Source organism: Amnibacterium endophyticum (assembly GCF_042680685.1).
Taxonomy (GTDB): domain Bacteria; phylum Actinomycetota; class Actinomycetes; order Actinomycetales; family Microbacteriaceae; genus Amnibacterium; species Amnibacterium endophyticum.
Genome location: NZ_JBHUEA010000003.1, coordinates 1 through 111,399 on the forward strand (window position 1 = coordinate 1; position 111,399 = coordinate 111,399).

Genomic DNA, 111,399 nt, shown 5'->3' on the forward strand with positions numbered 1-111,399 from the left:
CCCGCCGGCGGCCAGGCGTCGGAGCCGGGCCGCCGGCGGGCACGCGCGGCACCGAGACCGCGCCCGTGCCGCGCATCGATCCCGACGACGAGGGCGGGGCCACCGACGGGGCGCTGCGCGACGCCTGGTCCTCCGTCGGCGAGGTGGAGGAGCTCGAGGCCCCGCTGAGCGCGCCGCCCGGCACCCGCAACCAGGGCTGGCTGCTCGTGCGCCCCGAGGACGGCGACCCGCTGCTCGCGACCGACGGCCTGCACGCCGGGGAGGGGGTGGCGGCGCTCGGTCCCGGGGCCGAGGTGTTCATCGTCGACCCCGACGCCGGCACGGACTCGTGGCGGTTCGCGCTGCTGGCGGCCGTCGCCCGGCGGGTGCGGGCGAGCGGGCTGCACCTGCCCGCCGAGCTGGAGCGCTACGGCACGCTGTCCATGGCGCTCGCGGGCGTGCCCGCGCCGACCGGCTGGCGCTCCGGCGACGACCGCGTCGGCGTCCTGCTCGGGCTGCCGGAGCCGACGCTGCCGCAGGCGGTCGCGACCTCGGCGGGGGAGGTCGCGCTCGTCTCGGTGACGCCGCTGCGCCCCGCCGAGCTGCAGGAGATCATCGACGGCGGCGGCACGGCCCGCGCCAGGGTCGCCGGCCGCCTCGCCGCGACGCCCGTCCGGGCGCGTCACGACCGGGACTGATCCGGTCGATCAGCGGGGCGCCGCTCCGTCGGCGACGTCGGCGGGCCGGGCCGCCGCGGCGCGCACCAGCGCCTCCGCCTCGCCGGCCAGCGCGCGCAGCCGCTCGAGGTCCACGGAGCCCGCCTTCCGCGGCGAGCCGCCCATCAGGCAGAAGGCCCCGATCGGCGTGCCGGCGCCGTCGCGGATCGGCACGCCCGCGTAGAACGGGGCGTGGATCAGCTGCAGGAAGGCGTTGTCCGCGAAGCGGGTGCTGCGCCGCGCGTCCTCCACGACGAGCGGGTCGCCGGTCTCGACCACCGCCTCGCAGTAGCTGAGGGACCGCGGCATCGACGCGGGCGCCGAGCCCGTGTGCGCGACGTGCCAGGTGCGGTCGCCGTCGAGGAGCGTGACCGCGGACTCGTCCGCGCCGAACTCCGCCTTCGCCCGCTCGACGATGCGCTGCAGCCCCGGCAGCTCCTGCCAGCGCGCGGCGTCGACGACCGCAGCCGTGTGGGTCCGCTCGAACCGCTCCGGCTCCGCACCGCTCGCGCCGCGACCGGCGAGGGAGGCGACGGCCACCGCGATCGGGGTCGCGAAGCGGCCGTAGAGGTCGTGGACGCGCTCGCCGCCGGCGAGCCCGCGGAGGCCGCCCGCCGGCACGAAGGCCACGCCCGGGCGCGACGCCGCGACGCGCTCGGTCGCCAGGTCGAGACGACGGGCGTGCCGGGCCGCCAGCGGGCCGAGCGATCGGATCCGCGCCGCCACGTAGACCTCGGGCACGCCCGCCACGACGATCGGCGCGGCCGGGCCGAGGCCGTCGCGCAGGACGTCGAGCAGCGCCGTCAGCCGGTCGCCCCACTCCGCGACCGGGGTGAGCGCGAGGGCGTCGTTCGAGCCGATCGCCACGACCGCGCAGTCGTAGCCGTCCGCCGCGCGACCCGCGACCCAGTCGGCCGCGGTCGCGGCGCTCATGGCGGCGTCGCCGACGTAGACCACCTCGCAGGCGCGGCCGGTCAGCGTGCGGACCCCGCGTGCCAGCTCGCCCGTCGGCGCCAGCTGGTGGCTCGAGACCCCCCAGCCGTGGACCAGCCCGTTGCCGACCAGCAGCACGCGCGTGAGGTCGTCGCCCGCCTCGGCCCGCACCACGGGCGCGTCGAGGGGCCGGACGAGCCCGCGGCGGCCGTGGTGCATCAGCGCCCAGCGCAGCCGGGCGGCTCGCCCGGCGAGTCCCGTCCTGCGCGGTCGCTCCGTCATGGGGGCGACCATGGCGCAGCCGGCCGCCCGCCCGCGGCCCCAGTCCCGGGGTGTGCACGCGTTCGCACCCCGGGACTGGGGCTCAGCAGGCGGGAGATCCCCGCGCAGGATTCCCGTGTCCGAGTGGGAGTGGAGGTGGGCGTGGTCCTCGCAGCACCGGTGGCGGAGCGTGCCGCCTCCCTCGAGGTCCGTCCCGACGCGCTGATGCCCCTGCGCCGTCCGGGCCGGCATCCCTTCAAGGTGCTGCTCTTCGGCGGCGGGGCCCTGGTCGGGTGGGGGCTGCTCGACCACGAGCGCGGGCTGCCGGGCCGGCTGGCCGACCGCCTGGTGCAGGACGGGGCGCGGGGCGTCGACCTCGACGTGGTCGTGGAGGAGGACCCGACGGGCTCGGCCGCGCTCGCGCGGCTCCACGGCGTCGGGCTGCCGCGGTACGACGGGGTCGTGGTGGTGCTCGGCGAGCGCCAGGGGCTGCAGCACGTCGGCAGGACGGCCTGGTCGCGCGAGGTCGAGGCGCTGACGCGGACGCTGCAGGCGGTGGCGGCGCCCTCCGCCCCGCTGCTCGTGCTCGACTCGTCGCGCTCGATGGTCGCGGTGTCCGCCTCGGGTCTGAAGCGGCTGCGCGCGGGCGCGGGCGCGGGCCGGCTCGCGCAGGTCGCGAAGGAGGTCTGCGGCGAGGGCCGCATCGGGTTCGGCGAGCTCGCCGTGCCCGCGAGCCCGCTCGGCTGGGGACGTCAGTTCGCCTCCGCCGACTACCGCGCCTGGGCGGGCACGATCTCGGACCGGCTGCTGCCCGCCCTGCTCGCGGCGGAGCAGGACGGGCGGGCGGACGCACCCCGTGCCCTCCGCGAGCTGCCGCAGGACGAGGAGTCCCGGCAGCACGCCGTCGACGCCCTGGGGCTCACGGCCGACGCGCGGGACGGCCTGCTCGACGGCATCGTGCGGCAGGCGCGCACGGCGTACCGCGCCGCCGCGGCCTACCTGACCGTCGTCGACGGCGACCGGGTCTGGCAGCGGGCGTCGACGCGCTCCGTGCTCGGCGAGGCGCCGCGGCACCTCGCGTTCTGCGGGCAGACGGTGCTGCGGGACGCCGCGACCGTGGTGCCGGACGCCCGGCTCGACCCCCGGTTCGGCGGGGAGGCGCCGCTCGTGCAGGGCGAGCCCGTCGCCTTCTACGCGGGCGAGCCGATCCACTCGCTCGACGGCCACCGGATCGGCGCGCTCTGCGTGATGGACGCGTCGCCGCGCACGATCGCGCCCGCGCAGCTGGGCGAGCTGCACGTGCTCGCGGGCCGCGTCGAGCGGGAGCTGTGGACGCGGAGCCGGCTGCGGGGCGGCTGACGCCGGCTCGGCCGACGGCTCAGTGGAAGCGGTGGTCCTGCGGGGCGAGGCGGGGCGCGCGGCGCGGCTGACCGCCCGCACCGGAGGCGAGGATCAGCCGGACGACCCGCTGCCGGTGACCCCGCCAGGGCTCGAGCAGCCGGAGCATCTCCTCGTCCTCGACCGTCCGCCCGGCGAGGGCGCGCCCGACGATCCCGGGGAGGTGCAGGTCGCCGATGCTCGGCGCATCGGCGTCGCCGTGCGCGCGCTGCGTCGTCTCGGCGGCGGTCCAGACGCCGACGCCCGGCACGCTGCGGAGCCGCTTCGCGACCTCGGCGCCGCCGCGCCCGAGCTCGAGGGTGCGCTCGAGGCCCGGGGCGACCCGGGTCGCCTCCATCACCGCTCGGGACCGCTTGGGGTCGACGCCCGCGCGGTGCCAGTCCCACGACGGCACGCGGCGCCAGAGCTCCGACGGCGGGCACACCCGCATGCCCGCGGGCGCGGGCCCCGGCGCGGCCTCCCCGTGCCGCGTGACGAGCCACGCCCACGAGCGGTGGGCGTCGATCGTGGCGACCTTCTGCTCCAGGATCGCGGCGAGCAGCATCTCGAACACCAGCCGGCACCGCGTCAGCCGGAGCCCGGGCGCGCGGCGCCGGGCCTCCGCGAGCCGGGGCGCGCTCGACAGGTCGAGGTCCGGCCAGTCGTCGCCGTCGCCGCAGAGCTCCGGGACCCCGTCGATCGCCCACTCGGCACCGGCGCCCCAGGCGTGCGCGTGCACCGAGCCGTCCGCGTGCTGCGCGAGCCGCAGCGTCGCGGCGCCCGCCGGGGTGCGGACCGTGCGCCAGATCACGGGCCGGTCGGGCTCGCGGCGGAAGGTCGGGTCGGCGCGCCCGCGGCGGAGCACCCGCACGGTCGCGACGAGGTCGACGGGCTGCGCGGGGGCGTAGACGGTGGTCAGCGCCTCCGCCTCCGCCGTCGCCGTGCCCGCCACGGCGACCAGGATACGAATCACACGGGTGTCGTCCGCGCCCGTGATCGCTCCCGTACCCTCGCGGGACGGCGTCTGCGGCTTGCTCGCGGGTGCGGGTCGTACCGTGCCCCGCATGGCCGACGACGAGCAGCAGCTGAAGGACCTGGTGGAGAAGGCGCGCATCGCGATCCTCACCACCACCGACCTCGAGGGACGGCTCGTGAGCCGCCCGATGGCGATGCAGGACCGGGACTTCGACGGGGACCTGTGGTTCTTCACCGAGGACCCGTCCCACAAGACCGACGAGGTGCGCGAGCACCCCGAGGTGAACGTCGCGCTCGAGGCCGGTCACGGCTGGGTGTCGCTGTCGGGCGCCGCCGAGGTGGTGAAGGACCAGGCCAAGATCGACGAGCTCTGGGACACCGGCGCCGAGGCGTGGTTCAGCGAGGGGCGCGACGACCCGAAGGTCGCGCTGCTGAAGGTGACCGCGCACTCCGCGGAGCTGTGGGCGCAGTCGAGCCCGACGCCCGTGGTGCTGCTGAAGTACGCCCGGGCCGCGGTCGGCGGGGGCAGGCCGAACGTCGGCGAGTCGAAGATCGTCGACCTGGAGGGCTGACGTGCGCGGGCTGGTCGCGGAGCACAAGGGCGAGCCCGCCGCGCTGCAGGACCGGCCGGCGCCCGAGGCGGCGGACGGCGAGGTGCTGCTCGACGCGGCCTGGTCGTCCCTCAACTACAAGGACGCCCTCGCGGTCGCGGGCCGCCCGGGCGTGCTGCGCTCCCTCCCCCTCGTCCCCGGGATCGACGTCGCCGGCACGACCCCGGACGGCGACGCGCTCGTCGTCACCGGGGCCGGGCTCGGCGAGCGCCGCGACGGCGGGCTCGCCGAGCAGGTCGCCGTGGAGGCCGTGACGGCCGTGCCCGTGCCGGACGTCTTCGGGCTGCGCGGCGCGGCTGCGATCGGCACCGCCGGCGTGACGGCAGCGCTCTCCGTGCTCGCCCTCGAGCGGGCGGGGATCCCGGACGGGCCGGTGCTCGTCACCGGCGCCGGCGGCGGGGTCGGCGGCTGGGCGATCGCGCTGCTCGCCGCCTCGGGCCGCGAGGTGCACGCGGCGACGGGTCGCGGGGACGAGCTCGGCGACCACCTGCGGGCGCTCGGGGCCGCGGAGGTCGTGCCGCGCCTCGACGCCGAGCCCGGGCGACCCCTGCAGACCGCGCGGTGGGCGGCCGTCGTCGACTCCCTGGGCGGGGCGCCGCTCGTGAACGCGCTCGCGCAGACGGTGCCGGGCGGCGCGGTCGCGGCCTGCGGGCTCGCCGCCTCCGCCGACCTGCCGGGGTCGGTGCTGCCCTTCATCCTGCGCGGCGTGACGCTGACCGGGATCTTCTCGGTGGACCTCGTGCCGACGCTGCGGCTGGCGGCCTGGGACCTGCTCGCGTCCCGGCTCGACCCGGCACACGTGGACCGCATGGTCGAGCGCGAGATCGGTCTCGCCGACGTGCCCGCCGCCGCGGACGACGTGCTGGCCGGCCGCGTCCGCGGCCGCGTGCTCGTCGACCCGACCCGCTGATCCCGCGGATCCGCAGTCCTCCCGCGGATCCGCGATTCCGCCCCGACACGCCGTGGTTCGACGCCGGAGCCCGGCGTGTCGGGCAGTTCTTGCGGATCCGCGAGGGGTCGTGGGCGGGGGAGGATGCCGGGCATGAGCGTGACGGAGCGGGATCCGGACCTGATCGACTGCGCGGCGGGCGGGCCGGCGCAGCTGCTCGAGCCGCGGGAGGTGCCGCTCGGCGGCCCTCGCGCCATGCGGGTGCAGCGCTCCCTGCCGCAGCGGTCGCGCTCGCTGATCGGCGCGTGGTGCTTCGTCGACCACTACGGGCCGGACGACCTGGCCGAGCGCGGCGGGATGCACGTGCCCGGCCACCCGCACACCGGGCTCGCGACCGTCACCTGGCTGTTCGAGGGCGAGGTCGAGCACCGCGACACGACCGGCGCCGCCGTCGTGGTGCGCCCCGGCGAGGTGAACCTGATGACCGCTGGCCGCGGCGTCGCCCACTCCGAGCACTCCGCGGCCGGCACGACGGTGGTGCACGGCGCCCAGCTCTGGTTCGCGCTGCCGGACGGCGCCGCGGAGGGCGGTCGCGCGCTGCAGCACGCGGTGCCGCAGGTGCTCGTGCACGACGGCGCCGAGGTGCGGGTGTTCGTCGGGGACTGGCTGGGCTCGACGGGCGCGCCGCACGCGCCGTCCCCGCTGATCGGGGCGGAGGTGCGCATCGCCGCCGGCCGCACCTGGCGGGCGCCGATGGACCCCGCATTCGAGGTCGGGCTGCTGGTCGACCTCGGCGAGGCGGAGTCGGAGGGCATCCGCGCCGGCCGCTCGGGGTTGATCGCGCTGCCGCCCGGGCGCTCGGAGGTCGTCGTGACGGCGGGACCGACGAAGCTGCGCCTGCTGGTGCTCGCCGGCGAGCCCTTCCCGCACGACGTGGTCATGTGGTGGAACTTCGTCGGCCGCACCCACGACGAGGTCGTGGCGGCGCGGGCGGACTGGCAGCAGCAGGTGGAGCAGCAGCGCACGAGCGGCTCGGCCGACGGGCGCTTCGGCCCGCACCCGGACGCGTGGGACGCCGTGCTGCCCGCACCCGAGCTGCCGACCGTGCGGCTGCGCCCCCGCCGCCGGAGCTGACCGACGCCCGCCCTGCGGCGCGCTCAGGCGTGCAGGTCCTCCACCGCCACCTCGAGCTCGCCGTCGCCGCCGAGGACGGCGCCAACCAGGCGCTGCGCCTCCCAGCCCAGTCGGGCGAGCACGCGCAGGCCGCTGCGGCGCAGCACGAGGCGGCCGTCGTCGGCGCCGTACCGGTCGCGGAGGTCGTCGAGCTCGCTCGCGCGGACCAGCGCCACCGTGTCGCCGCGCTCCGGCTCGACGAGGCGGGCGAGCGCCGAGGGGCCGGTCAGGTCGGTCGCGACGACCTTGCGCCCGCTCGCGCCGAGCACGGTCTTCTGCGCGGCCCGCGTGATCACGAGGGGCCGCCGAGCGCCCTCCAGCAGCGTGCCCAGCACCCGCTCCGCCGCGTCCGGCCGGCCCGTCTCGGCCGCCGCGTCCCTCATCCGCGCGAGCCGGCCCGGCTCGGCGAGCAGCCGGTCGATCTTCCAGCCGATCGTCGAGGCGGTGTTGCACCGCACCGCGGCGCCCTGCTCGAGCAGGTAGTCGCCGTTGCGCACCTCCTGGCCCGGGATGGGGTTCACGAGCACCATCGGCAGCCCGGCGGCCATGCACTCGGAGGCCGACAGGCCGCCCGGCTTGCCCACGAAGAGCGACGCGCGCCGCAGCAGCGACGGCATCTCGGTCGTGTAGCCGAGCACCCGGTAGCGGTCGCGGCGCGGGGCGACGAGCTGCTCGATGCGGGCCCGCAGCTCCTCGTTGCGGCCGCAGACCACCGTGGCGGTGAAGTCGGCGGTCATGTGCAGCGTCTGGCGCACGACCGCGGTGGCGTAGTCGCCGCCCGCGGCCCCCGCGCTGATCAGCAGCATCGGCGGGCCGTCCTCGACCGGCACCGGCGGTGCGGCGGTGATCGGGATGCCGGAGGCGGTGATCCGGTCGCCCGGCAGCCCGAGGTTCGTCAGCTGCACCCGGCCCTCGTCCCGGGCGACGAAGAAGGCGTGGAAGGCGCTCGTGAGCCAGAGGCCCTGGAAGTCGTAGTCGGTCGTGACGACCGCGGTGCGGGCGGTGAGGGCGCCGCGCAGCAGCAGGGAGGCGACGAGGCCCGCCGGCAGGAAGTGGGTGCAGACGATCGCGGTCGGGGCGAAGCGGCGGATCTCGCGCAGGGCGGGCAGCGCGTTCGCGCGCGTCCACGGGTCGATCGGGCCGCGGCGGCGGAAGGGCGGGTCGCTGACGTCGTAGCCCCACTCGACCAGCCACGGCACCCCGTCCGCGAGGACGAAGTACCCCTTCGACAGCAGGTCGCGGTACAGCACGCTCGACACCTGCAGCACGTCGAGCACCCGCACCTCGTCGACGTCCGGCCGCTGCGCCGCCACGCGCCGCAGCGCCTCCGCCGCGCTGTTGTGCCCGGACCCGACGCCGGCGGACAGGATCAGCAGCCGCTCGCCCACATGTCCATTTTGAAGGTGATCCGGTCCCCCAGCCCCGGAACACCTCGGGCGAGGGACCGGATCACCTTCAAAACGGACCTAGGCGGGGCGGAGGGCGGCGAAGACGCGCTGCGCGACCTCGTCCACCGTGCCGGTGCCGTCGACCCGGCGCAGCAGCTGCAGCTCGTCGTAGACGTCGAGCAGCGGCTTGGTCTGCTCCGCGTAGACCCGCAGCCGCACCCGGAACGCCTCGACCGTGTCGTCGGGCCGCCCGTCGAGCGCCGCGCGCGCCGCCATCCGGCGCGCCGTCGTCTCCTCGTCCGCCTCCAGCACGAGCACGGCGTCGAGCTCGGTGTCCTGCTCCGCCATCCAGCGGTGCAGGAAGTCGAGCTGCGGCAGCGTGCGCGGGTACCCGTCGAGCAGGAAGCCCTCGGCGCAGTCGGCGCGCGACAGCCGCTCCACGACGATCCGGTTGGTCAGCGCGTCGTCGACGTACCGGCCGGACGCCATCACGTCCCGCACCTCGCGGGCGAGCTCGCTCTGCGACGCCTGCATCGCCCGGAACATGTCGCCGGTCGAGATCGCGGGGATCTCGAGACCGCTCGCGAGGATCGCGGACTGGGTGCCCTTGCCGACGCCCGGCGGCCCCATGATCAGCAGCCGCACGGGCTCAGGCCTTCTGCCCGGCGAGCGCCAGCCACGTGTCCACGACGGTGTCGGGGTTCAGCGACATGGTGTCGATGCCCGCCTCCAGCAGCCACTGGGCGAGGTCGGGGTGGTCCGACGGGCCCTGGCCGCAGATGCCGACGTACTTGCCGCGGGCCTTCGCCGCCTCGATCGCGAGCCCGAGCATGTGCTTGACCGCGGGGTCCCGCTCGTCGAAGCCGGCCGCGACGAGCGCGGAGTCCCGGTCGAGGCCCAGCGTCAGCTGCGTCATGTCGTTGCTCCCGATCGAGAACCCGTCGAAGTGGTCGAGGAAGCGGTCGGCCATCACGGCGTTCGACGGCAGCTCGCACATCATCATCACCTGCAGGCCGTTCTCGCCGCGCTGCAGCCCGTTCGTGCCGAGCAGGTCGATCACGCCGGCGGCCTCGTCGAGGGTGCGTACGAACGGGATCATCAGCTTCAGGTTCGTGAGCCCCATCTCGTCGCGGACGATCTTCATCGCCTCGCACTCCATGGCGAAGCACTCCGCGAAGTCCTCCGACAGGTACCGGGAGGCGCCCCGGTAGCCGATCATCGGGTTCTCCTCGTGCGGCTCGTACAGCTCGCCGGCCACGAGGTTCGCGTACTCGTTGCTCTTGAAGTCGGAGAGCCGCACGATCACCGGCTGCGGCGCGAACGCCGCGACGATCGTCGAGACGCCCTCGACGACCCGCTGCACGAAGTACTGCCGCGGGCTCGAGTACGCCTTGATCCGCTCCTGGATCTCGCTGCGGACCGGCTCGGGCACGGACTCGGGGTCGCGCTCGAGGTCGAGCAGCGCCTTCGGGTGGATGCCGATCTGCCGGTTGATGATGAACTCCAGCCGCGCGAGACCGACGCCCCTGTTCGGCAGCCGCGAGAACGCGAACGCCTGGTCGGGGGTGCCGACGTTCATCATGATCTGCACCGGGATGTCGGGCATCGACCCGAGCGACGTCTCCTCGACGGAGAACGGGATGTCGCCGTCGTAGACGAAGCCGGTGTCGCCCTCCGCGCACGACACCGTCACCTCTCGGCCGTCGGCGAGGTCCGTCGTCGCCGAGCCCGTGCCGACGACCGCGGGGATGCCGAGCTCGCGGGCGATGATGGCCGCGTGGCAGGTGCGCCCGCCGCGATTCGTGACGATCGCGCTCGCGCGCTTCATGATCGGCTCCCAGTCGGGGTCGGTCATGTCGGCGACGAGGACCTGGCCCTTCTCGAACGAGGCCATCTGGTCGATCGACGACAGCACCTTCACCGGGCCCGCGCCGATCTTCTGGCCGATGGCGCGGCCGTCCACGAGCACGCTCCGGCCCGACGCCTTCCCCTCCAGGCGGTAGCGACTCGAGGTCGTGCCGTCCTTGCGCGACTGCACCGTCTCCGGCCGCGCCTGGAGGATGTAGATCAGGCCGTCGACGCCGTCCTTGCCCCACTCGATGTCCATCGGGCGGCCGTAGTGGTCCTCGATCGTCATCGCCTGCTTCGCGAGCTCGAGCACCTCGTCGTCGGTGATCGACAGCAGGCCGCGGTCCGCCTCGTCGACGTCGACGAACTCGGTCGTGCGCCCGACGGTCCGGTCCTCCGTGTAGACCATCTTGATCGCCTTGCCGCCGACCTGCCGCTTCAGGATCGCGGGCCGGCCCGCCTCGAGCGCCGGCTTGTAGACGTAGAACTCGTCCGGGTTCACCGCCCCCTGCACGACCGCCTCGCCGAGGCCGTAGGAGGCGGTGACGAAGACGGCGTCGGTGAAGCCGCTCTCGGTGTCCATCGTGAACATGACGCCCGAGGCGCCGACGTCGCTGCGGACCATCCGCTGCACGCCGGCCGACAGGGCGACGACGTCGTGCGCGAAGGAGTGGTGCACCCGGTACGCGATCGCGCGGTCGTTGTAGAGGGAGGCGAACACCTCGTGGATCGCGGTGAGGATCGCATCGATCCCGCGCACGTTCAGGAAGGTCTCCTGCTGCCCCGCGAAGGACGCGTCGGGCAGGTCCTCGGCGGTGGCGGAGGACCTGACCGCGAACGAGACCTCGTCGCTGCCGCCGGACAGCTCCTCGTAGGCGCTGCGGATCGCGGACTCCAGCTCCTCCGGGAAGCGCTGCTCGAGCACCGCCTCCCGGATCCGCTTGCCCACCCGCGCGAGCTCCTCCACGTCGTCGACGTCGAGGTCGCGCAGCAGGCCGTCGATCTTCTCCGACAGCTCCCCGCGGACGAACCGGCGGTACGCGTCGGCGGTCGTCGCGAAGCCGTTCGGCACCCGCACGCCGAGCTCCGACAGCGCCCCGATCATCTCGCCGAGCGAGGAGTTCTTGCCGCCGACCTGCTCCAGGTCGGGCAGCCCCAGATCGGCGAACCAGCGGACGTCGTCGCCGCTCGGGGTGCGGTGCGCGGTCGGCGCGGTCTCGGTGATGCTCATCGTCGAGCTCCTTCTCGTGGAGGGTTCCGGGTTCGGGGTCAGGTGCGGCCGAGATGCTGGAGGATCACGGTCGACATCTCCTCGACGCTCTTGGCGGAGGAGTTCACGGTCGGGATCCGCTGGGCGCGGAAGAGCTTCTCGGCGCGCTTCAGCTCCCACGTGCACTGCTCGATCGAGCTGTAGGTGCTGTCGGGCTTGCGCTCGTTGCGGACCTGCGACAGCCGCTCCGGCGTCGTCAGGATGCCGAAGCAGCGGGTGCGCAGCGTCGCCACCGGCGCCGGCAGGTCGAGGCCGGTCAGGTCCTCCGGCACCAGCGGGTAGTTCGCGACGAACACGCTGTGCTGCAGGGCGAGGTACATGGTCGTCGGCGTCTTGCCGCAGCGCGACGGCGCGAGCAGGATCACGTCGGCGTCGGCGTACTGCCGCATGCTCTCGCCGTCGTCGTGCTCGATCGCGTACTCGACCGCCTTCATGCGGCGGTCGTAGCGGCGCTGGTCGCCGAGGCCGTGGGCCTGCACCGCGAGGTGCAGCGCGGACGTCCCGAGCAGGTCCTCCAGCCGCCCGAGGTGGCTCGTGACGAAGTCGATGATCGGCGCGCGGCTCATCCCGAGCACGGCGCGGATCGTGTCGTCCGCGATCGTGGTGAAGACGATCGGCTGCCGCGGTCCGTCCATGGCGGCGTCGAGGATCGAGACCGCGCGGCGTGCGTCCTGGATCGAGTGGATGAAGGGGATGCGCTTGCGCTCGAAGACGATGCCCGGGAACTGCACGAGCAGGGCGTTGCCCATGGCCTCGGCGCTGATGCCGGTGGACTCCGCGACGAAGTAGACGGGCACGGGTGCGTCGGCCTGCGGCGTCTCCGCCGGGGACTCCTGCTGCACCGTCACGGCCGCTCCTGCCGGGCCGCGTCATCGCGGCTCGGGCCGATGCTACGCCGAAGGGCCCTCCGGTTGCATCCGTCAACCGTGCGCTCCGGCGATGGGTCGCGGGTGCCGACCATGGGTGCGCGCTGAGCGTCGCTGCGCAGGATCCTCGGAAGCGAGGATCCTCCGTCCTCTCTTGGCGCCCGCGGCGGACGGTGGCGGGATGCGCCCCGCCCCGCCCGCCCTCGTCCGCCGCAGCGCGATCGCCGTGATCGCGCTCGTGTGGGCGTGCGCGATCGCCGTGATCGCGCTCGTGTGGGCGTGCGCGATCGCCTACCGCCTGGGCTGGTGGCGCACCGGGGCCGTCGACCTCGCCTGGGACGCGTTCGCCCGCCCCGCCGCGGGCGCCTTCGGGCGGCACCTGTCCGCGCTGCTCGCGATCGTCGGCACGGGCGTGCCCGCGCTGCTCGTCGCGGCCGGCGTCGTCCGGCTGGTCCTGCGGCGCCGCGGGCGGGCGTGGGCGATCGCCGCGGGGTCGATCGTCGCGGTCAGCGAGCTGCAGGTCCTCGCCGTGAAGCTGACCGCCGGGCGGCCGCGGCCGGACAGCGCGCTGGGCTGGCACCAGTCGTTCCCCTCCGGGCACACCGCGAACGCCGCGGTGATGGCCGTGCTGGTGTCGGCGCTGCTGCTGAAGGGGCGGTGGCGCCTCCTGCCGGCGCTCTGGCCCGTGCTCATGGCGTGGAGCCGCACGGTGCTGCACGCCCACTGGCTGAGCGACGTGGTCGCAGGCGCGGCGCTCGGCTCCGCGACGACCCTGCTCGGCCTCGCGATCGCGGCCGCGGTGCTCCGGTCGCGCCGTCAGCCGCCGGGGTGGCGCGGAGCGCGCGCGAAGACGGAGAGCACGGCGACGGCGACGGGGAGCACGGCGCCTGCGAGCACGGGCAGCACGTACTCCCCCGTCAGGTCGTGCCCGAGCGCGAGCAGGATCGGCCCGAACGCGGTGGAGGCGAGGCCGACGCCCGTGGACACGCCGCGGATCACGCCGATGTTGCCGGCGCCGTAGTAGCGCACGTAAGCGGCCGCCTCGATGCCGCGCAGGCTGCCCGACGCGGCCCCGAGCACCAGGCCGTAGAGGAGCGCCGTCCAACCGGGCGCCACCGCGGGCAGCAGCAGCATCGCGGTGGCGAGCGTCACCATCGAGATCGTCACCCCGAACTTCGGCGCGATCCGATCCGACAGCGCGCCGGTGAGCAGGGTCGCCGCGATGCCGGTGACGGTCTGCGGCAGGAAGTTCACCGCGGCCTCGGCCGGTGTCAGGCCCTGCGCGCCGAGCACCGAGATCTGGTGGAACGCGAGCGCGGTCCCGATCATCGCGGAGGTCGCGAGCCCCGAGGCGATCACCCAGAACATGCCGGTTCGCACCGCCTGGGGCAGCGTCCACTCGAGCGGCGCGTCCTCGGCGGGCCGGTCGATCACGGCCGGCCTCCGGGTCCGAGGCAGCGCCAGCGCGATCCCGACGACCACGACCAGCACCGCGAGCGCCTCGAGCCGCCAGGCGGTGCGGATGCCGGCCGCCCCGATCAGGGACTCGACGAGCACGGGCGCCAGCGAGATGCCGCCGGAGCCGACGCCGGAGGCGATCCCGAGCGCGAGCCCCCGCCGCTCCGTGATGGAGCGTGCGACGAGGGTGGTCGCGGCGAGCGAGAGGGCGCCCTGGCCCGCCATCCGGACCCCGACGAAGCCGGCGGTGACACCGACGATGTCGGTCGCGACGCTGAGTCCGGCGAGGAAGGCGGCGAAGACGACCCCGATCACGACGGCCATGCGCCGGACGCCGAAGCGGTCGAGCGCCCGGCCGGTGAGCGGCAGCACGGCGGCGCCGATCAGCGTGCCGATCGCGTAGCTCGTGGACACCGCGGTCCGGCTGACCCCGAGCTCGGCGATCAGCGGGTCGGTGAAGACGGAGAGCCCGGCGGTCTGGCCCGGCGCCGAGAAGGCGGCGAGCACCCCGCCGGCGGCGACGATCCCCGTCCAGGTGCCGCCGGTCGGCAGCCGACGTGCGCGTCGAGGAAGCGGCGGCGCGACGGGGTCGGCCGGCGGTGGTGGGTCGACCGGCGGCAGCCCGCCGTCCGCGGGACCGGAGGACGGCGCCGCACCGCTCTCGTCGTCGACCACCGCGGAGCGACGCTACGGGGCGGCGCCTCCGTGCATCCCGGGCGGCCGCGACCACCCCGTCGACCGGGAGTCCCCCGCACGATGGCTGGGAGCCCGTCGTCCAGCGCCTCGTTCCGGGTCCGCGTGGATGCCGAGGGTCGGAGGATCGCCGCATGAGCCAGTACGAGAAGCGCGACCCGCAGACGATGTACCCCGCGCCGCCGTTCCCGAAGCAGGAGCAGTCGCTGCCCGGGGCCGCGTGGAAGATGGACCCGGAGCCGGACCACGGCGAGCAGAGCTACGTCGGCCGCGAGCGGCTCACCGGCTATCGCGGCATCGTCACGGGCGCGGACTCGGGCATCGGCCGCGCCGCCGCGATCGCGCTGTCGCGCGAGGGCGCGGACCTGGTGCTGTCCTACCTGCCGGACGAGCAGGAGGACGCCGAGGCGGTGCGCGACCTGCTCGAGGGCGAGGGGCGTCGCGCGATCCTCTTCCCGGGCGACATCTCCGACGAGCAGTACTGCAAGGACCTGGTGCAGAAGGGCGTCGACGAGCTCGGCGGCCTCGACACCCTCGTGATGGTCGCCGGGCGCATGAAGAGCAACGACGACATCCTCACGCTCGACACGGACGCGATCGACTCGACCTTCAAGACGAACATCTACTCGCTGTTCTGGCTGACGAAGGCCGCGGTCCCGCACCTCGAGCCGGGGTCGACGATTGTGACGACGGGCTCGACGCAGGCCTCCACCCCGTCGCCGGACAAGGTCGACTACGCCGTCTCGAAGGGCGCGATCAAGATCTTCACGCAGGCGATCGCGCAGCAGCTGGCGTCGAAGGGCATCCGGGTGAACTCGGTCGCGCCCGGGCCGGTGTGGACGCCGCTGCAGCCGGGCTCGGACGACGCCGAGACCGTGTCGTCGTTCGGCGAGGGGTCGCCGCTCGGCCGCCCGGGCCAGCCGGCGGAGCTCGCGGCCGCGTACGTGCACCTCGTCAGCCCGGAGTCGAGCTACCAGACGGGCTCGACGGTCGCGATCGCGGGCGGCATGCCCGTCTTCTGACCCCGCGTGCACCGCGGACTTGCCGCTTCTTGCGACTTTGGCGGCGTGTCGCCCGCAAGAAGCGGCAAGTCCGCGTTCCGCACGTTCAGCCGGTGAGCGGGTCGGCCGCACTGCCAAGTGACTCGATGTGCCGCGCGAGGCGCTCGAGGTCCTGCCGGACCGTCTCGACGTCTCGGGCGAACTCCTCGTCCGTCAGCTCGATCTGCCGGACGGTGAAGAGCAGCTCGGACCCATCGGGGTGCGGGAGCACTCGGAACGGGTTGTGCACGACCGTCCCCGACGGGAGCGTCACGTCGTGGTCGAGCACCCCGAGCGCGTTGCGCGCCACGAACCGCACGCGCACCGAGCCCATCGGGGAGTCGACGACGAGGTGGTCCCCCTCGACGCGGACCCCGCTCGTCGCGAGCCCCGAGGCCCAGACCGGGAGGTTCGCGACGTCCGACGCGAAGTCGTAGACGGCCGACGGATCAGCGTGGACGACCTGCCCGACGTGGCGGCTCGGGACCTCGCGCTCGTGCGGCATGTCCCGACGCTAGGACAGCGCTCCCAACAGCGGTCAGGCCGACTCGCGCAGGAGCAGGTGGTGCTGGACCGTCCGCTGCGGGGTCGGGAGCGGAGCGGCGTCCGCGAGCGCGACCGCGAGGTCGAGCGCGGCCGCTGCGACCTCGTCCAGGTCGACGGCGAGGGTCGTGAGCGTCGGCGCGACCAGTCCCCCGAGGTCGAGGCCGTCGAAGCCGGTCACCCGCACGTCGCCCGGCACGTCGACGCCGGCGCGACGGCAGGCCGACAGCGCGCCGAGCGCCATCACGTCGTTGAAGGCGAGGACCGCGTCGGGCCGCGGCCCGTCGGCGAGCAGCCGCGTCGTCGCGTCCGCCGCACCTTCCGCGGTCATCGCCACGTCGGGCACGATCCGCACCGCGATGCCGCGCCGCGTGCACGCCGACTCGAGCAGCGCGCCCCGGGGGCTCGGCGGCCCGGTCCTCGGGTCCAGCACCGCGGCGCTCACGATGCCGACGCCCCGCAGGTGGTCGGCGAGCGCCTCGACCGCGGCCGACCGGTCGAGCACCACCGAGGGCGCATCACCCGGGTCGGCGGGATCGAGGAGCACGACCGGGACGGGGCCGACGCGGTCGACCCAGTCGGCCGCACGGCCGCCGAGGTAGCCCACCACGACGTCGGCCTGCGCGCCGAGGGCCTCGAGCATCCGACCCGCGTCGCCCGCGAGCCCCGCGTCCGCCAGCAGCACGTTCCAGCAGAGCCCCGCCGCGCGCCGCACGACGGCGGCCGCGAGCGCCGGGGAGTACGGGTTGCGGAGGTCGTCGACCACGAGGCCCAGCTGCCGCTCGCCGCCGGTGACGAGCCCGCGGCCGAAGCGCGACGGCCGGTACTGCAGCGCCTCCGCCGCGGCCAGCACCCGCTCGCGGGTCGTCGCGCTGATGCCCGGCATCCCGTTCATCGCCCGGGTCACCGTCTGCCGGGAGACGCCCGCGGCGGCCGCGACGTCGAGGATCGTCGCGCGGCCGCCGGGGCCGCTCAGTCGCGCAGGTCCAGCCACGCGACCTGCTCGGGCGTCAGCCGGATCGTGAGCCCCTGCATGGAGGAGCGCGCCTCGGCGATCGACCGCGGCCCGAACAGCGGGAACGTCGGGAACGGCTGCGCCAGCACGTAGGCCAGGGCGACCGCCGTGGCGGGCACACCCAGCTCCTGCCCGAGCGAGGTCGCCCGCGCGAGCCGCTCGAAGTTCGCGTCGCTGTAGTAGCAGCGCACGAGCTCCGCGTCGCCGGTGAAGCCCGGCCGGGCCCGCGCGAAGAACCCGCGCGCCTGGCTGGACCAGGGCAGCAGCGGCACCCGCCGCTCCTCCAGCCACGCCTTCGACGCCGGGTCCGTGACGTGGCGGCACCCCTCCCACGGCACGTCGTACGCCTCCGCGAGCCCGAAGTGGTTCGACAGGATCGAGGGCAGCACGCGGCCGTTCGCCTCCGCGTACGCCACCGCCTCGTCGAAGCGGTCGAGCCCCCAGTTGGAGAAGCCGTAGACGCGGATGCGCCCGGCGCGCACGTGCTCGTCGAGCACGTCGACGAACTCCCCGACCGGCACGTCGAGGTTGTCGCGGTGCATCAGGTAGACGTCCGCGTAGTCCGTGCCCTGCCGGTCGAGGCTCTCGAGCAGCTGGCTCGTCAGCGACGCGGGGTCGCAGTGCGGCGTGTGCGCGCCCTTCGTGATGACGACCACGTCCTCGCGGATGCCGCGGTTCGCGATCCACCTGCCGAGCCGCCGCTCCAGATCGCCCTGCCCGTAGATGTACGCGGTGTCGAAGGCGTTGCCGCCCTGCTCCACGAAGTGGTCGAAGAGGGCGGAGGCGTGGGCGAGGTCGGGCTGGTTGTCCACGCCCATGATCAGCCGCGACATCCGCTTGCCGAGACCCGGGATCTCCCCGGTCGGCATGGCCGCGTCGGGGTCGACCGACAGCGGGAGGCCGGAGACGGTGGGGATGTCGGCATCCTCCGCCTCGAACGGGTAGCGCAGCCCGATCGCCGCGCGCCACCGGTCGAGGGTGCGGGCCGCGGCGAGCGTCTCGTCCAGCGTCATCTCGGCGGCCTCGACCGCGCCGGTGCCGATCAGGGCGGCGGTCGCGGCGGTCTCGAGCGCGTAGGGCGCGTCGTGCGGGAACTCGAGCGAGCGCGGCTCCTCGTCCGTCACCGCGATCTCGATCGTCGGGGTGTCGCCGACGGCGTAGGGCAGCCGCAGGTGGATGCGGCCGCGGGAGCCGACGATCGTCGCGTCGTTCACGTCCTGCACCCGCACCCCGGTGCGGATCGTGGCGGTGACGCCGCCCGGGTAGACGAGGTCGGCGACCGCCCACTCGTCGACCCCGGTCGGGCCGATCGTGCCGGACGCGGTCAGCTCCGTCGGCTCGGCCACGGGCACGCCGGTCGCGGCGGCGGCCACGAGGGCGGCGAAGGTGAGCGGGTAGCAGCCGACGTCGAGGATCCCGCCGCCCGCGGTCGCCTGCTCGTAGAGCCGCCCGGTGCGCTCCTCGGCGCGGAAGGCGAAGGAGGCGTCGACGTGCCGCACCTCGCCGATCGCACCGCCGGTGATCAGGTCCACGAGCGCGGCCGTCTGCGGGTGGAAGCGGTAGACGAACGCCTCGACGAGCGGCACGCCGGCCTGCCGGGCGGCGTCGACGAGCACCATCGCGGTGCCGTGGTTGACGGCGAGCGGCTTCTCGCAGAGGACCGCCTTGCCGGCCTCGATCGCCTTCAGCACGAGGTCCGCGTGCCCCGGGTGGACGGTGGCGACGTAGACGGCGGTCACCCGGGGGTCCGCGAGCGCCTCCTCGTAGGTGCCGGCCGTGACGTCCGGCCACCCCGCGGCCTCGACCTCGTCCGCGAAGGCCCGCGCCCTGCCGGGATCGCTGCTGCCGACGGCGACGATCGCCCCGCCGGCCGCGTGGAAGTCGCGGAGGAAGGTGCGCGCGATCCCGCCGGGGCCGAGCACCGCCCACCCCGCACCGTGCTGGTCCTGTGTCGACATCGTCGTCCTCCACTCCGCCGTGAACGTTCACGACCGGACCCGACACTACCGCTCGAGCCCTCGGCGTTCTAGCCGATAGGAGGCGCGAACCGCCGAGCCGCCGCGATCAGCGCAGGGGACCGGGGCTGCGGTTGCGGAGGTGCTCGTAGACGACGGAGGTGCGCACGTCGGCGACCTCGCGCCGCGAGGTGAGCTCGTCGACGACGAAGGCGTAGAGGGCCTGGTTGTCGGCGACGGCGACGTGCAGGGTGAAGTCCTCGGTGCCGGCCGTGACGAAGACGCCGAGGACCTCGCCGCGGCCCGCGGCCCAGTCGCGGAACGCCTCGATGCGGTCGCGCGACGGCGGCCGGATGCGGATCGCGATCAGGGCCTGCACGCCGCGGCCGATCGCCGCCGGGTCGACGTCGACGCTGGTGCCGCGGATCACCCCGCGCTCGACAAGCGCCCGGGTGCGGTCCAGCGCCGTCGTCGGCGAGACGCCGACCGCGGCGGCGACGGCCCTGTTGGTCTGCCGTGCATCGTCCTGCAGCGCCCGGAGGATGGCGGCGTCGATCGCGTCCACGTCCGCCATTCTCACCCATTTGCCGCACGTCGTCCGGCTCAGACCCGTGAGCGTCGAGCGTCGGGCTACCGTCCCCTGCGGATCGCAGGACGAAGGAGGAGCACATGACGGTGGGGTTCGAGCCGGACGAGATCGCGTTGGACGCCCCGACGCGGGCGGCGCGGCTGAAGTGGGTCGTCGTCCTGGACGCCGCCCTGCCCGCCGGTCGGGCCGCGAACGCCGCGATCTGCGTCGCGGCCGCGACCGCCGACCGGGTCGCCGGCCTGCTCGGCCCGGACGCGGAGGACCCCGACGGCGCCGCGCACCCCGGCCTGCCGTGGGCGGGCTGCTCGGTGCTCGGCGGCACGGCGGAGCAGCTGGCCGAGCTGCGACGGCGCGCGTCCGGCAGCGACGACGTCTTCGTCGCCGACATGCCGACCGCCGCCCAGGCGACCCGCGTGTACGCGGACTACCTCGAGCAGGTCCGGATCGATGGCGCGGACCCGCTCCTGGCCGTCAGCCTCGTCGGCCCGAAGAACCGCGTCGATCGGCTCACGAAGGGGCTCGACCTGCTCGCGTGACCGTACCGCGGAGCTCGACCGGGCGCTGCGTAGAGTGTGCGCACCCCTGCGGGTCCGCTGCGGGTGTGGGAGACGAACGGGTGAGGCCATGCCGGCTGCACGCCTCATCCCGTCACGCCCTCGCGCGGACCGGCGCTGACGCTCCGGCCGCGCCTCCCACACGGAGGACATCCCGTGCACACGCACCCCTCGCACCCGCCCGCAGCCCCGTCGCCGGCCGCGCGACGACTGCTCCTCGAGCACGACCGCCAGGTCCGCGGCAGCATCGCGCGCCGGCTCCCCGACGGCTGGTCCGCCTTCCCCGCCGATCGCGTGCTGCGGGTCCGCACCCCGCACCGCGGCTTCGCCTTCACCGACGGGCTGCACGGCCTCTCGGAGGACGAGGTCGACGATGCCGTGGCGTCGACCGTCGCCTTCTTCGCCGGCCACGGCGAGGGGTTCGAGTGGAAGGCCTACAGCCACGACCACCCCGCGCTCGTCCCGGCGCTGCGGCGCCACGGGCTCGTCGCCGATCCGACCGAGACCGTGCTCGTGGGCCCGACCGGCACCTTCACCGACGCCGGCGCCCCTCCCGACGGGGTCGGGCTGCGACGGGTGCGGCTGCGGGCGGACCTCGAGGCGATCGCGGCGCTGCAGAGCGAGGTGTGGGACGAGGACTGGTCCTGGCTCGCCGAGGACCTCGAGGATCGGCTGCGCTCGGCGCCCGACGACGTCGCGATCTGGGTCGCCGAGGTGGAGGGCCGCGCCGTGAGCACCGCCTGGTTGGTCCGGCTGCCCGGAACCGGGTTCGCCGGGCTCTGGGGCGGGTCGACGCTCGCCGCGTGGAGACGGCGGGGCGTGTACCGGTCCCTCGTCGCCGTCCGCGCCCGGCACGCGCAGCGGCTCGGCGTCCGTCACCTCTGGGTCGACGCGTCGGACGACAGCCGCCCGATCCTCGAACGACTCGGCATGACCGCGGTCGCCACGACGACGCCCTGGATCGCATCGCCCGGCGGGCACCCCTGATGTCTTCCGCAGCACCGCCCCCGCGGCTCGTCGTCGTCTGCGGCACGGGCGGAAGCGGTAAGACGGTGCTCGCCGACGCCCTGTCGCGCCGGCTCGGCATCGCCTGCCTGCACAAGGACGCGATCAAGGCGGCCCTCCACGACGCGGGCGTCGTCACCCCGCGCTCCTACGAGATCTTCCTGACCCTCGTGGAGCAGCAGATCGCGAACGGGGTCGACCTCATCGCCGAGGCCACCTTCCACGGGTCCGACGCCCCGGAGCTCCTGCGGCGATGGCAGCGCGCCTACGACCTCGACGTCGTCCGCGTGCTCTGCCGGGCGTCCGCGGCCACCCGGCGCACCCGCATCCTCATCCGCCCGCGTCATCCTGCGCACGCCGAGGCAGACCGGCAGCAGCTCGAGCGACCCGAGCCGATCGCGGCGTACTCGGCCTTCCCGGGCCGGCACGTCCTCGTCGACACCGAGCAGCCGCTCTCCGCGAGCCTCGAGGAGGTGCTCGCGGGGCTGCGCTGAGCCCGGCAGGCCGGGGCGGTCGACGGACCGACGGCGGCGCTACTCCACCGGATGCAGCGCGCGGGAGCGAAGGAGCTCGGACGCCTGCAGCCCCGCGCGCGCATAGGCGGAGACGGCGCCGGGGCTGCTGTGCACGACGAGCCGCTCGGCTCCCTCGCGGGATGCTGCGTCCACCGCCGCCTCGATGAGCCGGGTCCCGACCCCGCGTCCGCGGAAGGCCGGCAGCACGTACACGCTCTGCAGGTCCGCGGTCCGGCGCTGCAGTGCGCGAGGGCTCGGCACCCGGTCCGTGACGGCCAGCCACGCCATCCCCACGACCTCCGCGTCCGCCTCGGCCACGAAGCACCGGTGCGTCGCGGAGTGCGCTTGCGCCCAGGCGGCGAACTCCGCGATGAACACCGCCCGGGACATCGCGCTCGAGCGGCCGTCCTCCTCGACGATCCAGGCCCAGCGGAGCGCACCGGCGGACTCGTGGTCGGCCGCTCCAGCGGCCCGCACCCGCACCGGCGCCGCATCGACGTCGCCCGTGCCGCGAGGGGCGCTCACCTGGCGCGCGTCGCGGTCAGCGCCCGAAGCGCTGCATGTAGCCGGTGTCGGAGCCGCTGCTGCGACCGTCGAAGGCGCGGTCACGCGCCGCCTGGTCGCGCGCCTCCTCGCCGGTGACGCTCGATCCCGGCCGCCGGTACCCGTCCCAGCTGAGCAGACGACGCAGTCTCCGCCACATGGTGCGCACCTTCTCCCTCGGTCCGCGGATCATCCCACCTCCGGCCGCAGGGCACCAGCGGATCCGGAGGCCGCGCGGCGATCTCGGCTCAACCTCCGGCCTTCAGCTCCGGGAACTGGTCGTCCCGCCACTCGTCCGGCAGCCGCTCGCCCGCGGCCGCCGCGTCGGCCTCCCGCTGCCGCAGCTCGACCCGGCGGATCTTGCCCGAGATCGTCTTCGGCAGCTCGAAGAACTCGATCCGCCGCACCCGCTCGTACGGCGGCAGCCGCTCGCGGGCGTGCTTCAGGACGGCGAAGGCGGTGTCGCGGTCGGCCGCCCAGCCCGCGGCGAGCGCGACGTACGCCTTCGCGAGGTTGAGCCGCACGGGGTCGGGCGCAGGGACGACGGCCGCCTCCGCGACCGCCGGGTGCTCGATGAGCGCGCTCTCGACCTCGAACGGCGACACCTTGTAGTCGGAGGACTTGAAGATGTCGTCGGTCCGGCCGATGAAGGTGATGACGCCGTCCTCCTCGCGCCGCGCGACGTCGCCGGTGCCGTAGTAGCGCCCGGTCGTGCCCGCGCCGGTGCCGGGGACGCCGAGGTAGCCGGCCATCAGGAACGGCGCGCCCTGCTCGAGGTCCAGGGAGATCTCGCCCTCCTCGGCCTCCTGGCCGCTGATGGGGTCGACCAGCGCGATCGCGACGCCCGGCAGCGGGACGCCCATCGAACCGCTGCGCACCGGGCTGCCGGGGGTGTTCGCGATCGTCGCGGTCGTCTCGGTCTGCCCGTAGCCGTCGCGGATGGTGAGGCCCCAGGCGTCCCGCACGCGGTCGATGACCTCCGGGTTCAGCGGCTCGCCCGCGGACAGCGCCTCCCGCAGCGCCGTCGGCCGGCCGCGGAGGTCGGCCTGGATCAGCATCCGCCAGACGGTCGGCGGGGCGCAGAAGGTGGTGACGCCGGCCCGGTCGAGCCGCTCCCGCAGCACGACCGGATCGAACCGTGCGGCGTTCGAGACGAAGACGGTGGCCTCGGCGTTCCAGGGCGCGAAGAAGCAGCTCCAGGCGTGCTTCGCCCAGCCGGGCGAGCTGATGGCGAGGTGCACGTCGCCGGGGCGGAGCCCGATCCAGTACACGGTCGTCAGATGCCCGACCGGGTACGAGGTGCGGGTGTGCACGACCATCTTGGGGCGGCTCGTGGTGCCGGAGGTGAAGTAGACGAGGCAGGGGTCGTCGCTGCCGACCGCGACCTCCGGCAGCGGCGCCGCGGCGGCGGCCGCCTCCCCGTAGTCGAGCCAGCCGTCGACGGGACCGCCCACGGCGATGCGGGTGAAGCCGTCGAGGTCGGCGAACTTGCCGGTGTCGGCGGCGTTCGCGATCACGTGCTTCACGAGCCCGCGCTCGACCCGATCGGCGAGGTCGTGGGATGCGAGCACCGTCGTCGTCGGCAGGATGACGGCGCCGATCTTCATCACGGCGAGCATCGACTCCCACAGCTCGACCTGGTTGCCGAGCATGAGCATGACGTGGTCGCCGGGCCGCACGCCCTGCGCCGCGAGCCAGCCGCCGACCCGGTCGGAGCGCTGCCGCATCCCGTCGAACGAGAGGCGCTGCTCGCTGCCGTCCTCCTCGACGATCCAGAGCGCGGTCCGCTCGTTGCCGGCCGCGATGCGGTCGAACCAGTCGGTCGCCCAGTTGAACGCAGGTCCGACGTCCGGCCACCGGAACTCGGACGCGGCCCTCCGGTGGTCGTCCCGCAGCTCGATCAGGCGGTCGCGGCTGGCGCGGAAGACCCCGTCGGCATCCATGCGGCCATCATGCCGCTCGCCGCGCACGAGGGACCCGGCGCGCTCCGACCTGCAACGCGCCCGCGGTTCTTGGCGGCTCCTTCGCCCCGATCCGTCACCCTCGGGCCATGGATGTGCAGCCCGGCATCGGCCGCCGCGCGGCGATCGCGCTGCCGGTCGTCGTCATCGTCGCGGTTTCGGGCTTCGTGCTGAAGGCCGCTGGCGGGTTCGAGATGCCGCTGTCGATCGCGCTGAACCGGCACCACCACGGCGTCCTCGGCGCGCTCGGCGACCTGCTGTACCACGTCGTCGGCCCGGTCGGAGCGATCATCGGCACCGCGGTGATCACGGCCGTGCTGCTGCTCGTCACGAGGAGGTGGACCACCGCCGCGACCTTCGCGGTCACGATCGCGGGGTCCTGGCTCAGCGTGGCGGTGGTGAAGCTGCTCGTGCACCGTCCGCGCCCCGACGCCGCGCAGCTGCCGCTGCCCTACCACCCGGTCCAGGTCGACGCGTCGTACCCGAGCGGGCACATGGCCTTCGTCACCGCAGTGGTGATGACGACGCTCCTGATGATGCCCCCGGGCGCCTGGCGACGGCTCGTCGCCGTCCTGGGCGCGATCCTCGTGGGCGCGGTCGCGCTGCTGCTCACCGTCGACGCCGTGCACTACCCGACCGACGTGATCGCGTCGATCGTCTGGGTGGTGGCCGTCGCCCCGCTCGTGCACGCGATCTGGGTGCGGGCGGTGCTGCCCCGGGTCGGGGCGCGTCGCGACCGCGCCGAGGCCCACGCGATCGGCCGGAGGTTCGGGACGCAGGAGCACTGAGGGCCGGTTCGGCGCGCGGTCGAACCGCTCGCGCTCGGTTGACCACGAGCAATCGCGGCTGCGATTCGGTTGGAAGAGATCTGAGGCTTCGCCGATCGGCTTGGTGCTCCGATCCCCGACCCGGGACGCTGAGCGGATCGAGGAGGAGTGGGCGCTGCGGCCCCGCTCGGAGGAGGAGCGATGGCGGGGAGCCCGCAGGACCGGCCGGTGCGCGTCGCGCTCCGCAACGACTACGAGGTCGTGCTCGGCGGCTTCAGCCGCATGCTCGAGCCGTACCGCGACCGGGTGGAGGTCGTCGAGGAGCTCGAGCAGCACCGCGTCGACCAGCCCGTCGACGTCGCGCTCTACGACACGTTCGCGCAGCAGGAGCCGGCGCACCGGGTCATCGCGGAGATGGTCGCGAACCCGATGAACCGGCACGTCGCGATCTACAGCTGGAACACGGCCCCCGAGCTGATCGACGCCGCCCTGCACCAGGGCGCCCGCGGCTACTTCGCGAAGAGCCTCCCCGCGCTGCAGCTCGTCGAGGCGATCGAGCACGTCGCGGCGGGCGGCACCGTCCTCTCCCCCGCGGGGGTGGAGGTCGAGACGAACGAGGCGCTCGACTGGCCGGGGCGCCACGCCGGGCTGTCCGACCGCGAGGCCGAGGTCCTGGCGCTCATCACCCAGGGCAAGTCCAACGCCGACATCGCCGTGATCACCTACCTGACCGCGAACACGATCAAGTCCCACGTCCGCACGGCCTACCGGAAGATCGGCGTCACGAGCCGCGTCGAGGCGGTGCTGTGGGGCGTCCGCAACGGGCTCTCCCCCGACCACGACGCGGTGCAGCGGCCGTCGGACCGGGCGGAGGACCTGGACACCCTCCCGGGAGCCGGGCGATGAGCACCGTGGAGCAGCCCCCGTCGCGACAGGACCTGCCGTGAGGATCCAGACCGTCAGCGTGTTCGTCGACGACCAGCAGCGCGCGCTCGACTTCTACACCGGCGTGCTCGGCTTCGTCGTCGCGGCGGACGTGCCGCTCGGCGAGCACCGCTGGCTCACCGTCGCCTCGCCCGAGCAGCCGGACGGGACGCAGCTGTCGCTGGAGCCGAAGGCGCATCCGGCGGTCCCGCCGTTCACCTCCGCGCTCGTGCGCGACGGCATCCCGTTCCTGCAGCTGGAGGTGGACGACGTGCAGGCCGAGTACGACCGCCTCCGGGCGGCGGGCGTGACCTTCGTGCAGCCCCCGACCGCGATGGGCCCCGTGACCACCGCGGTGCTCGACGACACGTGCGGCAACCTGCTGCAGCTCGCCCGCCTGACGGACTCCTGAAGCGTCGGGTCCGGCATCCGTCCGGAGGGTCCGGCGCGTGGCGCCGTCGGCGTGTCGGGCGCCCGTGCGACCATTCGGCACCCGTCCAGGACGAGCCGTGCGGCCGGGCGCGAAGGAGCATCGGATGGCGACCGTGAGCGTGGCGATCCCGTACGCCTCGAAGTGGTACTTCGAGGCGGCGTTGCGCGGGATGCGGGCCGCTGCCGCCGAGGACGGGCACGAGCTGGACGTCTGGGTCGAGGCGCCCGGCCCCGCGGCGCGCGCCGCCGTCGCGACGCTGATCGAGCAGCACCTCGCCGATTCCGCCTGCATCGGTGCGATCGCCGTGCACTTCCGGCTCCACGGCGACCAGGTGGGCCGGGTGCTCCGGTCGGGCAAGCCGGTCGTGCTGGTCGGCGGGCGCCCGGACGAGCTGCCGGTGGTCCGCCTGGACGACGTCGAGGTCGCCCGGCGCGCGGTGCAGCACCTGATCGACCTGGGCCACCGCGACATCGCGCACCTCGCCGGGGCCGTCACGGACCCCGACGACATCACGATCCGTGCCGATCGCGTCCGCGGCTACAGCGAGGCCATGCGCGACGCCGGCCTCGAGATGCAGGCCTCGGTCCGCGCGAGCGCGTTCGACGTCGGGGAGGCGACCAGCGCGGCCCTGCGCCTCCTCTCCGCCGACGAGCGTCCGACGGCCGTGTTCGCCGCGGTCGACGAGATGGCGCTCGGGGTCCTCGACGCGGCACGGACCCTCGGGCTCGCCGTGCCCCGCGACCTCAGCGTGATCGGCATCGACGACCACGACGACTCGGCGGCAGCCGGGCTGACGACGATGCGGCAGTCGCCGGAGGCCGTCGGCCGCGCCGCCGTCGCCCGCCTGCTGGGCCGCACGGACGTCGACGACCAGGTGATGGACGTCGAGCTGGTCGTGCGCACCAGCACGGCGCCGCCTCCCGGCCCCGTGGCGGCACGGCCCCAGCGCGGGCTGAAGCGCGGCCTGCTCGACCGCCTGGTGCGGCGGCGTTGAACCGCGTCGACCGGGCCGGCCGGAGCCGCGGTGGTCAGCGCCCGGCGCTGAAGAGCGCGCCGACCTGCGCCGCGGTCGCCGCGGTCCCGCTCCACAGCTCGGTGCGCCCGATCGAGCCGCGGTAGGAGCCGACGCCGTCGGCGCCGAGCCGGAGGAAGGCGGGGTAGGCCGACAGCGAGAGGCTCGTGCTCGAGTAGGCGGCCTGGGCACCGTCGACGTAGATCCGCCACGGGGAGAGCGACCCGGTCATGACGACGACCGCGTGGTGCCACCCGCCGTCCTGCGCGACGGGACCCGTGCTGATCGAGGCAGTGGCGCCGGCCACCACCCCGACGCGGTACGTGAGGGAGCCGTCCGCATTGAGGATCAGCTGCCGGTCCGCCGTGGTGCTGTCGGCCAGCCCGTCCGGGCTCGACCCGAAGCCGGCGATCAGCCCGCTGCCCGGGATGCTCCCGTTCGTCAGGCCCGCCTTGAACCAGACGGACAGCGTGAAGGTCGAGGGTGTCGTGACGGATGCCGTTCCGACCACCGCCCCGCGCCCCGAGGAACCGAGCTGCACGGACGGCCCGCCGTTCTTCAGGCACGATCCGCTCGACCGGCTGTAGGAGCCGCTCAGCGTCGCCGTGCTGGTGCCCGGGACCCCGAGGTCGGCGGAGGAGGCGCCGGACGGCTCCGCGAACGCCCAGGCGGTGGTGGGCGCGGGCAGACCGGAGACCGCGGGCAGCGCGGCCAGGCAGTCGAACGCGCCCGTGGAGAAGACGACCGGCGGCGAGGCCGACTTCGACGAGAACGCCGCCCAGCCCGGCTGCGGCGGGGTCGCCGAGATCGAGGCGGCCGCGAGCAGCGCGACGGCCGCCACGCCCGCCGCAGCCCGCGGCGGTCTCCGGGAGCGCGGGCGTCCGCCCTCCGGCAGCAGCCGGCACGTGCCCGCACCGAGGAGGAGCAGGCTGGCCGTGGCGGAGGCGAGCGCGACGGCGACCCAGTCCCCCTCCCGCAGCCATACCAGCGGCAGCCCGATCAGCGGCACCCGCAGGAAGGCGACGCCGCGCAGGGTGTCCGGCGGCACCGGTGAGGAGTCGGGCGCGGCGTTCGCGTCGCCGCGCAGCTGCAGCATGCCGTCGCTGATGCCGATCAGCCGGTGCAGCCGCAGCCGCCCGGGGTGGTCGGGGTCGTCGACGAGCAGGACGTTGCCGAGGCCCACCTCGCCCGGGGCCGGCATGCGCGTGACGACGACGTCGCCGACCTGCACGGCCGGGGCCATCGACCCGGACATGACGACCGTGCTGCGCAGCCCGAACGCCGGCGGGACCAGTGCCCACAGGAGCATCACGACGAGCACCGACAGCGCGGCGCGCGACGCCGTGCTCAGCGCGAGCACCGCCCACGCCGCTGCCGGGCTGAGGGCGCGGCCCGACGGCGCCGCGCCCTCCTGCGTCAGGTGTTCTGCGCTTCCCACGTGAAGACGACGCCCGCCTGGAGGCCCTGCGCCGTGTTCGGCGCACCCAGGGGCAGCGAGTAGTCGATCTTGTAGGTCGCCGTCTCCGTGCCGGTCGGCGACCAGGGCAGCACGCCGCTGGCGTACCCCGTCAGTCCGGCGAAGGCGGTGAGCAGGCCCGTGTAGTTCGTCGCGGGGCCGGCCGCGACGAAGCCGGTGCAGTCTCCCACCGCCGCACCGCCCGTGCCTCTGGTGATGGTGAGGGAGAGCGCGTTCGAGAGCGCGTTCGACGCGGTCGCCGAGGTGGCGTAGAGCCGGACCTCGGAGGGCAGCGTCCCCGTCGAGGTCACCTTGATGCACCGGCTGTCACTGAAGCCCGGTTTGATGCCGGCGACCGTGAAGGCCGCCGTCCCGGTGCCGGCGTCGTTGCTGAGTGCGACGGTGCCGGTGCTCCACGAGGAGCCGGGGCTGCTGGTGCTGGCCGTGAACGCCGAGTAGGACGACGCGACCACGCCGATGCCGGTGGCGATCACCGCGACCGGCACGACGAGGACGCCGACCAGCTTCGCCATCGCAGCGGTCGGCGTCAGTCCGGCGGTGGTCGGGCTGAGCCGGACGGGTCCGATGCGCATGGTCTCCCCCTCGGTCGCGATCGAGGGCATCACCTGAACACTCCGATCGCGCGCCGCCCGGTTCGACGCTCCCGGGTGCACGGATCCGCACGGCTGCGGGCCACCCCAGACCAGGGGGCGTCGCCACTCGGCTGCGACTCGTCCGGGTGGAAATGGTCTGGGCCGGTAACGTCGGGAGGCGGGCGCGGACGGTCTCAGGCGCGGGGAGGAGGCTGCAGCCCGTGTGGACCGACGACCTCGAGCAGCGGGCGGCCGAGGTGCTGCCGGAGCACGTGTACGACTACTTCCGGGCCACGGCGGGCGACCTCGACGTGCTGCGTCGGCAGGTCGACGCCTGGGAGGCGATCGAGCACCTCCCCCGCGTGCTGCGGCAGGCCTCCTCGCCCCACGTCGGCACCGCCGTGCTCGGCACGGCGCTGCGGACGCCGGTGATGGTCGCGCCGATGGCGCAGCAGGTCGCCGCCGACCCCGCGGGTGAGGTCGCCACCGCCCGCGCCGCCGCAGCGGCGGGCACGCTCCTCGGCGTCTCCACGAACACCGCCGTCCGCTTCGAGGACATCGCCGCCGTCGGCGCGCCGTGGTGGTTCCAGCTGTACGTCATGGAGGACCGCGCCCTGACCGAGGCCCTCCTCGAGCGCGCGGTCGCGGCGGGGGCCCGGGCGATCGTGCTGACCGTCGACATCACCGGGCTCGAGCACCCTCGCGCCGGCGCCACGGTCTCGGTCGAACCGACGGAGTGGGGCGCCGCGCCCGAGGGACGACGCCTCGCGAACCTCACGACGGAGGAGCGCGAGCGCGCCCGCGGCGACGGCGGCCGCATCGCCCGGGACCTCGGGTTCGAGACGATCGGCCTCCTGCGCGAGCGCACGGGGCTCCCGGTCGTGGTGAAGGGCGTCCTCCGCGCGGACGACGCCCGACGCGCGGTCGATGCGGGCGCCGCCGGGGTCGTCGTCTCCACCCACGGCGGCCGTGCCCTGGCCGGCGCCGTCCCCGCCGCCCGGGCCCTCGACGCGGTCGCGACGGCCGTCGACGGGAACGCGGAGGTGTACGCGGACTCCGGGCTGCGCACCGGCGCCCACGTCGCCTCGGCGCTCGCGCTCGGCGCGCAGGCCGTGTTCGTCGGCCGGCCGGTGCTCTGGGGGCTCGCCACCGGTGGAGCGGACGGGGTGCAGCAGGTCCTCGAGCGGGTCACGAGCGAGTTGCGCCGCACGATGAACCTGCTCGGCGCGCCGACCGTCGCCGACCTCACCCGCGACCTCGTCGCGCGCGCCTGATCCGCGGGCGCCGCGCTCGTCGGCTCCGGGACGGTGCATCCGTAGGCTGGCGCGCGCGGGAGGACGAGGGCATGAGCACCGACCGAGGATCCGAGGGCTGGCATCGGCGCTTCCAGCAGCTGCCGCCCGGGGAGCGGCCCCCGGCGATCCTGTCGGCGCTCGGTGCCGCGTCCGACGCCGAGCTCGTGTGGCGCAACGAGCTCGGGGGCCAGACCTGGCGGCTGGGCGACCGGTACCTCAAGTGGAGCCCGGACGCGGCCGGGATCGATCTCTGCCGCGAGGTCGACCGCCTGCGCTGGCTGCACGGCCGGCACCCGGCCCCGACGCTCCTCGACGAGGGGCACGACGGCGGCGGCCGCTGGTTCGTCACGGCGGCGCTGCCCGGCACCTCGGCGGTCAGCGGGCGCTGGAGGGACGAGCCCGAGACCGCGGTGCGCGCCATCGCCGAAGGGCTGCGGCGGCTCCACGCGCTCGACCCGTCGGACCTCCCCGAGGACTGGACGTCGTGGGCGAGTCGACGCCCGCGGGGGCTCGAGCCGTCGCCGGAGCCAGGCATGCGCGTCGTCGTGCACGGCGACGCCTGCGCCCCGAACACCCTGCTCGCTCCGGGTGGCGCCTTCGCCGCGATCGTGGACGTCGGCGACCTCGTGCTCGGGGACCCCTGGGCCGATCTCGCGGTCGCGTCGATGTCGCTCGGCTGGAACTACGGCCCCGGCTGGGAACCCCTGTTCTTCGACGCCTACGGCGTCGTGCCGGATCCCGCACGGCTGGCCTGGTTCCGGCGGCTCTGGGACGCCGAGTCCTGATCGCATCGAACCCGTCCGCCGACGTGCCCGCTCCGCGGACCCGCGGCGAGCGACGAGGGAAGGAACGCATGACCGATCTCTTCGACCTCTCGGGCCGGACGGCCCTCGTCACCGGGTCGAGCCGCGGCATCGGGCTCGCGCTGGCGGAGGGGCTCGCCGCTGCCGGCGCGCACGTGGTCCTGCACGGGCGCGACCTCGACCGCCTGCGACGGGAGGCGGACTCGCTGCAGGCCACGGGCGCCGCGGTCTCCGACGTCGCGTTCGACCTCACCGACGAGTCGGCGGTCCGCGACGGCATCGCCGAGCTGGTCGGCCGGGTCGGCGCGGTCGACGTGCTGGTGAACAACGCCGGCATGCAGCTCCGCGGACCCTTCACCGAGTTCACGGGCGCGGACTGGGACCGGGTCATCGCGACCAACCTGACGAGCGCGTTCCTCGTGTCGCGCGAGGTCGCCCGCGGCATGCAGCAGCGGCGTCGCGGCAAGATCGTCAACATCGGCTCGGTGCAGTCGATGCTCGGTCGCCCGGGCATCACCCCCTATGCCGCGTCGAAGGGCGGCATCGTCATGCTGACCCGCGGGATGTGCGCGGACCTCGGGCCGTCGGGCATCCAGGTCAACGCGATCGCGCCCGGCTACTTCGCCACCGAGCTGACCTCGGCGCTCGTCGACGATCCCGAGTTCAGCGCCTGGGTCGAGCGGCGCACGCCCGCCGGCCGCTGGGGTCGGGTGGAGGACCTCGTGGGCGCCGCGGTCTTCCTCGCGAGCGCCGCCTCCGACTTCGTGAACGGCCAGGTCCTCGCCGTCGACGGGGGCATGACCGCCGTCGTCTGAGCCGCCGGCGCCTCGAGGACCTCATCCCCGCGACGGACGCGGCCCGCAGGCGGTCCGGCCCCCGGGCGGAGGCGGATCCCCCGCGCAGCCGATCCGCCTCGACGGTCGCCTCCGATGGGATCGGAGCATGACGAAGCACCGCCTCCAGGGCCTGATCCTGCTCCCGATCGCCGCCGGCCTCCTGCTCTCCACGACCGGCTGCAGCGCCGTGATCGACGCCGTGCACCGCACCCACCAGGAGACGTTCACCGACCGGGCGGCGGCCGAGCGGGGATGGGTGGGCGTGGACGCACCGACATGGCTGCCGGCCGACGCCGCGGACATCCACGACCTCGCCACCGACGACGAGTCCCAGGCGGTGATCCTCGCGCACGGCTCCTCGCCGCTGCCCTCCACGTGCCAGGAGGCCGACCGTCGCGGCATCCCGTTCGACACCGCGTCCTGGGCGCCCGTCCTCGACCGCTTCCCCGACAGGGTCGCCCGCTGCGGCGACTACGAGGTGATGCCGGTGGACGGCGGGTGGCTCGGATGGTTCTCGGCCACCGAGGCGGGGCAGCGCCCCACCGCCGCCGCCCGCTGACGGTCGGCTCGGCGCGCGGAAGCGCGGCCGGCGCGCGCCGGCGGCCCCGCGGCTCGGTACGGTCCTCGTGTGCCGGCCGTCTTCCATCGCGATCGCGCCGCCGCCCGGCCGTCGGACGCGTCGCGCACGCAGCCCGCCCCACGACCGGTCGAGGTCGAGGGCTCCGTGCTCGACGGCAGGTACCGCCTCGACGCCATGATCGGCGAGGGCGGGATGGCGACCGTCCACGCGGCGACCGACCAGCTGCTGGACCGGTCGGTCGCGATCAAGGTCTTCCGCCCCGGGCGAGCCACCCGCGGCGAGCTGCAGGTGCAGGAGGCCGAGGCGCGGGTGCTCGCCTCGATGAACCACTACGCGCTCGTCACGCTGTTCGACGCGGGGATCGAGAACGTCGACACCGGCACGCCCCAGATGTACCTCGTGATGGAGCACGTCGCCGGCGGCGACCTTCGCGCCCGCCTCCGCCACGGGCCGCTCTCCGTGGTGGAGACGGCCTGGCTCGGGTTCGACCTGTCGGAGGCCCTGGACTACGTGCACCAGGCGGGCCTCCTGCACCGCGACATCAAGCCCGCCAACGTCCTGCTGTCGACGCTGCGCAGCGCCAAGCCCATCGTCGGCAAGCTCGCGGACTTCGGCATCGCGGCCCTGGTGGGCGAGGAGGACGAGAGCGAGTGGATCCCGGGCACCGCGGCGTACGTCAGCCCGGAGCAGGTCGAGGGGCACGACGCCGATCCGCGCTCGGACGTCTACTCGCTCGGCCTCGTCCTGCTCGAGGCCGTCACCGGGCGGGTCGAGTACCCGGGCGACGATCAGCACTCCGCCCTGAGCAGGCTCGAGCGCGACCCGGTGATCCCCGCGGACCTGCCCGAGAAGGTCCAGCAGGTCCTCCGCGGCATGACGGCGTTCGAGCCGGCGGACCGGATCGGCCTCACGGAGGCCGCGCTCCAGCTGCAGCAGTACCTGGTCGACGTGCTGATCGAGGCCCGGGAAGGCGACCGCGCGCCGGGCCCGATCGTGGACGACGAGCGCGAGCGCGTCGCCGCCCTGCGCGGCTACGGCATCCTCGACACCGGGCCCGACGAGACGTTCGACGCGATCACCCGCATCGCCGGGGCGATCCTCGACACCCCCATCGCGCTCGTCACGCTGGTCGTCGAGGACCGCGTGTGGTTCAAGTCGCACCTCGGCTGGGACGAGCAGCAGGTCGATCGCGACGTGGCCTTCTGCACCACGACCACCCCGGGGACCGCTCGGCCCTGGACCATCCCGGACGCCACGCAGGACCCCCGGACCCGCGCCAACCCGCTCGTGGTCCAGGACCCCGCCGTCCGCTCCTACGCCGGCGCCCCGCTGATCGACCGCGACGGGCACGACCTCGGCGCCCTGTGCGTCTTCGACCGCCGGCCCCGGGAGTTCACCGAGCAGCAGCTCAACGCCCTCGGCGACCTGGCCGGCCTCGTGATGCACGAGATCGAGATGCGGGACGCGACGCGACGGGCGCTGTTCGACCGCCGCTGAGGCGGAACGGGGCCGGGACTCGGCGCTCCCCCGGCGGTTCGGGGGCAGAGTGGCGCGATGGACGGTTCCCCGGCGCCGCAGCTCATCGCGACCAGCTGGACCTCGGCCGGCGACGTGCGCCCCGGCCGCACCGGCGGGGTCAGCCCGGTCGACGTCGACGAGCGGATCGCGGCGGTCGCGGCGGCCGGGTACGCGGGGCTGGGATTGGGGCTGGACGACCTGCTGCACCTCGAGCGCACGATCGGGCTCGACGGGCTGCGCGACCGCATCGCGGCGGCGGGCCTCCGCCACGTCGAGGTCGAGTTCCTCGACGACTGGTGGCTCGAGGGGGCGAGGCGGGAGGCCTCCGACGCCGCGCGAGCGGGTCTGCTGCGCGCTGCGGAGGCGCTCGGGGCGCGGCACGTCAAGGTCGGCTGCGGCGCCTTCGGCGACAGCCGCGACCACGCGCGGCTCGTCGACGAGCTGCGGCTGCTGGCGGACCAGGCGGCCGACCACGGCACCCGCATCGCCCTCGAGCCCGGCGCGGGATCCGCCCTGGACCTCGCCGGGGAGGCGATCCCGCTCGTCACCGAGCTGGCGCACCCGGCGCTCGGGCTCATGCTCGACCCGTGGCACCTCGTCCGCGCCGGACTCCCCTACGCGCAGGTGCTGTCCGACCTGCCGGAGGGGCTCGTCGTCGCGGCCGAGCTCTCCGACGGCGCCGCGATCTGCGAGGGCACCCTCTTCGACGACACCTTCGACCGCCGCCTCCCGCCCGGGGAGGGCGACTTCGACGTGGCAGCCTTCGTCGCAGCCGTGCGGGGAGCGGGCTTCGACGGGCCGTGGGGCGTCGAGGTCATGTCGGAGCGCACGCGGCAGCAGGCGCCGGCCGAGGTCCTCGCGACGTGCGCGCGGACTGCGCGGGACTGCCTCACCGCTTGAACGGACCTCAGTTCGCGTGGTCCTGCCCGGTCTCGTGCACCGCGAGCCCGTTGCAGCCAGCGGTCCGCCAGTCGTAGGGGCCGCTGGTGTCCGGCCCGTACATCGCGACCTCGAAGGCGGCCTCCTGCTGCGCGGTCAGGCCGTCGTCCCGGCTCGCGGCCTCGCCGCCGCGCATCTCGGCGACCGGGTCGTAGAGGAAGCCCTGCTCGGCCATGCAGCCGATCTTGATCCAGGCCTGCTCCTCCCAGATCGCGTTCCCGCGGAGGATCGGGTCGCTCTGCACCGCGGCGTGCAGCTCCGCCCGCGTCCGCACCTGCGCACCCCGCTTCGCGATGAGCGGGGCCTCCGGGGTCGCGGAGGCGACCGGGGTCGATGTCCGGGACGGGGTCGGCGTCCGAGTCGGGGTCGGCGAGGGCGCGGAGGAGGACTGCCCGGCCGGCGCGACCGGCGACGGGGAGCCGGTGGTGCTGAGCACCGCGGCGGAGACCGCGATCACGGCGGCGAGCACGGCTCCCGTCACCACCGCCATCCGCACCCGTCCCGGGTCAACGGCGGTCGGCCGCGCTCCGGCTCGTCGCCGCCTCGGCCGGGCGGCGTCGGCCCGCTCCACGAGCAGGCTGCGGAGCGCTGCGTCGCGCTCGTCGGTGCGCCAGTCAGACGCCATGCCGCACCTCCTCGCCTCCGACGGCGGTCAGCCGCTCGAACTGCTTGACCAGCCGTCGCTTCGCCCGGTGCAGCCGCGACTTCACGGTGCCCGGGCGCACGTGCAGCGCCTCGGCGGCGTCGCGCTCCGACCACTCCTCCAGCACGCACAGCGTGAGGATCTGCTGGTCGGCCTCCGATAGGCGCCGCAGGGCCGCGACGACGTCCGACTCCTCGAGCAGCGACGTGTCGTCCACGGCGGGCTCGGGCGGCGGCAACCGGTCCAGCAGCGCCCGGTAGCGCCGGGCGCTGCGCCGCGCGTTGTTCGCGGTGTAGGTCGCCGTCACGAGCAGCCACGGCAGCACCGACCCCTGCACCAGCCGCACCGACGACCTCCTCCGCCACGCCTCGAGGAACACCACCGCGACCGCGTCCTCGACGTCCTGCGGGGTGTCCAGCAGCCGCGTCAGGTGCCGCCGCACGCGGTCGCGGTGGCGGTCGAAGACGACGCCGAACGACTCGCCGTCGCCCGACACCGCCCTCGACCACACCTCCGCGTCGTCGGGCTCCATGAACAGGAAGTGTCCGCCTCCCGCGGATCGGTTCCCACCCGCGCGCCGTGCAACCCGCAGCAACGAAGTCGACGTTGCGCAACGCCGACCGTGACACTCAGCGCTGCACAGGGCGGGTGGGTCGGCCCACCATGGGCGGGTGACCCCCATCGACCCCGAGCTGCGGCAGGCGCTCATCGACGGCTACGACGAGATCAGCGACCGCAACTCGGACGGCGTGGTCTTCGTCAACCGCGACGGCTGGTGGCAGGACCCGCTGATCATCCAACGGCTGCCCGTCGCCCTCGTGGCACCGTTCCGCGACCAGGCTCCGACCGTCGTCCTCGGGCCGCAGAGCAGCGGCTACCTGCTCGGTCCGCTGGCGGCGCGCGAGCTCGGCGTCGGGTTCGTCGCGGCGCGGAAGGAGGTCGCCCTCGCAGCGGACAGCGACGACTGGATCCGCACCACGACCGCGCCGGACTACCGCGACCGGCACCTCGAGCTCGGGTTCCGCCGGGGTGCCGTCGGCGGAGGCGACCGCGTGCTCGTGGTCGACGACTGGGCCGACACCGGCAGCCAGCTGCTGGCGCTGCACCGGCTCGTGGAGCAGGCGGAGGCCCGGGTGGTCGGCACCGTCGTGATCGCCGACGGGCTCACCGACAGCCGCGTTCGACGCGACCTGCGGCTGACCTCCCTCGTCCACGCGCGGGAGCTGTGGCACTGACCGCCACCCGTGCAGCCCGCAGCGACGAAGTCGACGTTGCGCAACGCCGACGCTGTTGCCACGGGCTGCACTGGCGGGCCCGGGGCGGTGGCGGATGATGGGCGGGTGTCGAGCGCGCAGCGGGTCGTCGCGCGGTTCGCCGAGGCGGTCGAGCGCGAGCGGCTCGGGATCCACGGCGTCCACGTCCTGCTCGGCGAGGAGGAGGCGCAGCGGCGCTGGGCGGACGACGTCCGCGAGGACGTCCACTCGGTGTCGAAGGGCGTCAGCGCACTGGCGGCGGGCATCGCGGTCGACGAGGGCCTCCTCACCTGGGACTCGACCATCGCGGAGCTCCTCCCCGACCTCGCGCTCGGCGACGGCGTGGAGGCTGTGCGTCTCGGCCACCTGCTGACGATGACCAGCGGCATCGACTTCCCGTGGTTCGCCTCCCAGCCGATGCCGGGGCCGGACCTCGCCGCCGAGATGCTGCGCCGCCCGACCGTCAGCCCGGGCCTCGCGTTCCAGTACTCGGACGCGAGCACCTACGTCGCGATGCGGATGCTCGACGCCCGGGCGGGCGACGTGCTCGAGTGGCTGCGTCCGCGCCTGTTCGATCCGCTCGGCGTCGAGGAGCCGGTCTGGCGGCGCTGCCCGCTCGGGCACGTGCTCGGCGGGAGCGGCCTCGCGCTGCGCACCGAGGAGCTCGCCCGGATCGGCCGCCTCCTGCGCGACCGGGGCGTCCGGCGCGGCAGGCGCGTCGTCCCGGCCGCCTGGGTCGACGGCATGCACGGCGCATGGATCAGCACCGGCGGATCGCCGCCGTTCGACCGCTACGGCGTCGCGACGTGGGCGGGGCCCGACGACTGCTGGCGGCTCGACGGCGCCCTCGGCCAGTACGTGGTCGTCGACGAGCGGCGCCGTGCGGTCGTCACCGTCACCGCGGACGAGGCAGAGCGCGACCACCTGCTCGCCGAGCTCGCCGTCCGGGCGCTGGTCCTCGAGGCCTGACGCCGGCGCCTCCCTGGGCAGCCCGCAGCATCGAAGTCGGCGTTGCGCAACACCGACTCTGTTGCCACGGGCTGCCCAGGTGGGGCTGCCTGCAGCGCGACCGCGGTCAGGCGGGGCGGGCGGAGGCCGCGGCGCGGGCGGCGGAGGGCAGCGCCGCTTCGATGCGCGACAGCGCCGCGTCGTCGTGCGCGGCGGTGAGGAACCACGCCTCGAAGACGCTCGGCGGCAGGCTGACGCCCTGCTCCAGCATCGCGTGGAAGAACGGAGGGAACCGCCACGCCTCCTGGTCGCGGACCTCGTCGTAGTCGCTCGGCACGCGGTCGGTGCCGAGCACGAGCGAGAAGAGGCTGCCGGCCCGCGGGATCGCGTGCGGGACGCCCGCGTCGGTCAGCGCGGCGTCCAGGGCGGTGACCACGCGCTCCGCGGCGGCGTCCACCCGCGCGTAGACGTCGGCGTCCGCCAGCCGCAGCGTCGCGATGCCGGCGGCGACCGCGACCGGGTTCCCCGACAGGGTGCCTGCCTGGTAGACGGGCCCGAGCGGTGCGAGCAGGTCCATCACGTCGGCGCGGCCGCCGAGCGCCGCGAGCGGCATCCCGCCGCCGATGACCTTGCCGTAGGTGATCAGGTCGACGTCGAGGGGGCCCGCGGGGTCGTGGCCCCACCAGCCGCCGGGGTGCACCCGGAAGCCGGTCAGCACCTCGTCGCTGATCACGAGCGCGCCGTGCTCGTGCGCGATGCGCACGAGCGCCCGGTCGAACCCGTCGTGCGGTACGACGACGCCCATGTTCGCCGCGGCCGCCTCGGTGATGACGCCCGCGATCCGGTCGCCGTGCTCGTCGAACGCCGCCTGCAGCGCCGCCTCGTCGTTGTAGGGCAGCACGAGGGTCTGCGCGGCGACCGGCTCGGGGACGCCGGCGGAGGCGGGCAGCCCCTGCGTCGCGACGCCGGAGCCGGCCTCGGCGAGCAGCCCGTCGGAGTGCCCGTGGTAGTGCCCGGCGAACTTCACGATCAGCGGCCGCCCGGTCGCGCCCCGCACGAGGCGGATCGCGGTCATGGTCGCCTCGGTGCCGGTGCTCACGAGCCGCAGCCGCTCGATCGGGGTCGTGCTGTCGCGGCGGACGCGGTCGTGCACCAGCTCGGCCAGCTCGACCTCGCCCTCCGTCGGTGCGCCGAAGGAGAGCCCGCGGGTCGCGGCGGTGCGCACGGCGTCGATCACGGCCGGGTGCGCGTGCCCGAGGAGCGCGGGGCCCCAGCTGGCGACGAGGTCGACGTACTCCCGGCCCTCCGCGTCGAAGACCAGCGCGCCGGACGCCCGCGACAGGAAGCGCGGCGCCCCGCCGACCGAGCGGTACGCCCGCACGGGGGAGTTGACCCCGCCGGGGATGCGCCGCTGCGCGCGCTCGAACAGCGCCGCGTTCGCGTCGAACGGTTCCTGCGGCGGCACGGCCGGCCCGGGGCCGGCGTCCGCGAGGTGCGCCTGGGGGCGGTGTCCTGAGCCTGTCGAAGGGTCGCGGGTCTCGCTCATGCGCGCAGCCACCCGGCGATCTCTGCGGCCCAGTAGGTCAGCACCGCGTCCGCACCCGCGCGGCGGATGCCGAGCACCGACTCCATGATCGCCCGGTCCCGGTCGATCCAGCCGTTCGCGGCGGCGGCCTCGACCATCGCGTACTCCCCCGACACCTGGTAGGCCCACACCGGCACCGGCGAGGTCGCCGCGACGTCCGCGAGCACGTCCAGGTACGGGCCGGCGGGCTTCACCATGACCACGTCGGCGCCCTGCTCGACGTCGAGCACCGCCTCGCGCCGGCCCTCGCGGCGGTTCGCCGGGTCCACCTGGTAGGTCCGCCGGTCGCCGGTCAGGGTCGACTCGACCGCGTCGCGGAAGGGTCCGTAGAAGGCCGAGGCGTACTTCGCGGAGTAGGCGAGCAGCAGCACGTCGGAGTGGCCCGCCGTGTCCAGCACCTCGCGCACGGCCGCGACCTGGCCGTCCATCATCCCGCTGAGGCCGAGCATCGCGGAGCCCGCCTCCGCCTGGGCCAGCGCCATCTCGCCGTAGCGCAGCAGCGTGCGGTCGTTGTCGACCGAGCCGTCGGCCGCGAGCACGCCGCAGTGCCCGTGATCGGTGAACTCGTCGAGGCAGAGGTCCGTCTGCACCACGACCGCGTCGCCGACCTCCTCGGCGACCGCACGCGTGGCGACGTTCAGGATCCCGTGGGGGTCCGTCGCGCCCGAGCCGGTGGCGTCCTTCGCCTCCGGCACGCCGTAGAGCATCACGCCGCCGACGCCCAGCCCGGCCGCCTCCGCGACCGTCCGCCGCAGCGTGTCGACGGTGTGGTGCACGACACCCGGCATGGAGGCGATGGGGCGCGGCTCGTCGAGCCCTTCGCGCACGAACAGCGGCAGCACCAGCTGCGCCGGGTCGAGGTGCGTCTCGGCGAAGAGGCGGCGGACGGCCGGGGTGCGGCGCGCCCTCCGGGGACGGACGGTCAGGTTCACGAGGTTCAGGCCCCCTGCTCGATGCGGTGCCGGGCCAGCTCCTCCAGCGTGCCGATCAGGCTGTCGCTGGTGCGGCTGCGGGCGACGAGGTCGACGCGGAGACCCGCGTCCTCGGCGTCCATCGCCGTGCGCGGGCCGATGCAGGCGATGACGGTGCGGGACGGCACGAGGCCGATCTGCACGGAGATCTGGTGCGCCACGCTGCCAGAGGTGACGAGGATCGCGTCGAACGAGCCGGCGGCGACGCCCTCCACGATGTCCTGCGCGATCGGCACCCCGACCGTCCGGTAGGCGATCACGGCGTCCACGTCGTGCCCGGCGGACCGCAGGCCGTCCGTCAGCACGGGCTTCGCGATGTCGCTGCGCAGCGCCAGGATGTGCAGCCCGCGCGCCTCGCCCGCGGCGTCGCCCCACTCGGCGAGCAGCCCGGCCGCGGAGTTGTCGTGCCGCGGCACGAAGTCGACCCGGTAGCCGGCGGCGCTGAGCGAGGCGGCGGTCGTCTCGCCGACCGCGGCCACCTTCGTGCGCTCGGGGATCACCGCGCGGTGCGCCGACAGCACGTCGACGGTCGTCGCGCTCGTGACGCTGAGCCAGTCGTAGGAGCCCTCGCCGAGCCGCCTGAGCGCCGCGTCCAGCGCCGGCTCGTCCTGGGTGCCGGCGAAGTTGATGCTCGGGGCGACGACGGGGACGGCGCCGCGCGCCCGGAGGTCGGCCGCGACGCCGTGACCCCACGGCCCGCCTCGGGGCACCAGCACGCGCCAGCCGCGCAGCGGCTTCTCCGGCGTCGGGGCGATCACGAGGCGGCCCCGAGCGGTGCCAGCGCCGCGGCGCCCGCCTCCAGCAGGTCCGCCGCGACGTCGCGGGCGGCCTGCGCCAGCCGCGTCCCGCGATCCTCGGTCACATCGACCTCCAGCCGCCGCTCGATCCGCTCACCGCCGTCCGGCCGGTGCACGACCGCCCAGAGCGCGGCCCGCTCGTCGCCGACGTGGCTGGCGACCCCGATGGGCGCGGCGCAGCCGGCCTCGAGCAGGGCCAGCACCTGCCGCTCGGCCGCCGCGCCGTCGCCGGCGACCGGGTCGGGCAGCGCCGCGACGAAGGCGCCGATCGCGGTCGCGGGGTCGGCGTCCGCCTCGCGCACCTCGATGGCGAGCGCGCCCTGGCCCGCCGCGGTCGGCCAGGCGTCGAGCGGCAGCACCTCGGTGATCGCGTCGGTGCGGCCGAGGCGGGCGAGGCCGGCCCACGACAGCACGACCGCGTCCAGGTCGCCGTCCGCGACGCGGCGCAGGCGGGTGTCGACGTTGCCGCGGAGGTCCTGCACGTCGAGGTCGCCGCGACGCTCGATCAGCTGCGCGCGCCGCCTGGGCGATCCGGTCCCGACCCGGGCGCCGGCGGGCAGTGCGTCGAGGGTCAGGCCGTCGCGGGCGCAGAGCACGTCCCGGGCGTCCTCCCGCTCCGGCACCGCGGCCACGACCAGCCCGGGAGCGGGCGCCACCGGCAGGTCCTTCAGCGAGTGGACGACCAGGTCGACCTCGCCGGCCGCGAGCGCGTCGCGGAGCGCGCCGGCGAAGACGCCGGTCCCGCCGATCTGCGCGAGCGAGGCGCGCGAGACGTCCCCCTCCGTGCGGACGGTCACGAGCTCGCAGTCCGTGCCCGCGGCGCGGATCGCGTCGCGGACGCGCCCGGCCTGGGCCAGCGCGAGGGCGCTGCCCCGGGTGCCGAGTCGCAGCGCCGTCACGGGCGCAGGCCTGCCACGGTCGGCCGGAAGCCGAGGCGCGCGTTCTCGCAGCAGCCGGGGCGGCAGACGTCGTACCAGGGGCCGAGGCCGGTCTCCGCCGGCCGCTCCGCGGCGGGCACGCCCTGCACGCGCTCGAGCACGAGGTCGACGAGGCCGCTGACGTACTGCGGGTCGACGCCGGGGGTCGGCGTGCGCACGGCGACGATCCCGATCTCGTCCGCCGTCTCCATCGCCTCGGTGTCGAGGTCCCACTTGACCTCCATGTGGTCCGACACGAAGCCGAGCGGCACGAGCAGGACGCCGCAGACGCCCTGCTCCGGCAGCTCGCGGAGGGCGTCGTTCACATCCGGCTCGAGCCACGGCTGGCTGGGCGGGCCGCTGCGCGACTGGTAGACGAGCGCCCAGGGCACGTCGCGTCCGGCGCGGGCCATCACGACCTCCGCCACCGCCTCGTGCTGCGCCGCGTACGCGCCGCCCTCGCCGAAGCCGCGGGCCGCCGGGCCGCTCTTCTCCGCGTCCCCGGTCGGGATGGAGTGCGTGCAGAACAGCACCTTCGCTTGACGTTCGAGGTCGATGCCGGGGATCCGCCGCTCGAGCTCGGCGAGCCCCTCGGCGACCCCGTCGGTGAACGGGGCGACGAAGCCGGGGTGGTCGAAGTACTGGCGCACCTTGTCGATCACGAGCGTGTCCGCGAGGCCGGTCTCGGCGAGCTCGCGAGCGAAGTCCTCGCGGTACTGGCGGCAGGACGAGTACGAGCTGTAGGCGCTGGTGGCGATCGCGATCAGCTGACGGCGCCCGTCGTCGGCGGCCTCGCGCAGCGCGTCGGCGAGGAACGGGCCCCAGTTGCGGTTGCCCCAGTAGACCGGCAGGTCCACCCCGCGCGCGGCCAGCTCGGTCTCGAGCGCGGCCTTCAGCATGCGGTTCTGCCCATTGATCGGGCTGATGCCGCCGAAGTGCCGGTAGTGGTGCGCGACCTCCTCGAGCCGCTCGTCCGGGATGCCCCGGCCGCGCGTGACGTTGCGGAGGAACGGGATGACGTCGTCCTGCCCCTCGGGGCCGCCGAAGCTCGCGAGCAGGATCGCGTCGTACGCGACCGGGGTCTCGACGTGCTCGGGGCCGATGGAGGCGGGCGCGCTCGCGTTCGCGACGGCGGGCGCGTCGGTCACGGCGTCGCTCACGACAGCACCTCCGGCAGCTCGTCGAGCCCGATGCGCCGACCCGTGAAGAACGGCGTCTCCTCGTTCACGTGCAGCCGGGCCTCCGTCGCGCGCAGCGCGCGCATCATGTCGACGATGTCCGTCAACGAGTCGGACTCGAGCGGCAGCAGCCACTCGTAGTCGTTCAGGCCGAACGCCGCGACGGTGTTCGCCACGACCGAGCGGTAGGCGGCGCCCTTGCGCCCGTGCTCCGCGAGCATCCGCTTGCGGTCGTCCTCGGGCAGCACGTACCAGTCGTACGAGCGCACGAACGGGTAGACCGAGAGCCAGGCCCGCGGCTCCTCCCCGCGCAGGAACCCGGGGACGTGGCTGCGGTTGAACTCGGCGTCGCGGTGCACACCGAGGGCGCTCCACGTCGGGGCGAGGGGGGCGATGATCGCGGTGCGGCGGATGCGCCGGAGGCCCGCCTGCAGCCTCACCGGGTCGTCCCCGTGCAGCCAGAACATCACGTCCGCGTCGGCGCGGAGGCCGCTCACGTCGTAGACCCCGCGGACGGTCACTTCGTCCTCGGCCAGCTCGTCGATCGCGAGCCGCAGGTGCTCGGCCTCGTCCGCTCCGGGCACCTGCCCCGCGGTCTGCCGACGGAACACGCTCCACAGCGCCCAGCCGCCATCGGTCATGACGTCGATCCCTCTCTCTGCTCGCGGGCTCTCACCGGCACGCGACGTCGAGGCCGCGCGGGGAGCCGCGGAGGATGCCGCGGCTGCGATCGCCACGGTGCGAGCGCCCTCCAGTGTGCCGCACGCGAAAGGGGCGCCCGTGCGATGCACGGACGCCCCCGGTCCACGTTCAGCGGCGCGCGGCCCGCACGATCAGCGCCGTGACGGTCGCCATCAACGCCGCCGCACCCGCGAGGACGCCGTAGACGACCTCCGGGCGCTCCTGGCGGAGCACGTCGAGCCGGTCGCGCGTCTCCTCGAGCAGCTCGCGCATGCGCTTCGGCACGTCGAGGCGGTCCTCGATCGCGTCGAGGGTCTCGGCCAGGCGCTGCCGGGTCGCCTCGATGTCGTTGCGGATCTCGGACAGCTGCCGGTCCTTGTCATCGGTCATACTGCCCGACCCCCTTGAATGCCTTGACGTCGTCCTTCACGCTGTCGACCGCCTCCTTGGGCACCGGCGGGACGCCCTTCTTCACGCGCGACAGCCCGATCAGCGCCAGGACCACCGCGACGATCAGCAGGAAGACCCCGACGATCAGCGCGGACAGCCACACGGGCAGCGCGACCGCGATGCCCGCGATCGCCGCCGCGAGCAGGACGAATCCTGCGAAGTAGAGGAAGACCGCGGCGCCCGCGAAGAGCCCGATGCCGATGCCCGCGCTCTTCAGCCGGGTGATCGCCTCGCGCTTCAGCTGCTCGATCTCGTCGCGGATCAGCGTGGAGATGAGCCCCGGCAGGTCGCCGATCAGCTGGAAGAGCGACTTGCGCCCCTCCCGCTCCTTGCCGTTCAGGATGCCGCTCATGTCAGATCGACGGCGTCGGCTCGTCCTCGGCCGGCGACTTCTTCACCTTCGACGCGACCTTCTTGGCCTGGCCGACCACGGCGTCCTCGACCTTCGGCGCCTGCTCCTTCACGAACCCCTGCACCGAGTCGACGGCCGTGCCGACGCCCTTCTGCACGTTGCGGTCGTTCCAGATGCGGTCCGCCGCCGACTTGATCTGCTCGTAGCGGCGCCGGCCCGCACGCGCGCCGAGGACGTACCCGACCGCTGCGCCGGCGACGAACATGATTCGACCCTGCATGACTTCCCTCGTTCCTGGCGTGGAGTGCCAACCGTAGCGAGGTGCCCCTGAACGGTCAGCCCGTTCACGACGGATGCTCAGACGGACCCGTCCGGACGGCGGCTGCGTCGCGTCATCCGCGGGCGGCGGCGCGCTCGCCGGACGCCACGACGGAGGCGAGGCCGGTGCCCGCGGTCCAGGCGCCGGCGACCGTCAGCCCGTCCGGCAGCGCGGCCCGGTCGAGCGCGCGGCGGATCGCGATCGTCTCCGCCGCGAGCGCCGGTGCGGGGTCTCGCCAGACGACGTCGGCCCGTGCGCGGATCCCGCCGACCGGCACGCCGAGCAGCTTCGCGAGGTCCCGGCGGACGACGGCGTCGTCGGGGGCGGAGGGGCCGCGGTACGCCACCCGGAGCACGTGCCGGTGCGGGGGCAGCCGGCCGGCGAGCCAGGCCCACTTCGCGGTGGCGTGCGTCACCGCGACCGCCTGCACGTCGGTCCGCTCCGGTGCTACGAGCACCCCCGTGCCGCGGGGGGCCGCGTCGAGCCGGCCGTCGTCCGCGACGAGCAGCACCGCGGTGCTCACGGCCGGCTCCGGGCGGGGCATCGCGCTGACGCCGTGCGCCGCGTCGGCCAGCAGGTCGAGCGCCGCGCCGCCGTCGGCCGCGAGCACCACGCGGTGGGCCCACAGGTCCTCCTGCGCGGTCACCACCTGGAAGCCGGGCCCGTGGGGCGCCGGATGGATCCCGAGCACCGGGGTGCCGAGGCGCACGTCCGCGGCGGCGAGGGAGGCGGCGAGCGCCTCCACCAGCCGGTGGACCCCGCCGACGAGGCCCTGCGCCGCCGCCCCCGGGGGCGCGGCGGCCCGCAGCCGCAGCACGGCGGCGCTCAGCGCGCCGGTGTTCGTGATCGCCGCGTTCAGGCCGGGGGCGATGGCGTCGACCGGGGCGTCGTCCGGGTGCACGCCGTAGACCCCCTGGACGACCGGCGTCACGAGGCGGTCGAGCACGCGGCGGCCCATCCGCCGACGCACGAGCGGCCCGAGGTGCTCGTAGCGCCCGACCTTCAGCAGGGGCACCACCCGGTCGGCGTAGGCGCGCAACGAGCCTCCCGTGCCCACGACCCGGGCGACGTCGGTGGCGAGGGGGGACGACGGGATGCCGAGCAGCCCGCCGGCCGGCAGCGGCACCTCCCGGTCGGCGAGCGCCACCCAGGCGGAGCCGGTCGGGTCCACGACGTCGGCGCCGAGCCCCAGGTCGTCGACGAGGGCGCGCACCGCGCCGCCGCGGACGGCGAAGCTCTCCGCGCCCGAGTCGAGGCGGACGCCGCCCAGCTCGACGGAGTGCACCCGGCCGCCGAGCCGGTCCGACGCCTCGAGCAGCACGACCCGCTCGCCCTGCTGCAGCAGGCGGCGTGCGGCGACCAGGCCGGCGACGCCGCCGCCGACGACCACGGCGGTCACGGCAGGTCGTGGGCCCACTCGACGATGCGGGTGAGCACGCCGGGGTCCGTCTCCGGCGGCACGCCGTGGCCCAGGTTCAGGACGTGCGCGGGCGCCGCCCGGCCCGCGTCGACGACGGCCTCGAGGTGCGCGCGCAGCACCGGCCACGGCGCAGCGAGCAGCGCGGGGTCGATGTTGCCCTGCACGGGTACGCCGCCCCCGAGCAGCGCGGAGGCCTCGTCGAGGGGCAGCCGGTGGTCGACGCCGACGACGTCGGCGCCGGCGTCGCGCATCGCGGGCAGCAGCAGCGCCGTCCCGACGCCGAAGTGCACCTTGGGCACCCCCTGCACGGCCGCGAGCACGGCGGAGGACGCGGGCAGGACCGCCGCGCGGTAGTCCGCCTCCGGCAGGGAGCCGGCCCAGGAGTCGAACAGCTGCACCGCACGCGCACCGCCGCGCACCTGCGCCGCGAGGAAGGCGCCGGAGATCCGGGCGAGGTACCCCGTCAGCGCCCGCCAGGCGTCGGGGTCGGCGTGCAGCATCGTGCGGGCCCGCAGTTGGTCCTTCGACGGGCCGCCCTCGACGACGTAGCTGGCGAGGGTGAAGGGGGCGCCGGCGAACCCGATCAGGGGCACGTCGCCCAGCTGCGCCACCGTGGCGGCGACCGCCGCCTCGATCGGGGCGAGCGCGTCGTCCGTCAGCTCGTGCGCGACGAGGTCGGCGAGGTCGGCGGCGTCGCGCACCGGGCGCGCGAAGACCGGCCCGCGCCCCGGCACGATCTCCACGTCGACCCCGGCGAGCCTCAGCGGGACCACGATGTCGCTGAAGAAGATCGCCGCGTCCACCCCGTGGCGGCGCACCGGCTGCAGCGTGATCTCCGCGGCCAGATCGGGCGTCAGGCAGGCGTCGAGCATCGCCGTGCCCGCGCGGCTCGCCCGGTACTCCGGCAGCGAGCGGCCCGCCTGCCGCATGAACCAGACCGGCTGCGTCGCGGGGCGCACCCCGGCGTAGGCGTCGAGCAGCGGAGTCGAGGGCACGGGCCCCGATCCTGCCATCCCGCCGCCCGGCGACCCGCGCCCGTGCGCGGACCCGCACCCGCCGCCCGGCGGTGCACGCCCTGCTCCGGACGCGCGCCGAGCGGTCGACCGGATGGGAATCCTCATAGCCGGGGTGAGGCCGCCCTCAGCCGGGCGACCCCCAGGGGGCGCGTAACATCTCCTGCCGTGCTGACCGCCCTGACCGCCGACTACCGCGCGGCCGGGTTCGAGGTGCTGGAGCGGCTCGCCACCGTCACGCCGGAGGGGTTCGCGCGCTTCACCGCGCAGCAGCCGGGCGTCCGCGGCGGGGTGCTGCTCGCGACCTGCAACCGCTTCGAGGCCTACCTGGACGTCGACGACGACTCCGGCGCGGCCGCGGCGCTGCAGGGCTTCGCGGAGGCGCAGTCGGGCCAGGCGCTCGACGGCGTGCTCACCGCGCGCGCCGGCACCGAGGTCGCCGGCCACCTGTTCGCGGTCTCGAGCGGGCTCGAGTCGCTGGTGGTCGGGGAGGCGGAGATCGCGGGCCAGGTGTCCCGGGCCCTCGAGGCGGCACGGGCGCAGGGCTCCACCACCCCGGACCTCGAGCGGCTGTTCCAGCGCGCGTCGCGCACCAGCAGCGCCGTGCAGGAGCGCACGCGCGTCGGGGCCGCGGGACGCAGCATCGTGCGCCTCGCGCTCGACCTGGCCGGCAGCCGGATCACCGACTGGCGCGGCGTCCGCGTGCTGCTGATCGGCACCGGCACCTACGCCGGCGCGACGCTGGCGGCGCTGCGCGACCGCGGGGTCGAGGAGATCGCCGTGTACTCGCCGAGCGACCGGGCGAAGCGCTTCGCGAGCCGCGAGGGCGTCGTCGCGGTGCCGCGCGACGAGCTGCCGCGCCGGCTCGGCGAGGCGGACCTGGTCATCGCCTGCAGCATCGCGACGACGCCGATCCTCGCCGCGCATCACCTGGTCGGCGCCCGCGCCCGCGTCGCGCACCCCGATCGCCAGCTGGTCGTGGACCTCGGGCTGCCGAGGAACATCGACCCCGACGTGGCCGAGCTGCCGGAGGTGGACCTGCTCGACCTCGAGACGATCGGACTCCACGCGCCGCTGCCCGAGCTGCAGGCCACGGACGAGGCCCGCGCCCTGATCGAGCAGGCGGTCCTCGACTACCGGGCGGACCAGCAGGCGACGGCCGTGACCCCGGCCGTCGTGGCGTACCGCTCCCACGTGTTCGAGCTGGTGGAGCAGGAGATCGACCGGCTGCGGCGCCGCGGCGAGGCGACCGAGTCGGTCGAACGCGCCATGCGGCACCTCGCCTCGGTGCTCGTGCACACGCCGTCCGCCCGGGCGCGGGAGCTCGCCACGCAGGGACGCGCGGACGAGTTCAGCGCCGCGGTGCAGGCGCTCTTCGGGCTCGAGACGGCCGCCCCGTCGGCGCTGGAGCGCGACGAGCCGCTCGCGGGCTGATCCCGGCTCGGGAGTCGCCATGGATCTCCCGGGACACCCCGCCGGTGGTCGTCCGCACCGCCGCGCTTGCCTATGGTTTCCAGGGTGAGCTACCGCGTCGTCATCCCCCGTTCCATCCCCTTCGCGGATGCGAACCGGGTGCAGCAGGCGGTGTGGAAGCGCGGCTACAGCACCCGTCTCGCCGGCCGGGACACGACGGACCCGAAGCGCCAGATCGTGGAGTTCCTCCGCCTCGTCGACGAGCTGCCCGACCCGGGCGAGGTCGGCGGCCTCGCGAACGACCTCGAGTCGGTGCTCTCCTCGAAGCGCGTCGACTCCGACTTCGCCGGCACCGGCGCCTGGCTCGAGACGGTGCAGAACCGGGCGCCGCGCCGGCGCGCGACGGCGAGCTGATCGCCCGCGACGGCCGGATCGTCGCCCTCAGCGCCAGATTGCGCCGCGCGCTCGGCGCCATCCGGCGCTGAGCGCGCATCTCGCAGCGCGGCCGGTCCGCCTGCCGCGCGGCGCGAGGGCGTCAGTGCACGTACTCGAGGATGCCGATCCCGATCGTGCGCATCGCCTGCAGCACGCTGAGGCGGCGCATGTGCACGCTGTCGTCGAACTCGACCGTCACCGTGTAGGCGACCGCCGCCCGCGGGCCGCGGAGCACGCCCGCCTCGCTGCGGACGCCCCGGGCGCTGCCGGTCTTGTTCAGCAGGCTCAGCCCGTGGTCGCTGCGGACGTGCGACAGGGGGTCGAGCGCGAACGAGGACGCGACCATCGACAGGTCGGCGTTCAGCGCCAGCCAGTCCCCGACGCGCGACGACACCGACCGGCTCACGGCCTCGCCGCGCGCGATGCGGGCGAAGAGCGTCGTCAGCTCCGCCGCCGAGCCCACGGACAGGTTCGGCGCGTCGTCCGGCCCGCGGCGGTCCCGCATCCGGTCGAGCAGCGCGGTGCGCTTCAGCCCGAGCGCCTCGCCGCGCGCCCGCACGGCCTCGAGCCCGACCGCGCGCAGCAGCACGTTGAACGCCAGGTTGTCGCCGGTGGCCGCGACGAGGGCGGCGAGGTCGGTGAGCGGCAGGCTCGGCGCGTGCAGGTACTGCCAGACGCCCGCGCCGGACACGAGGTCCTCGGGCAGGCGGTCGAGCAGGTCGAAGCGGCTGTTGCTCTGCTCGTCCAGCCGGGCCGCGACCTCGAGGAGCAGCAGCGTCTTGCCGATGCCGGCGGTCGGCAGCACCACGTGGTCGTCGACGGAGAACAGCGCCGTCCCCGACAGCAGGTCGATGACCCGGGCGGACACCTGGGCGCCGTCGAGCGCCAGGTGCGCGAGCGCGGTGAAGCCGTCGGTGAAGTCGGCACGCACCGGTTCGCCCCGGTGCCGGGCGCCCTCGTCGCCGCTCCGCTGCCGCGCCCTCCGCGAGGGCTCCGGCGGAGCGGCGGTCACCAGATCGCGACCCGCTTCGTCGGATCGAGCCACAGGTCGTCCGTCTCGGTGAGCCCGAACGCCGTCGCGAACTCGTCCAGGTTGCGGACGATCTGGTTGCAGCGGAACTCGGGCGGGGAGTGGGGGTCGATGGTCAGCAGGCGCTTCGCCTCCGCGGGGCGCCGCTTCTCGCGCCAGACGGCGGCCCAGGAGAGGAAGAAGCGCTGGGCGCCGGTCGTGCCGTCGATCACGGGCGGCTCCGCGCCCTCGAGCGAGAGCACGTAGGCGCGCCAGGCGATCGCGAGGCCGCCGAGGTCGCCGATGTTCTCGCCGATCGTCAGCGCGCCGTTGACGTGGTCGGTCAGCCCCTCGGGCACCAGCGCGTCGTACTGCGCGATCAGCGCCTTCGTCCGCTGCTCGAACGCCGCGCGGTCCTCGTCGGTCCACCAGTTCTCGAGGCGCCCGGCGCCGTCGAACTGCGAGCCCTGGTCGTCGAAGCCGTGGCCGATCTCGTGCCCGATCACGGCGCCGATGCCGCCGTAGTTCGCCGCGTCGTCCCGGTCGGGGTCGAAGAACGGGGGCTGGAGGATCGCGGCCGGGAAGACGATCTCGTTCATGCCCGGGTTGTAGTAGGCGTTCACGGTCTGCGGCGTCATGAACCACTCGTCGCGGTCGACGGGCCGGCCGATCTTGCCGAGCTCGCGGTCGAACTCGAACGCGCTCGAGCGCTGCACGTTGCCGACGAGGTCATCGGCCCGCACCTCGAGGGCGCCGTAGTCGCGCCAGACGGCCGGATAGCCGATCTTCGGGGTGAAGCGGCCCAGCTTGTCGAGGGCTCGGGCCCGCGTCGCGTCGCCCATCCAGGCGAGGCCCGTGATGGAGGCCCGGTAGGCCGCGACCAGGTTCGCGACCAGCACGTCCATCCGCACCTTCGCCACCGGCGGGAAGTGGCGCTCGACGTACAGGCGGCCGATCGCCTCGCCCATCGCGCCCTCGGCGAGCGCGACCCCGCGCTTCCAGCGCGCCCGCAGCTGCTCGGTCCCCGACAGCGCGGTACCGGTGAAGGCGAAGTGCGCCGAGACGAAGTCGCCGGCCAGGTAGGGGGCCAGCGGGCGGATCACCCGCATCGCGAGCCAGTCGCGCCAGGCGTCGAGCCGGTCGTGGGTGAGCAGGCCGAGGACGCCGGAGACGAACGAGGGCTCGCGCACGACGACCGTCTCGAGCGCGCCCGCCGGGGCGTTCAGCCCGCCGGCCCACGCGTCGAGCAGCACGCCCTGCTCCCCCGCCGACGCCGTCAGCTCGGCCCACCGCATCGGGTTGTAGGTCGCCTGCACGTCGCGAGTCGCCACCGCGTCCCAGTGCGTCCCCGCGATCTCGGTCTCGAGCGCGAGCACCCGGTCCGCGCGGGCCTCCCCGTCCGCGAGCCCGGCGAGCTCGTACATCCGCACGAGGAACGCGCGGTACGCGTCGCGGTGGCCCGCGAAGTCGTCCTCGCGGTAGTAGCGCTCGTCGGGCAGGCCGAGCCCGCCCTGCTCGAGGAACACGAGGTAGCGGTCCGGGTCGCCCGGGTCGTTGTCGACGAACAGCCGGAAGAGGCTGCCGCCCCCGCGGCGCTCGAGCGCGCCGAGCGTCGCGAGCACCTCGGCGATCGACCCGGTCTGCGCGACCAGTGCGAGCGGCTCCTCGAGCGGCGCGGCGCCGAGCGCCTCGACGGCGTCCTCGTCCATGAACGAGGCGTAGAGGTCGCCGACCTTCCGCGCCTCGGTGCCTGGCTCGGCGCCCCGCGCCTCCTCGACGATGGCGCGCACCGCGACCTCGGCCTCGTCGACCAGGTCGAGGAAGGCCCCCGAGCGCGCGCGGTCGGCGGGGATCTCCGCGGATTCGAGCCAGGGCCCGTTCACGCTGCGGTACAGGTCGTCCTGGACGCGCACGGATCCAAGGGCTTCGGGTTCGGCCACCCGCGGAGTCTAGGAGCGGGACCCCCTCGGACGCGGGGCGGCTCGCGGGATTCCCGGGCGTCTCGGAAGCGGTGCCGCACCGCGCAGCCGGGGGGAGGTTCAGAGCGGTCGGATGCGGCCGTGCTTGCCTGGGCCGCATGGCCGCGACCACCGTCGTCCCCCGCATCGAGGTGCTCGGGGAGACGCTGACCCTCGGCGGCATCGTGACGGCGGCGGTCGTCCTCGTGATCGCGATCGCGGCGGCCGCGGTGCTACGCGGGCTGATCCTCCGGCGGTCGCGGCAGGAGGGCACGGCCCACCCGTCGACCTGGTACACGCTGTCGCGGCTCACCACCTACACGGTGCTGGTCGCCGGCGTGCTGCTCGCCGTGTCGGCGCTCGGGGTGCCGCTCGGCCGCTTCGCGGTGCTGTTCGGCGCGCTCGGCGTCGGGATCGGCTTCGGCCTGCAGCCGCTCTTCGCGAACTTCATCGCCGGCATCGTGCTGCTGCTCGACCGGTCCCTCAAGGTGGGCGACTTCGTCGAGCTGGAGTCGGGCACGGCGGGCGAGGTGCGGGAAATCGCGCTGCGGGCGACGACGATCGTCACGAACGACAATCTCGACATCCTCGTGCCGAACGCCGAGTTCGTCTCCGGCCGCGTCGTCAACTGGACCCACCGCGACGTGCGGCGCCGCCTGCGGGTGCCGTTCGGCGTCGCGTACGACGCCGACAAGGAGGCGGTGAAGGCGGCGGCGCTCGAGGCCGCTGCCGCCGTGCCGTTCACCCTCGATCAGGACGGCCCGCTCGGGCCGCAGGTGTGGCTGAGCGGCTTCGGCGACAGCGCGCTGGAGTTCGAGCTGGTCGTGTGGCTGGACGCCGGGGCGACGCGGCGGCCCGTCGCGGTGACGGCCGCCTACAACTGGGCGCTGCACACCGCGCTGCAGCGCCACGGCCTCGAGATCCCCTTCCCGCAGCGGGACCTGCACGTGCGCTCCCTGTTCGGGCTGACCGGCGAGGAGGCGCGGGCGGCGCTGCGGCTCGAGGAGCCCGAGCGCGAGCGCCGGGAGGCCGGTGGCGCGCCGGCCGAGGCCCGCAACGACGCCGTCGACGACGTCGCCGGCCGCACCGGGTACACGCCGGAGCGGGCGGACGGCGAGGAGGGTCGCGGCACGGACGGCTCTCCGGCCTCGTAGGCTCACCCCCCGTGCGACTCGTGGTGGCGGAGTGCTCGGTCGACTACGCGGGGCGCCTGTCGGCGCACCTGCCGCCCGCGCGGCGGGTGCTGATGCTGAAGGCGGACGGCAGCGTGCTCGTGCACGCCGACGGCGGCTCGTACAAGCCGCTGAACTGGATGAGCCCGCCCTGCTCCCTCACCGAGGAGGAGCCGGACGAGGACCAGGCCGCCGCGGGCGTGCGGCACGTCTGGCGCGTGCGGCACGCGAAGACGGACGACCAGCTGATCATCCGCATCCACGACCTCGTGATCGACGAGGACGTCGAGCTCGGCGTCGACCCGGGGCTCGTCAAGGACGGCGTCGAGGCCGACCTGCAGCGGCTGCTCGCCGAGCAGATCGACCTGCTCGGCGACGGGCACTCGCTGGTGCGCCGCGAGCACATGACGGCGATCGGCCCGGTCGACATCCTCGCCCGGGACGCGGGCGGCGCCGCGGTCGCGGTGGAGATCAAGCGCCGGGGCGAGATCGACGGCGTCGAGCAGCTGACCCGGTACCTCGAGCTGATGAACCGCGACCCGCACCTCGCCCCGGTGTCGGGCGTCTTCGCGGCGCAGGAGATCAAGCCGCAGGCCCGGACGCTCGCCGAGGACCGCGGCATCCGCTGCCTCGTGCTCGACTACGACGCGATGCGGGGCATCGAGGGCGGGCCGGCGCGGCTGTTCTAGCGGCCGGCCGGACGGGTCGATCAGGTCAGACGGGACGGACCGGGCGGGACGCGCCGCCGCCCGCGGCGAGTCGCATCAGGTCGCTGTCGAGGCGGATCTCGTCGCCGCCGCCCGCGGCGCCGCCGAACACCCGGTTGTACCGGCCGCCCGAGTCGCGCATCGCGTCCTTGACCCCGGCGGCGACGAGGACCACCAGCTCCTTCGCCGCGCGGTCGACGCGGTCCGCGAGCGCCGTCGTGCCCCAGTCCTCGCTCGAGGCGAACACGCTCGTGGGGGTGGTGAGGGTCCTGAGATAGGCGAAGAGGGACCGCAGCGACTCGTCGGCGACGAGGGCGTGCCGGGCGGTGCCCGCGGTGGCGGCGAGCAGCGTCGGCACCGCGATCAGGAGGTCCTGGTCCACCACGTCGAAGAACGACTTGACCAGCCCGCTGACGCCCGCCTTGTAGACGGGGGTCGCGACGATCAGCGCGTCCGCGTCGCCCAGGCGCTCGATCGCCTCGGCGAGCGCGCCGGCGGGGAAGCCGGCGGCCTGGGCGTCGGCGATGTCGCCGGCGAGCGGCCGCAGCTCGATCACCGAGGTGGTGACCTCGAGACCGCGCTCCACGGCGGCGTCGATCACGCCTCCGGCGAGCCGGTCGGCGAGCATGCGGGTGGAGGACGGGTCGGACGTGCCGCCGGAGACGATGACGAGTCTCATGGCCGGGTTCCCTTCGAGGATTCGGTGGGCGCGAGCAGCGCGCACAGGTCGCGCAGCTGCCGCTGCTGGTCGGGGGTGAGCGCGCGCATGCGCTCCTCGACGCTGCGGGCGTGCTTGCCGCCCGTGCGCCGCTGGAGGTCCGCGCCCGCGTCGGTGAGCTCGACGAGCACGCCGCGGCGGTCGGCCGGGTCGGTGCTGCGGGTCACGAGGCCGCGCTGCTCGAGGCGCTCGAGCAGCCGGGACAGGGCCGGCTGGCTCAGCAGCACCGCGCCGGTCAGCTCCTGCTGGCGCAGCGCGCAGCCCGCCCGCTTGAGGGCGTAGAGGACGTCGTACTCGTTGAGGGACACCTCGTCCCACATGCGCTCGGAGTCGAAGGCGCGCATCATCGCCGCCTGCGCGTGCAGCAGCGCCTCCCACGACTCGTTCGCGAGCCGGACGTCCCTCGCCTCCATCAGGCCGCGACGGTGTCCTGGTAGGGCGAGCCGCCGGTGACGTTGTCGCCGCGGTTCGCGTTCGGGCGCGGCTGCCGGGGCTCGGCGTCGCCGTACTTCGCCCGCACGAGCGACGCGTGGGTCGGGGCGTCGGGCACGCCCGCGGGGCGGAGCGCGTCGAGCTCGCGGCGGAGCACCGGCACGACCTCGCCGCCCAGCAGCTCCAGCTGGTCGAGGACCACGGGCAGCGGCAGGCCGGCGTGGTCGATCAGGAACAGCTGCCGCTGGTAGTCGCCGAAGGACTCGCGGAAGGTCAGCGTCTTGTCGATGACCTCCTGCACGCTGCCGACCGAGAGCGGGGTCTGCTCGGCGAAGTCCTCCATGCGCGGGCCGTGCCCGTACACGGGCGCCTCGTCGAAGTAGGGCCGGAACGCGGCCTTCGCCTCCTGCGAGGTGCGGCCGATGAAGGCCTGCCCGCCGAGGCCCACGATCGCCTGCTCGGGCGTCCCGTGCCCGTAGTGCGCGTACCGCTGCCGGTAGAAGGCGATGAGCCGCTGGTAGTGCTGCGTCGGCCAGAAGATGTGGTTGGCGAAGAACCCGTCGCCGTAGTACGCGGCCTGCTCGGCGATCTCCGGGGTGCGGATCGAGCCGTGCCAGACGAAGGGCGGCACGTCGTCCAGCGGCCGCGGCGTGGAGGTGAAGCCCTGCAGCGGGGTGCGGAAGCGTCCCTCCCAGTCGACGACGTCCTCCCGCCACAGGCGGTGCAGCAGGTTGTAGTGCTCGAGCGCGAGCGGCAGGGACTGGCGGATGTCCTGCCCGAACCAGGGGTAGACGGGCGCCGTGTTGCCGCGGCCGAGCATCAGGTCCATCCGGCCGCCCGAGACGTGCTGCAGCATCGCGTAGTCCTCGGCGATGCGCACCGGGTCGTTGGTCGTGATGAGCGTCGTGGAGGTCGTGACCACGAGGCGCTCGGTGCTCGCGGCGACCGCGGCGAGCAGCGTCGTGGGGCTCGAGGACATGAAGGGCGGGTTGTGGTGCTCGCCGAAGGCGAAGACGTCGAGGCCCACCTCCTCGGTCTTCTTCGCGATCGCGAGCACGGCGCGGATCCGCTCCGCCTCGCTGGGGGTCTGGCCGGACACCGGGTCGCGCGTCACGTCGCCGACCGAGAACACGCCGAACTGCATCTCGTTCCTCCTCGCTGACCGGGGCCACCGGCCCCGAACTCCATGCAGGAGCATACAACTGCATGCAGACGCATCTATTCCGACGCGTCGGGGCCGACCCGTAGCGTGGGAGGACGCACCGATCGGAGACCGCCATGCCCGTCCAGCACACCGTCGTATTCCGCCTGCGCCACGAGCCCGGCTCCACCGCCGAGGCGGCCTTCCTCGACCACGCGCAGCGCGTGCTCGCCGCGATCGACGGGGTGGAGGACTTCCGCGTCGCCCGGCAGGTGAGCCCGAAGAGCGACCTCGCGTGGCAGTTCTCGATGCGGTTCGCCGACGACTCGGCCTACGCCGCGTACGACGCCTCCGCCCCGCACCGCCGGTTCGTCGACGAGCGGTGGGCGACCGAGGTCGAGGCGTTCCAGGAGTACGACTTCGAGGAGCGCTGAGCCCGGCTCAGCCCTGCGGCTCCGCCCGCGGGGTCCGCGTCGCGCCCGCTGCCCCACGATCGGACGGCAGCCGGAGCGCCGCGCGCCGGCCGACGAGCCAGACGGTGGCGGCGAACCCGCTGAGCACCGCGCCGGCGAGCGTCACCGCCGTCCAGCCGCCGAGGGCCCAGAGCACGGAGGCGAGTCCGGAGCCGATCGCGCCGAACACGAAGTTGTTCGCCACGAAGGCGGTGTTGATGCGGCTGCGCGCGGCGGGGTCGAGCTGGAAGAGGCGCGACTGCACCGAGATGTTGTGGCCCTGGATCGCGACGTCGAGCACCAGCACCGCGACGACGACCCCGACGACCGATCGGCTGCCGATCCCGGCGACGACGAAGGCGACCAGCACGAGGACCCACGCCACGCCGATGGCCGGCAGCCCGAGCCCGCGGTCGGAGAGCCGGCCCGCGCGCTGCGCGGTGATCGCCCCCGCGAGCCCGACGAGGCCGAACAGCCCGATCGTCGCGACGCCGAAGGAGAAGGGCGGGGCGCTCAGCAGGAAGGTGAGGGCGGTCCAGAACATCGTGAACACCCCGAAGGACGTGCCGCCGAGCACCAGGCTGAAGCGGACCGTCGGCCGCTCCCGGACGATGCCGAAGACCGAGCCGAGCAGGGCGGGGTACGCCAGGCGGGTGCGCGGCGCGAGGTCGGGGATCGCCCGGCGCAGCAGCAGCGCCAGCACGACCGCGAGCACCGCCGCGGCCGCGTAGACCGCGCGCCAGCCGAGCGCCGCCGCGACCAGGCCGCTGATCGTGCGGGACAGCAGGATGCCGACGAGGATCCCGGACACGACCGTGCCCACGACCCTCCCCCGCTCCCCGTCGCCGGCGAGGTCGCCCGCGAGCGGCGCGATGATCTGCCCGGCGACGGTCGTGATCCCGACGAGCGCGAGCGCGGCCAGCAGCACCGGGAACGTCGGTGCCAGCGCGGCCGCGACCAGCGCGACAGCGACCGCGACCAGCGCCGCGGGCACGAGCCGCCTGCGGTCCAGCACGTCGCCGAGCGGCACGAGCAGCAGCACGCCGAGGGCGTAGCCCAGCTGCGTCGCGGTGACGAGCCAGCCCGCGGCAGCGGTGCTCGTGCGGAGGTCGCGGGCGATGAAGTCGAGCAGCGGCTGCGCCCAGTAGAGGTTGCCGACGGCCGCCCCGCCCGCGACCGCGAGCAGCAGCACCAGGGGACGGCTCATCGATCCCGTCGCCTGCTGCGAGCCCTGGTGCACCCCGGCTGCAACGCGGGCACGGCGCAGCTCTTCCGCGCCGGGACCGGTCGGCGGTCCCGACGGGCTCGACCGGAGGGGGTCACCCTCAGGTCGAGCCCGTCGAGACCGGAGCGGCTCAGGCCGCCATCGGGCCGTAGCGGCGAGCGCCCTTCACGTCGAACCGGTCGAGCATCATGACCTTGTCCCAGGCGCGGACGAAGTCGGCGACGAACCGGCGCTGCCCGTCGCTGCCCGCGTAGGCGTCGACGGCGGAGCGCAGCTGCGCGTTCGAGCCGAACACGAGATCGGCGCGGGTGGCGGTGAACCGCTCCTCGCCGGTCGACTGGCTCCTCGCCCGGAACGTCATCTCCGTGTCGTCGGTGCGCGTCCAGAGCAGGTCGGTGTCGGTCAGGTTCACGAACCAGTCGGTCGACAGCACGCCGACGCGGTCCGTCAGCAGCCCGGTGTCGGACCCGTCCGCGTTCGCGCCGAGGACCCGGAGCCCGCCGGTCAGCACCGTCCACTCGGGCGCGGTCAGCGTCATCAGGTTCGCCCGGTCGAGGAACACCTGCTCCGGCGCGACCCCGGGGGCCAGCTGCCGGTAGTCGTCCGCGACGAAGTTGCGGAACCCGTCGGCGATCGGGCGCAGCCACTCGAACATCTCGACGTCGGTCAGCTCCTGCGTCGTGTCGACGCGACCCGGCGTGAAGGGCACGGTCGTCGGCACGCCCGCGTCGCGAGCGGCCTGCTCCACCGCGGCGCAGCCGCCGAGGACGATCAGGTCGGCGAGCGAGATCCGCTTGCCGCCGCTCGCGTCCCGCTCGAAGTCCGCCTTGACGCCGCGCAGCGCCTCGATCACGGGGACCGTGCGGCGGTTGACCGCCCAGTCCTTCTGCGGCGCGAGGGCGAGGCGTCCGCCGTTCGCCCCGCCGCGCTTGTCGCTGTCGCGGTAGGTGGAGGCCGACGAGTACGCCGTGAACACGAGGTCGGAGACGGACACGCCGGTCTTCAGCACGGCCTCCTTCAGCGCGTCGACGTCGAACTCGTCGATCGGCGCGCCCTCGGGCTCGGGCAGCGGGTCCTGCCAGAGCAGCCCGTCCTCGATCGTCGCCTCCGGGCCGAGGTAGCGGTGCTTCGGGCCCATGTCGCGGTGCGTCAGCTTGTACCAGGCCTTCGAGAACGCCAGCGTGAAGGCGTCGAAGTCCTCGAGGAACTTCTCGCACACCTTCCGGTACTCCGGGTCGACTTTGAAGGCCACGTCCGAGGTCATCATCATCAGCGGGTTCATCTGCCCGGGCACGTGCGCGTCGGGCGTCTTCGGCGCGTCCGGGTCGGTCGGCGTCCACTGGATGGAGCCCGCCGGGCTCTTCGTCTGCTCCCACTCGTAGCGGAACAGGTTCTCCAGGTAGGTGTTGTCCCACCGCACCGGGTTCGGGGTCCAGCTGCCCTCGATGCCGTTCGTCATCGTGTCCTTGCCGGCGCCCGTGCCCTGCGGGTTGTGCCAGCCGAGGCCCATCTGCTCGATCGGCGCGATCTCCGGCGGCGCGCCGATCTTCGCGGCCGCCACCATGCCGTGGCTCTTGCCGAACGCGTGGCCGCCGGCGACCAGCGCGACGGTCTCCTCGTCGTTCATCGCCATCCGCGTGAAGGTGACGCGGATGTCCCGCGCGGAGCCCATCGGGTCGCCGCTCTGGTACGGCCCCTCCGGGTTGACGTAGATCAGCGCCTGGTGGGAGGCCGCCAGCGGGCTCTGCAGGTCGTAGCCCTGCTCGCCGTTCTTCCCGCGCCACCGCTCGTCGCGGTTCACCATGTCGTCGTAGCTCTTCACGTCGTGCGGGTTCCAGACCTCCGGCCCCCACCAGGTGCCGTCGTCCGGCTCCCAGGCGTCGAGCCGGCCGCCGGCGAAGCCGTACGTCGGCAGGCCCATCAGCTCCAGGGCGCAGGTGCCGGTCAGCACCATGAGGTCCGCCCAGGACAGCGCGTTGCCGTACTTGTGCTTCAGCGGCTGCAGCAGGCGACGGGACTTGTCGGTGTTGCCGTTGTCCCACCAGCTGCTGATCGGCGCGAACCGCTGCATGGCGGTGCCCGCACCGCCGCGGCCGTCCGCGATGCGGTAGGTGCCGGCGGCGTGCCAGGCCATGCGGATCATCTGCGGCCCGTAGTTGCCGTAGTCCGAGGGCCACCAGTCGACCGACGTGGTCAGGAACTGCTTGATGTCGGCCTTCAGCGCTTCCAGGTCGATCGTCGCGAAGGCGGCCGCGTAGTCGAAGTCGGCGCCCAGCGGATCGGCGTCGAGCCCGTTGCGGTGCAGCAGCTCGACCCGCAGGCGCTGCGGGTACCAGGCCTCGAGCGACGGCGGCTGCCCGAACGCGCCACCGACCCGGTCGCCCCCCGCCGGGAGGTCGCCCTCCATGTGATGCGTGCTCGTGTCGGTCCGATCGGTCATGTCGCTCCTCCGGTTCTCGCGTGATCGCCCCACGGTGCGACGCTCGGCCCTGAGCGATCACCCGACTCGGCGCGCTCCGTGTTCGATTCCTCGATCGTCTCCACGGACTCGCAGCGTCCCCATGCCCCCTGCTTCGACGGCGGGGAGGCGGCTCACCGCTCGTGGTGCTCGCGCCACCACTCGACGACCGTCCGACCGGTCTCGGCCCGGAAGATCCGGGTCAGCTGGTCGCGCGTGAGCCCGACACGGGCGGCGAGCGCGCCGACGTTCGGCGGGTCGGTGCGGAGCGCCAGCACCGTCTGCGCCCGCGCGACCCGCCGCCGGCGGACGAGGGCGCCCACGGTGTCCGACGTCCCCTCGAACGCGGCGTGCACCGTGCGGACGGTCACCCCGAGGGACGCGGCGATGGAGGCGACGGAGAGCGAGCGGTCGCCGAGGTGCTCCTCGACGTACACCTCGATGCACTCTCGGCGGGAGGACGGGATCGGATCGCCGGACGGCCGCTCCCGGAGGGCCTCCTCGAGCAGGCTCGCCTGCAGCGCGATGAGGGGCTGGCTGACCGCGGTCTCGTCGTGCGGCTCGACCGTGCCGTTGTGCACCTGCAGCAGCCCCGAGATGAGCCCCACGCAGCCCAGCACGAGCGGCGTGTCCTTGAGGGTGAGGCAGGGCTCGCCCATGCGACCGAGCAGGTCCGGCGGCAGGTGCGCCAGGTCGACCAGCAGCCGCATCGCGCGCAGCGGCTCGGACACCTCGAAGGTCATTCCCGCACGCCCGTCGAGCAGCAGCGCCCGCTGCGGCGCCATCGGCACGCGCCGGCCCCCGACCACCCCGTCGGACCGTCCGCTCAGGACCACCACCAGCATCAGCGGCAGCCGCCCCTCCGGCCGCTCCTCGAGCGGCGGCACGTCGAAGCGGTGCGGGTCGCAGTCGAGGTAGTCGGCGCGGGCGCCGTCGACCTCCAGCGAGCGGATGCGCACCCGCCACTCCTCCGGCCCGAGCGGGGACAGCAGCCCCGGCTCCAGCGGAACGGGAGCACGCCCGCGATGGACGTGCTCGATCACCTCGGGCATCGAGCGATCCTCGCCCCCCTTCGCCGGACAGGTGCTGAGCGGCCGGGCCGGCCCTGCGGCTGGACGGGAGGTGCCGTTCCCCCGGGAGTCGCCCCCGGGGGGCGCCTCAGCGCCGCATCGCGATCTATGGTCCCTCCATGGATGTCCGGGATCCGCGACTCGTGGCGAGCGTTCAGGCACGCCCGTTCGACGGCTACGCGCAGCGCGCCGTCGTGCCGCAGGGCTCCGTGCTGCAGCGCGTGGTCGCGTGCGTCGCGCTGCTCGCGACGATGGTCCTCTCAGGGATGCTGCTCGGCGGCGGACAGCTCCGCATCACGTCCGGGCGCTGAGCGCGGCCCGCGCCGCCGCCCCTAGGGTCGGCGGGTGCCCCCGCCCTCGACCGTCGCCCTGATCGACCTCGACGGGACGATCGTCGACTCGGCCCGGGGCATCACGAGCACCCTCGCCGCGGTGCTCGCCGACCTCGGGGCACCGGTGCCGCCGCCCGCCCGGCTGCTCGAGTTCGTGGGCCCGCCGATCCTCGACGGCCTGCGCGACGTCGTCGGCGTCGAGGGGGAGGCCGCGCAGCGGGTGCTCGCCGCCTATCGCAGCCGCTACCGCGCCGACGGCGCGTTCGACGCCGAGCCCTACCCGGGCGTCCGGGAGGCGCTGACCACGATCGGCCGCCGGGTGCCGCTCGCCGTGGCGACGTCGAAGCCGGAGACGATCGCGACCCGGATCCTCGAGCACTTCGGCCTGGCGGACCTCTTCGTCGTCATCGCAGGCGCGTCGGACGACGAGTCGCGCAGCCGGAAGGCGGAGGTGATCGAGCGCGCGCTCGACCTGCTCCGCGCCGCCGGGGTCGACACGGCGCGGCCGATCATGGTGGGGGACCGCAGCCACGACGTCGAAGGCGCGGCCGAGCACGGCATCCCGACCGTCGTCGCGGGCTGGGGCTACGGCGCGCCCGAGGAGCACGCGGGCGCGGTCGCGGTCGCGGCGACGCCGTACGACCTGCCGTCGCTGGTGCTCGGCGACGCGGACTGGGGGCGCACGGCTTCCTGAGCCCCACCCGGGTGATCGCCCTCGATGCGGGATGATCGAGGCATGACCCTGACGCAGGCAGAGCGGCAGTACCAGAAGGCGACGCAGTCGACGGCACCGCACGTGGTGGTGCTCTTCGGAGCGGCGGGCGACCTCGCGAAGCGGAAGCTGCTGCCGGGCATGGCGAACCTCGTGCTGTCGTCGCTGACGCCGGACATCGAGATCGTCGGCACCTCGCTCGAGGACCTCGACGACGACAGCTACCGCGAGCAGGCGAGGGCTGCGCTCGACGAGTTCGACCGGCGGCGCCTCACCGACGAGGAGTGGCGCCACTTCGCCGAGAAGCTGCACTACGTGCCCTCGAAGGCGGGCCCGCAGGCCCTCGCGAAGGCGGTCGCCGAGGCCGCGGGCCGGCTCGGACCGCAGGCGCGGCGCATCCACTACCTGTCGGTGCCGCCGAAGGCCGCCCTCGCCGCCGTGGAGACGATCGCGGCGGCAGGACTGGTCGAGGGCTCCCGGATCATCATGGAGAAGCCGTTCGGCACCGACCTCGCGAGCGCCGTCGAGCTGAACCGGCGCCTCCACGAGACGTTCCAGGAGGGGCAGATCTTCCGGATCGACCACTTCCTGGGCAAGGAGCCGGCGCAGAACATCCTCGCGATCCGCTTCGGCAACGGGCTCTTCGAACCGATCTGGAACCGCAACTTCATCCAGCAGGTGCAGATCGACGTGCCCGAGACCCTCGGCCTCGAGCAGCGGGCCTCGTTCTACGAGTCGACCGGCGCCTACCGCGACATGGTTGTGACGCACCTGTTCCAGATCCTCGCGTTCGTCGCGATGGAGGCGCCGACCGCGCTCGAGCCGAAGGCGATCAGCGAGGAGAAGAACAAGGTCTTCAACTCGATGAAGGCGATCGACCCGTCGACGGTGGTCCGCGGCCAGTACGTCGGCTACAAGGACATCGCCGGCGTCTCGCCCGAGAGCGAGACCGAGACGTTCGTCGCGCTGAAGTGCGAGATCGACAACTGGCGCTGGGCGGGCGTCCCCTTCTACCTGCGCACCGGCAAGAAGATGGCGGAGGGGCAGCGCATCGTCTCGATCGCGTTCAAGGAGCCGCCGCAGTCGATGTTCCCGGCCGGGTCCGGCATCGGCTCGAAGGGGCCCGACCACCTGACGTTCGACCTCGCCGACGCGAGCAAGATGTCGCTCTCCTTCTACGGCAAGAAGCCGGGGCCCGGCATGCGGCTCGAGAAGATGAGCATGCAGTTCGCGATGCAGGACACGGCGAACGCCGGTGACGTGCTCGAGGCGTACGAGCGGCTGATCCTCGACGCGATGCGCGGCGACCACACGCTGTTCACGACGGCGCAGGGCATCGAGCGGCTGTGGGAGATCAGCCAGCCGCTGCTCGACGACCCGCCCCCCGTGCGGCCGTACGCCGTGGGCAGCTGGGGCCCGAACGCCATCCACCAGCTGATCGCGCCGTACGCCTGGCGGCTCCCCTTCGAGCGCGTCTGGCGCGAGTCCCACCACTGAGCCGCGCGACGCGAGAGCGGGAATCGGACGCACCGGCGCGACGCGCCGGAGGACGCGCGGTGCGCGCCTAGCGTCGCAGCGATGCGAACCCTTCCGCTGCTCGGCGAGCGCTACCGCCTCGGCCCCGTCGTGGGGACCGGCGGCATGGGCGCCGTGCACCGCGCGTGGGACGAGACGTTCGGCCGGGAGGTCGCGCTCAAGGTCGTGCGCTCCGGCGCGGGGACGATCGAGCAGGAGCGGCTCCGGCGGGAGGCCCAGTACCTGGCGCGGCTGGACCACCCGAACCTCATCGCCGTGTACGACACCGGGAGCGACCGCGGGCGGCACGGCGAGACGGTCTGGTTCGCGATGGAGCTGGTGCACGGGCCGGACCTGCGCCGCGTGATCGCCGACCAGGGGCGGCTCTCGACCGCGGACGTCGCCCGGGTGCTGCATGGCGCCGCGGGAGCGCTCGGGGCGCTGCACGACGCCGGCGTCGTGCACCGCGACCTGAAGCCGGCGAACGTGCTGCTCACCCGGCCGTTCGAGCAGGCCGGGTGGGAGCCGAAGCTCGCCGATCTCGGCATCGCACGGCTCTTCCAGGCCGACGCGCTCACGATGACCGGGCAGGTGGTCGGCACCGCCGCCTACCTGAGCCCGGAGCAGGTGTCGGGCGAGCCGATCGGGCCCGCGTCCGACGTGTACTCGCTCGGCCTGCTCGCCCTCGAGGCGCTGACGGGACGGGTCGCCTTCCCCGGCCCGGTCGCGGAGGCCGCCGCCGCACGCCTGGTGCGCGCCCCCGAGATCCCCGGCGGCCTCGACCGCGGGTGGCGGACCCTGCTCGCTGCGATGACGGCGCGCAGGCCGGCCGACCGGCCCACCGCGGCCGACGTCGTCCTGCGCTGCGCAGCGCTCACCGGCGATGCGGCGCCGCTGCCCGAGCTGCTGCAGGCGACCGCCGTGATGCCGGCGTCCGACTTCGACCTGCCGACCGAGGCGATGGACCTCGCGGACCGGCCGACGACCGGGTGGTCGCCGACCCTCCGCCGCCGAGCGAGGCCCCGCCCGAGGCGGGTGGTGCTCGTCGCCGCCGCGATCGCCGTCGCCGCCGGTCTCGCGGGCGGTGGCGCGAGCGTCATCGGGCTCGCGTCGGTCGGCGCGACGGGGGCTGCTGCGACCGTGCAGACCCCTGCGCCGGCCCAGGTGCACCGGTCGCCGACGGCGACCCCGACCCCCAGACCGACGCCGAGCCGGACCGCGACGCCGAAGCCGGCTCCGACCGCGGTCCCGACGGCGCAGCCCGCGGTCGACCGCGAGCCGCCCCGGCAGGAGCTCCGGCGGAGCTGGCGCGACCGGTCGCCCGGCGAGCTGCGGGACCTCCGCCAGCGGTTCGAGGAGCGCTGGCGGGACCGCCTCCGAGGTCACGGCTGATCGTCCAGGAGCGCGCCCTACGGTCGCCCCCATGGCTGACGAGTTCACGAAGGGCGACGAGGTCTCCTGGAAGTCGCACGGCGGCGAGGCCGAGGGCGTCGTCGAGAAGAAGATCACCGAGGACACGAAGGCCGGCGGTCGCCAGGTGCGCGCGTCGGAGGACGACCCGCAGTACCTCGTGAAGAGCGAGAAGTCGGGCGGCGAGGCCGTGCACAAGCCGGACGCGCTCGACAAGGAGTGACCGCGGCTCGTCGCGCAGGGCGCCGCTGAGCGGGCATCATCGTCCGGTGGGCTTCAACATGCGGCTGCGCGAGCTGCTGGGGCTGAGCGCGGGACGCGGCTCGGCCGTCTCGTCGAGCCTGCGCAACGCCGCCCGCCTCGACGTGTACGGCAGCACGGGCAGCCCCGGCCCGTTCGACCAGCCGCCGTGCGAGCCGATCCTGCTCGCGGAGCCGCTGCCGTGGGAGCTGCAGACGGGGCACGGCGGCACGATCGCCGACTGGGTGAACCGCCCCGAGCCCCGCTGATCTCCGCCGGTCGAGGTGCGACGAAGGAGCCTCGAGACCACCCGCGCTCGCGAACGGGAGCGGACTCGACGAGCTCGACCAGCGGTGGCAGGTCCTGCCGCGCAGACATGAGGAAGGCCCCGGGATCACCGGGGCCTTCCTCGTGCGCGAGGGGGGAGTTGAACCCCCACGCCCTTCCGGGCACACGGACCTGAACCGTGCGCGTCTGCCTATTCCGCCACTCGCGCGTGACCGGCGCGGAACCGCGCCGGAGGCGGGGTCGACGATAGCACGGCGCCTCCCCGCGGTCCGGCGCGCGGGTGCCGCCTGCCCCCCGAAGGCGGCACCTGGCCGTTAGCCTGTCCCGACCGCGCACGGCCTGATCCGTGCACCGACGGCCAAGGGAACAGACGCGGGTGGGGATCCTCGACAGCTTCGAGCGCGGGCTCGAGCGGGGCGTGAACGGGCTCTTCGCCCGCACGTTCCGCTCCGGCCTGCAGCCCGTCGAGATCACGGCCGCGCTGCGCCGGGAGGTCGACACCCACGCGTCGCCCGTCGCCCGGGACCGCGTGCTCGTGCCGAACCGCTTCGTCGTGCGGATGAGCGGGGAGGACCACGCGGCGATGGCCCGCCTGGGCGACGGGCTCGTCGGGGAGCTGACGGACCTGCTGACCCGCTACGCGGCCGAGCAGCGGTACCAGATGGTGTCGCCGCCCGTGATCTCGTTCGAGACGGACCCGTCGCTCACCGTCGGGATGCTCGACGTCCGCAGCTCGTCGGAGCGCGTGGAGGTCGAGTGGGCGCCGGTGCTCGAGATCGACGGGCGCACCCACGCCCTCGGGCAGCGCACGGTCATCGGCCGCGGGTCCGAGGCGGACATCACGGTCGACGACGGCGGCATCAGCCGCAAGCACCTCGAGATCGTGTGGGACGGCCGCCGGGCCGAGGCGCGCGACCTCGGCTCGACCAACGGCTCCACCCTCAACGGGGCCCGGCTCACCCGCGCGGCCCTGCCGGTCGACTCGGTGCTGCAGGCCGGCCGCACCCGCATGGTGTTCCGCGTGGTCGCCCGGCCGACGGGGGACGCGCGATGAACGAGCTCACCCTGCTGGTGCTCCGGGTCGCGTTCCTCGCGCTGCTCTGGGTGCTCGTATTCGCGGTGGTCTACGCGCTGCGCAGCGACCTCTTCGGCGGCCGCGTGCGGCGGGTGCCGGAGGAGGCGGCGTCCGCCGCCGTGGCCGCGCCGATCAGCGCGCCCCCGGCGGTGCAGTCGATGCCGTCTGCGCCGAGCCCGGGCACCGCGCAGGACCGGGCGGTGCGCACGCCGTCGAAGCTCGTGATCACGTCCGGCGGCAAGGCCGGTCTCGAGATCCCGCTCGGCACCGAGCCGCTGACGATCGGCCGCGCCAGCGACGCCGGCCTGCAGATCCGCGACGACTACACGAGCACCCACCACGCCCGCCTGCTCCTCTGGGGCGACGACTGGGTCCTCCAGGACCTCGACTCGACGAACGGCACCTTCGTCGACGGCCGGCGGATCGACTCCCCCACGACCATCCAGATCGGCGTCCCGGTGAAGGTCGGTGCCACGACGTTCGAGCTCCGTGGCTGAGCGCGTGAGGACCGCCACCGTCGGCGCCGCCGTCAGCCACGTGGGGCGGGTGCGGTCGAACAACCAGGACTCCGGCTACGCCGGCACGAACCTCTTCCTCGTCGCCGACGGCATGGGCGGCCACGCGGGCGGCGACGTCGCCTCGTCGATCGCCACGCGGCGCATCGCGCAGACCGACCGGCTCGACTTCGCGACGCCCCAGGAGGCGGAGTTCGCGCTGCAGTCCGCCATGGTCGACGCGAACCGCGAGCTGGGCCGCGCCGTGCTCGAGCGCAGCGAGCTGATGGGGATGGGCACGACCGCGAGCGCGCTGATCCGCGTCGGCGACGTCGTCGCGACGGCGCACATCGGCGACTCGCGCATCTACCTGCAGCGCGGCGGCGAGCTGTCGCAGATCACGAACGACCACACCTTCGTGCAGCGGCTCGTCGAGACGGGCCGGATCACGCCGGAGGAGGCGGCGGTGCACCCGCGCCGCAGCGTGCTGATGCGGGTGCTCGGCGACGTCGACCACGCGCCGGAGATCGACACCTCCGTGATCGCGACGCTGCCCGGCGACCGCTGGATCCTCTGCTCCGACGGTCTCTCCAGCTACGTGCCGGAGGAGGAGATCCACGCCGTCCTGAACGGCGCGGAGGACGCCCGTCGCGCCGCCGGCGCCCTGGTCGGCGCCGCGCTCGAGCACGGCGCCCCCGACAACGTGACCGTGATCGTCGTCGACATCGACCGCTCCGGCGGCACGTCCGAGGGGCCCCAGCTGGTCGGGGCCGCGGCGAACGACCCGGACCCCGAGCTCGCGACGCCCGGCCGCCAGCACAACCGCCTGCCCGCCGTCCTGCTGCACCCCATGCGCACGGCGGCGCCGGAGCGCTTCCACCCGGACAGCGAGGACTACCTCGACGCCCTGATCCGCGAGGACCGTCGACGCGTCTGGCGGCGCCGCATCACCTGGCTCGCGGTCGTGGCCCTCGTGCTCGTCGGCGTCGTCGTCGGCGCGGTCGTCGGCTACCGCTACACGCAGACCCAGTACTACGTCGGCTTCGACGGCGACCGGGTCGCGATCTACCAGGGGGTGCACGCGTCGCTCGGGCCGATCCCGCTCAGCCACGTCGTCGTCCCCACCGGCATCAGCCGAGGCGCGCTGTCGCCCTACGCGGCCGGCCGCCTGGACGACACGATCCCCGCCGACTCGCTGCAGGACGCGAGGCGGATCGTCGACGACGCGAGGCAGGACTCCCGTGGCTGACGCGCAGGCGACCACGACGCTGCAGCGCTCCCCCGCGCCGACGGCGGTGCAGCGCTCGTCGCAGCGGCTGCGGAACACGGAGCTCGGGCTGCTGCTGCTCGCCCTCGCGGTCGCGGGCAGCGCGATCGTGCTCGTGCAGCTCGGCGCGCTCGGCCACGTCGACGGGCACATCGCGACGCTCGGGGCCGGCCTCGCGGTGCTCGTGCTCGCGCTGCACGTCGTGCTGCGCTTCATCGCGCGCGACGCCGACCCCTTCATCCTCCCGATCGCGACCGCCCTGAACGGCATCGGGATCGCGGAGATCTACCGCATCGACATCAGCCCGACCGGCGTGCGCGAGGGCTGGGACGACGGCACGAAGCAGATCCTCTGGACCGCGCTCGGCATCGGTGCGGCGATCCTCGTGCTGTTCCTCGTCCGCAACCACCGGATGCTGCAGCGCTACACCTACATCGCGATGCTGGTGTCGATCGTGCTGCTGATCCTGCCGCTCGTGCCGGGGCTGCGCCTCAGGAACGCGGCGGCGAACGTCTGGGTCAGCGTGGGGCCGCTCAACTTCCAGCCCGGCGAGATCGCGAAGATCACGCTCGCCGTCTTCTTCGCCGGCTTCCTCGTCGCCCGCCGCGACTCGCTCGCGATGGTCGGCCGCAAGGTGCTGTTCGTGCAGCTGCCGCGCGGCCGCGACCTCGGCCCGATCCTCGTGGTCTGGGTGCTCGCACTCGGCGTCATCGTCTTCGAGCACGACCTCGGCACGGGCCTGCTGCTCTTCGGCATGTTCGTGGCGATGCTCTACGTCGCGACCGGCCGCACCAGCTGGATCGTGCTCGGCCTGCTGCTCGCCGCCGTCGGCGCCTACGCGGCGACACGGGTGCTCAGCTACGTGCAGGGCCGCGTGACCAACTGGCTCGACGCGTTCCAGGGCGACCTCTACTACCAGGTCGGCGGCAGCTTCCAGGTGGCCAACGGCATCTTCGGCCTCGCCCACGGCGGCCTGTTCGGCACCGGGCTCGGGCAGGGCCGGCCGGACATCACCCCGGCGGCGAACAGCGACTTCATCGTCGCGTCGCTGGGGGAGGAGCTGGGCCTCGTCGGGGTCTTCGCGATCCTCTGCCTGTACCTGCTGTTCATCTCCCGCGGCTTCCGCATCGGCTACTCCGGCCCGGACGACTTCGGCAAGCTGCTCGCGGTCGGCCTCGCCTTCGTCATCGCGCTGCAGTGCTTCATCGTCATCGGCGGCGTGATGCGGGTCATCCCGAACACGGGCCTCACGACCCCCTTCCTCGCGGCGGGCGGCTCGTCGCTCATCGCGAACTGGATGATCGCGGCCCTGCTGCTGCGCATCAGCGACACCATCCGCAGCGGCCCGAGGGTAGTCATCTGATGAGTGGCGGAACTGTGGTCAGCACGCGGATCCCGCGAGCCGTCGATCCCCTCGAGTGCCCGTGGGGCGGTGTCGGCACGCTCGTCGGGCGCGGCTCGACCGGCGCCGCGAGCATCGCTCGAAGCCTCGAACCCGCTCCGGAGGCCGAAGGCCGACCGGCGCCTCATGGCGCCGAACCTCGCGGGCGCGAGGAGCGGAGCGACGAGCCTGCCCATCGGATCGCGAGGGGACCCCGAAGGGGTCGCCGAGCGGGCCGATCTGCGAGGAAACCATGAACAGAGAGTTGAAGCGGATCTCCGCGCTCGTGCTGGTCATGTTCACCGCGCTGTTCGTCGCGTCCAGCGTGATCCAGGTGTTCCAGTCGCAGAACCTCGAGGCCGACGCGCGCAACCAGCGCGCGCGTGCGGACCAGTACTCGATCCAGCGCGGGCAGATCCTCGTGTCCGACGGCACCGCGATCGTGACGTCGCCGCGCTCGGACGACTCGTTCCAGTTCGACCGCGACTACAAGGAGGGGCGCCTCTACGCCGCGGTCACGGGCTACTACAACCCGATCGGCTCGCCCACCGGCATCGAGGGCGCCCTGAACTCGCAGCTCGCCGGCACGGCCTCCGACCGTCTGCTCGATCGCTTCCAGAACATCCTGACCGGCGCGAAGCCCCGTGGCGCCTCCGTGCAGCTGACGATCGACGCTGCCGTGCAGAAGGCCGCCTACGACGCCCTCGGGGACCAGCGCGGCGCGGTCGTCGCGCTGGACCCGCGCACGGGCGCGGTGCTCGCCATGGTGTCCAAGCCGTCGTTCGACCCGAACGCGATCGCGGACCACGCCGACGGCGTCAAGGCGTACGAGCGGCTGAAGGACCAGGCCGGCAAGCCCCTGATCAACCGCGCCATCGACAGCCTGAACCCGCCCGGGTCGACGTTCAAGATCGTCAGCGCCTCGACGGCCCTCGAGACCGGCCGCTACAAGCCGGACAGCATGTTCCCGAGCCCGCGCTCGTACACGCTGCCGGGCACGTCCACCGTCATCCAGAACGCGGTCGGCGAGGCGTGCGGCACGGGCCCGAAGGCCTCGATCTTCACGGCGCTCAAGCTCTCCTGCAACATCCCGTTCGCGCAGCTCGGCATCGCGCTCGGCGACGACGCGCTGCGCACGCAGGCGGAGAAGTTCGGCTTCGGCCAGCAGCTGTCCATCCCGCTGAAGGTGACCCCCTCGGTCTACCCGCCCGCGCCGCTCGACCCGGCGCAGACGGCGCAGACCGCGTTCGGGCAGTACGACGACAGGGCGACGCCGCTGCAGATCGCGATGGTGTCGGCGGCGATCGCGAACCGGGGGCGGCTGATGAAGCCGAACCTCGTGCAGAAGGTCCTGTCGCCCTCGCTCGCGCCCTCGTCGCAGTTCTCGCCGGAGCAGCTCGGGACGCCGGTCAGCGAGAAGACGGCCGAGCAGGTGACGGCGATGATGAAGGCGTCGGTGGACTCCGGCGCGGCCACCAATGCAAGAATCGAGGGGGTCGAGGTGGCGGGCAAGACCGGCACGGCGCAGAACGGGACGAACGATCCGTACACGCTCTGGTTCACGGGATTCGCTCCCGTCTCGGACCCGCAGGTGGCGGTCGCGGTGGTCGTCGAGAACGGTGGGGGGCTCGGTCAGTCGGGGTTCGGCAACCTGGTCGCCGCTCCGATCGGCCGCCAGGTGATGGAGGCGGTGCTGAAACGATGAGACCGACCTCCGGCCTCACCTTCGGGGGGCGCTACGAGCTCTCCTCGCGCATCGCCGTGGGCGGGATGGGCGAGGTGTGGGAAGCCACCGACCTCGTCATCGGGCGCCCCGTCGCGATCAAGATCCTGAAGGACGAGTACCTCGGCGACCCCGGGTTCCTCGAGCGGTTCCGCGCCGAGGCCCGGCACGCGGCGCTCGTGAACCACGAGGGCATCGCGAACGTCTACGACTACGGCGAGGAGGACGGCTCCGCGTTCCTCGTCATGGAGCTGGTGCCCGGCGAGCCGCTGTCCTCGATCCTCGAGCGCCAGCACACGCTGCCGCCGGACCGGGTGCTCGACGTCGTGGCGCAGACCGCGCTCGCGCTGCACGCCGCGCACGCCGCGGGCCTCGTGCACCGGGACATCAAGCCGGGCAACCTGCTCGTCACCCCGGACGGCCGGGTGAAGATCACCGACTTCGGCATCGCGCGCATCACCGACCAGGTGCCGCTCACGGCGACGGGCCAGGTGATGGGCACCGTGCAGTACCTGTCGCCGGAGCAGGCGAGCGGCCAGCCCGCCTCCCCCGCGACGGACGTCTACTCGCTCGGGATCGTCGCCTACGAGTGCCTGGCGGGCCACCGCCCCTTCACGGGCGAGTCGCAGGTCGCGATCGCGATGGCGCAGATCAACGACGCCCCGCCGGACCTGCCGACGTCGATCCCCGAGCCGATCCGCCGCCTCGTCTTCGCGTGCATCGCCAAGGCGCCGTCGGACCGGCCGGCGACGTCCGCGCTGCTCGCCCGGGCCGCCCAGGCGCTGCGCCGCGGCGACGTCCTCGCCGCGGCCTCCGCGGTCCCGGCCGTCCTGCCCGCCGGCACGGCGGCGCCGACCATGGCGATGAGCGCCGAGGCGCAGCCGACCACCGTCATGCCCTCGCAGGAGCCCGGGTTCGACACCGCGCTGCTCGGTGTGCCGGCGGGCGCGGCGACCGGCGCGACGACCGCCTACCCGCAGGCGCAGCAGCCCGCGCCGCCCACCGGCCCCTACGGCACCGGCGACGGCCCCGACGACCCGCAGCGGCGCCGCCGCAGCCCGTGGACGATCCCGCTGATCGCCCTCATCGTGCTGCTCGCGATCGTGCTCATCGTCTTCCTGCTCACGCGCGGGGGCGGGTCCCCCGCGGCGAGCGGCACCCCCTCGGCCGGCTCGCAGCCGGCGTCGAGCGCGCCGTCGAGCGCGGGCCCGAGCACGCAGGCGATCGACGAGTCCGCCTACACGGGGCAGGACCACGCGGACGTCGAGCAGTCGCTGAAGGACCTCGGCTTCACGAACCTCGACTCGCAGGCCGGGGAGGCCGCGGGGTCCGCGGACCAGGCCGGGCAGGTCTACAGCGTCGAGCCGAACGGGAACGTCCGCACCGACACCACCGTGAAGATCCGCTACTACGCGCCGGTCGCCACGCTGGACGCGCCCGGCACGGCGCCCTCCGTATCCCCCTCGACGGTGCAGCCCGGCCAGCAGTTCACCGTCTCCTGGCCGAGCTACACGTGCCCGAACGGCGGACCCGGGCCGCTCAGCGGCTGGACGGTCATCCTGTCCGGCGCGCAGTCGACCCAGATCCCGCTCGACGCCGGTGCCCGATCCACGACCGTCACGGCCGCCGACGCGCCGGGGCGCATCTCGGTGCGCTACCAGGCGAACTGCGGCGCGAAGAGCACGCCGAGCTCGCCCGCCGGCCGGGTCACGGTGGAGCAGCCCCAGCAGCAGCAGCAGCAGCCGAGCCAGCAGCCCACGCAGCAGCAGCCGTCCGCGCCGGCGTCCAGCCCGGCCCCGACCGAGACCCCCGGCGGCTGACGTGTCCGACGACCGCGCCGCGGCCGTGACCGGGCCGATGCTCGCCCTCACGGGCGGGGAGCGCCTGCTCGCCGGCCGGTACCGGGTCGAGCAGCTGATCGGCCGCGGGGGCATGGCCGAGGTCCACATGGGCACCGACACGCGGCTCGGCCGGCGGGTCGCGATCAAGCTGCTGAAGTCGTCGCTCGCGAACGACCCGACGTTCCGGATGCGGTTCCGGCAGGAGGCGCAGGCGGCGAGCCGCATGACGCACCCGACCATCGTCCGCGGCTTCGACGCGGGCGAGGAGACGGTGCTCGAGTCGGGCGGCGGCGAGGCGCAGCTGCCCTTCATCGTCATGGAGTACGTCGACGGCAGGCTGCTGAAGGACCTGATCGCCGAGGGCCCGATGACGCCCGCGGAGGCCGGCCACATCGTCGGCGGCATCCTGACGGCCCTCGAGTACTCGCACGCGGCGGGCGTCGTGCACCGCGACATCAAGCCCGGCAACGTGATGGTGACGCGCTCCGGCCAGATCAAGGTCATGGACTTCGGGATCGCCCGGGCGATCAGCGACTCGTCCGCGACCGTCGCGCAGACGACCGTCATCCTCGGCACAGCCTCGTACTTCTCCCCGGAGCAGGCGAAGGGCGAGACGGTCGACCCCCGCAGCGACCTGTACTCCACCGGCGTGGTGCTCTTCGAGATGCTGACCGGCCGGGTGCCGTTCAAGGGTGACAGCCCGATCGCGGTCGCCTACCAGCACGTCTCCGAGCGCCCGGAGGCGCCGAGCCGACTGAACCCCGCGCTGAACGACCAGGTCGACGCCGTCGTGCTGCGCGCGATGGAGAAGGACCGGGTGCGGCGCTACCAGTCCGCCCAGGACTTCCGGGCGGACGTCGACGCCGTGGTCGCGGGCAGAGCGCCGATTGCCCGGCTCCCCACGGTCGAGCTGCAGCGGGACCTGTTCGGCGGCGAGGCGAGCGCCGAGCAGGTCGAGCGCCGGCTCGCCTTCGACGACCCCGGCCCCGCCACCACGTCGTCGCGGCCGCCCGCCGGGCTGATCTGGGCCGGCGTGCTGTTCGTCGTCGCGGTGGTCGTGGCGGTCGGGCTCTGGGTGACCTCGATCGCGACCGGCAACTTCGGGGCGGACGACCGCACCGTCCCCGCGTTGACCGGTGCCACCGCCGCCACCGCGCAGTCGGCGCTCCGCGGCCTGCAGCTGAACCCGGTCGTGGTGCGCGAGAACTCCTCGACGGTGCAGAGCGGGAACGTGATCCGCACCTCGCCCGGATCCGGCGTCGTGCTGCGCAAGGGCGAGTCGGTGCGGCTCGTGGTGTCCACCGGCACCGCGCAGTCCGCCGTGCCGACCCTCGTCGGCCGGTCGGAGTCGGACGCGGTCGCCGCGATCCGCAGGGCCGGGCTCGACTACGGCAGCTCGACGACGCAGCACTCCCAGGACGTGGCGCAGGGCGTGGTCATCGCGGCGAAGTCCGAGGACGGCGCGGAGGTCATGCCCGGGGCGTCGCTCGACCGCGGCTCGACCATCGACCTCGTCGTGTCCGACGGGCAGGTGCAGCTGCCGGACCTGACCGGGCAGCCGGTCGACCAGGCGACCTCGACCGTGGGCTCGCTCGGCCTCAGGGCCGACGTCGTGCCGGCGGAGGTGCCGTGCGACCAGCCCGGCACCGTGTACTACCAGGTGACGAAGGCCGGCCCGGTCGCGCAGGGCTCGACGGTCACGCTGCAGGCGTGCCCCGCGGCACCGACACCCACCCCGACCGCTCCCGTACCCACGGACGCGGCCACCCCGCCGCCCGCCGGCTGATCCCGGCCCGGGCGGGACGGGTCAGCGGGCGGTGACCCCGGGGGTCAGGCCCTCGGCGCGCGCGACCGCGCCGGGGTCGCCCAGCTCGGCGAGCCAGTTGGCCAGCATCCGGTGGCCGCCCTCGGTCAGCACCGACTCCGGGTGGAACTGCACGCCGTAGACCTTCGCGTCGCGGTGCTGCAGCGCCATGATCACGCCGCCCTCCGTCCGGGCCGTCACGGCGAGCTCCGCCGGCACGGTGCCGTCCACGACGGCGAGGGAGTGGTACCGCGTCGCCTGGAACCGGTCCGGCACCCCGGAGAAGATCGTGCTGTCGTCGTGCAGGACCGACGAGGTCTTGCCGTGCATCAGCTCCTCGGCGTTCGTCACCACGCCGCCGAACGCCTCGGCGATCGCCTGGTGGCCGAGGCACACCCCGAGCAGCGGCACGCCCGTCTCGACCGCGGCGTGCACCACGGGCACCGAGACGCCCGCGTCGGCGGGCTTGCCGGGGCCGGGGGAGACGAGCACGCCGTCGTACTGCCGGATCCGCTCCGCCAGCTCCTCCACGGGGATCGTGTCGTTGCGGACGACCTCGGTCTCCGCGCCGAGCTGCTGCAGGTACCCGTTCAGCGTGTAGACGAAGCTGTCGTAGTTGTCGATGACGAGCACCCGGACCATCGCACGATCCTACGGAGCCGGGCCCGGAGGGGGCGCGCCGGGTACGCTGGAGGGCATGGCTCGAGTCCGTCCCTCCGCCTCCCGCCGCGCGTCACGGCCCGAGGGCGGCGAGGCCGGCCCGAACGCCGTCTGGTTCAAGCCGATCATGTTCGGCTTCATGCTGCTCGGGCTGGTCTGGATCCTCGTCTTCTACATCTCCAACGGGCAGTACCCGCTGCCGCTGCCGCGGGGCGAGGAGAGCTGGAACATCCTCATCGGGTTCGGCATCGCCTTCGTCGGCTTCCTGATGACCCTCTGGTGGCGCTGACCCGCTGAGGCCGCCGCCCCCTCACCCCGCCGGGCCCGCGCCGCGCGTCAGCAGGAAGGCCCGAGCGCGTCAGCAGGAACGGCGAGCACCAGCAGGAACCGAGGGCCCTTCCCTTCCTGCTGAAGCTCCTCGTTCCTGCTGAACGTCGACGGCGAGCGCCGTCCTGATGCTCGTGCTTCCTGCTGTCGGTGCTCCCCAGCGGCAGCGTGAAGCGGCGAGCAGGGACCGGGAGGAACGGGGAGGCGACCCGACCCGCACCCCGTCCGTCCTCCACACCGTGGAGTCGCCTGTGGAGGACGCGCCGTCCCGTCCCCGCACTGGGGCCGAACGACAGCCCTGTCATTCTCCACATGGTGGACAGACCTGTGGAGAACCCGGTGGACGGGTTGGGGAGGATCAGCGGACGAGCACGGCCGGCACGAGAGCGAGCACCACGAGCACGGCGGCGATCGCCCCGACCGCCAGGCGGGCGCGGACGGCCCGGCGCGGCCCGCGGTTGGCGATCAGCACGCCGCCGACCAGCGCGCCGACCAGCAGGCCGCCGACGTGCGCCTGCCACGCGATCCCGGTCAGCACGAAGCCGAGCGCGAGGTTGATGCCGATGATGACGACGAGCGCCCGCACGTCCACGCCGAGGCGCCGCTGCACGACCGCGACCGCGCCGAGCACCGCGAAGACGGCGCCGGAGGCGCCGATCACCGGCGTCGTGACCCCCGTCTGCACGCCGGCGATCGGGATGAACGCGGCGGCGAGCACCGTCAACGAGCCGCCGAGCGCGCCGAGCACGTAGACGGCGACCATCCGCGCCCGCCCGAGGACGCCCTCGAGCGGCCGCCCGAAGAGGTAGAGGGCGTACATGTTGAACCCGATGTGCACGATGCCGATCAGGCTGCCGGGCGGCGTGATCGGCTGGTGCAGCAGCGCGGCGGTGAGCATCCGCCACGGCTCGAACGGCGCCCCGGTCGCCGGCAGCGAGTACACCGGCGCGTACTGCCACGCGCGCTGGAGGGCCCCGCCCGTCGCCAGCTGCACGAGGTAGGCCGCGACGGTGAGGGCGATGATCCAGCCGGTCGCCGTGGCCGGACGGTACCGCGCCGAGCGCCGCCAGACGCGGCGCAGCTCGGTGCGGACGTCGCTCATCGGCTCAGGTGGTGGTCACGTCGACGGACGACAGCACCTGCTGCTCGACCGGGCGGTCGCCCCGGTCGGTCTGCACGCTGCCCAGCCTGTCGACCACCGCACGGCTGGCGTCGTCGGCGACCTCGCCGAAGATCGTGTGCGCGCCCTGCAGCCACGTCGTCGGCGCGGTCGTGATGAAGAACTGCGATCCGTTCGTGCCCTTGCCGAACCGCTTGCCCGCGTTGGCCATGGCGAGCATGTACGGCTTCGTGAAGTCGAGGTCCGGCGAGATCTCGTCGTCGAACTCGTACCCGGGGCCGCCGGTGCCGGTGCCGAGCGGGTCGCCGCCCTGGATCATGAAGTTCGGGATGATGCGGTGGAAGACGACGTCCTTGTACAGGGGTCCGTCCTGGGTCTGCCCGCTGCGCGGGTCCTTCCACTGCTGCTCGCCGGTGGCGAGCCCGATGAAGTTCTTCACGGTCTTCGGCGCGTGCAGCCCGTAGAGGTTGACGGTGATGTCCCCCTGCGTGGTGTGGAGCACGGCGGTGGCGGTGGTGTCCGGCATGCCTCCAGTGTGTCAGGGGGCGCCGACCCTTCCGCCGGTCCTCCAGCGCTCGGGCGGCTCCCTCACGGCTTCCCGCCCGAACTCCCAGGGTGCGCGCAGCGCGCTCGATGGAAGGATGCTGGGGACGCGCCGCGACCCATGCAGGGGCGGTGACCGCGAACGATTGCCGAAGGGCGGAAGAAGCGATGGCCTCGACCAAGAAGCAGGTGAAGCGGCTCAAGAAGGACGCGCAGCGCCTCTGGAGCGACCAGCAGGCGCTGCTCAACCGGGCGAACGGCGTCGCGCGGGACGCGGTACCCCACGCCCAGCGCCTCGCCACGTCCTTCTACGACGACCAGCTGAAGCCGTCCGTGACGAAGGGACGCGTCGGCGCGAAGGCCGCCGGCAAGGCCGGTTCGGCCGCGGGCCGCTACGTCGGCTCGACCACGCGGGACGCGGTGCGCGGCACGGTCGTGCCCGCGGCGACGAGCGCGCTGGCCGCAGCGCTCGCGCTGGCGGAGGAGGGCGGCAAGCGCCTCGGCGCCGGGAGCGCCTCGGCCGCCGAGAGCGCGCACGACGCGCAGAAGACCCTGAAGAAGGCGCGCCGATCCGGCCTCCGCTCGCAGGCGAAGGCGAAGGCGAAGCTCAAGGCGGCCTCGAAGGCCGGGCAGCACGCCGCGAAGCACGGGCAGAAGCGCATCGCCAAGGCCACCGGTCGCTCGAGCGGGATCGGCACCGGCGGCACCATCGGCATCGTGCTCGGCATCGGCCTCGTGGCCGTGATCGGCTACGCGATCTGGCAGACGCTGCGCGCGGACGACGACCTGTGGGTGGCCGACGAGGACCCGGAGATCACGCCCTCGGGCGACGCCCCGACCGCGTAGCGGCTTCAGCCGGCGGCGACCGCCTCCAGCGTGCTGCGCACCGCGCGCACCGCCGGGCGGTCGGCGCCGGCGGCCCGGGCGGCGGTGAACACCTCCCGGTGCGGGTCGCCCGGCAGGAGGACCAGCCGTGCCCTCGTCGGCCGGTCGGTCCAGACCAGGTCCGGCAGGATCGCGACCGCGTTCCCCGACTCCACGAGCCGGACGTGCACCTCGAGATCGGCGGACTCGACGCGGACGTCCGGTTCGAACCCGGCTTCGCGGCACCGCTGCTCGGCCCAGTGCCGCGACGCGGCGCCCCGCGGCTCCATCACCCACGGCAGCTCCGCCACGTCCTCGATGGCCGCGACCTCGGCGCCGGTCGGCACGGCGAGCCGGAGCCGGTCCCGCACCAGCGGCCGGCGGTCGAGCCCATCGTGACGCATCGTCGCGTGCCCCGGGTACTGCTCGGCCACGACCAGGTCGAAGTCGCGCGCCGCCGTGCGCCGCAGCGCGGACTCCGGTTCGTGCTGCACCGCCTCCACCCGCACGCCCGGATGGTCGCGGGCCATGCGGGTCAGGGTGTCGGGCAGCAGCGCCAGCGCGGCGGACTGGAACACGGCGAGCCGGACCGCACCGGTGGTCGTCTCGGCGCGGGCCGCGATCTCCGTCTCCGCGCGCTCGAGCACCCGGAGCACCTCGCCCGCGCGCTCCGCGAGCAGCGCGCCGTCCGGGGTGAGCGCGACGCCGCGGCCGGCAGGGCTCAGCAGCGGGACGCCGACCTCGCGCTCGAGCAGCGCGAGCTGCTGCGACACCGCGGACGGGCTGTAGTGGAGCGCTGCGGCGACCTCGGCGAGCGTGCCGCGGTCGGCCAGCTCGCGCAGCAGCCGCAGGCGCTTGACGTCGTACACGGTGCTCCTCACCGGTCAGCAGGACTGAACGGTACTCGTCGTGAATCATCGCTGTTGCTGACGGTTCCGTCGACCGATGATGACGGGATGAGTGGGATCGCGGAGCGACCGGTCGTCGCGGCGCTGCAGAAGGACGAGGTCCGTGAGCGCGTGGCGCGGACGGAGCGTCTGGTCCGACGCTGGCTGACCGAGGCGGCCGGCTCCCCCGCCGACCCGGCGGCGGCCCGGCTCGCGGGCGTGCTGCGCGATCCGAAGGGCCTCGCGTTCACGGTGGGCTTCGTCGACGGCGTGGTCCGGCCGGACGACCTCCGCGCCGCCGCGCACCGCCTGCACGCGATCGCGCCCGACGTCCCCCGCTTCCTGCCGCTGCCGCTGCGGCTGGCCGTGCGCCTCGGGGGCCTCGCCGCGCCGCTGCTGCCGTGGATCGTCGTGCCCGCCGCGCGGTACGCGCTCCGCCGCATGGTCGACCACCTCGTCATCGACGCGACGCCGCGCCGGCTCGGCGCGTCGATCGCCCGCATCAAGGCACGGGGCGTCCGGCTGAACCTGAACCTGCTCGGCGAGGCGGTCCTCGGCAAGAAGGAGGCGGACCGGCGGCTGGCCGGCACCCTCGCGCTCATCCAGCGGCCCGACGTCGACTACGTGTCGATCAAGGTGTCCGCCGCGGTCGCGCCCCACGCCACCTGGGCGTTCGACGCCTCCGTCGACGACGTGGTGGAGCGGCTGCGACCGCTCTACGTCGCCGCCCGCCGCAGCGGCACCTTCATCAACCTGGACATGGAGGAGTACAAGGACCTGGACCTGACCGTCGCGGTCTTCCAGCGGATCCTCGACGAGCCCGCCTTCCTCGACTACCGCGGCGGCATCGTGCTGCAGGCCTACCTGCCCGACGCGCTGGCCGCCATGCAGGGCCTCCAGGCCTGGTCGGCCGCGCGGCGCGCCCGCGGGGGCGCCGGCATCAAGGTGCGCCTGGTCAAGGGGGCGAACCTGCCGATGGAGCGCGTCGAGGCCGCGATCCACGACTGGCCGCTCGCCACCTGGCACGAGAAGGTCGAGAGCGACACCCAGTACAAGCGCGTGCTCGACTGGGCGCTGACGCCCGAGCGGATCGACGCGGTCCAGCTGGGCATCGCCGGTCACAACCTCTTCGACGTCGCGGACGCGTGGCTGCTCGCGCAGGACCGCGGCGTCGAGGACGGCGTCGAGTTCGAGATGCTGCTCGGCATGGCGACGGGCCAGGCCGAGGCCGTGCGCCGCGAGGTCGGCGGGCTGCTCGTCTACACCCCGGTGGTGCACCCGCGCGAGTTCGACGTCGCGATCGCCTACCTGGTGCGGCGCCTCGAGGAGGGCGCCAGCGCGGACAACTTCATGTCGAGCGTCTTCGACCTGGCGGCGGACGAGGCCCTGTTCGAGCGGGAGCGGGAGCGCTACACCGCCTCGCTCCGCGTGCTCGACACCGCGGTGCCGCCGCCGCACCGCGTCCCGCGGGTCGACCGGCCGTGGGCCTCGGGCGACCCGTTCGCGAACGCGATCGACACCGACCCGGCGGTGCGCGAGCACCGCGAGGCCGTCACCCGGCTGCTCGGCCGGGCCGCGTCCTCGACGCTCGGCGACGACACGCTCGCCGAGCACACCGTCACCGACCGCGCGGTGCTCGACCGCCTGCTGGACGACGCCCGGGCGGCGGGTGCCGCGTGGGGCGCCCGCCCCGCGGCCGAGCGCGCGGCCGTGCTGCAGCGTGCGGGTGACGCCCTCGCAGCGGCCCGCGAGGAGCTGATCGAGGTGATGGTGTCCGAGGCGGCGAAGACCGTCGACCAGGCGGACCCGGAGGTCAGCGAGGCGGTCGACTTCGCGCGGTACTACGCCCACCACGCCGAGGAGCTGGAGCAGGTCGACGGCGCCCGCTTCGTCCCCGCGGCCCTGACGCTCGTCACCCCGCCCTGGAACTTCCCGGTCGCGATCCCGGCCGGCGGCGTGCTGGCCGCCCTCGCGGCGGGCAGCGCGGTGGTGCTGAAGCCGGCGGGCCCGGCGAGCCGCTGCGGCGCCGTCCTCGCCGAGGTGCTCTGGCGGGCGGGCGTCCCCCGTGACGTCCTGAACCTCGTGCAGGTCGACGAGCAGGACCTGGGCGGCGCGCTCGTCGCCGACCCGCGGATCGACCGCGTGATCCTCACCGGGGCGTGGGAGACGGCGCGCCTCTTCCGCGACTTCCGCGCCGACCTGCCGGTGCTCGCCGAGACGAGCGGCAAGAACGCGATGGTCGTGACCCCGTCGGCCGACCTCGACCTCGCGGTCAAGGACCTCGTGCAGAGCGCGTTCGGCCATGCGGGCCAGAAGTGCAGCGCGGCGTCCCTCGCCATCCTGGTCGGCTCCGTCGCGACCTCGAAGCGGTTCCTCGGCCAGCTGGTCGACGCGGTGTCGTCGCTCGAGGTCGGCATGCCGTGGGACCCGACGACGCGGATGGGCCCGCTGATCGAGCCCGCCGACGGCAAGCTGCTCGAGGGCCTCACGACGCTCGGCGAGGGCGAGCGCTGGCTGCTCCGGCCGAAGCGGCTCGACGAGGAGGGCCGCCTGTGGACGCCCGGCGTGCGCTCCGGGGTCCGGCGCGGCTCCGCGTACCACCTGACCGAGTACTTCGGCCCGGTCCTCGGGCTGATGACCGTCGACACCCTCGACGAGGCGATCGCCGTGCAGAACGAGGTCTCCTTCGGCCTCACCGCCGGGCTGCAGTCCCTCGAGCCGGAGGAGATCGGCGCCTGGGCCGACCGGGTCGACGCCGGCAACCTCTACGTCAACCGCGGCACGACGGGGGCGATCGTCGGCCGGCAGCCCTTCGGCGGCTGGAAGCGCTCCTCCGTCGGCCCGGGCTCGAAGGCGGGCGGTCCGAACTACCTGATGGGCCTCGGGTCGTGGCAGCGGGCCGATGCGACGGAGCCGCCGACCGCGCGGCTCGACGGCGCGGTCGCCCGGGTCGTCCGCGCCGCAGGCGCCTTCGGCGACGCGGCCCGCGCCTTCGTGTCCGACGGCGCGATGCGCGACCAGGCGGTCTGGGAGGAGCGGTTCGGCGCCGTCGTCGAGCTCGCCGACCTCGAGGTGGAGCGGAACCTGCTGCGCTACCGCACCGTGCCGGTGACGATCCGCGTCGGCGCCGTCGCAGCGCCCGCGGACGTCCTCCGGATCGTGGCCGCCGGCGTGCGCTCCGGTGCGATGGTCCGGGCGTCGAGCGCCGCACCGCTGCCGCGGGACCTCGCGGCGGCGCTGCGCGAGGCGGGCGTCGCCGCGACCGTGGAGCCGGGCTCCGCGCTCACCGGGCGCGTTCGCGCGGTCGGGGTCACCGCGGCCGCGCTGCTCCGCGAGGCGGGCGGCGACCCGGACCTCGCGGTGTGGGACGCGCCGGTCACCGCCGCGGGCCGGCTGGAGCTGCTGCCGTTCCTCCGCGAGCAGTCGATCAGCATCACCGCGCATCGCTTCGGGACCCCGAACCACCTCACCGACGCCCTGCTCTAGGGGTCCGCGCCGCCCGAGCCTCGTCGCGCGGTGGTTGCACCGTCACGCGGTGGGTGCACCCACCGCGTTGGGGTGCGACCACCGCGTGACCGGTGCTGCCCGTCATCGCGCCCCCGCACTGCCAGTCGGGTCCCAGGTCCGTGAGCACAATCGCTGCATTCGGTTCCCCTCGACGAAGGGCGGCGGCCCATGCTCCTCGACACCACCACGACCCCGACGAGCAGCCCGGCGGCTGCCCCGGCCCGCCTCGGCTGGCGGCAGCGCCTCGCCGAACGCCGGCGGCTGCAGCGCGTCGACCGGGTCGGCGCCAAGCTGGCGCGGCTGGACGCGGTCTCGCGCCTTCTGGCGCGCGCCGAGACGCGGCTCGAGGCGGGGTGGACGCAGGACGCCTGGTTCGTGACGCGCGACGACGGAGTGCTCCGGCACCACGTCGGCACCCTCCACGCGGATCAGGGCGTGCGCAGCGAGGCGGTCTGCCTCGTCGCCGCGATCGCGGTGGAGGCGATGCCCGGCTCGATCACCGGTCCCGACGCGCAGCGGGCGATCGGCGCCCTCTGGAACGTGCTGCACGGCGGCAGCGCCGCGGCGGACTGGGCGACCGCCCCAGGGGTCACCGCGGCCCGCGCCTACGACCTGGTCCGCTGGAACGACGCCTCCGACCGGCGTCAGTCCGACGTGCTCGCGCTCGTGCAGGCGAGCCGCGCCTCGATGGACCGCGCCTCGGCCGCGCTGCGCGCCGATCTCGCGCGCGCCTGAGCCGGCGAGCGGCCAGCAGCAAGACCGCTGGTCGAGGTGCGACGAAGGAGCCTCGAGACCACCCGCGCCCGCGAGCCGGGTGGTCTCGAGGCTCGCTGCGCTCGCACCTCGACCAGCGGTGGTGCGGCGATCAACGATGCGGTGACCGGCGGTGGAGACAAGGGGACTCGAACCCCTGACCCCCTGCTTGCAAAGCAGGTGCTCTACCAACTGAGCTATGCCCCCGGACAGGCGAGGAGTCTAGCCGCGCGAGCGCGGTCGGAGGCCGAAGGCCGACCGGCGCCGACGAGATCGCGTACCCGAGGCCCGCTCAGGGCCGAGGAAGTGACACAGGCTTGGACGAGCGGCGCGTCCAAGACCATCAACAGAGTGGGGCTACCAGGACTTGAACCTGGGACCTCTTCGTTATCAGCGAAGCGCTCTAACCGCCTGAGCTATAGCCCCGTGTGGCCCCGAAAGGCCGTCGAGAAGCCTACCAGCCGCTACTGGTTGGTGAAGCCGACCAGGATGCCGCCGGTCACCTTGACCGACAGGTTGTACAGCAGGCAGGCGATCGCGCCGAGCACCGTGCCGACCACGACCTGCAGCGCGGCGATGACCACCGTGAAGCCCATCACCTGCGCGAACGAGATGATGCTGTTCACGCTGAGGCTGTTGGAGCCGGAGACGTCGCGCAGCAGGGTCGTCACGGATCCGAAGATGCCGGTGGACTCGAGCACGGTCCAGATCAGCAGCACGGCGACGACGATGATCACGCCGACCGCGGCCGCGATCAGGAAGCTGAACTTCACCGCGGACCAGAAGTCGATGTAGACCAGCTTGAGCCGGACCTGCTTGACCTTGTTCGGGTTCGTCGGCTTCGCCGTCAGCTTGTCCGCCACGCTGGTACCGCTACTCTCCTGCGAGGTCGGTTCCGACGGGCGGCTGGGTGTCCTCACCGAGCTCATCTGCTCGCGCCTCCACTGTCGTTTCGCTGTTCCGGGCGATGGCGATGATTCTGTCACTCTCGGCGAACCGAGCGAAGACCACGCCCATCGTGTCGCGGCCCTTCGCCGGAACCTCGGAGACAGCGGAGCGCACGACCTTACCCGTCTCGAGCACGACGAGCACCTCGTCGCCGTCGCCGACGATCAGCGCGCCGGCGAGCTCGCCGCGGCGCTCCTCGAGCTTCGCGACCTTGATGCCGAGCCCACCGCGCTGCTGGAGGCGGTACTGGTCGACGCTCGTGCGCTTCGCGTAGCCGCCCTCCGTGACGACGAAGACGAAGCCCTCGTCGCTGACCACGCGGGCCGCGAGCAGCTGGTCGTCGCCGCGGAAGTGCATCCCGATCACGCCGGCCGTGCTGCGCCCCATCGGGCGCAGGCTCTCGTCGGACGCCGTGAACTTGAGGCTCATGCCCTGACGGGAGACGAGCAGCAGCTGGCTCGACTCGTCCACCAGCAGCGCCTGGATCAGCTCGTCGCCCTCGCGCAGGTTGATCGCGATCACGCCGCCGGAGCGGTTGGTGTCGTACTCGGTCAGGGCGGTCTTCTTGACGAGCCCGCCCCGGGTGGCGAGCACCAGGTAGGGGGCGGCGGCGTAGTCGGGGATGTCGAGGATCTGCGCCACCCGCTCGTCCGGCTGCATCGCCAGCAGGTTCGCGATGTGCTGCCCCTTGGCGTCCCGCCCGGCGTCCGCGATCTCGTAGGCCTTGGTGCGGTAGACGCGGCCGAGGTTCGTGAAGACGAGCAGCCAGTGGTGCGTGGAGGTGACGAAGAGGTGCTCGACCACGTCGTCGGCGCGCAGCTGCGCGCCACGCACCCCGCGGCCGCCGCGGCGCTGCGACCGGTACTGGTCGCTGCGGGTCCGCTTGATGTAGCCGCCGCGGGTGACCGTGACGACGACCTCCTCCTCGGGGATCAGGTCCTCGACGCTCATCTCGCCGTCGTAGCCGGGGAGGATGCGCGTGCGGCGGTCGTCGCCGAATCGGTCGGTGATCTCCTGCAGCTCCTCCGACACGATCCGGCGCTGCCGGCTCTCGTTCGCGAGGATGTCCTTCAGGTCGGCGATCTGCCGCTCGAGCTCGGCCGCCTGGTCGATGATCTTCTGCCGCTCGAGGGCCGCGAGGCGCCGCAGCTGCAGGTTGAGGATCGCGGTGGCCTGCACCTCGTCCACCTCGAGCAGCTCGATCAGGCCGTTGCGGGCGTCCTCCGTGGTGGGGGAGCGGCGGATCAGCGCGATGACCTCGTCGAGGGCGTCGAGCGCCTTCAGGTAGCCGCGCAGGATGTGCGCGTCCTCCTCCGCCTTGCGCAGGCGGTAGCGGGTGCGGCGCTGGATGACCTCGATCTGGTGCTCGATCCAGGCCGAGACGAAGCCGTCGAGCGCGAGGGTGCGCGGCACCCCGTCGACGAGCGCGAGCATGTTCGCACCGAAGTTCGTCTGCACCTCGGTGTGCTTGTACAGGTTGTTCAGCACGACCTTGGCGACGGCGTCGCGCTTCAGGATGATGACGAGGCGCTGCCCGGTGCGGCCCGAGGAGTGGTCCTGGATGTCGGCGATGCCGGACATCCGCCCCTCCTTGACCATCGTCGCGATCTTCGCGGCGAGGTTGTCGGGGTTCACCTGGTAGGGCAGCTCGGTGATCACGAGGGCGGTTCGGCCCTGGATCTCCTCGACGTTCACGACGCCGCGCATCGTGATCGAGCCGCGGCCGGTGCGGTAGGTGTCCTGGATGCCGCGGGTGCCGAGGATCGTCGCGCCGGTCGGGAAGTCGGGGCCGGTGATGTGCTGCATCAGCCCGGCGAGCAGCTCCTCGCGGTTCGCGTCCGGGTGCTCGAGCGCCCACTGGCAGGCGGCGGCGACCTCGCGCAGGTTGTGCGGCGGGATGTTCGTCGCCATGCCGACGGCGATGCCGGCGGAGCCGTTGACCAGCAGGTTCGGGAATCGCGCCGGCAGCACGACGGGCTCCTGGGTGCGCCCGTCGTAGTTGTCCTGGAAGTCGACGGTCTCCTCGTCGATGTCGCGCACCAGCTCCATCGCCAGCGGCGCCATCTTCGTCTCGGTGTACCGGGGCGCCGCGGCGGGGTCGTTGCCGGGGGAGCCGAAGTTGCCCTGGCCGAGCGCCAGCGGGTAGCGCATGCTCCAGTCCTGCACGAGCCGGACCAGGGTGTCGTAGATCGCCGTGTCGCCGTGCGGGTGGTAGTGCCCCATCACGTCGCCGACGACGCGGGCGCACTTGCTGAACGCGCGGTCGGGACGGTACCCGCCGTCGTACATCGCGTAGATCACGCGGCGGTGCACGGGCTTCAGCCCGTCCCGCACCTCGGGCAGCGCCCGCGCCACGATCACGCTCATCGCGTAGTCGAGGTACGACCGCTGCATCTCGAGCTGCAGGTCGACCTGCTCGATGTTGTCAACCATCAGTAGTCAGTCCTTGTCGTGGGGTGGGTCTCGAGGCTCCTCCGTCGCACCTCGACCGACGGGTCTCCCCCGCTGGTCGAGGTGCGGAGCGCAGCGGAGCCTCGAGACCGAGGGGCCGCTGCGGACTAGATGTCGAGGAAGCGGACGTCCTTCGCGTTCTGCAGGATGAAGTTGCGGCGCGACTCGACGTCCTCGCCCATGAGGGTGGCGAAGACCTGGTCGGCGGCGGCGGCGTCCTCGAGCGTCACCTGGCGCAGGGTGCGCGTCTCCGGGTTCATGGTCGTGTCCCAGAGCTCGGTGTAGTCCATCTCGCCGAGGCCCTTGTACCGCTGCACCCCGTTGTCCTTCGGGATGCGCTTGCCCGAGGCCTGCCCGTCGAGCAGCAGCGCGTCGCGCTCCCGGTCGCTGAACACGTACTCGTGCGGCGCGTTGCTCCACTTCAGGCGGTACAGCGGCGGCTGCGCGAGGTAGACGTAGCCGAGCTCGATCAGCGGCCGCATGAAGCGGAACACGAGCGTCAGCAGCAGGGTCGTGATGTGCTGGCCGTCGACGTCCGCATCGGCCATCAGCACGATCTTGTGGTACCGCGCCTTCGCCGGGTCGAAGTCCTCGCCGATGCCGCACCCGAAGGCCGTGATCATCGACTGGACCTCGGCGTTGCCGAGCGCCTTGTCGAGCCGCGCCTTCTCGACGTTCAGGATCTTGCCGCGCAGCGGCAGGATCGCCTGCGTCTCCGGGTTGCGGCCCCGGCTCGCGGAGCCGCCGGCCGAGTCGCCCTCGACGAGGAAGATCTCCGCCTTCGTCGCGTCCCTCGTCTGGCAGTCCTTCAGCTTGCCGGGCATCGACGCCCGGTCGAGCACGCTCTTGCGGGTCGCGTCGCGCGCCTTCCGCGCCGCCATGCGCGCGGTCGCCGCCTGCTGCGCCTTGCGGATGATGTCGCGGGCCTGGTTCGGGCTCGACTCGAAGAAGTGCGTCAGCTCGTTCGTCACGACCCGCTGCACGAACGCCTTCGCCTCGGTGTTGCCGAGCTTCGTCTTCGTCTGCCCCTCGAACTGCGGCTCGCCGAGCTTGATGGAGATGACGGCGGTGAGCCCCTCGCGGACGTCGTCGCCCGTCAGGTTCTCCTCCTTCTCCTTGATGAAGCCCTTCTCCCGTCCGTATCGGTTGATCAGCCCCGTCAGCGCGGCGCGGAAGCCCTCCTCGTGGGTGCCGCCCTCGTGCGTGTTGATCGTGTTCGCGAACGTGTGGACGCTCTCGGAGTAGGCGGTCGTCCACTGCATCGCGACCTCGAGCGAGATGTGGCGGGAGGTGTCCTCGCTCTCGAAGGCGATCACGCTCGGGTGGACCGCCTCCGCCTTCTTCGCGCTCGTGCGGTTGAGGTACTCGACGTAGTCGACGAGCCCCCGGTCGTAGCGGAACGTCTCGCTGCGCACCTCGGAGACCGCGGCCCCGCCCTCGTCCGGAACCTCGCCGTCGACCGGCTCCGTCGTCCGCTCGTCCGTCAGCACGATCGTGAGCCCCTTGTTCAGGAACGCGGTCTGCTGGAAGCGCGTGCGGAGCGTCTCGTAGTCGAAGTCGACCGTCTCGAAGATCTGCGCGTTCGGCCAGAACGTGATCGTCGTGCCGGTGGTGTCCGCCGCCTCGTCCTGCGAGAGGGGCGCGTCGGGGACGCCGTCCGTGAACCGCTGGCGCCAGACGTGCCCCTGGCGGCGGACCTCGACGTCGAGCCGGTGGGACAGCGCGTTCACGACGGAGCTGCCGACGCCGTGCAAGCCGCCGGAGACCGCGTACCCGCCGCCGCCGAACTTGCCCCCGGCGTGCAGCACCGTGAGCACGACCTCCACGGTCGAGCGGCCCTCCACCGGGTGGATGTCGACCGGGATGCCGCGGCCGTGGTCGACGACGCGCACGCCGCCGTCGGCGAGCATCGTCACCTCGATGCGGTCGTTGTATCCGGCCAGCGCCTCGTCGACGGAGTTGTCGACGATCTCGTAGACCAGGTGGTGCAGGCCGCGCGGCCCGGTCGACCCGATGTACATGCCGGGCCGCTTGCGCACGGCCTCCAGGCCCTCGAGCACCTGGATCGACCCGGCGCCGTAGTCGTCGCCGTTCGCCGGCCGCGTGGACGGGGCGAGCGCCTCGCCGTCCGCGGTGCCGAGCACCTCCGCGTCGGGGGCCTCCGGCTGCTCGCCCTGGTCGCCGGTCGTCCCGTTCGCGTCACTCGTCACTGATCGTGCTCCATCCCGTCGGCGCGTCCTTATTCTATCGCGCGCGCGAGGGCGGAAGGCGCGGAACGGGGCTCTCGGCCGCGAAAACGCGCGGCACCATCGCGCGACCCCGCCCGCGTTCAGATCGCGCCCGTCGACCGCCTCGGGAGCCCGGCCAGCGCCGGATCTGCGGATCGTCGACGGGTCAGCCGTAGGTGTCCCGCGGGCCGCGGCCCTGCACGCTCCGCGGGCCGTGGCTCCAGCTCGGCGTGTTCGGCCCGAGGAACCGCAGCTGCACCACGTTCGCCTCGGGGAAGTCGCGGTCGATCCGCTCGGCGAGCTGTCCGCGCATCAGCGACAGCTGCGTCGCCCATGCGGTCGAGTCGCAGCGCACCAGCAGCACCCCGTCGGCGAACCCCTCGACGCTCGCGTGCTTCGCGGTCTCCTCGCCCGCGATCGAGCGCCACGCCGCGGTCAGGTCCGTCTGCGCGAGCGGCGTCCGCCAGCCGAGCTGGTCCGTCACGCGATCGAGCACGGATCCGACCGAGAGCGGGTCGCGCCCCGGGGTGAAGGGCAGGCCGCCCGGCTTCTCCTCCGGCGGCCGCCGCCGCACCCGCGGGGCCCCGAAGACGGCGCGCAGCCGCGCCCAGACGCGCTGCGGCTCCGTCGTCGGCGTCTCGTACCCCTGCGGATCAGGCATCGGGCGCCTCCTCACCGTCCTCGAGGACCCGCCCCGACCGGATCCTCGTCACCCGACCGGCCAGCGCCGGGGGGATGTCCTCCTCGACCGCCGCGGTGATCAGCACCTGCTCGTAGCGGGCGACCCGCTCGGCGAGCCGCACGCGGCGGCGGGCGTCGAGCTCGGCGAACACGTCGTCGAGGATCACGATCGGGTCGCCGGTCGGCAGGTCGTGGCGCAGCAGCTCCACCGCTCCGAGGCGGAGCGACAGCGCGAGCGACCAGGACTCGCCGTGGCTCGCGTGGCTGCGCGCCGGCAGCCCGTTCACCGTCATGACCACGTCGTCGCGGTGCGGGCCGACCAGCGTGATCCCGCGCTCCAGCTCGCGCCGGCGCACCGTCTCGAGCGCGGCGGCGAAGCGCTCGGCGGTGGTGCCCTCCGTCGACTCCGCGTCGATCGAGCGCTGCGCGGCGAGCGCGACCAGCTGGTCGTCCCCGGCGACCACCGCGTACTGCTCGGCGACGAGCGGCTGCAGGTCCGCCAGCAGCGCGGCACGGGCGTCGAGCAGCTCGGACCCGGTCGTCACGAGCCGCTCGTCCCAGGCGTCGAGCGAGCCGGGGTCCACGCCGCCGCGCGCGTGCCGCAGCAGGCCGTTCCGCTGCCGGAGGGCCCGCTCGTAGTCGGTGACGACGCCCGCGAGGCGCGGTGTCCGCTGCACCAGCAGCTCGTCCACGAACCGCCGCCGCGCGGACGGCTCGCCCCGCACGATCGCGAGGTCCTCGGGGGCGAACAGCACCGACGACACGTTCCGGGTGATCTCGCGCGGGCGCACCGCCGACCGGTTCACCTGCGCCCGGTTCGGGGACGACCGGTTGACCTGGACCTCGGCCAGCACCTCGCGGTCCGCCGCGACGACCGTCGCCCGCACCACCGCGGAGTCCGCGTCCGCCCGGATGAGCGCCGCGTCGCCGGAGACCCGGTGCGAGGTCAGGTTCGTGAGGTAGCCGATCGCCTCGACCAGGTTCGTCTTGCCCTGGCCGTTGCGCCCGGCGAGCACGTTCGGACCCGGCTCGAAGGCGACGTCGGCGCCGGCGTAGTTGCGCCAGTCCGTCAGGCTCAGCCGCGCGATGCGCACGGCGTCACCTCGCTCCCGCTCAGGACGGGTCGTCGTCGGTCGGCGCGACGTGCTGCGCCTCCCCGGCCTCCGCCGCCTTCACCGCGTGGCCGCCGAACTGGTTGCGCAGGGCCGCCACCGCCTTCATGGCGGGGGACTGGTCCTGCCGCGACACGAAGCGGGCGAAGATCGCCGCGCTGATCGCCGGCATCGGCACGGCCTTGTCGATCGCCTCCTCGAGGGTCCAGCGGCCCTCGCCCGAGTCGTCGACGTAGCCGTCGATCTCGTGGAACTCGGTGTCCTCGTCGAGCGCCCGCACCATCAGCTCGAGCAGCCAGGAGCGGATGACCGTGCCGCGCTGCCATGCCTTGAAGGTGCCGGCGACGTCGATCTTCTTCTCCGACGCGTGCAGCAGCTCGTAGCCCTCGGCGTACGCCTGCATGATCGCGTACTCGATGCCGTTGTGGACCATCTTCGTGTAGTGGCCCATGCCGGCGGGGCCCGCGTGCACGAAGCCCTCCTCGCGCGGCCCCTCGGGGCGCAGCGCGTCGAAGACCGGCATCACGCGCTGGACCTGGTCCTCGCTGCCGCCGACCATCAGGCCGTAGCCGTTGTCGAGGCCCCACACGCCGCCGGAGACGCCGGCGTCCATGAAGGAGATGCCCTTCGCGTCGAGCTGCACCGCGTGCCGCTCGTCGTCCAGCCACTTCGTGTTGCCGCCGTCGATCACGAGGTCGCCGGACTCGAGGACGCCCTCGAGCGAGTCGATGACGCTGTCGGTGATCTTCCCGGCCGGCACCATCACCCAGACGACGCGGGGCGCGGGCAGCGCCTCGACCAGCGCCGCGTAGTCCTTCACGTCGCTCACATCGGGGTTGGTGTCGTAGCCGACCACCTCGATGCCCGCCCGCTGCAGGCGGGTGCGCATGTTCTTGCCCATCTTGCCGAGGCCGACGAGACCGATCTTCATGCGGGTGTCCTTCTCTGTTCGAGGATGCTTGGCTCAGCGCAGCAGCAGGTTCGGCTGCAGCAGGTACCGGTACTCCTCGGTGCCCGACTCGTCCTTCGACTTCTGGCCGGAGATGAGGACGGGACCGGGCTTGTTCGGGTTCTCGGTCCTGGTGAACGAGATTCGCACGAACTCCGTGTGGACGCCCGAGAGCCCGTCCAGCAGGAACTGCGGCTTCAGCGAGACGACGACGTCGTCGCCCGTGACCACCGCGTCGAGCTGCTCGGACGCCTGCGCCTGCTCGGAGCCCGCCGCCTCGAGGGTGAGCCCCTCGGAGGTGAAGGAGTAGCGCAGCGCCGCCTCGCGCTCCAGCACCAGCTGCACGCGCCGGGTCGCCTCGACCAGCTCGGCCTGGCCTATGACGGCGAAGTGCTCCACGGAGTCGGGGAAGAGCCGCTTGACCGGCGGGAAGTTGCCCTTGATGAGCAGCGAGGTGACCGTGCGGCGGTTCGCGCTGAAGGAGATCAGCTCGCGGTCGCCGCCCCGGGTGATCCCGACGCTCACGTCGCCCCCGGAGGCGAACGTGCGGCCGACCTCCTGCAGGGTGCGAGCGGGGACGAGCGCGCTGATCGGCTCCTGCTGCTCGGTGCTCCAGGGCAGCTCGCGGACCGCGACGCGGTAGCGGTCGGTCGCCGTCAGCGAGATCGAGGACGGGCCGGCTTCGAGCTGGACACCGGTGATGACCGGGGTCACGTCGTCGCGGGAGGCGGCGACGACGACCTGCGCGATGGCGCCCGAGAAGGTGCCGGACGGGATCACCCCGGTCGTCTCGCCGATCACGGGCAGGCTCGGGTACTCCGCGACCGGCATGGACAGCAGGGTGAACCGGGCGCTGCCCGCGCTGACGAGCACCCGGTTGTCCTGCGTCGACACCTCGACGGGGAGGTTGGGCAGCCGGTTCGCGATGTCGGCGAGCAGCCGGCCGGAGACGAGCACGCGCCCGGGCTCGTGGACCTCGGCGTCGATGCGGATGCGCGCGCTCACCTCGTAGTCGAAGGAGGAGAGGGAGAGGCCGTCGTCGGTCGTCTCGATCAGCACGCCGGAGAGGATCGGCAGCGTCGTTCGCTGCGGCAGCAGCCGGACCGCGAACGACACGGCGTCGCTGAAGACGTCACGGTTCGCCTGGAATCGCACCGTCGCACACTCCCGTTCCCGACCCGGATCCTCGACTGCCGAAGGCCGGTGAGCATGCTAGCGGGTGGCCGGTCCCGCCCCTCCTGGCCCCTGTTCGGCCGCCCTGGCCCCCGGACGCGGCTGTCCACAGCGCGGAATCGGATCGAGAGGAAGAGAGGAAGTGAAGGACAACCACATTCTTAACAGGTGTGCAGACTGTGGATAACTCGGGGTCGACGGCCTCGGAGGCGGGAACTACACGTCTGTGAGATGTCGATAGCGTGCGGACTGCGCGCGGAGATCCGAGCCCGACCATGTTGACGCGATCTCCCGGTCTGCACATCGCCCCAGCGCAGGGGCTCCCCGGGCGGGGGTCGCGACGAGAGTTATCCACACCTCCCTCACATGGGGGTGGATTCCGAGCCGTCGTGTGCTCGAGAGGCATCCGGGAGCGCCCGGAGGACCCATGACGGCGTGGAGGACGGAGGCGCCCGCTGACTCCTCCACCCCGTCGCGGATCCTCCACCCCGTCGCGGATCCTCCGGCACGGTGCGCAGGAAACGACGCCGTGTGCAGGACGACGGGATCCAGTGGTCCTGCACACCGTCGCGGCTCCTGCACACCGCGCCGTCCGCCTCGGCTGATCTCCGGCGTCGCGCGGTGGCCGGGGCGCGGCGCGGGTCAGCGGGTGCGGTAGCGCTGGTCCTGCTTGATGCGGCTCGTCAGCTCCGTCACCTGGTTGTAGATGGAGCGGCGCTCCTTCATCAGCTCGTTGATCTTCCGGTTCGCGTACATGACCGTCGTGTGGTCGCGGCCGCCGAACAGCTGGCCGATCTTCGGCAGCGACAGGTTCGTCAGCTCCCGGCAGAGGTACATCGCGATCTGCCGGGCCGAGGCGATCTGCTGCGCCCGCGAGGAGCCGAAGAGGTCGTCGGTGGACAGCTTGAAGTAGTCGGCGACCGCCTCGATGATGTCGGCCGGCGCGATCACGTTGTCCTCGTCGAGGGTGATCAGGTCCTTCAGCACCGTCTGCACGAGGGCCATGTCGACCGGCGCGCGGGTGAGGCTCGCGAACGCCGTCACCCGGATCAGGGTGCCCTCGAGCTCGCGGATGTTGCTCGAGACCTTCGAGGCCATGAACTCGAGGATGTCGTCGGGCACCTGCAGGCTGTCGTTCTGCGCCCGCTTGCGGAGGATCGCGATCCGCGTCTCCAGGTCCGGGGTCTGCACGTCGGTGATGAGCCCCTGCTCGAACCGCGACCGCATCCGGTCCTCGAAGCCGGTCAGCTGGCGGGGCGCGAGGTCGGAAGTGATCACGACCTGCTTGTTGTGGTCGTGCAGCGTGTTGAACGTGTGGAAGAAGGCCTCCTGCGTGGAGTCCTTGCCCGACAGGAACTGGATGTCATCGATCAGCAGGATGTCGACGTCGCGGTAGCGCTGTTGGAACTGCTGCGCCCGGTTCGCCTGGATCGAGTTGATGAAGTCGTTCGTGAACTCCTCGCTCGAGACGTACCGCACCCGGATGCCGGGGAACAGGCCCATCGAGTAGTGGCCGATGGAGTGCAGCAGGTGCGTCTTGCCGAGGCCGGAGTCGCCGTAGATGAAGAGCGGGTTGTACGCCTTGGCCGGGGACTCGGCGACGGCGAACGCGGCGGCGTGCGCGAACCGGTTCGAGGCGCCGATGACGAACGTGTCGAAGGTGTAGCGCGCGTTCAGCCGCGACTCCCCCTCGACCGCGCTCGGCAGCGTCGCGACGGGAGCGGGCGAGGCGTGGGCCGGGGCAGCGGCGGCAGCGGCGCCCGAGGGGGCCGAGGCCGGCGCCGCGGCGGGGGCCGGGACGGCGTGCAGGGTCGTGACGGGGGCGGCGGTGTCGTAGTCCGGCACGATCTCGGGGTTCACCGTGACGGCGAAGGTGTGGATCTCGTGGTCCTGGCCGAGCGCGCCGATGGCCTCCGCGAGCGGCAGGCGCGCGCGCTGCTCGAGCATCGAGCGGGTCAGGTCGTCCGGCACCTCGAGGTAGATCACCCCGGCCATCACGCCCTTGGGCTCGACGAGCGCGATGAACCCGCGCAGCGACGGCCCGACGCGCGGATCGTGGTCGAGCGCGGTGCGGATCCTCCCCCACGCGTCGACGGCGGCGTCCGTCATCGGCTCCTCCATCGCTCGCGCAGCGGGGCGCTGCTTCGCCTCGCGGTCAGGGGTGGACCGCGACGAGATCCGCTGCCCGTCGGTGCGGGTGGCGGCAGCGGCGAGGGCCCACCGTAACGCCCGTCCGTTTCCAGCGGCAAGTCTCCACAGGCGGTGGAGACCGGTGTGCAGAAACGCCGCTGAAGCGCCGCGAGGATGCGCCCAGAGCTGGGGACAACGACGAATGACACCTGTGGAATTCACCAGCGGACGAGGGCGCGCCGAGGCGGTGATGTAGTGTGTTCCGGTTCCGTCGGCCGCCCTGGCGCGTGCCGGCTGCCGAGGTGCCCCGCCCGTCTTCTCGGGCCGGGAGGCGCTTCCCCACGAGACCCGAGGTGATCCCTGTGACCAAGCGCACGTTCCAGCCGAACAACCGCCGCCGCGCCAAGGTGCACGGCTTCCGCCTGCGCATGCGCACCCGCGCCGGCCGCGCCATCATCTCCGCCCGCCGCGCCAAGGGCCGCACCGAGCTCTCGGCGTAGGTCGCCGCACCGGATCCCGTGCTCGCGAAGGCGAACCGGATCGTCGCCGGCACGGACTACCGGCGCCTGGTCCGCTCGGGCCGCCGCTCCCGCGGCGGCCTCGTCCTCGCGTACGGGCGCCGGACCGCGCCGGACGCCCCGCTCCGCGTGGGCGTGATCGTCGCGAAGAACGTCGGCAAGGCGGTGGTGCGCAACCGCGTGCGCCGGCGCATCAAGGCCGTGGCCTGGGAGCTCGCGCGCGAGACGCGGGGCTACGACGTCGTCCTGCGCGCCCTGCCGGCGACGGCGGCGTCGGACTTCGCGTCCATCGAGGCGGACGTGCGCCGGGCGGTCGGCGCCCTGGCGGAGCGGGCATGACCGCGGTGCTCCTGCTGCCGCGCAACCTGCTGATCGCTGCGCTGCTGGCGTACCGACGGCTCGTCTCGCCCCTCTACGGCCAGGTCTGCAGGTACCATCCATCCTGCTCGCGCTATGCGCTCGAAGCGGTGCAGCAGTCGGGAGCCGCCGTGGGGACCGCCCTCGCGGCGTGGCGCGTCCTCCGCTGCAACCCCTGGTCCCGCGGCGGCGTGGACGACCCGCCCGCGCGTCTGAACCCCGCGTACCGCATCACCCCGCTCGGCTTCGTTCGGCCGGCAGAGCAGCCGGGAGGCTGACCCAATGCCCGATCTCTTCAGTCTCGTGCTGTGGCCCTTCAAGTGGGTGATCGAGGCGATCCTCGTCGGATTCCACTCCTTCTGGACCGCGATCGGCTTCGCGGGCGGCGACGGGCTCACCTGGGTGCTGTCGATCCTCGGGCTCGTGCTGGTCGTGCGCGCCGCGCTGATCCCGCTCTTCGTGAAGCAGATCAAGAGCCAGCGCAAGATGCTCGAGATCGCGCCCCACCTGAAGAAGATCCAGGAGAAGTACAAGGGCAAGCGCGACCAGTTCTCCCGCGAGGCGATGAGCCGGGAGACGATGGAGCTCTACCGGAAGACCGGCACCAGCCCCTTCTCGTCGTGCCTGCCGCTGCTCGCGCAGATGCCGATCTTCTTCAGCCTCTTCCAGGTGCTCGAGACCGCGCAGCGCGACCCGGGCCGCGGCGGCGTCGGCCTGCTCTCGGTGCAGCTCGCGCAGTCCTTCGGCAACTCGGCGCTGTTCGGCGCCCCGCTGCACGAGACGATCGGCACCGGGGTCAACGCCCTGGGCAGGGGCGGCACGAGCGGCGACGTGCTCGTCGTCGTCATCGGGATCTTCATGGTCGCGGCGATGACGGTGACGCAGTTCATCACCCAGAAGCAGATCATGTCGAAGAACGTGTCCAAGGAGACGATGGAGAGCCCGATGTACCGGCAGCAGAAGCTGCTGCTGTACGTGCTGCCGCTCGTCTTCATCTTCTCCGGCATCGCGTTCCCGCTCGGCGTGATGTTCTACTGGGTCTTCTCGAACCTGTGGACGATGGGCCAGCAGTTCATCGTCATCCGCAACTCCCCGACGCCCGGCAGCGAGGCCGCGAAGGCGCGGGAGGTGCGCCTGGCGAAGAAGGCCGCGCGCAAGCAGCTGGCGAGCGGCGGCGAGGGCTCCGACGGCACCGCCGCCCCCGTCGAGGCGAAGCCGCGCGTGAACACCCAGCGGGTGCAGCCGGTGGGCCGGTCGCGTGCGAAGCGGGCCGGCGGAGCGGGAGGACGAGCGTGAGCACCATGGAGCCGGGGCTGCCGGAGGACGACGTGGTCGGCCTGCAGGCCGCGCTCGACGCCGAGTCGGCGGACGAGGCGGGCGGGGACGACGCGGCTGCGGACGGGCAGGACGTCGGCGACCTCGCGGCCGACTACATCGAGGAGTTGCTGGACATCTGCGACCTCGACGGCGACCTCGAGATCGAGGAGGCCGGCGACCGCGTCGTCGTGAAGGTGACCGGCGGCGACCTGCGCCTGCTCGGCGCCCCGGAGACGGTCGGCGCGCTGCAGGAGCTGACCCGCCTCGCGGTGCAGACGAGCACCGGCGGCTTCGCCAAGCTGACCCTCGACATCGGCGGCAGCCGCGACACGCGCAGCCGCCAGCTGGGCGAGCTCGTCGCCCGGGCGGAGAAGGCGCTGCTCGAGGGCGACGCCGCGTACCCGCTGCAGCCGATGTCGTCCTACGAGCGAAAGCTGGTGCACGACCTCGCGGCCGAGCGCGGCCTGCAGAGCCACTCCGAGGGCGAGGGCGCCGGCCGGCACATCGTGCTGACCTCGGCGTGACGCCGACCCCGCCCGGCGGCGGGGCGTCGACGGCGGCCGCCGGCCTCGAGGCGGAGCCGGCCGAGGCCGCCGCCGTCTTCGGCGACGCGCTGCCGCTCGTGCGGCGGTACGCGCAGGACCTCGCGGAGCACGGCGAGCGGCTCGGCCTGATCGGGCCGCTGGAGCCGCCGCGGCTGTGGTCGCGCCACGTGATCAACAGCGGTCTGCTCGGCGACCTGCTGCCGCAGGGCGCGTCCGTCGCCGACGTCGGCAGCGGCGCCGGGCTGCCCGGGCTCGTGCTCGCGGCGGCGCGGCCCGACCTGCGGCTGACGCTGATCGAGCCGATGGAGCGCCGCGTCGCCTGGCTCCGGGAGGAGTCGGCGCGCCTCGGCCTCGAGGACGTCGTCGTCGAGCGGGGACGCGCGGAGGAGGTCGCGCCGCACCGCTTCGACGTCGTGACGGCCCGCGCGGTCGGCGCGCTCACCGGCCTCCTGCCCATCACGGCGCGGCTCGCGCGACCGGGCGGGACGCTCGCGCTGCTGAAGGGCGCGTCGGTCGAGGCCGAGCTGCAGAAGGCCGAGAAGGTGGTCCGCAGGCTGCGCCTCGAAGACGTGCGGGTGGAGTCGGTGGGACGCGGCATGGCGGGCCTGGAGACCCGGGTGTTCCTGGCTACTGTGCCGGGGTGACCCCTGTCCGGGGGTCGTGATCCTCCGTCACCGATCGAAGGTTCTGCCGTGACACCCAGCTCAGCGCTCGACCAGGGACGGTCGGGATTCGACGAGTCGACGCCCCTCGCCCGGGAGCTCGCGGACCTCACGCGCCGCCGAGCCCGCCTGAAGGGCAGCGCGCTGCCCCGGCCGCGGGCGACCCGCGTCTTCACCGTGGCGAACCAGAAGGGGGGCGTCGGCAAGACGACGACGACCGTGAACCTCGCCGCCGCGCTCGCGAAGGCGGGGATGCGCGTGCTCGCCATCGACCTCGACCCGCAGGGCAACGCCTCGACGGCCCTCGGCGTCGAGCACCGCCACGACACCATCAGCGTCTACGACGTGATCGTCGGCGACGCCCCGCTGTCCGACGTGGTGCAGAAGAGCCCCGAGTTCGACACCCTCTGGTGCGCGCCCGCGACCATCCACCTGGCCGGCGCCGAGATCGAGCTCGTCTCCCTCGTCGCGCGCGAGCAGCGCCTCCGCACCGCGCTCGGGGCGTACCTGTCGAGCGCGGAGGAGCGCTTCGACTACGTCTTCATCGACTGCCCGCCGTCCATCGGCCTGCTCACGATCAACGCGTTCGTCGCGGCGACCGAGGTGCTGATCCCGATCCAGTGCGAGTACTACGCGCTCGAGGGCCTCAGCCAGCTGCTGCGGAACGTCGACCTGATCGAGAAGCACCTGAACCCGCAGTTGACCGTCTCCACGATCCTCCTCACCATGTTCGACGGCCGCACGCGGCTCGCGAACGACGTCGCGGAGGACGTCCGCAAGCACTTCCCCGAGCAGGTGCTCGGCAGCGTCATCCCCCGCGCCGTCCGGATCTCGGAGGCGCCGAGCCATGGGCAGAGCGTGATCACCTACGACCCCAACTCCCCCGGCGCGGTCTCGTACCTCGAGGCCGCCGGCGAGATCGCGAAGCGCGGAGCGGCCGCGTGAGCGCCCCGCGCAGGACGGCCGGTCTCGGCCGCGGCATCGGCGCGCTGATGAACCTGCCGGAGGAGGGGGAGCGGCACCTCGAGGCCGTGCGCCCCTCCGACGTCTACTTCGGGCGCCCCGCGGGCGGCGACGACGACCTGATGTCGGTCCCGGGGCTGAAGCTGGCCGCGATCGCGCCGGACGACATCCGCGCGAACCCGCAGCAGCCGCGGCGCCACTTCGACCCCGAGGCGCAGCAGGAGCTCGAGGACTCGATCCGCGAGAACGGCGTGCTGCAGCCGATCGTGGTCCGCCCGCTCGGGGCGGGCCAGGAGGTCGGGTTCGAGCTGGTGATGGGCGAGCGCCGTCTCCGCGCCGCCCGCTCGGCCGGGCTGAAGACGATCCCCGCGGTGGTCAAGGACACGTCCGACGACCTGATGCTGCAGGAGGCGCTGCTCGAGAACCTGCACCGCCTCCAGCTGAACGCGATGGAGGAGGCGAGCGCCTTCCAGCAGCTGGTCGAGGACTTCGGCATCTCCCACGAGGAGCTCGCGATCCGGCTGGGGATGTCCCGCTCCGGCGTGACGAACTCGATCCGGCTGCTGAACCTGCCGGAGGCCGTGCAGCGCAAGGTCGCCTCCGGCGTCATCAGCGCCCGTCACGGCCGCGCCGTGCTCGCCGTCGTCGACCCCGAGCAGCAGGAGAAGCTGGTCGACCGGGTCATCGTCGAGGAATTGAACGTGCGGCAGACCGAGGCCGCCGCCGCGCTGCTCGCCGGCCCCGCACGGCGCAAGAAGGCGCAGCGCCGCGACGAGAAGCTCGAGGAGATCGCCGATCGCCTCGGCAGCCGCTTCGACACCCGGGTCAAGGTGCACATGACCGCCCGCAGCGGCCGGATCACCATCGATTTCGGCTCCGTGGCGGACCTGAACCGCATCCTCGGCGAGATGGGCGAGCAGCGGTGGGAGGAGGGCGAGTCGCGCGAGCGCCTGCTCGCCACCCGCACCGCGGCCCTCAAGCGCGCCCGCTAGCGCCCCTCCGCCGGTCGAGGTTGTCTCGAGGCTCGCTGCGCTCGCACCTCGACCATCGGTGCTGCTCGCTGGTCGAGGTGCGACGAAGGAGCCTCGAGACCACGTGCGCCCGCGGCGGGCGGCTCAGGCGCCGCTGAGCGCGCGGAGGGTGATCTCGGCGTAGGCGGTCGACAGGTCCTGCCCCGTGCTCGTCAGCGCCTGGGGCAGCAGGCTCGTCTCCGTCAGCCCCGGCATCACGTTCGCCTCGAGGAACCAGGGCCGGCCGTCGGCGTCGACGATCAGGTCCGCGCGGGACAGGTGGCGGAGGCCCATGGCCCGGTGCGCGAGCACGGCCAGCTCCCCCGCTGCCGCCGCCTGGTCGTCGGCGACGCGGGCCGGCGTGTAGAAGCGGGTCGCACCGGCGGTGTACCGCTCCTCGAAGCCGTAGAAGCCGCTGCGGGGCACGATCTCGACCGCGGGCAGCGGTTCGGCGCCGCCCTCGCCCTCGAGCACGCCGACCGCGATCTCGGTGCCGACGACCCGCTCCTCGATCAGCGCCTCGTCGGCGTACGTGAAGGCGTCCATGAGCGCCCGCGGCAGCTGGTCGGCCGTCTCCACCACCGTGACGCCCTGCGCCGAGCCGCCCTTGGAGGGCTTCACCACGAGCCGCTCGCGCATCGACCCGAGGATGGTGTCGATGGCGGCACGGGCGCCGATCTCGCGGAACACCTCGCGGGTCAGGGTGACGGAGGCGGGGGTGGACCCGCCGGCCGCCTCGATCAGCCGCTTCGCCGTCGGCTTGTCCCACGCGAGCCGGGAGGCGTCCCCGCGGCTGCCGACGTAGGCGAAGCCGGCCACGTCGAGCAGGGATCGGAGCGACCCGTCCTCGCCGCTCGCGCCGTGGAGCGCCGGCCAGATGACGTCGGGCCGGTCCGCGACCAGGTCGGGCAGCAGCCGCGCGTCGGGCTCGGCGGTCCGCACCTGCCAGCCGAGGCGGCTCAGCGCGTCCGCCACCCGTCGGCCGGAGCGGAGGGACACGTCCCGCTCGTGCGAGATGCCGCCGGAGAGCACCACCACGGAGGTCGTCGAGGTCATGGTCGCTCCTAGGTGCCGGGTCGGGGGAGGGGGCTGCGTCAGGTGAGGTCGGGGGGCGGGCTCGCGACCGCGCGGTCGCGGTCGCGCGGCGTCAGCGACCCGGTGCCGGCGAACTGCCGGACCAGCTCGAGCTCGCCGTCGACGACGCTCGCGAGCCGCCGGACGCCCTCCTCGATGAACTCCGGCGTGGGGTAGCAGAAGGACAGGCGCATCTCGCGGCCGCCCTGCCCGTCCGCGTAGAAGCCGGTGCCGGGGGTGTACGCGACGAGCTCGCGCACGGCGCGCGGCAGCATCTGCTTCGAGTGCAGCTCCTCCGGCAGGCGCACCCACACGTAGAAGCCGCCGTCGGGGACGTTCCACGACAGCCGCGGCAGGTGCTCCTCGAGGGCCGCGAGCATCGCGTCGCGCCGCTCCCGGTACACGTCGCGGAAGCGGGCGACCTGCGCGCGCCAGTCGACGGTCTCCAGGTACTCGGCGATCAGGTGGTGGTTGAAGCTGGAGGGCGACAGGATCGCCGACTCGGTGGCGAGCACCAGCTTCTCCCGCACCGCGTGCGGGGCGACGGCCCAGCCGACGCGGAAGCCCGGCGCGAACGTCTTCGAGAACGAGCCGAGGTAGACCACGCCGTCCGGGTTCAGCGTGTGCATCGGCGGGGGCGGCGGCGCGTCGAACCAGATCAGCCCGTAGGGGTTGTCCTCGACGATCAGCACGCCCTCGCGGCGGCAGATCTCGACGATCTGCGGCCGCCGCTCCGCGGACAGCGTCACGCCGGCCGGGTTGTGGAAGTTCGGGATCGTGTAGAGGAACTTGATCCGCTTCCCCGCCGCCCGCTGCTCCCGGATCGCGGCCTCGAGCAGCTCGGGCACCAGGCCGTCGGCGTCCATCGAGAGGTGCACGACGTCGGCCTGGTACGACTTGAAGACGCCGAGCGCGCCGACGTAGCTGGGGCCCTCCGCCAGGATCACGTCCCCGGGATCGACGAACAGCTTCGTCACGAGGTCGATCGCCTGCTGCGAACCGGTCGTCGTCACGACGTCGTCGACGGAGGCGGTGATGCCCTCCTCCGCCATCACCTCGAGGATCTGCTCCCGGAGGCGGGGCAGCCCCTGCCCGCTGCCGTACTGCAGGGCGGCCGGGGCGTCGGCGAGCAGCATCCGGTCGAACGCGCCGGCGACGAGCTCGCGGGGGATCGCCCGCACGTACGGCATGCCGCCCGCGAGCGAGACGACCTCGGGCCGCGAGGCGACCGCGAACAGGGCACGGACCTCGCTCGCGGCGAGCCCGGAGGCGCGCAGGGCGTAGGTGTCGAGCCACGGGTCGAGATCGGTCCCCGGCCCGGGCTGGAAATCGCCCCCGGGCGCCGGCTGCAGGTCGGACATGCGCGCCTCTTCGTCTCGCATCGTGCAGGGATCAGGGGATCTGGTCGGGCCCGCCGGCCAGATCCCCTGATCCGTGAACGGTCGAGCGCGAGGTCAGGCCAGGACGGAGGCCAGGTCGGCCTCGATGGCCGGCTTCGGCTTGGCCCCGATGACCGTCTTCACGACCTCGCCGCCCTGGTACAGCTTCATCGCCGGGATCGACGTGATCTGGTACTTCATCGCGGTCTGCGGGTTCTCGTCGACGTTCAGCTTGACGATCTCCAGCTTGTCGGCGTGCTCGCCCGCGATCTCCTCGAGCACCGGGCCCACGCGCCGGCACGGGCCGCACCAGGCGGCCCAGAAGTCGACGAGCACGGGCTTCTCGGACTGCAGCACGTCCTGCTCGAACGTCGCATCGGTCACTTCACGCATGATCGGACACTCCTCGTGACGGAACGGGTCGAGAGCCTACGCCTGGCCGACCAGGCGGCCGGACGGGTCGAAGGTGGCACCCGCCGCGGCGGCCTCGCCCGGGGTCGAGTCCCCCTTGGCGTCGGCGGTCAGCTCCGCGGGGAGCGCGGCCAGGTAGTGCTCCGCGTCGAGCGCGGCGACGGTGCCCGAGGCCGCGGCGGTGACCGCCTGGCGGTACGTCGGGTCGATGACGTCGCCCGCGGCGAAGACGCCCTTGATCGAGGTCCGGGACGAGCGGCCGTCGACCGCGATCGTCCCCGCCTCGGTGAGCTCCAGGTGCGACGAGACGAGCTCGGTGCGCGGGTCGTTGCCGATCGCGATGAAGACCCCGTCGAGGTCGAGGCGCGAGTCCGCCCCGCCGGAGGTCGACGCGAGGCGGACGCCGTCGACCAGCGACCCGCCCGTGATCTCCTCGACGCGCGAGTTCCAGTGGAACTCGATCTTCGGGTTGGCGGTCGCGCGGTCCTGCATGATCTTCGACGCGCGCAGGCTGTCGCCGCGGTGGATCACGTGGACGCGGTCGGCGAACTTCGTGAGGAACGTCGCCTCCTCCATCGCCGAGTCGCCGCCGCCGACGACCGCGATCTCCTTGCCGCGGAAGAAGAACCCGTCGCACGTGGCGCACCACGAGACGCCGTGGCCGGAGAGGCGGTCCTCCCCCTCGATGCCGAGCCGGCGGTAGGCCGAGCCGGTGGCGATGATCACGGTGAGCGCCTCGTGCACCTCGCCGGAGCCCGTGTGCACGCGCTTGACGTCGCCGTCCAGCTCCACCCGGGTCACGTCCTCGTACCGGACGTCGGTGCCGAAGCGCTGCGCCTGCTTGAGCATCGCGTCCATCAGGTCGGGACCCATGACGCCCTCGGGGAAGCCGGGGAAGTTCTCGACCTCGGTGGTGTTCACGAGCTCGCCGCCGGCCTCGACGGAGCTCGCCAGCAGCAGCGGGGCGAGGTTCGCGCGGGCGGCGTAGATCGCGGCGGTGTAGCCGGCGGGGCCGGAGCCGATGATGACGACCTGGCGCATGGAGTCCCTCCTGGTGAAGCGTGCAGGGTTGGGAACGGTAGCGGCGCCGGCCCTATTCCGCGCCGCAGCGCGCTCAGCGGCGCAGTCGGGAGCGGATCAGGTCGCGGGCGATCCCGAGCTCGGGCGCCCGCTGGATCGCGAGGACGAGCGCGTAGACGAGCAGGACGACGGCGGCGACGACCACCGTGCCCACCGCACCGCCCGGACGGGAGGCGACGGGCCAGCCGTCGCCGAACCCGCCGAGCGCGGCGAGCAGGCCCAGCCCGGCGACCAGAGCGGGGACGCCCGCGATCGCGAAGCGCCGCACGGAGGCGCGCAGCGCCGCGTCGACGGGGCTCCCGACGCGCCGCTTCAGCAGCGTCCACGCCACCGCGAGCTGCACCGTGACCCCCACCGTCACGACGGCGGCGATGCCGACCGCGATGTACTCCACCGGCAGCAGTGCGCAGAGCAGGATGCCGGGGATGACCACGAGCAGCTGCGCCACGGTGAAGCGGAACGGCGTCCGGGTGTCCGCGAGCGCGTAGAAGGAGCGCTGCACGACGAACAGCACGGTGAAGGGCACGAGCCCGATCAGGTAGGCCACGAGCACGGGAGCGACGAGACGTGCCTGGTCGACCGTCTCGCTGAAGACGGCGGTCACCGGCAGGGCCGCGGCGATCAGGGCGGCGGCGATCCCGACCACGGCGAGCAGCACGATGCCGAGCACCCGCGCGACGTCGCCGCGGAGCGCCCGCTCGTCGCCGGCCGCCGCGTGCTCGCTCATCCGCGGGTAGAAGACGGTGACGAGGGACACGGTCACGATCGAGTGCGGCAGCATGAAGAGGAGCCACGCCGTCTGCAGCGCTTGGCCCGAGGGGTTCCCGTCGCCGCTCGCCGTGCTGACCACGGCGGTCTGGATGAGGCCGGCGACCTGCGTGAGCACGAGCATCGAGAACGTCCAGCCGGCGGCCTGGCCGGTCGCCTTCAGGCCGACCCCGCGCCAGCGGAAGTCCGGGCGGTAGGACAGCCCGGCGCGTCGCCAGACCAGCGCCAGCACGAGCGCCTGCGCGGCGAGCCCGAGCGTCGTGCCGCCCGCGATCACGACGGTCTGCCACTGCGGCAGCGGGCCGGTCCGGCCGCTCGGCACCGCCCCGAACACGACGAGGAACAGCGCGATGGCCGCGAGTGCGACGACGTTGTTCACCACCGGCGCCCAGGTGTAGGCGCCGAACCGGCGACGCGCGTTCAGCACCTCGCCGAGCACCGCGTACATGCCGAGGAAGAAGATCTGCGGCAGGCTCCAGTAGGCGATCGGGATCGCGACGGCGAGGGTCGGCGCGTCGTGGATGTAGAGCCGCATCAGCAGCGGCGCGGCGACGGTGAGGATCACGGTCAGGAGGCCGATCGTCACCGCCGCGATCGTGACCAGCTTGTTGATGTACGCGGCGCCGAGGTCGGCGGCGCTGCTCGCCCGGATGATCTGCGGGACGAGGACGGCGCTCACGAGCCCGCCGCCGATCAGCGCGTAGATGCTCGTCGGCACCGCGTTGGAGAACGTGTAGGCGTTCCCCGCCACCGTGGTCATGCCGGAGAAGACGATCGTCAGCGCGAAGGTGCGCAGGAAGCCGAGCAGGCGGCTCACCATCGTGCCCGAGGCGAGGATCGCGCTCGCGCGCCCGACGCCGCTCACCGCTCCGCCCGCGGGCGCCGGCGGCGCTTGACGTTGCGGTACACGCCGAGGGCGAGCAGCACCGCGAGGCCCGTCAGCAGGATCACCGCGACCACCGTGTCGAAGCCGGCGCGCACCGTGACGGCGCGAGCCACGGGGTCGCCGAAGACGACGCCCTGCGGCGTCACCAGCCGGAGGTCGACGGTCGAGCGGCCGTTCGAGATCGACCGGAACGACAGCTGGGTCTTGTTCGTCGAGTTCGCGGCGACCTGGACCCGGCCGGCGCCCTCGAAGCGGAGCCGGTTGTTGTTCGTCGTCGCCGTGACGTCGACGGTGATCGCCTGCGGCAGCGCGTTGCGGACCTGCACGGTGAGGGCGCCGTCGGTGCTGACCAGCGCGCGGTCGGTCGGCACGATCGACACCTGCTGCGGCATCGCGGCGAACGCGCGCGCCGCCTCGGTGGACGCGGTCGCCCAGCCCGTCTCGTCCTCCCGCCACGCGGTCGAGACCAGTCCGAGCAGCGTCAGGCGGTACGGGCCGACGAGCGCGTCGGGGTCGACGGCCGCCTTCGCCACCTGCTGGATCCGGTTCTCCGCCGCCAGGAGGCCCCGGACGGCGGTGACGCGCGAGGCGGGGACGGTGCCCGGCTTCAGACGCACCGCTGCGGGCTCGGCCTGGCTGACGAGCTCGCTCGCGTCCGAGCCGCGGATCCACGGCTGCCGGTCGAGCAGCGACAGCACCCGCGCGAGGCCGGCCGCGTCCGCGCCGCGCCCGGCCACGGCGAGGACCGTCGGCGCGGCTCCGCTCACCGCGTCCGTCGCGAGCGCTCCGACGAGCGCGGCCGTCGCGCTGCGGCCCGCCACGTCGTCGTCGGCTGCGGCGGTCGCGAGCAGCCCGCTCGTGACGGCGTCCGCGACGAGCACGCGGTGGCCGCCGATCGTCGCGAGGGGCCCGGCGGCCGCCCGCGCAGGGGTGTCCTCGACGTCGCCGGAGCCGAGCAGCACCGCGCCGTCCGAGGCGAGTGCGCCGAGGTCCGCGGCGCTCGTCGTGCCGGGGACCGGCCACGCCACGTCCACGTCGGACCAGTCCCACGCGGTCGGGTCGTCCGCGCTCGTCGACGACGTGGGCGCCGGGGTCGCGACCGGGGTCGGCGCGGTGGTCGACGTCGAGGTCGCGGTGCTCGTCGCGCCGGCGAAGGAGAGGGGCGCCAGCGGCTCGGACAGACCCGCGGCTCGCTGGAGGGTCAGGTCGCCGTCGGCGTAGGGCAGCCGGACCGTCTCGTTGCCGGCGGTCTCGAGCGCGGCCAGGAAGTCGGTGGCCGAGGCGGGCGCCGCGTCGCCGGCGAGCCGGATCGAGGCCGGGACTGCGGGGTCGAGCGCGATCGTCGCGGCGGGCATCGCCCGCGCGGCGTCGAGCGCCGCGGTCCAGGCCCCGTCCTCGCCGGTCAGCCGCCGCTGCTCCGCCGCATCCACGATCCCGGTCCGGCCTGCGGGGATCGTGATCGGGATGACGGTGCCGAACCCGATGCGGTCGGCCGACCGCGTCACGCGGGTGACGGCGGACTGCGCGAGCACGCGCACGCCGGAGGCCTGCAGCTGGACGTCCAGCAGACGGGCGCCGTCGGCCGGGCTGAGGGTCTCGTCGAGGTCCTTCACGGGGATGCGGACGTCCACGTCCGCGGACGCGCCGGGCTCGAGGGCCGGCGTCCGCGCGGAGGTCCGCGTGAGCAGCAGGCCCTGCAGCTGGCCTGGCAGCGTGAGCAGCTCCTCGGTGCTCGCCACCGGACCGCGGGTCATGGAGAGGGCGAGCCGGCCCGCGGGCACGCGCTCCGTCCCGCCGTTCGAGATCCGCACCACGACGTCCAGGGGCTGACCCTCGCGCAGGATCCCGCCGTTCTCGGGAGCGACGACGAGCGACACCGGCGACGCCGTCACCGCCGCGACCGCGGGCACGGCCGCGAGCGGGACCGAGGCGAGAGCGGCCGCGACGGCGGCCGCGAGGACCCGCCCGGCCCTCACCCGGAGTGCCGGGCCGAACGCGCCCCGCTCCCCGTCATGCCCGCCACTCTACGAACCGGCCCCCGTCCGAGGGGCGCGCCGCGCGGTTCCATAGGCTGTCCGCATGCATCCGGTCGCGGCCGCCGTCCCGCGGCTCACGGCCCTCGCCGAGCGGGAGGCGGTGCGGCGCATCGCCCGCGCCTTCGAGGCGGCGGGGCACGAGCTGGCCCTCGTGGGCGGCCCGGTCCGCGACGCGCTGCTCGACCGGCCGGTGACCGACCTGGACTTCACCACGTCCGCCCGACCGGACGACACCGCCCGGATCCTCAAGCCGCTCGCGGCGGGGATGTGGGACGCGGGCCGCGCCTTCGGCACGATCGCGGCGAAGGTGGCCGGCGAGACCGTCGAGATCACGACCTACCGCAGCGACGTCTACGTGCCGTCGTCCCGGAAGCCCGAGGTCGCGTTCGGCGACACCCTCGACGGCGACCTGCGGCGCCGCGACTTCACGGTGAACGCGATCGCGGTGCGGCTGCCGTCGCTCGCGATCGTCGACCCCGCCGACGGGATCGCGGGGGTGCTCGCACGCCGCCTGACCACGCCGTCGCCGGCGGTCGAGTCGTTCGACGAGGACCCGCTGCGGATGCTCCGGGCCGCCCGCTTCACGAGCCAGCTCGGCTTCTCGCTCGATCCGGAGGGCGCGGACGCGATGCGGGCGCTCGCGTCGCGGATCGAGGTCGTCTCGCCCGAGCGCGTGCGCGACGAGCTGCTGAAGCTGCTCGCGACCGACGACCCGGTGCCGGGGCTCGAGCTGCTCGTCGACACCGGGCTCGCGGCGCTCGTGCTGCCGGAGCTGCCCGCGCTCGCGCTCACCTCCGACGCGCAGCACCGGCACAAGGACGTCTACCGGCACAGCCTCACCGTGCTGCAGCAGGCCATCGCGCTCGAGCACGCGCGGCATCCCGGCGAGGCGCCCGACGTCGTGCTCCGCGTCGCGGCCCTGCTGCACGACATCGGGAAGCCGGCGACGCGGCGGTTCGAGGCCGGCGGCGCGGTCACCTTCCACCACCACGACGTCGTCGGCGCCAAGATGGCGCGCAAGCGGCTGAAGGCCCTGCGGCTGCCGAACGCGCAGGTCGACGAGGTCGCGCAGCTGATCGAGCTGCACCAGCGCTTCTTCGGCTACGGCGACCCTTCGGCAGGCTCAGGACACCGCGCGCAGTGGACGGACTCCGCGGTGCGGCGGTACGTGCGCGACGCGGAGGACCAGCTGGAGCGGCTGCACATCCTGACCCGGGCCGACGTGACGACCCGGAACGAGCGGAAGGCGCGGCGCCTCGCCCGCGCCTACGACGACCTGGAGCGCCGCATCGGCGAGCTCGCGGAGCAGGAGCAGCTGGACGCGATGCGCCCGGAGCTCGACGGCGAGGCGATCATGCGCGAGCTCGGGCTGAAGCCGGGCCGCGAGGTCGGCGAGGCCTACCGCTTCCTGCTCGAGCTGCGGCTCGAGGAGGGGCTGCTCGGCGAGGACGAGGCCGCTCGCCGCCTCCACGCCTGGTGGGACGCCCGGCAGGCCGGCTGACCCTCCTTCCGACCGGGGCCGTCCGGCTCCGCGGCTGTGCACCCCCGGTGCATCCGGCCCCCGCCGCCGGCCGCGTGCGAGACTTGAGTCCAGCCCGCCAGGGGCATCCGGACGAGGGACGCCGTACCCGGTCAGCGACAAGACGGCTCGTGAGAGGTCCGTCGTGTCCTGGTTCGTCCTCATCCTCTCCGGCGTGCTCGAGGCCGTCTGGGCCACCGCGCTCGGGCGTTCGGCGGGGTTCTCCAGGCCGCTGCCCACCGTCGTCTTCGCCGTCGGGCTGGTCGCCAGCATGGGCGGCCTCGCCTTCGCGATGCGCACCCTCCCGGTCGGCACGGCCTACGCGGTCTGGGTCGGCATCGGTGCCGTGCTGACGGTCGCGGTGGCGGTGGTCACCGGCTCCGAGGCGCTGAGCCTCGCCAGGGGCGTCTGCCTGCTGCTCGTCGTCGC

Annotated in this window: 108 protein-coding genes, 3 tRNA genes, 1 pseudogene and 1 riboswitch (1 of these 113 only partly in view); of the genes and pseudogenes, 54 read left to right on the top strand and 58 right to left on the bottom strand. The window is 73.9% G+C overall.

Annotated elements, in window-relative coordinates:
• Window positions 1–677: hypothetical protein (locus ACFSBI_RS02490; RefSeq protein WP_377931701.1), on the top strand; the 677-nt coding region annotated here is incomplete at its 5' end.
• A gap of 9 nt (window positions 678–686) precedes the next feature.
• Here the strand turns inward: ACFSBI_RS02490 and ACFSBI_RS02495 are convergent.
• Window positions 687–1,910: a GAF domain-containing protein gene (locus ACFSBI_RS02495; protein WP_377931703.1), complete on the bottom strand. Its 1,224-nt coding sequence runs from the start codon at window positions 1,908–1,910 to the stop codon at window positions 687–689.
• A 141-nt stretch (window positions 1,911–2,051) separates the two neighbouring features.
• Here ACFSBI_RS02495 and ACFSBI_RS02500 point away from each other — a divergent pair, with 141 nt between their 5' ends.
• Window positions 2,052–3,248 carry a hypothetical protein gene (locus ACFSBI_RS02500; RefSeq protein ID WP_377931705.1) on the top strand — a complete coding sequence of 399 codons (1,197 nt, stop codon included), beginning with the start codon at window positions 2,052–2,054 and terminating at the stop codon, window positions 3,246–3,248.
• Window positions 3,249–3,267: 19 nt separating this feature from the next.
• Here the strand turns inward: ACFSBI_RS02500 and ACFSBI_RS02505 are convergent, their stop codons facing one another.
• The gene (locus ACFSBI_RS02505) at window positions 3,268–4,218 is read right to left on the bottom strand and encodes a DNA-3-methyladenine glycosylase family protein (protein WP_377931707.1); all 951 of its coding nucleotides are present in this window, start codon (window positions 4,216–4,218) and stop codon (window positions 3,268–3,270) included.
• Window positions 4,219–4,330: 112 nt separating this feature from the next.
• On the opposite strand from ACFSBI_RS02505, the gene ACFSBI_RS02510 reads away from it, so the two are divergent.
• From ACFSBI_RS02510 to ACFSBI_RS02520, 3 genes are all read left to right on the top strand, one after another.
• Window positions 4,331–4,813 (top strand): pyridoxamine 5'-phosphate oxidase family protein, encoded by a 483-nt coding sequence (locus ACFSBI_RS02510; RefSeq protein ID WP_377931709.1) that lies wholly within the window; start codon window positions 4,331–4,333, stop codon window positions 4,811–4,813.
• Window position 4,814: 1 nt separating this feature from the next.
• On the top strand, window positions 4,815–5,762 hold the full coding sequence (locus ACFSBI_RS02515; protein ID WP_377931711.1) for an acrylyl-CoA reductase family protein: 948 nt from the start codon (window positions 4,815–4,817) through the stop codon (window positions 5,760–5,762).
• Window positions 5,763–5,894: 132 nt separating this feature from the next.
• Complete coding sequence (locus tag ACFSBI_RS02520) at window positions 5,895–6,875, top strand: pirin family protein (protein WP_377931713.1); 981 nt, start codon at window positions 5,895–5,897, stop codon at window positions 6,873–6,875.
• A 23-nt stretch (window positions 6,876–6,898) separates the two neighbouring features.
• On the opposite strand, the gene ACFSBI_RS02525 is transcribed toward ACFSBI_RS02520, so the two are convergent.
• The 4 genes from ACFSBI_RS02525 to ACFSBI_RS02540 all read right to left on the bottom strand — a co-directional run bounded on the left by ACFSBI_RS02525 (window position 6,899) and on the right by ACFSBI_RS02540 (window position 12,268).
• Entirely contained in the window at window positions 6,899–8,302 is a 1,404-nt protein-coding gene (locus ACFSBI_RS02525) for an MGDG synthase family glycosyltransferase (RefSeq protein WP_377931715.1), read from the bottom strand.
• Between the two features lie 78 nt (window positions 8,303–8,380).
• Window positions 8,381–8,947, bottom strand: a complete 567-nt coding sequence (locus ACFSBI_RS02530) for an adenylate kinase (RefSeq protein WP_377931717.1) — start codon at window positions 8,945–8,947, stop codon at window positions 8,381–8,383.
• A gap of 4 nt (window positions 8,948–8,951) precedes the next feature.
• A complete protein-coding gene (ppsA, locus tag ACFSBI_RS02535) occupies window positions 8,952–11,381 on the bottom strand; it encodes a phosphoenolpyruvate synthase (RefSeq protein ID WP_377931719.1) in 2,430 nt (809 codons plus the stop codon).
• Between the two features lie 38 nt (window positions 11,382–11,419).
• The gene (locus ACFSBI_RS02540) at window positions 11,420–12,268 is read right to left on the bottom strand and encodes a pyruvate, water dikinase regulatory protein (protein WP_377931721.1); all 849 of its coding nucleotides are present in this window, start codon (window positions 12,266–12,268) and stop codon (window positions 11,420–11,422) included.
• Window positions 12,269–12,467: 199 nt separating this feature from the next.
• On the opposite strand from ACFSBI_RS02540, the pseudogene ACFSBI_RS02545 reads away from it, so the two are divergent.
• Window positions 12,468–13,061, top strand: a pseudogene (locus tag ACFSBI_RS02545) (phosphatase PAP2 family protein); the annotation flags it as partial.
• A 41-nt stretch (window positions 13,062–13,102) separates the two neighbouring features.
• On the opposite strand, the gene ACFSBI_RS02550 reads toward ACFSBI_RS02545, so the two are convergent.
• The gene (locus tag ACFSBI_RS02550; protein WP_377931723.1) at window positions 13,103–14,419 is read right to left on the bottom strand and encodes an MFS transporter; all 1,317 of its coding nucleotides are present in this window, start codon (window positions 14,417–14,419) and stop codon (window positions 13,103–13,105) included.
• 152 nt (window positions 14,420–14,571) lie between these two features.
• Here ACFSBI_RS02550 and ACFSBI_RS02555 point away from each other — a divergent pair, with 152 nt between their 5' ends.
• Window positions 14,572–15,459, top strand: coding sequence for an SDR family oxidoreductase (locus tag ACFSBI_RS02555; RefSeq protein ID WP_377931725.1), 888 nt, complete (start codon window positions 14,572–14,574; stop codon window positions 15,457–15,459).
• Between the two features lie 85 nt (window positions 15,460–15,544).
• Here the strand turns inward: ACFSBI_RS02555 and ACFSBI_RS02560 are convergent, their stop codons facing one another.
• The 4 genes from ACFSBI_RS02560 to ACFSBI_RS02575 form a co-directional block, all read right to left on the bottom strand.
• Complete coding sequence (locus ACFSBI_RS02560) at window positions 15,545–15,982, bottom strand: SRPBCC family protein (RefSeq protein ID WP_377931727.1); 438 nt, start codon at window positions 15,980–15,982, stop codon at window positions 15,545–15,547.
• A 33-nt stretch (window positions 15,983–16,015) separates the two neighbouring features.
• Window positions 16,016–17,014: a LacI family DNA-binding transcriptional regulator gene (locus tag ACFSBI_RS02565; protein ID WP_377931729.1), complete on the bottom strand. Its 999-nt coding sequence runs from the start codon at window positions 17,012–17,014 to the stop codon at window positions 16,016–16,018.
• Window positions 16,993–18,993, bottom strand: coding sequence for an aldo/keto reductase (locus ACFSBI_RS02570; RefSeq protein ID WP_377931730.1), 2,001 nt, complete (start codon window positions 18,991–18,993; stop codon window positions 16,993–16,995). Before ACFSBI_RS02570 ends, ACFSBI_RS02565 begins: the two co-directional genes overlap by 22 nt.
• A 106-nt stretch (window positions 18,994–19,099) precedes the next feature.
• Window positions 19,100–19,555: an Lrp/AsnC family transcriptional regulator gene (locus ACFSBI_RS02575; protein ID WP_377931732.1), complete on the bottom strand. Its 456-nt coding sequence runs from the start codon at window positions 19,553–19,555 to the stop codon at window positions 19,100–19,102.
• Between the two features lie 104 nt (window positions 19,556–19,659).
• Here ACFSBI_RS02575 and ACFSBI_RS02580 point away from each other — a divergent pair, with 104 nt between their 5' ends.
• The 3 genes from ACFSBI_RS02580 (at window position 19,660) to ACFSBI_RS02590 (ending at window position 21,632) form a co-directional block, all read left to right on the top strand.
• On the top strand, window positions 19,660–20,115 hold the full coding sequence (locus ACFSBI_RS02580) for a DUF2000 domain-containing protein (protein WP_377931734.1): 456 nt from the start codon (window positions 19,660–19,662) through the stop codon (window positions 20,113–20,115).
• Between the two features lie 174 nt (window positions 20,116–20,289).
• Window positions 20,290–21,120: a GNAT family N-acetyltransferase gene (locus tag ACFSBI_RS02585; protein ID WP_377931736.1), complete on the top strand. Its 831-nt coding sequence runs from the start codon at window positions 20,290–20,292 to the stop codon at window positions 21,118–21,120.
• Entirely contained in the window at window positions 21,120–21,632 is a 513-nt protein-coding gene (locus ACFSBI_RS02590) for a P-loop nucleotide/nucleoside kinase family protein (protein WP_377931738.1), read from the top strand. Before ACFSBI_RS02585 ends, ACFSBI_RS02590 begins: the two co-directional genes overlap by 1 nt.
• Before the next feature lie 39 nt (window positions 21,633–21,671).
• Here the strand turns inward: ACFSBI_RS02590 and ACFSBI_RS02595 are convergent, their stop codons facing one another.
• The 3 genes from ACFSBI_RS02595 to ACFSBI_RS02605 form a co-directional block, all read right to left on the bottom strand.
• Window positions 21,672–22,178 (bottom strand): GNAT family N-acetyltransferase, encoded by a 507-nt coding sequence (locus ACFSBI_RS02595; RefSeq protein ID WP_377931740.1) that lies wholly within the window; start codon window positions 22,176–22,178, stop codon window positions 21,672–21,674.
• A 16-nt stretch (window positions 22,179–22,194) separates the two neighbouring features.
• Window positions 22,195–22,356, bottom strand: coding sequence for a hypothetical protein (locus ACFSBI_RS02600; protein WP_377931742.1), 162 nt, complete (start codon window positions 22,354–22,356; stop codon window positions 22,195–22,197).
• An 88-nt stretch (window positions 22,357–22,444) separates the two neighbouring features.
• Window positions 22,445–24,139 (bottom strand): AMP-binding protein, encoded by a 1,695-nt coding sequence (locus ACFSBI_RS02605; protein WP_377931744.1) that lies wholly within the window; start codon window positions 24,137–24,139, stop codon window positions 22,445–22,447.
• A 107-nt stretch (window positions 24,140–24,246) separates the two neighbouring features.
• On the opposite strand from ACFSBI_RS02605, the gene ACFSBI_RS02610 reads away from it, so the two are divergent.
• From ACFSBI_RS02610 to ACFSBI_RS02625, 4 genes are all read left to right on the top strand, one after another.
• On the top strand, window positions 24,247–24,945 hold the full coding sequence (locus ACFSBI_RS02610) for a phosphatase PAP2 family protein (protein WP_377931746.1): 699 nt from the start codon (window positions 24,247–24,249) through the stop codon (window positions 24,943–24,945).
• Window positions 24,946–25,125: 180 nt separating this feature from the next.
• Window positions 25,126–25,830, top strand: a complete 705-nt coding sequence (locus tag ACFSBI_RS02615) for a LuxR C-terminal-related transcriptional regulator (protein WP_377931748.1) — start codon at window positions 25,126–25,128, stop codon at window positions 25,828–25,830.
• Between the two features lie 37 nt (window positions 25,831–25,867).
• Window positions 25,868–26,260 (top strand): VOC family protein, encoded by a 393-nt coding sequence (locus ACFSBI_RS02620; protein WP_377931750.1) that lies wholly within the window; start codon window positions 25,868–25,870, stop codon window positions 26,258–26,260.
• Window positions 26,261–26,384: 124 nt separating this feature from the next.
• On the top strand, window positions 26,385–27,275 hold the full coding sequence (locus ACFSBI_RS02625) for a LacI family DNA-binding transcriptional regulator (RefSeq protein ID WP_377931752.1): 891 nt from the start codon (window positions 26,385–26,387) through the stop codon (window positions 27,273–27,275).
• 34 nt (window positions 27,276–27,309) lie between these two features.
• Here ACFSBI_RS02625 and ACFSBI_RS02630 read toward each other — a convergent pair whose 3' ends face one another.
• Window positions 27,310–28,731 (bottom strand): LamG-like jellyroll fold domain-containing protein, encoded by a 1,422-nt coding sequence (locus ACFSBI_RS02630; RefSeq protein WP_377931754.1) that lies wholly within the window; start codon window positions 28,729–28,731, stop codon window positions 27,310–27,312.
• Entirely contained in the window at window positions 28,710–29,342 is a 633-nt protein-coding gene (locus tag ACFSBI_RS02635; protein ID WP_377931756.1) for a hypothetical protein, read from the bottom strand. Before ACFSBI_RS02635 ends, ACFSBI_RS02630 begins: the two co-directional genes overlap by 22 nt.
• Before the next feature lie 221 nt (window positions 29,343–29,563).
• Between ACFSBI_RS02635 and ACFSBI_RS02640 the strand changes: the two genes are divergently transcribed.
• The 6 genes from ACFSBI_RS02640 to ACFSBI_RS02665 all read left to right on the top strand — a co-directional run bounded on the left by ACFSBI_RS02640 (window position 29,564) and on the right by ACFSBI_RS02665 (window position 35,274).
• Complete coding sequence (locus ACFSBI_RS02640) at window positions 29,564–30,616, top strand: alpha-hydroxy acid oxidase (RefSeq protein WP_377931758.1); 1,053 nt, start codon at window positions 29,564–29,566, stop codon at window positions 30,614–30,616.
• Between the two features lie 71 nt (window positions 30,617–30,687).
• On the top strand, window positions 30,688–31,422 hold the full coding sequence (locus ACFSBI_RS02645; protein WP_377931760.1) for an aminoglycoside 3'-phosphotransferase: 735 nt from the start codon (window positions 30,688–30,690) through the stop codon (window positions 31,420–31,422).
• 68 nt (window positions 31,423–31,490) lie between these two features.
• Window positions 31,491–32,255 (top strand): glucose 1-dehydrogenase, encoded by a 765-nt coding sequence (locus tag ACFSBI_RS02650; protein ID WP_377931762.1) that lies wholly within the window; start codon window positions 31,491–31,493, stop codon window positions 32,253–32,255.
• A gap of 127 nt (window positions 32,256–32,382) precedes the next feature.
• Window positions 32,383–32,835: a hypothetical protein gene (locus ACFSBI_RS02655; RefSeq protein WP_377931764.1), complete on the top strand. Its 453-nt coding sequence runs from the start codon at window positions 32,383–32,385 to the stop codon at window positions 32,833–32,835.
• 69 nt (window positions 32,836–32,904) lie between these two features.
• Window positions 32,905–34,353, top strand: a complete 1,449-nt coding sequence (locus ACFSBI_RS02660; RefSeq protein WP_377931766.1) for a protein kinase domain-containing protein — start codon at window positions 32,905–32,907, stop codon at window positions 34,351–34,353.
• A 57-nt stretch (window positions 34,354–34,410) separates the two neighbouring features.
• Window positions 34,411–35,274: a sugar phosphate isomerase/epimerase family protein gene (locus ACFSBI_RS02665; protein WP_377931768.1), complete on the top strand. Its 864-nt coding sequence runs from the start codon at window positions 34,411–34,413 to the stop codon at window positions 35,272–35,274.
• Window positions 35,275–35,281: 7 nt separating this feature from the next.
• Here ACFSBI_RS02665 and ACFSBI_RS02670 read toward each other — a convergent pair whose 3' ends face one another.
• On the bottom strand, window positions 35,282–35,938 hold the full coding sequence (locus ACFSBI_RS02670) for a hypothetical protein (RefSeq protein WP_377931770.1): 657 nt from the start codon (window positions 35,936–35,938) through the stop codon (window positions 35,282–35,284).
• Window positions 35,928–36,488 (bottom strand): RNA polymerase sigma factor, encoded by a 561-nt coding sequence (locus tag ACFSBI_RS02675; protein ID WP_377931772.1) that lies wholly within the window; start codon window positions 36,486–36,488, stop codon window positions 35,928–35,930. The genes ACFSBI_RS02670 and ACFSBI_RS02675 overlap by 11 nt, the downstream gene beginning before the upstream one ends.
• Before the next feature lie 139 nt (window positions 36,489–36,627).
• Here ACFSBI_RS02675 and ACFSBI_RS02680 point away from each other — a divergent pair, with 139 nt between their 5' ends.
• The gene (locus ACFSBI_RS02680) at window positions 36,628–37,191 is read left to right on the top strand and encodes a phosphoribosyltransferase family protein (RefSeq protein ID WP_377931774.1); all 564 of its coding nucleotides are present in this window, start codon (window positions 36,628–36,630) and stop codon (window positions 37,189–37,191) included.
• Window positions 37,192–37,296: 105 nt separating this feature from the next.
• A complete protein-coding gene (locus ACFSBI_RS02685) occupies window positions 37,297–38,178 on the top strand; it encodes a serine hydrolase domain-containing protein (RefSeq protein ID WP_377931776.1) in 882 nt (293 codons plus the stop codon).
• A gap of 106 nt (window positions 38,179–38,284) precedes the next feature.
• Here the strand turns inward: ACFSBI_RS02685 and hemL are convergent, their stop codons facing one another.
• The 11 genes from hemL to hemE all read right to left on the bottom strand — a co-directional run bounded on the left by hemL (window position 38,285) and on the right by hemE (window position 47,840).
• A complete protein-coding gene (hemL, locus tag ACFSBI_RS02690) occupies window positions 38,285–39,703 on the bottom strand; it encodes a glutamate-1-semialdehyde 2,1-aminomutase (protein ID WP_377931778.1) in 1,419 nt (472 codons plus the stop codon).
• Entirely contained in the window at window positions 39,700–40,674 is a 975-nt protein-coding gene (hemB, locus tag ACFSBI_RS02695) for a porphobilinogen synthase (RefSeq protein WP_377931780.1), read from the bottom strand. Before hemB ends, hemL begins: the two co-directional genes overlap by 4 nt.
• A gap of 5 nt (window positions 40,675–40,679) precedes the next feature.
• Window positions 40,680–41,468 (bottom strand): uroporphyrinogen-III synthase, encoded by a 789-nt coding sequence (locus tag ACFSBI_RS02700; protein ID WP_377932148.1) that lies wholly within the window; start codon window positions 41,466–41,468, stop codon window positions 40,680–40,682.
• Window positions 41,468–42,409, bottom strand: coding sequence for a hydroxymethylbilane synthase (gene hemC / locus ACFSBI_RS02705; protein ID WP_377931782.1), 942 nt, complete (start codon window positions 42,407–42,409; stop codon window positions 41,468–41,470). The genes ACFSBI_RS02700 and hemC overlap by 1 nt, the downstream gene beginning before the upstream one ends.
• Window positions 42,406–43,587: a ferrochelatase gene (locus ACFSBI_RS02710; protein WP_377931784.1), complete on the bottom strand. Its 1,182-nt coding sequence runs from the start codon at window positions 43,585–43,587 to the stop codon at window positions 42,406–42,408. Before ACFSBI_RS02710 ends, hemC begins: the two co-directional genes overlap by 4 nt.
• Window positions 43,584–44,246, bottom strand: coding sequence for a hydrogen peroxide-dependent heme synthase (gene hemQ / locus ACFSBI_RS02715; RefSeq protein WP_377931786.1), 663 nt, complete (start codon window positions 44,244–44,246; stop codon window positions 43,584–43,586). The genes ACFSBI_RS02710 and hemQ overlap by 4 nt, the downstream gene beginning before the upstream one ends.
• A 169-nt stretch (window positions 44,247–44,415) precedes the next feature.
• Entirely contained in the window at window positions 44,416–44,676 is a 261-nt protein-coding gene (locus ACFSBI_RS02720; protein WP_377931788.1) for a DUF3618 domain-containing protein, read from the bottom strand.
• Complete coding sequence (locus ACFSBI_RS02725; protein WP_377931790.1) at window positions 44,666–45,088, bottom strand: phage holin family protein; 423 nt, start codon at window positions 45,086–45,088, stop codon at window positions 44,666–44,668. Before ACFSBI_RS02725 ends, ACFSBI_RS02720 begins: the two co-directional genes overlap by 11 nt.
• A gap of 1 nt (window position 45,089) precedes the next feature.
• Entirely contained in the window at window positions 45,090–45,368 is a 279-nt protein-coding gene (locus ACFSBI_RS02730) for a hypothetical protein (RefSeq protein WP_377931792.1), read from the bottom strand.
• 112 nt (window positions 45,369–45,480) lie between these two features.
• On the bottom strand, window positions 45,481–46,806 hold the full coding sequence (locus tag ACFSBI_RS02735; RefSeq protein WP_377931794.1) for a protoporphyrinogen/coproporphyrinogen oxidase: 1,326 nt from the start codon (window positions 46,804–46,806) through the stop codon (window positions 45,481–45,483).
• A complete protein-coding gene (hemE, locus tag ACFSBI_RS02740; RefSeq protein WP_377931796.1) occupies window positions 46,803–47,840 on the bottom strand; it encodes a uroporphyrinogen decarboxylase in 1,038 nt (345 codons plus the stop codon). Before hemE ends, ACFSBI_RS02735 begins: the two co-directional genes overlap by 4 nt.
• A gap of 168 nt (window positions 47,841–48,008) precedes the next feature.
• Here hemE and ACFSBI_RS02745 point away from each other — a divergent pair, with 168 nt between their 5' ends.
• Together ACFSBI_RS02745 and ACFSBI_RS02750 are read left to right on the top strand one after the other, a co-directional pair.
• Window positions 48,009–49,274, top strand: a complete 1,266-nt coding sequence (locus ACFSBI_RS02745; RefSeq protein WP_377931798.1) for a glutamyl-tRNA reductase — start codon at window positions 48,009–48,011, stop codon at window positions 49,272–49,274.
• Window positions 49,275–49,358: 84 nt separating this feature from the next.
• On the top strand, window positions 49,359–49,667 hold the full coding sequence (locus tag ACFSBI_RS02750; protein ID WP_377931800.1) for a hypothetical protein: 309 nt from the start codon (window positions 49,359–49,361) through the stop codon (window positions 49,665–49,667).
• A 121-nt stretch (window positions 49,668–49,788) separates the two neighbouring features.
• Here the strand turns inward: ACFSBI_RS02750 and ACFSBI_RS02755 are convergent, their stop codons facing one another.
• Together ACFSBI_RS02755 and ACFSBI_RS02760 are read right to left on the bottom strand one after the other, a co-directional pair.
• On the bottom strand, window positions 49,789–50,619 hold the full coding sequence (locus ACFSBI_RS02755; RefSeq protein ID WP_377931802.1) for a serine hydrolase: 831 nt from the start codon (window positions 50,617–50,619) through the stop codon (window positions 49,789–49,791).
• Window positions 50,620–50,696: 77 nt separating this feature from the next.
• Complete coding sequence (locus tag ACFSBI_RS02760) at window positions 50,697–52,637, bottom strand: M13 family metallopeptidase (protein ID WP_377931804.1); 1,941 nt, start codon at window positions 52,635–52,637, stop codon at window positions 50,697–50,699.
• A 137-nt stretch (window positions 52,638–52,774) separates the two neighbouring features.
• On the opposite strand from ACFSBI_RS02760, the gene ACFSBI_RS02765 reads away from it, so the two are divergent.
• Window positions 52,775–53,809 carry a mechanosensitive ion channel family protein gene (locus tag ACFSBI_RS02765; RefSeq protein WP_377931806.1) on the top strand — a complete coding sequence of 345 codons (1,035 nt, stop codon included), beginning with the start codon at window positions 52,775–52,777 and terminating at the stop codon, window positions 53,807–53,809.
• A gap of 11 nt (window positions 53,810–53,820) precedes the next feature.
• A complete protein-coding gene (gene nucS / locus ACFSBI_RS02770; RefSeq protein ID WP_377931808.1) occupies window positions 53,821–54,516 on the top strand; it encodes an endonuclease NucS in 696 nt (231 codons plus the stop codon).
• Between the two features lie 25 nt (window positions 54,517–54,541).
• Here the strand turns inward: nucS and ACFSBI_RS02775 are convergent, their stop codons facing one another.
• From ACFSBI_RS02775 to ACFSBI_RS02785, 3 genes are read right to left on the bottom strand one after another with little or no spacing between them, the layout of a single operon-like run.
• A complete protein-coding gene (locus ACFSBI_RS02775) occupies window positions 54,542–55,213 on the bottom strand; it encodes a CE1759 family FMN reductase (protein WP_377931810.1) in 672 nt (223 codons plus the stop codon).
• Window positions 55,210–55,665 carry a MarR family winged helix-turn-helix transcriptional regulator gene (locus tag ACFSBI_RS02780; protein ID WP_377931812.1) on the bottom strand — a complete coding sequence of 152 codons (456 nt, stop codon included), beginning with the start codon at window positions 55,663–55,665 and terminating at the stop codon, window positions 55,210–55,212. The genes ACFSBI_RS02775 and ACFSBI_RS02780 overlap by 4 nt, the downstream gene beginning before the upstream one ends.
• Window positions 55,665–56,828 carry an LLM class flavin-dependent oxidoreductase gene (locus ACFSBI_RS02785; RefSeq protein WP_377931814.1) on the bottom strand — a complete coding sequence of 388 codons (1,164 nt, stop codon included), beginning with the start codon at window positions 56,826–56,828 and terminating at the stop codon, window positions 55,665–55,667. The genes ACFSBI_RS02780 and ACFSBI_RS02785 overlap by 1 nt, the downstream gene beginning before the upstream one ends.
• A gap of 134 nt (window positions 56,829–56,962) precedes the next feature.
• Here ACFSBI_RS02785 and ACFSBI_RS02790 point away from each other — a divergent pair, with 134 nt between their 5' ends.
• Complete coding sequence (locus ACFSBI_RS02790; protein ID WP_377931815.1) at window positions 56,963–57,259, top strand: Dabb family protein; 297 nt, start codon at window positions 56,963–56,965, stop codon at window positions 57,257–57,259.
• A gap of 7 nt (window positions 57,260–57,266) precedes the next feature.
• Here the strand turns inward: ACFSBI_RS02790 and ACFSBI_RS02795 are convergent, their stop codons facing one another.
• The 3 genes from ACFSBI_RS02795 to ACFSBI_RS02805 form a co-directional block, all read right to left on the bottom strand.
• Window positions 57,267–58,484, bottom strand: coding sequence for an MFS transporter (locus tag ACFSBI_RS02795; protein ID WP_377931817.1), 1,218 nt, complete (start codon window positions 58,482–58,484; stop codon window positions 57,267–57,269).
• A gap of 148 nt (window positions 58,485–58,632) precedes the next feature.
• Window positions 58,633–60,942, bottom strand: a complete 2,310-nt coding sequence (gene katG, locus ACFSBI_RS02800) for a catalase/peroxidase HPI (RefSeq protein WP_377931819.1) — start codon at window positions 60,940–60,942, stop codon at window positions 58,633–58,635.
• Between the two features lie 152 nt (window positions 60,943–61,094).
• Entirely contained in the window at window positions 61,095–62,012 is a 918-nt protein-coding gene (locus ACFSBI_RS02805) for a cupin domain-containing protein (RefSeq protein ID WP_377931821.1), read from the bottom strand.
• 137 nt (window positions 62,013–62,149) lie between these two features.
• On the opposite strand from ACFSBI_RS02805, the gene ACFSBI_RS02810 reads away from it, so the two are divergent.
• The 6 genes from ACFSBI_RS02810 (at window position 62,150) to ACFSBI_RS02835 (ending at window position 66,508) form a co-directional block, all read left to right on the top strand.
• The gene (locus ACFSBI_RS02810) at window positions 62,150–62,341 is read left to right on the top strand and encodes a hypothetical protein (protein WP_377931823.1); all 192 of its coding nucleotides are present in this window, start codon (window positions 62,150–62,152) and stop codon (window positions 62,339–62,341) included.
• Between the two features lie 34 nt (window positions 62,342–62,375).
• Complete coding sequence (locus ACFSBI_RS02815) at window positions 62,376–63,056, top strand: HAD hydrolase-like protein (protein WP_377931825.1); 681 nt, start codon at window positions 62,376–62,378, stop codon at window positions 63,054–63,056.
• Between the two features lie 42 nt (window positions 63,057–63,098).
• Complete coding sequence (gene zwf, locus ACFSBI_RS02820) at window positions 63,099–64,571, top strand: glucose-6-phosphate dehydrogenase (protein WP_377931827.1); 1,473 nt, start codon at window positions 63,099–63,101, stop codon at window positions 64,569–64,571.
• A gap of 81 nt (window positions 64,572–64,652) precedes the next feature.
• Entirely contained in the window at window positions 64,653–65,981 is a 1,329-nt protein-coding gene (locus ACFSBI_RS02825; RefSeq protein ID WP_377931829.1) for a serine/threonine-protein kinase, read from the top strand.
• A gap of 31 nt (window positions 65,982–66,012) precedes the next feature.
• Window positions 66,013–66,222, top strand: a complete 210-nt coding sequence (locus tag ACFSBI_RS02830; protein ID WP_377931831.1) for a hypervirulence associated TUDOR domain-containing protein — start codon at window positions 66,013–66,015, stop codon at window positions 66,220–66,222.
• Between the two features lie 46 nt (window positions 66,223–66,268).
• Window positions 66,269–66,508, top strand: coding sequence for a hypothetical protein (locus ACFSBI_RS02835; protein ID WP_377931833.1), 240 nt, complete (start codon window positions 66,269–66,271; stop codon window positions 66,506–66,508).
• 143 nt (window positions 66,509–66,651) lie between these two features.
• Here the strand turns inward: ACFSBI_RS02835 and ACFSBI_RS02840 are convergent.
• A tRNA-Leu gene (locus ACFSBI_RS02840) sits at window positions 66,652–66,735 on the bottom strand.
• A gap of 168 nt (window positions 66,736–66,903) precedes the next feature.
• Here ACFSBI_RS02840 and ACFSBI_RS02845 point away from each other — a divergent pair.
• The 7 genes from ACFSBI_RS02845 (at window position 66,904) to pknB (ending at window position 76,094) form a co-directional block, all read left to right on the top strand.
• Entirely contained in the window at window positions 66,904–67,581 is a 678-nt protein-coding gene (locus ACFSBI_RS02845; protein WP_377931835.1) for an FhaA domain-containing protein, read from the top strand.
• Window positions 67,578–68,099 carry an FHA domain-containing protein FhaB/FipA gene (locus ACFSBI_RS02850; RefSeq protein WP_377931837.1) on the top strand — a complete coding sequence of 174 codons (522 nt, stop codon included), beginning with the start codon at window positions 67,578–67,580 and terminating at the stop codon, window positions 68,097–68,099. The genes ACFSBI_RS02845 and ACFSBI_RS02850 overlap by 4 nt, the downstream gene beginning before the upstream one ends.
• A gap of 4 nt (window positions 68,100–68,103) precedes the next feature.
• Window positions 68,104–69,345 carry a PP2C family protein-serine/threonine phosphatase gene (locus ACFSBI_RS02855; RefSeq protein ID WP_377931839.1) on the top strand — a complete coding sequence of 414 codons (1,242 nt, stop codon included), beginning with the start codon at window positions 68,104–68,106 and terminating at the stop codon, window positions 69,343–69,345.
• Window positions 69,338–70,726, top strand: coding sequence for an FtsW/RodA/SpoVE family cell cycle protein (locus ACFSBI_RS02860; protein ID WP_377931841.1), 1,389 nt, complete (start codon window positions 69,338–69,340; stop codon window positions 70,724–70,726). Before ACFSBI_RS02855 ends, ACFSBI_RS02860 begins: the two co-directional genes overlap by 8 nt.
• Window positions 70,727–70,997: 271 nt before the next feature.
• On the top strand, window positions 70,998–72,449 hold the full coding sequence (locus tag ACFSBI_RS02865) for a peptidoglycan D,D-transpeptidase FtsI family protein (RefSeq protein WP_377931843.1): 1,452 nt from the start codon (window positions 70,998–71,000) through the stop codon (window positions 72,447–72,449).
• Window positions 72,446–74,287 carry a protein kinase domain-containing protein gene (locus ACFSBI_RS02870; protein ID WP_377931845.1) on the top strand — a complete coding sequence of 614 codons (1,842 nt, stop codon included), beginning with the start codon at window positions 72,446–72,448 and terminating at the stop codon, window positions 74,285–74,287. The genes ACFSBI_RS02865 and ACFSBI_RS02870 overlap by 4 nt, the downstream gene beginning before the upstream one ends.
• Window position 74,288: 1 nt before the next feature.
• Window positions 74,289–76,094, top strand: coding sequence for a Stk1 family PASTA domain-containing Ser/Thr kinase (pknB, locus tag ACFSBI_RS02875; RefSeq protein WP_377931847.1), 1,806 nt, complete (start codon window positions 74,289–74,291; stop codon window positions 76,092–76,094).
• A 21-nt stretch (window positions 76,095–76,115) separates the two neighbouring features.
• Here pknB and ACFSBI_RS02880 read toward each other — a convergent pair whose 3' ends face one another.
• The gene (locus ACFSBI_RS02880) at window positions 76,116–76,754 is read right to left on the bottom strand and encodes an aminodeoxychorismate/anthranilate synthase component II (RefSeq protein WP_377931849.1); all 639 of its coding nucleotides are present in this window, start codon (window positions 76,752–76,754) and stop codon (window positions 76,116–76,118) included.
• 55 nt (window positions 76,755–76,809) lie between these two features.
• Here ACFSBI_RS02880 and ACFSBI_RS02885 point away from each other — a divergent pair, with 55 nt between their 5' ends.
• A complete protein-coding gene (locus tag ACFSBI_RS02885) occupies window positions 76,810–77,061 on the top strand; it encodes a cell division protein CrgA (protein WP_377931851.1) in 252 nt (83 codons plus the stop codon).
• A gap of 396 nt (window positions 77,062–77,457) precedes the next feature.
• Here the strand turns inward: ACFSBI_RS02885 and ACFSBI_RS02890 are convergent, their stop codons facing one another.
• Together ACFSBI_RS02890 and ACFSBI_RS02895 are read right to left on the bottom strand one after the other, a co-directional pair.
• On the bottom strand, window positions 77,458–78,201 hold the full coding sequence (locus ACFSBI_RS02890; protein ID WP_377931852.1) for a rhomboid family intramembrane serine protease: 744 nt from the start codon (window positions 78,199–78,201) through the stop codon (window positions 77,458–77,460).
• Between the two features lie 4 nt (window positions 78,202–78,205).
• Window positions 78,206–78,745: a peptidylprolyl isomerase gene (locus ACFSBI_RS02895; RefSeq protein WP_377931854.1), complete on the bottom strand. Its 540-nt coding sequence runs from the start codon at window positions 78,743–78,745 to the stop codon at window positions 78,206–78,208.
• Between the two features lie 185 nt (window positions 78,746–78,930).
• Here ACFSBI_RS02895 and ACFSBI_RS02900 point away from each other — a divergent pair, with 185 nt between their 5' ends.
• Window positions 78,931–79,608 carry a hypothetical protein gene (locus tag ACFSBI_RS02900; RefSeq protein ID WP_377931856.1) on the top strand — a complete coding sequence of 226 codons (678 nt, stop codon included), beginning with the start codon at window positions 78,931–78,933 and terminating at the stop codon, window positions 79,606–79,608.
• 5 nt (window positions 79,609–79,613) lie between these two features.
• On the opposite strand, the gene ACFSBI_RS02905 is transcribed toward ACFSBI_RS02900, so the two are convergent.
• Window positions 79,614–80,495 (bottom strand): LysR family transcriptional regulator, encoded by an 882-nt coding sequence (locus ACFSBI_RS02905; protein ID WP_377931858.1) that lies wholly within the window; start codon window positions 80,493–80,495, stop codon window positions 79,614–79,616.
• Between the two features lie 87 nt (window positions 80,496–80,582).
• On the opposite strand from ACFSBI_RS02905, the gene ACFSBI_RS02910 reads away from it, so the two are divergent.
• Together ACFSBI_RS02910 and ACFSBI_RS02915 are read left to right on the top strand one after the other, a co-directional pair.
• A complete protein-coding gene (locus ACFSBI_RS02910) occupies window positions 80,583–83,999 on the top strand; it encodes a bifunctional proline dehydrogenase/L-glutamate gamma-semialdehyde dehydrogenase (protein WP_377931860.1) in 3,417 nt (1,138 codons plus the stop codon).
• 189 nt (window positions 84,000–84,188) lie between these two features.
• Window positions 84,189–84,755 carry a DUF6197 family protein gene (locus ACFSBI_RS02915; protein ID WP_377931862.1) on the top strand — a complete coding sequence of 189 codons (567 nt, stop codon included), beginning with the start codon at window positions 84,189–84,191 and terminating at the stop codon, window positions 84,753–84,755.
• Between the two features lie 152 nt (window positions 84,756–84,907).
• Here the strand turns inward: ACFSBI_RS02915 and ACFSBI_RS02920 are convergent.
• From ACFSBI_RS02920 to dnaA, 10 genes are all read right to left on the bottom strand, one after another.
• Window positions 84,908–84,980: transfer RNA gene (locus ACFSBI_RS02920), tRNA-Ala, on the bottom strand.
• Between the two features lie 145 nt (window positions 84,981–85,125).
• A tRNA-Ile gene (locus ACFSBI_RS02925) sits at window positions 85,126–85,199 on the bottom strand.
• A gap of 38 nt (window positions 85,200–85,237) precedes the next feature.
• Window positions 85,238–85,702: a DUF3566 domain-containing protein gene (locus tag ACFSBI_RS02930; RefSeq protein ID WP_377931864.1), complete on the bottom strand. Its 465-nt coding sequence runs from the start codon at window positions 85,700–85,702 to the stop codon at window positions 85,238–85,240.
• Window positions 85,647–88,154: a DNA gyrase subunit A gene (gyrA, locus tag ACFSBI_RS02935; protein ID WP_377931866.1), complete on the bottom strand. Its 2,508-nt coding sequence runs from the start codon at window positions 88,152–88,154 to the stop codon at window positions 85,647–85,649. Before gyrA ends, ACFSBI_RS02930 begins: the two co-directional genes overlap by 56 nt.
• Window positions 88,155–88,279: 125 nt before the next feature.
• Window positions 88,280–90,316: a DNA topoisomerase (ATP-hydrolyzing) subunit B gene (gene gyrB / locus ACFSBI_RS02940; RefSeq protein ID WP_377932150.1), complete on the bottom strand. Its 2,037-nt coding sequence runs from the start codon at window positions 90,314–90,316 to the stop codon at window positions 88,280–88,282.
• A gap of 250 nt (window positions 90,317–90,566) precedes the next feature.
• Window positions 90,567–91,061, bottom strand: a complete 495-nt coding sequence (locus ACFSBI_RS02945) for a DciA family protein (RefSeq protein ID WP_377931868.1) — start codon at window positions 91,059–91,061, stop codon at window positions 90,567–90,569.
• Window positions 91,054–92,175, bottom strand: coding sequence for a DNA replication/repair protein RecF (gene recF / locus ACFSBI_RS02950; protein WP_377931870.1), 1,122 nt, complete (start codon window positions 92,173–92,175; stop codon window positions 91,054–91,056). The genes ACFSBI_RS02945 and recF overlap by 8 nt, the downstream gene beginning before the upstream one ends.
• Window positions 92,176–92,194: 19 nt before the next feature.
• The gene (gene gnd / locus ACFSBI_RS02955) at window positions 92,195–93,124 is read right to left on the bottom strand and encodes a phosphogluconate dehydrogenase (NAD(+)-dependent, decarboxylating) (RefSeq protein WP_377931872.1); all 930 of its coding nucleotides are present in this window, start codon (window positions 93,122–93,124) and stop codon (window positions 92,195–92,197) included.
• A 33-nt stretch (window positions 93,125–93,157) separates the two neighbouring features.
• Window positions 93,158–94,297: a DNA polymerase III subunit beta gene (gene dnaN / locus ACFSBI_RS02960; RefSeq protein WP_377931874.1), complete on the bottom strand. Its 1,140-nt coding sequence runs from the start codon at window positions 94,295–94,297 to the stop codon at window positions 93,158–93,160.
• Window positions 94,298–94,957: 660 nt separating this feature from the next.
• Window positions 94,958–96,424, bottom strand: coding sequence for a chromosomal replication initiator protein DnaA (gene dnaA / locus ACFSBI_RS02965; RefSeq protein ID WP_377931876.1), 1,467 nt, complete (start codon window positions 96,422–96,424; stop codon window positions 94,958–94,960).
• Between the two features lie 383 nt (window positions 96,425–96,807).
• Between dnaA and rpmH the strand changes: the two genes are divergently transcribed.
• The 8 genes from rpmH to ACFSBI_RS03005 are packed head-to-tail and all read left to right on the top strand — an operon-like array spanning window position 96,808 to window position 101,799.
• Complete coding sequence (rpmH, locus tag ACFSBI_RS02970; RefSeq protein WP_377931878.1) at window positions 96,808–96,945, top strand: 50S ribosomal protein L34; 138 nt, start codon at window positions 96,808–96,810, stop codon at window positions 96,943–96,945.
• An 18-nt stretch (window positions 96,946–96,963) separates the two neighbouring features.
• On the top strand, window positions 96,964–97,302 hold the full coding sequence (gene rnpA / locus ACFSBI_RS02975) for a ribonuclease P protein component (RefSeq protein ID WP_377931880.1): 339 nt from the start codon (window positions 96,964–96,966) through the stop codon (window positions 97,300–97,302).
• A complete protein-coding gene (yidD, locus tag ACFSBI_RS02980) occupies window positions 97,299–97,598 on the top strand; it encodes a membrane protein insertion efficiency factor YidD (protein WP_377931882.1) in 300 nt (99 codons plus the stop codon). Before rnpA ends, yidD begins: the two co-directional genes overlap by 4 nt.
• Before the next feature lie 4 nt (window positions 97,599–97,602).
• The gene (gene yidC, locus ACFSBI_RS02985) at window positions 97,603–98,616 is read left to right on the top strand and encodes a membrane protein insertase YidC (protein WP_377931884.1); all 1,014 of its coding nucleotides are present in this window, start codon (window positions 97,603–97,605) and stop codon (window positions 98,614–98,616) included.
• Window positions 98,617–98,621: 5 nt separating this feature from the next.
• A complete protein-coding gene (locus ACFSBI_RS02990) occupies window positions 98,622–99,161 on the top strand; it encodes a Jag family protein (RefSeq protein WP_377932152.1) in 540 nt (179 codons plus the stop codon).
• Window positions 99,158–99,826, top strand: coding sequence for a 16S rRNA (guanine(527)-N(7))-methyltransferase RsmG (rsmG, locus tag ACFSBI_RS02995; RefSeq protein ID WP_377931886.1), 669 nt, complete (start codon window positions 99,158–99,160; stop codon window positions 99,824–99,826). Before ACFSBI_RS02990 ends, rsmG begins: the two co-directional genes overlap by 4 nt.
• Window positions 99,827–99,874: 48 nt before the next feature.
• On the top strand, window positions 99,875–100,789 hold the full coding sequence (locus ACFSBI_RS03000) for a ParA family protein (protein WP_377931888.1): 915 nt from the start codon (window positions 99,875–99,877) through the stop codon (window positions 100,787–100,789).
• Complete coding sequence (locus ACFSBI_RS03005) at window positions 100,786–101,799, top strand: ParB/RepB/Spo0J family partition protein (RefSeq protein ID WP_377931890.1); 1,014 nt, start codon at window positions 100,786–100,788, stop codon at window positions 101,797–101,799. The genes ACFSBI_RS03000 and ACFSBI_RS03005 overlap by 4 nt, the downstream gene beginning before the upstream one ends.
• Before the next feature lie 123 nt (window positions 101,800–101,922).
• Here the strand turns inward: ACFSBI_RS03005 and ACFSBI_RS03010 are convergent, their stop codons facing one another.
• From ACFSBI_RS03010 to ACFSBI_RS03035, 6 genes are all read right to left on the bottom strand, one after another.
• Window positions 101,923–102,873: a D-alanine--D-alanine ligase family protein gene (locus tag ACFSBI_RS03010; RefSeq protein ID WP_377931892.1), complete on the bottom strand. Its 951-nt coding sequence runs from the start codon at window positions 102,871–102,873 to the stop codon at window positions 101,923–101,925.
• Between the two features lie 38 nt (window positions 102,874–102,911).
• A complete protein-coding gene (locus ACFSBI_RS03015) occupies window positions 102,912–104,252 on the bottom strand; it encodes an aminotransferase-like domain-containing protein (RefSeq protein WP_377931894.1) in 1,341 nt (446 codons plus the stop codon).
• Window positions 104,253–104,345: 93 nt separating this feature from the next.
• Complete coding sequence (trxA, locus tag ACFSBI_RS03020) at window positions 104,346–104,663, bottom strand: thioredoxin (RefSeq protein ID WP_377931895.1); 318 nt, start codon at window positions 104,661–104,663, stop codon at window positions 104,346–104,348.
• A gap of 36 nt (window positions 104,664–104,699) precedes the next feature.
• On the bottom strand, window positions 104,700–105,722 hold the full coding sequence (gene trxB / locus ACFSBI_RS03025; RefSeq protein WP_377931897.1) for a thioredoxin-disulfide reductase: 1,023 nt from the start codon (window positions 105,720–105,722) through the stop codon (window positions 104,700–104,702).
• Window positions 105,723–105,795: 73 nt separating this feature from the next.
• Complete coding sequence (murJ, locus tag ACFSBI_RS03030; protein WP_377931899.1) at window positions 105,796–107,394, bottom strand: murein biosynthesis integral membrane protein MurJ; 1,599 nt, start codon at window positions 107,392–107,394, stop codon at window positions 105,796–105,798.
• Window positions 107,391–109,391: a DUF6049 family protein gene (locus ACFSBI_RS03035; protein ID WP_377931901.1), complete on the bottom strand. Its 2,001-nt coding sequence runs from the start codon at window positions 109,389–109,391 to the stop codon at window positions 107,391–107,393. The genes murJ and ACFSBI_RS03035 overlap by 4 nt, the downstream gene beginning before the upstream one ends.
• A gap of 103 nt (window positions 109,392–109,494) precedes the next feature.
• On the opposite strand from ACFSBI_RS03035, the gene ACFSBI_RS03040 reads away from it, so the two are divergent.
• The gene (locus ACFSBI_RS03040) at window positions 109,495–110,952 is read left to right on the top strand and encodes a CCA tRNA nucleotidyltransferase (RefSeq protein ID WP_377931903.1); all 1,458 of its coding nucleotides are present in this window, start codon (window positions 109,495–109,497) and stop codon (window positions 110,950–110,952) included.
• Between the two features lie 87 nt (window positions 110,953–111,039).
• Window positions 111,040–111,104: riboswitch (guanidine-III (ykkC-III) riboswitch) on the top strand.
• Between the two features lie 11 nt (window positions 111,105–111,115).
• Window positions 111,116–111,399 carry the 5' portion of a DMT family transporter gene (locus tag ACFSBI_RS03045; RefSeq protein ID WP_377931905.1) on the top strand. The gene runs 31 nt beyond the window's last position, so only the first 284 of its 315 coding nucleotides appear in the window; its start codon is at window positions 111,116–111,118; its stop codon lies off the right edge, out of view.

What these genes read in the sequence shown, in the direction of transcription:
- ACFSBI_RS02590 (WP_377931738.1), top strand. Translation starts at nt 21,120, where the DNA reads ATGTCTTCCGCAGCACCGCCCCCGCGGCTCGTCGTCGTCTGCGGCACG.
- ACFSBI_RS02810 (WP_377931823.1), top strand. Translation starts at nt 62,150, where the DNA reads ATGGATGTCCGGGATCCGCGACTCGTGGCGAGCGTTCAGGCACGCCCG.
- ACFSBI_RS03015 (WP_377931894.1), bottom strand. Translation starts at nt 104,252, where the DNA reads ATGTCCGACCTGCAGCCGGCGCCCGGGGGCGATTTCCAGCCCGGGCCG.
- zwf (WP_377931827.1), top strand. Translation starts at nt 63,099, where the DNA reads ATGACCCTGACGCAGGCAGAGCGGCAGTACCAGAAGGCGACGCAGTCG.
- yidD (WP_377931882.1), top strand. Translation starts at nt 97,299, where the DNA reads ATGACCGCGGTGCTCCTGCTGCCGCGCAACCTGCTGATCGCTGCGCTG.
- ACFSBI_RS03040 (WP_377931903.1), top strand. Translation starts at nt 109,495, where the DNA reads ATGCATCCGGTCGCGGCCGCCGTCCCGCGGCTCACGGCCCTCGCCGAG.
- ACFSBI_RS03010 (WP_377931892.1), bottom strand. Translation starts at nt 102,873, where the DNA reads ATGACCTCGACGACCTCCGTGGTGGTGCTCTCCGGCGGCATCTCGCAC.
- ACFSBI_RS02675 (WP_377931772.1), bottom strand. Translation starts at nt 36,488, where the DNA reads ATGGAGCCCGACGACGCGGAGGTGTGGTCGAGGGCGGTGTCGGGCGAC.
- ACFSBI_RS02930 (WP_377931864.1), bottom strand. Translation starts at nt 85,702, where the DNA reads ATGAGCTCGGTGAGGACACCCAGCCGCCCGTCGGAACCGACCTCGCAG.
- ACFSBI_RS02655 (WP_377931764.1), top strand. Translation starts at nt 32,383, where the DNA reads ATGACGAAGCACCGCCTCCAGGGCCTGATCCTGCTCCCGATCGCCGCC.
- ACFSBI_RS02895 (WP_377931854.1), bottom strand. Translation starts at nt 78,745, where the DNA reads ATGCCGGACACCACCGCCACCGCCGTGCTCCACACCACGCAGGGGGAC.
- hemL (WP_377931778.1), bottom strand. Translation starts at nt 39,703, where the DNA reads ATGAGCGAGACCCGCGACCCTTCGACAGGCTCAGGACACCGCCCCCAG.
- ACFSBI_RS02625 (WP_377931752.1), top strand. Translation starts at nt 26,385, where the DNA reads ATGGCGACCGTGAGCGTGGCGATCCCGTACGCCTCGAAGTGGTACTTC.
- ACFSBI_RS02785 (WP_377931814.1), bottom strand. Translation starts at nt 56,828, where the DNA reads ATGCAGTTCGGCGTGTTCTCGGTCGGCGACGTGACGCGCGACCCGGTG.
- trxB (WP_377931897.1), bottom strand. Translation starts at nt 105,722, where the DNA reads ATGCGCCAGGTCGTCATCATCGGCTCCGGCCCCGCCGGCTACACCGCC.
- ACFSBI_RS02580 (WP_377931734.1), top strand. Translation starts at nt 19,660, where the DNA reads ATGACGGTGGGGTTCGAGCCGGACGAGATCGCGTTGGACGCCCCGACG.
- ACFSBI_RS02780 (WP_377931812.1), bottom strand. Translation starts at nt 55,665, where the DNA reads ATGGAGGCGAGGGACGTCCGGCTCGCGAACGAGTCGTGGGAGGCGCTG.
- ACFSBI_RS02615 (WP_377931748.1), top strand. Translation starts at nt 25,126, where the DNA reads ATGGCGGGGAGCCCGCAGGACCGGCCGGTGCGCGTCGCGCTCCGCAAC.
- ACFSBI_RS02915 (WP_377931862.1), top strand. Translation starts at nt 84,189, where the DNA reads ATGCTCCTCGACACCACCACGACCCCGACGAGCAGCCCGGCGGCTGCC.
- ACFSBI_RS02775 (WP_377931810.1), bottom strand. Translation starts at nt 55,213, where the DNA reads ATGAGACTCGTCATCGTCTCCGGCGGCACGTCCGACCCGTCCTCCACC.
- ACFSBI_RS02600 (WP_377931742.1), bottom strand. Translation starts at nt 22,356, where the DNA reads ATGTGGCGGAGACTGCGTCGTCTGCTCAGCTGGGACGGGTACCGGCGG.
- ACFSBI_RS02805 (WP_377931821.1), bottom strand. Translation starts at nt 62,012, where the DNA reads ATGCCCGAGGTGATCGAGCACGTCCATCGCGGGCGTGCTCCCGTTCCG.
- ACFSBI_RS02645 (WP_377931760.1), top strand. Translation starts at nt 30,688, where the DNA reads ATGAGCACCGACCGAGGATCCGAGGGCTGGCATCGGCGCTTCCAGCAG.
- yidC (WP_377931884.1), top strand. Translation starts at nt 97,603, where the DNA reads ATGCCCGATCTCTTCAGTCTCGTGCTGTGGCCCTTCAAGTGGGTGATC.
- ACFSBI_RS02865 (WP_377931843.1), top strand. Translation starts at nt 70,998, where the DNA reads ATGAACAGAGAGTTGAAGCGGATCTCCGCGCTCGTGCTGGTCATGTTC.
- gnd (WP_377931872.1), bottom strand. Translation starts at nt 93,124, where the DNA reads ATGAAGATCGGTCTCGTCGGCCTCGGCAAGATGGGCAAGAACATGCGC.
- ACFSBI_RS02765 (WP_377931806.1), top strand. Translation starts at nt 52,775, where the DNA reads ATGGCCGCGACCACCGTCGTCCCCCGCATCGAGGTGCTCGGGGAGACG.
- hemQ (WP_377931786.1), bottom strand. Translation starts at nt 44,246, where the DNA reads ATGACCGATGGCGGCTGGGCGCTGTGGAGCGTGTTCCGTCGGCAGACC.
- dnaA (WP_377931876.1), bottom strand. Translation starts at nt 96,424, where the DNA reads ATGACGGACGCCGCCGTCGACGCGTGGGGGAGGATCCGCACCGCGCTC.
- ACFSBI_RS02670 (WP_377931770.1), bottom strand. Translation starts at nt 35,938, where the DNA reads ATGGCGTCTGACTGGCGCACCGACGAGCGCGACGCAGCGCTCCGCAGC.
- ACFSBI_RS02850 (WP_377931837.1), top strand. Translation starts at nt 67,578, where the DNA reads ATGAACGAGCTCACCCTGCTGGTGCTCCGGGTCGCGTTCCTCGCGCTG.
- ACFSBI_RS02825 (WP_377931829.1), top strand. Translation starts at nt 64,653, where the DNA reads ATGCGAACCCTTCCGCTGCTCGGCGAGCGCTACCGCCTCGGCCCCGTC.
- ACFSBI_RS02880 (WP_377931849.1), bottom strand. Translation starts at nt 76,754, where the DNA reads ATGGTCCGGGTGCTCGTCATCGACAACTACGACAGCTTCGTCTACACG.
- ACFSBI_RS02610 (WP_377931746.1), top strand. Translation starts at nt 24,247, where the DNA reads ATGGATGTGCAGCCCGGCATCGGCCGCCGCGCGGCGATCGCGCTGCCG.
- ACFSBI_RS02730 (WP_377931792.1), bottom strand. Translation starts at nt 45,368, where the DNA reads ATGCAGGGTCGAATCATGTTCGTCGCCGGCGCAGCGGTCGGGTACGTC.
- hemE (WP_377931796.1), bottom strand. Translation starts at nt 47,840, where the DNA reads ATGGCAGGATCGGGGCCCGTGCCCTCGACTCCGCTGCTCGACGCCTAC.
- ACFSBI_RS02990 (WP_377932152.1), top strand. Translation starts at nt 98,622, where the DNA reads ATGGAGCCGGGGCTGCCGGAGGACGACGTGGTCGGCCTGCAGGCCGCG.
- ACFSBI_RS02870 (WP_377931845.1), top strand. Translation starts at nt 72,446, where the DNA reads ATGAGACCGACCTCCGGCCTCACCTTCGGGGGGCGCTACGAGCTCTCC.
- ACFSBI_RS02790 (WP_377931815.1), top strand. Translation starts at nt 56,963, where the DNA reads ATGCCCGTCCAGCACACCGTCGTATTCCGCCTGCGCCACGAGCCCGGC.
- ACFSBI_RS02665 (WP_377931768.1), top strand. Translation starts at nt 34,411, where the DNA reads ATGGACGGTTCCCCGGCGCCGCAGCTCATCGCGACCAGCTGGACCTCG.
- ACFSBI_RS02885 (WP_377931851.1), top strand. Translation starts at nt 76,810, where the DNA reads ATGGCTCGAGTCCGTCCCTCCGCCTCCCGCCGCGCGTCACGGCCCGAG.
- gyrA (WP_377931866.1), bottom strand. Translation starts at nt 88,154, where the DNA reads ATGGTTGACAACATCGAGCAGGTCGACCTGCAGCTCGAGATGCAGCGG.
- ACFSBI_RS02560 (WP_377931727.1), bottom strand. Translation starts at nt 15,982, where the DNA reads ATGCCGCACGAGCGCGAGGTCCCGAGCCGCCACGTCGGGCAGGTCGTC.
- ACFSBI_RS02830 (WP_377931831.1), top strand. Translation starts at nt 66,013, where the DNA reads ATGGCTGACGAGTTCACGAAGGGCGACGAGGTCTCCTGGAAGTCGCAC.
- ACFSBI_RS02890 (WP_377931852.1), bottom strand. Translation starts at nt 78,201, where the DNA reads ATGAGCGACGTCCGCACCGAGCTGCGCCGCGTCTGGCGGCGCTCGGCG.
- ACFSBI_RS02650 (WP_377931762.1), top strand. Translation starts at nt 31,491, where the DNA reads ATGACCGATCTCTTCGACCTCTCGGGCCGGACGGCCCTCGTCACCGGG.
- ACFSBI_RS02795 (WP_377931817.1), bottom strand. Translation starts at nt 58,484, where the DNA reads ATGAGCCGTCCCCTGGTGCTGCTGCTCGCGGTCGCGGGCGGGGCGGCC.
- ACFSBI_RS02510 (WP_377931709.1), top strand. Translation starts at nt 4,331, where the DNA reads ATGGCCGACGACGAGCAGCAGCTGAAGGACCTGGTGGAGAAGGCGCGC.
- ACFSBI_RS02635 (WP_377931756.1), bottom strand. Translation starts at nt 29,342, where the DNA reads ATGCGCATCGGACCCGTCCGGCTCAGCCCGACCACCGCCGGACTGACG.
- trxA (WP_377931895.1), bottom strand. Translation starts at nt 104,663, where the DNA reads ATGCGTGAAGTGACCGATGCGACGTTCGAGCAGGACGTGCTGCAGTCC.
- ACFSBI_RS02520 (WP_377931713.1), top strand. Translation starts at nt 5,895, where the DNA reads ATGAGCGTGACGGAGCGGGATCCGGACCTGATCGACTGCGCGGCGGGC.
- ACFSBI_RS02725 (WP_377931790.1), bottom strand. Translation starts at nt 45,088, where the DNA reads ATGAGCGGCATCCTGAACGGCAAGGAGCGGGAGGGGCGCAAGTCGCTC.
- katG (WP_377931819.1), bottom strand. Translation starts at nt 60,942, where the DNA reads ATGACCGATCGGACCGACACGAGCACGCATCACATGGAGGGCGACCTC.
- ACFSBI_RS02570 (WP_377931730.1), bottom strand. Translation starts at nt 18,993, where the DNA reads ATGTCGACACAGGACCAGCACGGTGCGGGGTGGGCGGTGCTCGGCCCC.
- ACFSBI_RS02720 (WP_377931788.1), bottom strand. Translation starts at nt 44,676, where the DNA reads ATGACCGATGACAAGGACCGGCAGCTGTCCGAGATCCGCAACGACATC.
- ppsA (WP_377931719.1), bottom strand. Translation starts at nt 11,381, where the DNA reads ATGAGCATCACCGAGACCGCGCCGACCGCGCACCGCACCCCGAGCGGC.
- ACFSBI_RS02555 (WP_377931725.1), top strand. Translation starts at nt 14,572, where the DNA reads ATGAGCCAGTACGAGAAGCGCGACCCGCAGACGATGTACCCCGCGCCG.
- ACFSBI_RS02900 (WP_377931856.1), top strand. Translation starts at nt 78,931, where the DNA reads ATGGCCTCGACCAAGAAGCAGGTGAAGCGGCTCAAGAAGGACGCGCAG.
- ACFSBI_RS02605 (WP_377931744.1), bottom strand. Translation starts at nt 24,139, where the DNA reads ATGGATGCCGACGGGGTCTTCCGCGCCAGCCGCGACCGCCTGATCGAG.
- ACFSBI_RS02910 (WP_377931860.1), top strand. Translation starts at nt 80,583, where the DNA reads ATGAGTGGGATCGCGGAGCGACCGGTCGTCGCGGCGCTGCAGAAGGAC.
- ACFSBI_RS02945 (WP_377931868.1), bottom strand. Translation starts at nt 91,061, where the DNA reads ATGCCTGATCCGCAGGGGTACGAGACGCCGACGACGGAGCCGCAGCGC.
- ACFSBI_RS02495 (WP_377931703.1), bottom strand. Translation starts at nt 1,910, where the DNA reads ATGACGGAGCGACCGCGCAGGACGGGACTCGCCGGGCGAGCCGCCCGG.